Origin of the sequence: Streptomyces sp. BK79 (assembly GCF_044142145.1) — a bacterium.
Classification (GTDB): Bacteria; Actinomycetota; Actinomycetes; order Streptomycetales; family Streptomycetaceae; genus Streptomyces.
Window position 1 is genome coordinate 170,853 of sequence record NZ_JBHVOC010000009.1, and the last position, 99,374, is coordinate 270,226.

At 73.1% G+C, this 99,374-nt stretch carries 92 protein-coding genes and 1 tRNA gene; 56 read left to right on the plus strand and 37 right to left on the minus strand.

Annotated features, from left to right (window positions below):
• Positions 1-62: 62 nt before the first annotated feature.
• The 3 genes from ACFIF2_RS13725 to ACFIF2_RS13735 all read left to right on the plus strand — a co-directional run bounded on the left by ACFIF2_RS13725 (position 63) and on the right by ACFIF2_RS13735 (position 4,790).
• Positions 63-136 (plus strand) — tRNA-Thr (locus ACFIF2_RS13725).
• Between the two features lie 208 nt (positions 137-344).
• Positions 345-1,250, plus strand: coding sequence for a glycosyltransferase family 2 protein (locus tag ACFIF2_RS13730; RefSeq protein WP_395572884.1), 906 nt, complete (start codon positions 345-347; stop codon positions 1,248-1,250).
• A gap of 294 nt (positions 1,251-1,544) precedes the next feature.
• Positions 1,545-4,790, plus strand: coding sequence for a BTAD domain-containing putative transcriptional regulator (locus ACFIF2_RS13735; protein WP_395572885.1), 3,246 nt, complete (start codon positions 1,545-1,547; stop codon positions 4,788-4,790).
• 7 nt (positions 4,791-4,797) lie between these two features.
• Here ACFIF2_RS13735 and ACFIF2_RS13740 read toward each other — a convergent pair whose 3' ends face one another.
• Both ACFIF2_RS13740 and ACFIF2_RS13745 read right to left on the minus strand, forming a co-directional pair.
• On the minus strand, positions 4,798-6,504 hold the full coding sequence (locus tag ACFIF2_RS13740) for a bifunctional 3'-5' exonuclease/DNA polymerase (protein ID WP_395572886.1): 1,707 nt from the start codon (positions 6,502-6,504) through the stop codon (positions 4,798-4,800).
• A 154-nt stretch (positions 6,505-6,658) separates the two neighbouring features.
• Positions 6,659-7,453 carry a Clp protease N-terminal domain-containing protein gene (locus ACFIF2_RS13745; RefSeq protein ID WP_395572887.1) on the minus strand — a complete coding sequence of 265 codons (795 nt, stop codon included), beginning with the start codon at positions 7,451-7,453 and terminating at the stop codon, positions 6,659-6,661.
• Positions 7,454-7,600: 147 nt separating this feature from the next.
• Here ACFIF2_RS13745 and ACFIF2_RS13750 point away from each other — a divergent pair, with 147 nt between their 5' ends.
• Positions 7,601-8,770, plus strand: a complete 1,170-nt coding sequence (locus ACFIF2_RS13750; protein ID WP_395572888.1) for a DUF2786 domain-containing protein — start codon at positions 7,601-7,603, stop codon at positions 8,768-8,770.
• Positions 8,771-8,847: 77 nt separating this feature from the next.
• Here the strand turns inward: ACFIF2_RS13750 and ACFIF2_RS13755 are convergent, their stop codons facing one another.
• The 4 genes from ACFIF2_RS13755 to rpmB form a co-directional block, all read right to left on the minus strand.
• Positions 8,848-9,462, minus strand: coding sequence for a DUF4232 domain-containing protein (locus ACFIF2_RS13755; protein ID WP_395572889.1), 615 nt, complete (start codon positions 9,460-9,462; stop codon positions 8,848-8,850).
• Positions 9,463-9,485: 23 nt separating this feature from the next.
• The gene (locus ACFIF2_RS13760) at positions 9,486-9,977 is read right to left on the minus strand and encodes a hypothetical protein (RefSeq protein ID WP_395572890.1); all 492 of its coding nucleotides are present in this window, start codon (positions 9,975-9,977) and stop codon (positions 9,486-9,488) included.
• Between the two features lie 212 nt (positions 9,978-10,189).
• On the minus strand, positions 10,190-10,495 hold the full coding sequence (gene rpsN / locus ACFIF2_RS13765) for a 30S ribosomal protein S14 (protein ID WP_395572891.1): 306 nt from the start codon (positions 10,493-10,495) through the stop codon (positions 10,190-10,192).
• Positions 10,496-10,573: 78 nt separating this feature from the next.
• A complete protein-coding gene (gene rpmB, locus ACFIF2_RS13770) occupies positions 10,574-10,810 on the minus strand; it encodes a 50S ribosomal protein L28 (RefSeq protein WP_395572892.1) in 237 nt (78 codons plus the stop codon).
• Between the two features lie 71 nt (positions 10,811-10,881).
• On the opposite strand from rpmB, the gene rpmG reads away from it, so the two are divergent.
• From rpmG to ACFIF2_RS13795, 5 genes are all read left to right on the plus strand, one after another.
• On the plus strand, positions 10,882-11,046 hold the full coding sequence (gene rpmG / locus ACFIF2_RS13775) for a 50S ribosomal protein L33 (protein ID WP_395572893.1): 165 nt from the start codon (positions 10,882-10,884) through the stop codon (positions 11,044-11,046).
• Between the two features lie 6 nt (positions 11,047-11,052).
• Positions 11,053-11,307: a type B 50S ribosomal protein L31 gene (locus ACFIF2_RS13780; protein WP_395572894.1), complete on the plus strand. Its 255-nt coding sequence runs from the start codon at positions 11,053-11,055 to the stop codon at positions 11,305-11,307.
• A complete protein-coding gene (locus tag ACFIF2_RS13785) occupies positions 11,304-12,560 on the plus strand; it encodes a CobW family GTP-binding protein (RefSeq protein WP_395572895.1) in 1,257 nt (418 codons plus the stop codon). Before ACFIF2_RS13780 ends, ACFIF2_RS13785 begins: the two co-directional genes overlap by 4 nt.
• Before the next feature lie 6 nt (positions 12,561-12,566).
• Positions 12,567-12,800, plus strand: coding sequence for a 30S ribosomal protein S18 (gene rpsR / locus ACFIF2_RS13790; RefSeq protein WP_395572896.1), 234 nt, complete (start codon positions 12,567-12,569; stop codon positions 12,798-12,800).
• Positions 12,801-13,120: 320 nt separating this feature from the next.
• Positions 13,121-13,399, plus strand: a complete 279-nt coding sequence (locus ACFIF2_RS13795; RefSeq protein ID WP_395572897.1) for a DUF397 domain-containing protein — start codon at positions 13,121-13,123, stop codon at positions 13,397-13,399.
• An 81-nt stretch (positions 13,400-13,480) separates the two neighbouring features.
• Here ACFIF2_RS13795 and ACFIF2_RS13800 read toward each other — a convergent pair whose 3' ends face one another.
• Positions 13,481-14,005, minus strand: coding sequence for an ATP-binding protein (locus ACFIF2_RS13800; protein WP_395572898.1), 525 nt, complete (start codon positions 14,003-14,005; stop codon positions 13,481-13,483).
• A 377-nt stretch (positions 14,006-14,382) separates the two neighbouring features.
• On the opposite strand from ACFIF2_RS13800, the gene ACFIF2_RS13805 reads away from it, so the two are divergent.
• The 5 genes from ACFIF2_RS13805 to ACFIF2_RS13825 all read left to right on the plus strand — a co-directional run bounded on the left by ACFIF2_RS13805 (position 14,383) and on the right by ACFIF2_RS13825 (position 19,310).
• Positions 14,383-15,207, plus strand: coding sequence for a helix-turn-helix domain-containing protein (locus ACFIF2_RS13805; RefSeq protein ID WP_395572967.1), 825 nt, complete (start codon positions 14,383-14,385; stop codon positions 15,205-15,207).
• A gap of 125 nt (positions 15,208-15,332) precedes the next feature.
• Positions 15,333-16,793 (plus strand): aldehyde dehydrogenase family protein, encoded by a 1,461-nt coding sequence (locus ACFIF2_RS13810; protein WP_395572899.1) that lies wholly within the window; start codon positions 15,333-15,335, stop codon positions 16,791-16,793.
• 78 nt (positions 16,794-16,871) lie between these two features.
• Positions 16,872-17,513, plus strand: coding sequence for a PadR family transcriptional regulator (locus ACFIF2_RS13815; RefSeq protein ID WP_395572900.1), 642 nt, complete (start codon positions 16,872-16,874; stop codon positions 17,511-17,513).
• 76 nt (positions 17,514-17,589) lie between these two features.
• Positions 17,590-18,531 (plus strand): ATP-binding cassette domain-containing protein, encoded by a 942-nt coding sequence (locus ACFIF2_RS13820; protein ID WP_395572901.1) that lies wholly within the window; start codon positions 17,590-17,592, stop codon positions 18,529-18,531.
• Between the two features lie 50 nt (positions 18,532-18,581).
• Entirely contained in the window at positions 18,582-19,310 is a 729-nt protein-coding gene (locus ACFIF2_RS13825) for an ABC transporter permease (RefSeq protein ID WP_395572968.1), read from the plus strand.
• A 4-nt stretch (positions 19,311-19,314) separates the two neighbouring features.
• Here the strand turns inward: ACFIF2_RS13825 and ACFIF2_RS13830 are convergent, their stop codons facing one another.
• The gene (locus ACFIF2_RS13830; protein ID WP_395572902.1) at positions 19,315-20,772 is read right to left on the minus strand and encodes a glutamate decarboxylase; all 1,458 of its coding nucleotides are present in this window, start codon (positions 20,770-20,772) and stop codon (positions 19,315-19,317) included.
• Positions 20,773-20,871: 99 nt separating this feature from the next.
• Here ACFIF2_RS13830 and ACFIF2_RS13835 point away from each other — a divergent pair, with 99 nt between their 5' ends.
• Complete coding sequence (locus tag ACFIF2_RS13835) at positions 20,872-21,633, plus strand: MerR family transcriptional regulator (protein ID WP_395572903.1); 762 nt, start codon at positions 20,872-20,874, stop codon at positions 21,631-21,633.
• Between the two features lie 21 nt (positions 21,634-21,654).
• Here the strand turns inward: ACFIF2_RS13835 and ACFIF2_RS13840 are convergent, their stop codons facing one another.
• Positions 21,655-22,020, minus strand: coding sequence for a YbjQ family protein (locus tag ACFIF2_RS13840; RefSeq protein WP_395572904.1), 366 nt, complete (start codon positions 22,018-22,020; stop codon positions 21,655-21,657).
• 135 nt (positions 22,021-22,155) lie between these two features.
• Between ACFIF2_RS13840 and ACFIF2_RS13845 the strand changes: the two genes are divergently transcribed.
• Complete coding sequence (locus ACFIF2_RS13845) at positions 22,156-23,115, plus strand: VTT domain-containing protein (RefSeq protein WP_395572905.1); 960 nt, start codon at positions 22,156-22,158, stop codon at positions 23,113-23,115.
• A gap of 27 nt (positions 23,116-23,142) precedes the next feature.
• On the opposite strand, the gene ACFIF2_RS13850 is transcribed toward ACFIF2_RS13845, so the two are convergent.
• A complete protein-coding gene (locus ACFIF2_RS13850; protein WP_395572906.1) occupies positions 23,143-24,855 on the minus strand; it encodes a threonine/serine exporter family protein in 1,713 nt (570 codons plus the stop codon).
• Positions 24,856-24,983: 128 nt separating this feature from the next.
• Positions 24,984-25,475, minus strand: a complete 492-nt coding sequence (locus ACFIF2_RS13855; protein WP_395572969.1) for an inorganic diphosphatase — start codon at positions 25,473-25,475, stop codon at positions 24,984-24,986.
• A 124-nt stretch (positions 25,476-25,599) separates the two neighbouring features.
• Here ACFIF2_RS13855 and dacB point away from each other — a divergent pair, with 124 nt between their 5' ends.
• From dacB to folE, 6 genes are all read left to right on the plus strand, one after another.
• Positions 25,600-27,144, plus strand: a complete 1,545-nt coding sequence (dacB, locus tag ACFIF2_RS13860; RefSeq protein ID WP_395572907.1) for a D-alanyl-D-alanine carboxypeptidase/D-alanyl-D-alanine-endopeptidase — start codon at positions 25,600-25,602, stop codon at positions 27,142-27,144.
• 78 nt (positions 27,145-27,222) lie between these two features.
• On the plus strand, positions 27,223-28,350 hold the full coding sequence (locus ACFIF2_RS13865) for a zinc-dependent metalloprotease (RefSeq protein ID WP_395572908.1): 1,128 nt from the start codon (positions 27,223-27,225) through the stop codon (positions 28,348-28,350).
• A gap of 194 nt (positions 28,351-28,544) precedes the next feature.
• Positions 28,545-29,603 (plus strand): tRNA lysidine(34) synthetase TilS, encoded by a 1,059-nt coding sequence (gene tilS, locus ACFIF2_RS13870; RefSeq protein WP_395572909.1) that lies wholly within the window; start codon positions 28,545-28,547, stop codon positions 29,601-29,603.
• Positions 29,604-29,698: 95 nt separating this feature from the next.
• Complete coding sequence (gene hpt / locus ACFIF2_RS13875) at positions 29,699-30,238, plus strand: hypoxanthine phosphoribosyltransferase (RefSeq protein WP_229831030.1); 540 nt, start codon at positions 29,699-29,701, stop codon at positions 30,236-30,238.
• A 194-nt stretch (positions 30,239-30,432) separates the two neighbouring features.
• The gene (gene ftsH / locus ACFIF2_RS13880; protein WP_395572970.1) at positions 30,433-32,472 is read left to right on the plus strand and encodes an ATP-dependent zinc metalloprotease FtsH; all 2,040 of its coding nucleotides are present in this window, start codon (positions 30,433-30,435) and stop codon (positions 32,470-32,472) included.
• Between the two features lie 123 nt (positions 32,473-32,595).
• Complete coding sequence (folE, locus tag ACFIF2_RS13885) at positions 32,596-33,201, plus strand: GTP cyclohydrolase I FolE (RefSeq protein WP_395572910.1); 606 nt, start codon at positions 32,596-32,598, stop codon at positions 33,199-33,201.
• Between the two features lie 48 nt (positions 33,202-33,249).
• Here the strand turns inward: folE and ACFIF2_RS13890 are convergent, their stop codons facing one another.
• The 6 genes from ACFIF2_RS13890 to ACFIF2_RS13915 all read right to left on the minus strand — a co-directional run bounded on the left by ACFIF2_RS13890 (position 33,250) and on the right by ACFIF2_RS13915 (position 38,778).
• A complete protein-coding gene (locus tag ACFIF2_RS13890; RefSeq protein WP_395572911.1) occupies positions 33,250-33,738 on the minus strand; it encodes a DUF3180 domain-containing protein in 489 nt (162 codons plus the stop codon).
• Positions 33,739-33,798: 60 nt separating this feature from the next.
• Positions 33,799-34,410: a 2-amino-4-hydroxy-6-hydroxymethyldihydropteridine diphosphokinase gene (gene folK, locus ACFIF2_RS13895; protein ID WP_395572912.1), complete on the minus strand. Its 612-nt coding sequence runs from the start codon at positions 34,408-34,410 to the stop codon at positions 33,799-33,801.
• Positions 34,407-34,766 carry a dihydroneopterin aldolase gene (folB, locus tag ACFIF2_RS13900; RefSeq protein WP_011028954.1) on the minus strand — a complete coding sequence of 120 codons (360 nt, stop codon included), beginning with the start codon at positions 34,764-34,766 and terminating at the stop codon, positions 34,407-34,409. The genes folK and folB overlap by 4 nt, the downstream gene beginning before the upstream one ends.
• Before the next feature lie 329 nt (positions 34,767-35,095).
• Positions 35,096-35,599, minus strand: coding sequence for a nuclear transport factor 2 family protein (locus ACFIF2_RS13905; protein WP_395572913.1), 504 nt, complete (start codon positions 35,597-35,599; stop codon positions 35,096-35,098).
• Positions 35,596-36,516 carry a dihydropteroate synthase gene (gene folP, locus ACFIF2_RS13910; protein WP_395572914.1) on the minus strand — a complete coding sequence of 307 codons (921 nt, stop codon included), beginning with the start codon at positions 36,514-36,516 and terminating at the stop codon, positions 35,596-35,598. Before folP ends, ACFIF2_RS13905 begins: the two co-directional genes overlap by 4 nt.
• Before the next feature lie 450 nt (positions 36,517-36,966).
• Complete coding sequence (locus ACFIF2_RS13915; RefSeq protein ID WP_395572915.1) at positions 36,967-38,778, minus strand: phosphatidylglycerol lysyltransferase domain-containing protein; 1,812 nt, start codon at positions 38,776-38,778, stop codon at positions 36,967-36,969.
• 208 nt (positions 38,779-38,986) lie between these two features.
• Between ACFIF2_RS13915 and ACFIF2_RS13920 the strand changes: the two genes are divergently transcribed.
• Positions 38,987-40,108, plus strand: coding sequence for an alpha/beta hydrolase (locus ACFIF2_RS13920; RefSeq protein ID WP_395572916.1), 1,122 nt, complete (start codon positions 38,987-38,989; stop codon positions 40,106-40,108).
• A 133-nt stretch (positions 40,109-40,241) separates the two neighbouring features.
• Positions 40,242-41,471 (plus strand): hypothetical protein, encoded by a 1,230-nt coding sequence (locus ACFIF2_RS13925; RefSeq protein ID WP_395572917.1) that lies wholly within the window; start codon positions 40,242-40,244, stop codon positions 41,469-41,471.
• 29 nt (positions 41,472-41,500) lie between these two features.
• On the opposite strand, the gene ACFIF2_RS13930 is transcribed toward ACFIF2_RS13925, so the two are convergent.
• Complete coding sequence (locus ACFIF2_RS13930) at positions 41,501-42,889, minus strand: PH domain-containing protein (RefSeq protein WP_395572918.1); 1,389 nt, start codon at positions 42,887-42,889, stop codon at positions 41,501-41,503.
• Positions 42,886-43,416: a PH domain-containing protein gene (locus tag ACFIF2_RS13935; RefSeq protein ID WP_395572919.1), complete on the minus strand. Its 531-nt coding sequence runs from the start codon at positions 43,414-43,416 to the stop codon at positions 42,886-42,888. Before ACFIF2_RS13935 ends, ACFIF2_RS13930 begins: the two co-directional genes overlap by 4 nt.
• A 31-nt stretch (positions 43,417-43,447) precedes the next feature.
• Between ACFIF2_RS13935 and ACFIF2_RS13940 the strand changes: the two genes are divergently transcribed.
• Positions 43,448-44,599, plus strand: coding sequence for an NADH-quinone oxidoreductase subunit D (locus tag ACFIF2_RS13940; RefSeq protein ID WP_395572920.1), 1,152 nt, complete (start codon positions 43,448-43,450; stop codon positions 44,597-44,599).
• On the opposite strand, the gene ACFIF2_RS13945 is transcribed toward ACFIF2_RS13940, so the two are convergent.
• Complete coding sequence (locus ACFIF2_RS13945; protein WP_395572921.1) at positions 44,564-45,649, minus strand: SAM-dependent methyltransferase; 1,086 nt, start codon at positions 45,647-45,649, stop codon at positions 44,564-44,566. The two genes, ACFIF2_RS13940 and ACFIF2_RS13945, sit on opposite strands and share 36 nt — an antisense overlap.
• 118 nt (positions 45,650-45,767) lie before the next feature.
• Between ACFIF2_RS13945 and ACFIF2_RS13950 the strand changes: the two genes are divergently transcribed.
• Entirely contained in the window at positions 45,768-46,970 is a 1,203-nt protein-coding gene (locus ACFIF2_RS13950; RefSeq protein WP_395572922.1) for a sensor histidine kinase, read from the plus strand.
• 83 nt (positions 46,971-47,053) lie between these two features.
• Positions 47,054-47,728 carry a response regulator gene (locus tag ACFIF2_RS13955; protein WP_395572923.1) on the plus strand — a complete coding sequence of 225 codons (675 nt, stop codon included), beginning with the start codon at positions 47,054-47,056 and terminating at the stop codon, positions 47,726-47,728.
• A gap of 74 nt (positions 47,729-47,802) precedes the next feature.
• Here ACFIF2_RS13955 and ACFIF2_RS13960 read toward each other — a convergent pair whose 3' ends face one another.
• Both ACFIF2_RS13960 and ACFIF2_RS13965 read right to left on the minus strand, forming a co-directional pair.
• The gene (locus ACFIF2_RS13960; RefSeq protein ID WP_395572924.1) at positions 47,803-48,909 is read right to left on the minus strand and encodes a DUF5937 family protein; all 1,107 of its coding nucleotides are present in this window, start codon (positions 48,907-48,909) and stop codon (positions 47,803-47,805) included.
• Positions 48,910-48,984: 75 nt separating this feature from the next.
• Positions 48,985-50,229, minus strand: a complete 1,245-nt coding sequence (locus ACFIF2_RS13965) for a threonine aldolase family protein (protein WP_395572925.1) — start codon at positions 50,227-50,229, stop codon at positions 48,985-48,987.
• A 179-nt stretch (positions 50,230-50,408) separates the two neighbouring features.
• Between ACFIF2_RS13965 and ACFIF2_RS13970 the strand changes: the two genes are divergently transcribed.
• The 10 genes from ACFIF2_RS13970 (at position 50,409) to ACFIF2_RS14015 (ending at position 58,738) form a co-directional block, all read left to right on the plus strand.
• Entirely contained in the window at positions 50,409-51,497 is a 1,089-nt protein-coding gene (locus ACFIF2_RS13970) for a Rossmann-like and DUF2520 domain-containing protein (RefSeq protein ID WP_395572926.1), read from the plus strand.
• Positions 51,494-52,495 (plus strand): pantoate--beta-alanine ligase, encoded by a 1,002-nt coding sequence (gene panC / locus ACFIF2_RS13975; RefSeq protein WP_395572927.1) that lies wholly within the window; start codon positions 51,494-51,496, stop codon positions 52,493-52,495. Before ACFIF2_RS13970 ends, panC begins: the two co-directional genes overlap by 4 nt.
• On the plus strand, positions 52,492-54,225 hold the full coding sequence (locus ACFIF2_RS13980) for an L-aspartate oxidase (protein ID WP_395572928.1): 1,734 nt from the start codon (positions 52,492-52,494) through the stop codon (positions 54,223-54,225). Before panC ends, ACFIF2_RS13980 begins: the two co-directional genes overlap by 4 nt.
• 5 nt (positions 54,226-54,230) lie before the next feature.
• A complete protein-coding gene (nadC, locus tag ACFIF2_RS13985) occupies positions 54,231-55,211 on the plus strand; it encodes a carboxylating nicotinate-nucleotide diphosphorylase (protein WP_395572971.1) in 981 nt (326 codons plus the stop codon).
• Positions 55,212-55,215: 4 nt separating this feature from the next.
• Positions 55,216-56,013, plus strand: a complete 798-nt coding sequence (locus tag ACFIF2_RS13990) for a type III pantothenate kinase (protein WP_395572929.1) — start codon at positions 55,216-55,218, stop codon at positions 56,011-56,013.
• Between the two features lie 142 nt (positions 56,014-56,155).
• Entirely contained in the window at positions 56,156-56,818 is a 663-nt protein-coding gene (locus ACFIF2_RS13995) for a hypothetical protein (RefSeq protein WP_395572972.1), read from the plus strand.
• 23 nt (positions 56,819-56,841) lie between these two features.
• Entirely contained in the window at positions 56,842-57,024 is a 183-nt protein-coding gene (locus ACFIF2_RS14000; RefSeq protein WP_395572930.1) for a hypothetical protein, read from the plus strand.
• A 141-nt stretch (positions 57,025-57,165) separates the two neighbouring features.
• Positions 57,166-57,576, plus strand: a complete 411-nt coding sequence (locus ACFIF2_RS14005; protein WP_395572931.1) for a BlaI/MecI/CopY family transcriptional regulator — start codon at positions 57,166-57,168, stop codon at positions 57,574-57,576.
• Between the two features lie 9 nt (positions 57,577-57,585).
• Positions 57,586-58,095, plus strand: a complete 510-nt coding sequence (locus ACFIF2_RS14010; RefSeq protein WP_395572932.1) for an amino-acid N-acetyltransferase — start codon at positions 57,586-57,588, stop codon at positions 58,093-58,095.
• A 307-nt stretch (positions 58,096-58,402) separates the two neighbouring features.
• Complete coding sequence (locus tag ACFIF2_RS14015) at positions 58,403-58,738, plus strand: Lsr2 family protein (protein WP_043371913.1); 336 nt, start codon at positions 58,403-58,405, stop codon at positions 58,736-58,738.
• 38 nt (positions 58,739-58,776) lie between these two features.
• Here ACFIF2_RS14015 and ACFIF2_RS14020 read toward each other — a convergent pair whose 3' ends face one another.
• On the minus strand, positions 58,777-59,391 hold the full coding sequence (locus ACFIF2_RS14020) for an SCO3374 family protein (protein ID WP_395572933.1): 615 nt from the start codon (positions 59,389-59,391) through the stop codon (positions 58,777-58,779).
• A 430-nt stretch (positions 59,392-59,821) separates the two neighbouring features.
• On the opposite strand from ACFIF2_RS14020, the gene ACFIF2_RS14025 reads away from it, so the two are divergent.
• Complete coding sequence (locus ACFIF2_RS14025; RefSeq protein ID WP_053134935.1) at positions 59,822-62,347, plus strand: ATP-dependent Clp protease ATP-binding subunit; 2,526 nt, start codon at positions 59,822-59,824, stop codon at positions 62,345-62,347.
• A gap of 72 nt (positions 62,348-62,419) precedes the next feature.
• On the opposite strand, the gene ACFIF2_RS14030 is transcribed toward ACFIF2_RS14025, so the two are convergent.
• Both ACFIF2_RS14030 and ACFIF2_RS14035 read right to left on the minus strand, forming a co-directional pair.
• A complete protein-coding gene (locus ACFIF2_RS14030; protein ID WP_395572934.1) occupies positions 62,420-65,458 on the minus strand; it encodes an NACHT domain-containing protein in 3,039 nt (1,012 codons plus the stop codon).
• 46 nt (positions 65,459-65,504) lie between these two features.
• Positions 65,505-66,173 (minus strand): HAD family acid phosphatase, encoded by a 669-nt coding sequence (locus ACFIF2_RS14035; RefSeq protein ID WP_395572935.1) that lies wholly within the window; start codon positions 66,171-66,173, stop codon positions 65,505-65,507.
• 579 nt (positions 66,174-66,752) lie between these two features.
• On the opposite strand from ACFIF2_RS14035, the gene ACFIF2_RS14040 reads away from it, so the two are divergent.
• Positions 66,753-67,430: a M23 family metallopeptidase gene (locus ACFIF2_RS14040; protein WP_395572936.1), complete on the plus strand. Its 678-nt coding sequence runs from the start codon at positions 66,753-66,755 to the stop codon at positions 67,428-67,430.
• 11 nt (positions 67,431-67,441) lie between these two features.
• Here ACFIF2_RS14040 and ACFIF2_RS14045 read toward each other — a convergent pair whose 3' ends face one another.
• Positions 67,442-68,041 (minus strand): TetR/AcrR family transcriptional regulator, encoded by a 600-nt coding sequence (locus ACFIF2_RS14045; RefSeq protein WP_395572973.1) that lies wholly within the window; start codon positions 68,039-68,041, stop codon positions 67,442-67,444.
• A 147-nt stretch (positions 68,042-68,188) separates the two neighbouring features.
• Between ACFIF2_RS14045 and ACFIF2_RS14050 the strand changes: the two genes are divergently transcribed.
• The 3 genes from ACFIF2_RS14050 to ACFIF2_RS14060 all read left to right on the plus strand — a co-directional run bounded on the left by ACFIF2_RS14050 (position 68,189) and on the right by ACFIF2_RS14060 (position 70,872).
• Positions 68,189-69,775, plus strand: a complete 1,587-nt coding sequence (locus ACFIF2_RS14050) for an MDR family MFS transporter (protein ID WP_395572937.1) — start codon at positions 68,189-68,191, stop codon at positions 69,773-69,775.
• A gap of 167 nt (positions 69,776-69,942) precedes the next feature.
• Positions 69,943-70,353: a helix-turn-helix transcriptional regulator gene (locus ACFIF2_RS14055; protein ID WP_395572938.1), complete on the plus strand. Its 411-nt coding sequence runs from the start codon at positions 69,943-69,945 to the stop codon at positions 70,351-70,353.
• Positions 70,354-70,425: 72 nt separating this feature from the next.
• Complete coding sequence (locus ACFIF2_RS14060; RefSeq protein WP_395572939.1) at positions 70,426-70,872, plus strand: VOC family protein; 447 nt, start codon at positions 70,426-70,428, stop codon at positions 70,870-70,872.
• A gap of 25 nt (positions 70,873-70,897) precedes the next feature.
• Here ACFIF2_RS14060 and cseC read toward each other — a convergent pair whose 3' ends face one another.
• The 5 genes from cseC to ACFIF2_RS14085 form a co-directional block, all read right to left on the minus strand.
• Positions 70,898-72,400, minus strand: a complete 1,503-nt coding sequence (gene cseC / locus ACFIF2_RS14065; protein WP_395572974.1) for a two-component system sensor histidine kinase CseC — start codon at positions 72,398-72,400, stop codon at positions 70,898-70,900.
• A complete protein-coding gene (gene cseB, locus ACFIF2_RS14070) occupies positions 72,289-72,993 on the minus strand; it encodes a two-component system response regulator CseB (RefSeq protein ID WP_395572940.1) in 705 nt (234 codons plus the stop codon). The genes cseC and cseB overlap by 112 nt, the downstream gene beginning before the upstream one ends.
• A gap of 172 nt (positions 72,994-73,165) precedes the next feature.
• Positions 73,166-73,834: a hypothetical protein gene (locus ACFIF2_RS14075; RefSeq protein WP_395572941.1), complete on the minus strand. Its 669-nt coding sequence runs from the start codon at positions 73,832-73,834 to the stop codon at positions 73,166-73,168.
• Positions 73,822-74,355: a SigE family RNA polymerase sigma factor gene (locus tag ACFIF2_RS14080; protein WP_043371941.1), complete on the minus strand. Its 534-nt coding sequence runs from the start codon at positions 74,353-74,355 to the stop codon at positions 73,822-73,824. The genes ACFIF2_RS14075 and ACFIF2_RS14080 overlap by 13 nt, the downstream gene beginning before the upstream one ends.
• 295 nt (positions 74,356-74,650) lie before the next feature.
• Positions 74,651-75,793: an A/G-specific adenine glycosylase gene (locus ACFIF2_RS14085; protein ID WP_395572942.1), complete on the minus strand. Its 1,143-nt coding sequence runs from the start codon at positions 75,791-75,793 to the stop codon at positions 74,651-74,653.
• A 311-nt stretch (positions 75,794-76,104) separates the two neighbouring features.
• Here ACFIF2_RS14085 and ACFIF2_RS14090 point away from each other — a divergent pair, with 311 nt between their 5' ends.
• Complete coding sequence (locus tag ACFIF2_RS14090; protein ID WP_395572943.1) at positions 76,105-77,835, plus strand: histidine kinase; 1,731 nt, start codon at positions 76,105-76,107, stop codon at positions 77,833-77,835.
• On the plus strand, positions 77,832-78,503 hold the full coding sequence (locus tag ACFIF2_RS14095) for a response regulator (protein WP_395572944.1): 672 nt from the start codon (positions 77,832-77,834) through the stop codon (positions 78,501-78,503). The genes ACFIF2_RS14090 and ACFIF2_RS14095 overlap by 4 nt, the downstream gene beginning before the upstream one ends.
• Before the next feature lie 6 nt (positions 78,504-78,509).
• Here the strand turns inward: ACFIF2_RS14095 and ACFIF2_RS14100 are convergent, their stop codons facing one another.
• Positions 78,510-79,151, minus strand: a complete 642-nt coding sequence (locus ACFIF2_RS14100) for a phosphatase PAP2 family protein (protein ID WP_395572945.1) — start codon at positions 79,149-79,151, stop codon at positions 78,510-78,512.
• A gap of 175 nt (positions 79,152-79,326) precedes the next feature.
• On the opposite strand from ACFIF2_RS14100, the gene ACFIF2_RS14105 reads away from it, so the two are divergent.
• The gene (locus tag ACFIF2_RS14105) at positions 79,327-80,193 is read left to right on the plus strand and encodes a hypothetical protein (RefSeq protein WP_395572946.1); all 867 of its coding nucleotides are present in this window, start codon (positions 79,327-79,329) and stop codon (positions 80,191-80,193) included.
• A gap of 106 nt (positions 80,194-80,299) precedes the next feature.
• On the opposite strand, the gene disA is transcribed toward ACFIF2_RS14105, so the two are convergent.
• Entirely contained in the window at positions 80,300-81,424 is a 1,125-nt protein-coding gene (disA, locus tag ACFIF2_RS14110) for a DNA integrity scanning diadenylate cyclase DisA (protein ID WP_029394644.1), read from the minus strand.
• Positions 81,425-81,505: 81 nt separating this feature from the next.
• On the minus strand, positions 81,506-82,915 hold the full coding sequence (radA, locus tag ACFIF2_RS14115) for a DNA repair protein RadA (RefSeq protein WP_395572947.1): 1,410 nt from the start codon (positions 82,913-82,915) through the stop codon (positions 81,506-81,508).
• A 202-nt stretch (positions 82,916-83,117) separates the two neighbouring features.
• Between radA and ACFIF2_RS14120 the strand changes: the two genes are divergently transcribed.
• Positions 83,118-84,959, plus strand: coding sequence for a hypothetical protein (locus ACFIF2_RS14120; protein ID WP_395572948.1), 1,842 nt, complete (start codon positions 83,118-83,120; stop codon positions 84,957-84,959).
• Between the two features lie 309 nt (positions 84,960-85,268).
• Here the strand turns inward: ACFIF2_RS14120 and ACFIF2_RS14125 are convergent, their stop codons facing one another.
• Entirely contained in the window at positions 85,269-86,129 is an 861-nt protein-coding gene (locus tag ACFIF2_RS14125; protein WP_395572949.1) for a hypothetical protein, read from the minus strand.
• Between the two features lie 71 nt (positions 86,130-86,200).
• Between ACFIF2_RS14125 and ACFIF2_RS14130 the strand changes: the two genes are divergently transcribed.
• The 4 genes from ACFIF2_RS14130 (at position 86,201) to ilvD (ending at position 90,703) form a co-directional block, all read left to right on the plus strand.
• On the plus strand, positions 86,201-87,133 hold the full coding sequence (locus ACFIF2_RS14130) for a Ppx/GppA family phosphatase (protein ID WP_395572950.1): 933 nt from the start codon (positions 86,201-86,203) through the stop codon (positions 87,131-87,133).
• A gap of 93 nt (positions 87,134-87,226) precedes the next feature.
• On the plus strand, positions 87,227-88,069 hold the full coding sequence (locus ACFIF2_RS14135) for a sugar phosphate isomerase/epimerase family protein (protein ID WP_395572951.1): 843 nt from the start codon (positions 87,227-87,229) through the stop codon (positions 88,067-88,069).
• Positions 88,066-88,680 carry a TetR family transcriptional regulator gene (locus ACFIF2_RS14140; protein WP_395572952.1) on the plus strand — a complete coding sequence of 205 codons (615 nt, stop codon included), beginning with the start codon at positions 88,066-88,068 and terminating at the stop codon, positions 88,678-88,680. Before ACFIF2_RS14135 ends, ACFIF2_RS14140 begins: the two co-directional genes overlap by 4 nt.
• 169 nt (positions 88,681-88,849) lie before the next feature.
• Positions 88,850-90,703, plus strand: coding sequence for a dihydroxy-acid dehydratase (gene ilvD / locus ACFIF2_RS14145; RefSeq protein ID WP_395572953.1), 1,854 nt, complete (start codon positions 88,850-88,852; stop codon positions 90,701-90,703).
• A gap of 127 nt (positions 90,704-90,830) precedes the next feature.
• Here the strand turns inward: ilvD and ACFIF2_RS14150 are convergent, their stop codons facing one another.
• Positions 90,831-92,924 carry a PQQ-binding-like beta-propeller repeat protein gene (locus tag ACFIF2_RS14150; RefSeq protein ID WP_395572954.1) on the minus strand — a complete coding sequence of 698 codons (2,094 nt, stop codon included), beginning with the start codon at positions 92,922-92,924 and terminating at the stop codon, positions 90,831-90,833.
• 181 nt (positions 92,925-93,105) lie between these two features.
• Here ACFIF2_RS14150 and ACFIF2_RS14155 point away from each other — a divergent pair, with 181 nt between their 5' ends.
• The 6 genes from ACFIF2_RS14155 to proC all read left to right on the plus strand — a co-directional run bounded on the left by ACFIF2_RS14155 (position 93,106) and on the right by proC (position 97,536).
• Positions 93,106-93,438 carry an SH3 domain-containing protein gene (locus ACFIF2_RS14155; RefSeq protein WP_395572955.1) on the plus strand — a complete coding sequence of 111 codons (333 nt, stop codon included), beginning with the start codon at positions 93,106-93,108 and terminating at the stop codon, positions 93,436-93,438.
• A 43-nt stretch (positions 93,439-93,481) separates the two neighbouring features.
• Positions 93,482-94,003 (plus strand): EamA/RhaT family transporter, encoded by a 522-nt coding sequence (locus tag ACFIF2_RS14160; protein WP_395572956.1) that lies wholly within the window; start codon positions 93,482-93,484, stop codon positions 94,001-94,003.
• A gap of 92 nt (positions 94,004-94,095) precedes the next feature.
• Complete coding sequence (locus ACFIF2_RS14165; protein WP_395572957.1) at positions 94,096-94,950, plus strand: class I SAM-dependent methyltransferase; 855 nt, start codon at positions 94,096-94,098, stop codon at positions 94,948-94,950.
• A 32-nt stretch (positions 94,951-94,982) separates the two neighbouring features.
• Complete coding sequence (locus ACFIF2_RS14170; protein WP_395572958.1) at positions 94,983-95,795, plus strand: ABC transporter ATP-binding protein; 813 nt, start codon at positions 94,983-94,985, stop codon at positions 95,793-95,795.
• Positions 95,792-96,604, plus strand: a complete 813-nt coding sequence (locus ACFIF2_RS14175) for an ABC transporter permease (RefSeq protein WP_395572959.1) — start codon at positions 95,792-95,794, stop codon at positions 96,602-96,604. The genes ACFIF2_RS14170 and ACFIF2_RS14175 overlap by 4 nt, the downstream gene beginning before the upstream one ends.
• Positions 96,605-96,723: 119 nt before the next feature.
• Entirely contained in the window at positions 96,724-97,536 is an 813-nt protein-coding gene (proC, locus tag ACFIF2_RS14180) for a pyrroline-5-carboxylate reductase (protein WP_395572960.1), read from the plus strand.
• Positions 97,537-97,606: 70 nt separating this feature from the next.
• On the opposite strand, the gene trpS is transcribed toward proC, so the two are convergent.
• Positions 97,607-98,617 carry a tryptophan--tRNA ligase gene (gene trpS / locus ACFIF2_RS14185; protein WP_395572961.1) on the minus strand — a complete coding sequence of 337 codons (1,011 nt, stop codon included), beginning with the start codon at positions 98,615-98,617 and terminating at the stop codon, positions 97,607-97,609.
• Positions 98,618-99,374: the final 757 nt, after the last annotated feature.

Below are 99,374 nucleotides of genomic sequence, written 5' to 3' on the forward strand. Positions count from 1 at the left end.
GCACCCCCGGAAACTGTGTAGACTTACCGACGTCGCTGATCGCACCATGGTGCACAGCACACGCCGCCTTAGCTCAGATGGCCAGAGCAACGCACTCGTAATGCGTAGGTCTCGGGTTCGAATCCCGAAGGCGGCTCAGCTGAAACCCCAGGCCGGAGATGTTCCGGTCTGGGGTTTTGCCGTTTCTGAACCGTTTCCCGCGTTCTCCCGTACCAGGGGCCGTGGTGCGCGGTGGCGCGGCCGGTGTGGCGAATCGGCGGGTCACGGGCCGGCGTACGCCGTTGATCCGGGGTGTGAACGGCTAGCATCGCGGACACGTTGTCGGCCGGGGACGAGGTGAGGGCATGGGCGAGGACACGGGTGCGCCGAGGATCGCCGTCGCGGTGGTGACCATGGGGAACCGGCCCGCCGAGGTCGACGCCCTGCTGGAGTCCGTGGCCAAGCAGGACGTTCCGCCCGCCCGGATCGTGATCGTCGGCAACGGCTGTCCGCTGCCCGAGTTCGCCGCGCGGCTGTCGCTGCCCGGTGAGGTCACGTCCATCGAGGTCGACGAGAACCTGGGCTGCCCCGGCGGACGGAACGTGGCGCTCGCGCGGCTGCGGGAGTTCGGCGACACCGACGTGGTCGTGGAGCTGGACGACGACGGGCTCCTCGTCGACACCGACGTACTGCGACGGGTGGGGGAGCTGTTCGCCGCCGACGACCGGCTCGGCATCGTCGGCTTCCGCATCGCCGACGAGCACGGGGAGACGCAGCAGCGGCACGTCCCCCGGGTCGGTGCCTCCGATCCACTGCGGGGCGGTTACGTCACCGGGTTCCTCGGCGGCGGGCACGCGCTGCGGCAGGCGATGCTCGACGAGGTCGGCGACTGGCCCGCCGAGTTCTTCTTCGCGCACGAGGAGACCGACCTGGCCTGGCGCGCGGCCGACGCCGGGTGGCGCATCCTCTACGCGCCCGAGCTGCTGCTCCAGCACCCGAAGACCTCGCCCGCGCGGCACGCCATCTACTTCCGGGTCAACGCCCGTAACCGGGTGTGGCTCGCCCGGCGCCGGCTGCCGCTGCCGCTCATCCCCGTCCACCTCGGTGTGTGGATGCTGCTCACGCTCGCGCGCAACCGGTCGCTCGGCGGGCTGCGGGCGTGGTTCGGCGGGTTCGTGGAGGGACTGCGCAAGCCGGCGGGGGAGCGGCGGCCGATGCGCTGGCGCACGGTGGGGCGGCTGACGCGGCTGGGACGGCCGCCCGTCATCTGAGAGGGCCGTGGACACGGAGGCCCGGGCGGCGGGCCGGACGAGAGCCCCGGTCGCTCACCTCTGACGACCGGGGCCCTCATGCGTCCCCGGACCCGGCGCGGCGGCGACACTCCCCCGAGCAACGCGTCGTACGCGCGCACCCCCGGGCCGGATCCGATGATGTGATCACATCAGATCTTGCCAACGAATCGCTAACATGTGGCCAACGGTTCTCCGTTGGCGAGCGGATCGCCGTGACGCAGAGGGCCGAGGCGGACCGGCGGAGGACCGCCGTGCGGAAGGTGGTAGGGCGGCGTGGAACGTGACCGCCTGCGGTTCGGGCTGCTGGGACCTCCGGTCCTCTACGGCGCCGGTGCCGTGCCCGTCCGGGCTCCGGCGGCCGCCGCGGATTCCGGTCCCATGGCCGCCCGCGTGCCCGTCTCCGTCCCCGCCCCGATTCCCGTCGCCAGTCCCAAGGCCCGTGCCCTGCTCGCCGCGCTGCTGCTGGAGGCGGGGCGGGCCGTGTCCGTCGAGTCGCTCAAGGACGCGCTGTGGGGGGCCTCCCCGCCGGCGTCCGCGCAGGCCTCGCTGCACAATCACGTGACCCGGCTGCGACGGCTGATCGGCGAACCCGGCCGACTGCGCACCGTGCCGGCCGGATACCTCCTGCGGGTCGGGGAGGGAGAGCTGGACGTCCACGTCTTCGAGGCCCTTGCGAGCGAGGCGCGTGCCGCGCACGCCGTGGGGGACTGGACGCGGGTCGTGCGCGCGGGCTCGGCGGCGTCGGCGCTGTGGCGGGGGGTGCCGCTGGCCGGGCTGCCGGCCGAGGTGGGCGGGTACGCGTTCGTCCGGCGGCTGCGGGAGACGCGGCTGCTGCTCACCGAGTGGTGCTACGACGCCGAACTGGCCGTGGGCGGCGCGCGGCTGGAGAGCCTCGTACCGGAGCTGGCGGCACTCGCCGCCGAGCATCCGCTGCGGGAGGCGTACCACCGACAGCTGATGCTGGCCCTGCACCGCACCGGACGGCGGGCCGAGGCGCTGGCCGTCCACCGGGATCTGCGTGCCCGGCTCACCGAGGAGCTGGGCATCGAGCCCGGCCCCGCCGTGCGGGAGGCGCATGTGGAGGTGTTGCGGGAGGCGCATGTGGGGGTGCTGCCGGAGGCGCGTGTGGAGCGGGACGGCTGCGTCCCGCGGGCGGCCGGTGGCGGTGGGGTGCCCGTAGGCCCCGTTCCGGTGTCCGAGGTGCCCGAGGTGTCCGAGGTCAGTCCGCCGCCGCCGGCGCAACTGCCGCCCTCACCCCCGTACTTCATCGGGCGCGCGGACCTGAGGGGCGAGCTGGTCCGTGCCCTCGCGCCCGGCTCGCATCCCCGCGTCGCCGTCGTCAGCGGCATGGCCGGTGTCGGCAAGAGCGCGCTCGCGCTCCAGGTCGCCCATACGTTGAAGGAACGTTTCCCCGACGGGCAGCTCTACCTCAACCTGCACGGCGCCACCCCCGGCATGTCCCCGCTGACCTCGGAGCAGGCCCTCACCGCGCTGCTCCGCGACCTCGGTGCCGATCCCCGGCTCGTCCCCGAGCGGCCCGACGCGGCGGCCGCGTTGCTGCGCTCGCTGCTCGCGCCGACCCGCACGCTCATGCTGCTGGACGACGCCGGAAGCGCCGCGCAGATACGCCCCCTGCTGCCGGCGGGCCCCGGCTGCGCGGTGATCGTCACCAGTCGGTCGCCGCTCACCGCACTGGACGGCGCCCACCGCTTCCGGCTCGCGCCCCTGTCCGCCGCGGAGAGTGCCGCGCTGCTGCGCACGGCCTCCGGGCGGGCGGAACCCGGCGCTCCCGCCGACCCCGCCGACTCTCCCGGGCCCCTCGGCGGGCTGGACGCCGAGCACCCCCTCGTCGAGCTGACCGGGCGCCTCCCCCTGGCTCTGCGGGTCGTCGCCGCCCGCCTCGCCGCGCGCCGTGCCCTCACCCCCGACGTGCTCGCCGGTCAACTGGCCGCGACCGGAGGGCGGCTGAACCACCTGGAGTACGACGACCTGAGCGTGCGCCGTTCCCTCGCGGTCGCCCACGACGCGCTCGCCGCGTCCGACCGCGAGGCCGACCGGGACGCGGCCCTCGCGCTCCGCCGTATCGGCGCCCTCGACCTGCCCGCGTACGGGGCTCCGCTGCTGGCCCGTCTCCTCGCCACCGACGAGCGGCGCGCCGAGGCCGCGCTCGACCGTCTCGTGGACGTGGCCCTGCTGGACGAGACCGCGTACGGCCGTTACGCCCCGCACGACCTGGTGCGCGAGTTCGCCCGGGAGATCGCACGCGGCGACGCCGACGGTACGCGGGCCACGGTCGGTACCGCCCTGCGCTGGTACGCCGCCGTCGCCGAGCGCGTCCTCACCGCGATCGTCGAACCCGGCATCGACCAGGACGACCGTCGCCGCCCCACGGCCGCGCAGCCGTCCGGGCACGAGGCGGAGGTCGCCTCGGTCGCCCCCTTCGACCGGCCCGAGGACGCCTTCTCCTGGCTCGACCTGGAGCTGGGGAACGTGATCGCCCTCGCCGAGCGCTACGGCCGCGACGCCGGGGAGGTCCGCGACGCCGGGGAGGCCGGAGAGGCCGGAGAGGCCGGGGAGGCCGGGGAGGCCGGGGAGGCCGGAGAGGCCGGGGGCGCCGGGGATCTCGCCTCCCTCGCCCGCCTCCTCTTCCCCTGCGCCCAGCGCAGCGGCCGGGTGGCCGAGATGGAGGTGCTGGGCCGGGTGGCCCTCCGTCTCGCGCGGCGCCACGGGGACACGGCCGCCGAGGCGTACGCGCTGGGCGACCTCGCGGGCCTGCACTTCCTGACCGGACGGCACGGTGAGGCGCTCGCGCTCAACGAGCGCTCGCTCGCGCTGTGGCGGCGGCTCGGGACGGTCACCCGGATCCGTCGCTGCCTCAACAACAGCGGCCTGCTCCTCGAAAAGCTCGGCCGGCACGACGAGTCGGCCGAGGCGCTGCGCCAGAGCCTCGCGTACTCGAAGCGGTTGAACGACCCGTGGGGTGAGGCGGTCACCCATCAGCATCTCGGCAACCTCCACGAGCACACCGACCCGCGCGCCGCGATCGAGCAGCACCGGCGTTCGCTGGCCATCGGGGACGAGATCGGCAACGTGATCGTGCAGCACTCGGCGCACTGCAACATCGGCTACGCGCACCTCACGCTCGGCGAACCGGCGGCCGCCGCCGAGCACTTCGAGCAGAGCCTGCGCATCCTGGGCGGGCACGGCGACTGGCACGGCGAGTCCCAGACCCGGCTCGGCCTGGTCCGCGCCCTGCGCCTGCTGGGCCGTACCGAACGGGCCCTGGACGAGTGCGCCGAGCTGCTCGGCCGCGCCGACGCCCGCGCCGACCGCTACACCGGGGGCCTCGTCCGCCACCAGTACGGGCTCCTGCTGCGGGAGCGGGGCCGGGACGACGAGGCGTACGGGCAGTGGCGGACGGCGCTGGCCGCGCTCGACGCGACGGACGCGAGGGCGGTGGCGGGGGAGTTGCGGGAGCTGCTGGCCGACGACCCCGGGCACGGCGCCCCCGGTCGGTGAGGGCCGGTCATTTGGCGTCCGCGTAGCACTCCACCACCGCCGTCGTGAACGGGAACCGCACCGGCGTCCGCCCGAACGTCAGCTCTCCCGCCAGCTCGGCCGCCCGGCGGATCGCCGCGACGACGTCCTCGGCCTCCTCGGCCGGACAGTGCACGATCACCTCGTCGTGCTGGAAGAAGACCAGCTCGGCCGCCATGCCCGCGCAGGCCCGCCGCAGCGCGGCGAGCAGCAGCAGGGCCCAGTCGGCGGCGCTGCCCTGGACGACGAAGTTACGGGCGAAGCGGCCCCGCGCGCGGGTGTTGCCGGAGGCGTAGCCGGGCACCCACTCCTGCGCCTGGCCCTCCTGTGCCCGGTCCCGCGGGTCGGCGGGGTCCTCCTGCGGAAGGCCCGCCTCCTCGGCACCGTCGGCCGCGCCGGCCGCCGGCGGGCAGGTGCGGCCCAGCCAGGTCCGCACCAGCCGCCCCTCCTCGCCCGCGCGGGCCGCCTCGTCGACGTACGCGACCGCCCGGGGGAAGCGGCGTCTGAGCGCGGCGAGGTTCTTCAGGCCGTCGCCGGAGGTCTGGCCGTAGACCGCGCCGAGCACGGCGAGCTTGGCCTGGTCGCGGTCGCCGGAGAAGGCGCGGTCGGAGACGGACTGGTAGAGGTCGCTCTCGCGGCCGGCCACCTCCATCAGGCCGGGGTCGCGGGAGATCGCGGCCAGGACGCGCGGCTCCATCTGGTCGGCGTCGGCGACGACCAGCCGCCAGCCCGGGTCGGCGACGACGGCCCGCCGGATCACCTTGGGGATCTGCAACCCGCCCCCGCCGTTGGTCACCCAGCGGCCGGTGACGGTGCCGCCGGCCAGGAACTCCGGGCGGAACCGCCCGTCGCGCACCCAGTCCTGGAGCCAGGACCAGCCGTGGGCGACCCAGACGCGGTACAGCTTCTTGTACTCGATCAGCGGTTTCACGGCCGGGTGGTCGACGGACTCGAGCTCCCACCGGCGGGTGGAGCCGACCTTGATCCCGGCCTGCGCGAACGCCTTCACCACGTCGGCGGGCAGGTCCGGCCGGACCCGGCGCCCGAACGCCGCCGACACCTCCTCCGCCAGCTCGGCCAGGCGGCGCGGCTCGCCCCCGCCCGCGTACCGCTCGCCGAGGAGGCCGTGGAGCACCGCGCGGTGCACGTCGGCCCGCCAGGGCAGCCCGGCGCGGTTCATCTCGGCGGCGACCAGCATCCCCGCCGACTCGGCGGCCGTCAGCAGCCGCATCCGGTCGGGGTGCGCGGACCGGTCGTGCCGGCGCTGCTGCTCGGCGTAGACGGCGAGGAGGTCGTCCAGGGGCGGGTGGGCGCCCTGGGGTTCGAACAGCGGGGTCTGCGCGCCCGGCTCGGCGGAGCGCTGCGGCGGGTCGGGCGGGACGGGCCCGCCGCGCAGCCGGGCCAGGGCGGCCGCCGCCGAGCGCGGCTGTCCGTACCGCCCCTCGTGGCCGAGCAGGAGGGTCTCGGCGGCCTCCACGTCGTAGCACCGCTCCACGCGGACCCCCGCCGCGAGCAGCCGGGGCGCGATCTCGGCGGTGGAGCGCCACACCCAGCGCGCGACGTCCGGCCGGCTCCGCACGGCGCCGGCGAGGTCGGCCTCGCGCCGCACCGGTCCGGCGGGCAGGCCGTCGGGGCCGAGGGGGGCGACCTCCACGCCACCGTCCTCGGCCACGGCGAGTGCCCACCGGTCGGCCATGTCGCGAGTGTCGCAGGCGGGTCTGACAACGGCCTGCGGTCCGGCCCGGCGACAGCTCCGCGACGACCCGCGACAGCCCCGCGACGGCCCCGCGACAGCTCCGCGACCGCGACCGCGATCGAGCCCGCGCCTGCGAGCGGCCCCCGGCGCGGGCTCAGCCCTCGTTCTCACCCCCGTCCCCGTCCCCGTCCCCGTCCCCGTCCCCGCTCCCGTCCTCGCCGCCTTCCGGCCGCTGGACCTGGAGCTGCGAGAGCACCTTGGTGATCCACTCCTCGGTCCGCGCCTTGGTGATGCCGAGGCCGCTGAGGACACCCTCGCCGTTCTCGTGCTCCAGCAGGGCGAGCAGGAGGTGCTCGGTGCCGATGTAGTTGTGGCCGAGGCGGAGGGCCTCGCGGAAGGTGAGCTCCAGGACCTTCTTGGCCGCCGGACCGTACGGCACCAGGTCCGGGGCCTCCTCGACGGCCGGCGGGAGTGCCGCGGTGGCCGCCGCGCGGACCGCGTCGAGGGTGACACCCTGGTCGGCGACGGCCTTGGCGGCGAGGCCGTCCGGTTCGGCGAGCAGACCGAGCACGAGGTGCTCGGGCAGGCCCTCGGCGTGATGGGCGGCCTGCGCCTCGTTGTGCGCGGCCATCACCACGTTGCGGGCGCGCGGCGTGTACCGGTTGAAGCCCTCGTTCGGATCGAGCGCGGCGGACTCCTTCGGCACGAAGCGCTTCTGCGCCGCCTGCCGGGTGACGCCCATGCTCCTGCCGATGTCCGTCCAGGAGGCGCCCGAGCGCCGCGCCTGGTCCACGAAGTGACCGATGAGGTGATCGGCCACCTCACCGAGGTGCTCGCCGGCGAGGACGGCGTCCTGGAGCTGCTCGAGGGGCTCCGCGTGCACCTTCTTGATCGCGGTGATGAGTTCGTCGAGGCGTACGGATGACGTGATGCGCGGGTTCGTCGTCATGTGTCAACCGTAGGTTGCCTCTACCGCACTGTCAACCAGTAGTTGACAGTGGTTGACGCCCGGGCGCCTCACCTTGGGGTCGAGCCCGGAAGGCCCCCACCGCCAGGTACGGCAGGACGGCCCGGCCGGCCGTGGCACCATCGCCGGGTGAGTACGCCCAGCACCGTCGCCCGTGCCTTCGAGACCGCCCTGTACGACGCCGAGGACGACGCCCTCGACACCGCGGCCTCCCTGCTCGCGGCCGATCCGTCGGCGGACGCCGAGCTGGCCCGGCGCGGTGAGGAGTTCGTGGCCACGGCCTGGCGGCGCGGCTGGCAGCCCGCCGACCTCGTACGGATCGTCCGGCGCGAGCTGGACGACGTGCACGTCCGGCTGGTGGCGGCGCTGATCCGGGCCCAGGCACCGCACGACCGCCCGCGCGGCCCCCGCTGGGCGGCGCAGCTCGACGGCGTACCGGACCAGGCGCCGCCCCGCACCGACCGCTTCACGCACGCCACGGCCGTACTGGAGCTGTACCGCCTGCTGCTGCGCCTGCCCGTGCTGGAGCCCCTGGACGGGAGTGAGCCGGGCCGGCCGGGGGCGCCGGGGGAGGCGTCGCGCCGGGAGGCCCGGCCTCAGTCGCGCGCCCTCGCCCGCATCCGCGCGCTGCTCGCCAAGGCCGAGGCGACCGGGTACCCGCAGGAGGCGGAGGCGCTCAGCGCCAAGGCGCAGGAGCTGATGGCCCGGCACAGCGTCGACGCGGCGCTGCTGTCGGCCCACGCGGCCTCGCCCGACGTCCCGGGGGCCTGCCGGATCGGGGTGGAGCAGCCGTACGAGCAGGCCAAGGCGGTGCTGCTGGACGCGGTGGCGGACGCGAACCACTGCCGGGCCGTGTGGAACGAACCCCTCGGCTTCTCCACCGTCGTCGGCTTCGAGGCCGACCTGGAGGCGGTCGAACTCCTCTACACCTCGCTGCTGGTGCAGGCCGAGACCGCCATGACGAAGGCGGAGGCCGCGCAGCGCGCCGGCGGGCGCAAGCGGACCAAGTCCTTCCGTCAGTCGTTCCTCGCCGCCTACGCCCACCGCGCGGGCACCCGGCTCCGGGCGGCGGCCGAGGCGGCCACCGCCGGGACGACCGCCGGCACCGGCCCGGCGGCGGGCGTGGACCTCCTGCCGGTGCTGGCCTCCCGCGAGGTCGCGGTCACCGAACGCCTGGAGGACCTGTTCCCGCGTACGACGACGACCCGCCTGCGCGGCGCCGCCGACGCCGCGGGCTGGAACGAGGGCACCCGCGCGGCCGACCACGCCCGGGTGGACCGCCGACGGCTCCTGGGATAGGCCCCGGTCGCGGCCCTGCTCAGCCCCTGCCGCCCCTGCTCGGCCCTCGCCGTCCCGCTCGGCCCCCGCGTCCCCGCTCAGTCCCCGGTGCGCAGGAACGGGCCCACGGTGGCGTCCGGCGTGCCGTCCTGCGTCGTGGCCACGTCGCCGTACGACCAGGGGAAGCGGTGGGTGGCGGTGTCGCCGGGCAGGGCGAACTCCGCCGACCGCACGGCGAGGCCGGCGGCGCCGTCGGCCTCACCGCGGACGTACGTGAGGGTGAAGGACGCCGTTCCCCCTTCGGCGAGGGTCAGGCGCGGTGCCGTGGCCGCCTCGTCCGCGGGGACCTCCGCCGCGGTGCCGCCGGCGGTCAGGGTGACGGCGGGGTAACCGTCGAGCGCGCACGCCGGGCCGGGGTTGGCGAGGGTCACGGAGACGGTGCCCGTGTCCCCTGCGGCGGGGGCCGGGCTCGGCTCGACGCCCACCTCCATCTCCCCGACGCGGCAGGCGCCGCCACCACGGTCGTCGGTGCTGCCGCTGCCGCTGGCGTTGCTGTTGTTGCCGCCGCTGCCGCTCCCGCTGCTGCCGCCGCCGTCGTCGCAGGCGGTCAGGAGGAGCGCCGCGGCCAGGGCGACGGCAGCGGCGGCGGTGACGGTGGCGGGTCGGGCGGAGCGAGCGGGTCGGGCGGGGCGAGCGGGGCTGGTGGTGCGCACGGGAGAGTTCCTCCGGGAGTGGTTCAGGAGCCGAGGCCGGCCGTCGGGAGTCCGGGCGGCAGCGATCCGCCCTCGGACTTGGTGTACGTCTCCTCGCCGAGGCCGCCCTGCCACGTCACCTTGAGCGACGTCCCGGAGACCGACTCCACGGTGCCGGTCGCCCGGTCGTCGCTGCCGTCGGTGCACTTCAGGCGGAGCGTACGGGTGCCGGCGTCCTCTTCGGCAGTGCCGCTGCACACGGTCCCGCCCGTGGCGAACAGGGCGGCCTTGTCACCGGTGACCATCAGCGCGACGGCCTGGCCGTCGGTGGTGGCCAGCCAACTGCCCTCCAGCTCACCGGAGGACGGCGAACCGCCCGTGCCGCCGTCCGTGCCGGCGCTCGCCGACGCGCTGGGCGCGGCCGAGGACGTGCCGCCCCCGGTGCTCCCGCCGTTGCCGCCGCCCGAGCCGTCGTCGGAGTCGCCGCCGTCGGTGCACGCGGTCAGCGCCAGCGCGCCGGCCAGTCCGACGGTCACGGCGGCGGCCCGCACGGCCCGTCGCGCCGCCCACCGCCCGCGCGCACCCCGTCCCCGCGGCACGAGCCCGCGTCGTGCGCGTCGTTCGCTTCCTTCGCGCCCTTCGGCGGTCGCCGTGCGCGTCGTGCTCGCCGTACTCTCCGCAGTCACCAGTGTCACCGGAAGCTCCAAGCAGTAGCCGGACGGCCGGTTCGGCCCAAGACAGCCGCAAGCTACCAGGAGGACTTGCGAACCCCCGGCAGATGTCCGGCGTGTGCCTGCCCGCGCAGGTTCACCCGGGACAGGCCGAAGGCGCGGAAGTAGCCGCGCGGGCGCCCGTCGACCTGGTCGCGGTTGCGGACGCGCGTGGGGCTCGCGTCGCGGGGCTGCCGGCGCAGTTCCCGCTGGGCGGCGAGCCGTTCGGCCTCCGTCGAGGAGGGCCGGCGGACGATCTCCTTCAGCTCGGCCCGGCGCGCGGCGTACCGGGCGACGGTCTCCCGCCGCTGCTCGTTCTTCGCGATCTTGCTCTTCTTCGCCATCGTCTCCTCAGCCCTTCAGTTCTCCGACAGCTCTGTGGTTCTCCGACAGGCCTGTGGTTCTCCGGCCGTTCGGCCGTCTCAGACCTTCACCCCGCGCGCGCGGATGCGCGCCACGGCCGCCTCGACGCCGATCGTGTCGACCGTCCTGATCCCCTTCGTGCTCAGCCGCAGCCGTACGTGGCGGGCCTCGCTCGGGAGCCAGTAGCGCTTGGTCTGGATGTTGGGGTCGAAGCGGCGGGAGGTCCGCCGGTGGGAGTGGGAGATGCGGTTGCCGAAGCCGGGCCGGGCGCCGGTCAGCATGCAGTGGGCGGACACGGTGACGTACCTCTCTTCCGGACCGGGAGGTCCTAGCTGTTAATGGAATTCATTTTCAGTAAGATACCAGCATGGCACTCAACGAACTCCGCCCGGTCATCAAACTCCGGTCCACCGCCGGGACCGGCTTCACCTACGTCACCCGCAAGAACCGCCGCAACGACCCGGACCGGCTGACCCTGCGCAAGTACGACCCCGTCGCCGGCCGCCACGTCGACTTCCGAGAGGAGCGCTGAGCCGCCGTGCGCAAGGGAATCCACCCCGAGTACCGCCCGGTCGTCTTCCGCGACCGCGCCGCGGACTACGCCTTCCTCACCCGCTCGACCATGACCGGTGAGCGCACGATCGAATGGGAGGACGGCAACACCTACCCGGTCGTCGACGTCGAGATCTCGAACGTCAGCCACCCCTTCTACACCGGCACCGCCCGCGTCCTGGACACGGCGGGCCGCGTGGAGCGCTTCGAGCGGCGGTACGGGAAGCGGGACGGCGCATGAGCCGCCCCGACCTCCCCGCCCTCCCCGTGGTGATCGTCGGCGGGCTGCACGCCGACGCCCGCCGCGCGACCGTGGCGCGGCTGCTGGCCGACGTGCCCGGCAGCGTCGTCCTCCACCACGACTTGGCGACGGCCGCCGCGGGCACGGTCGTACGGACCGTCCGGGACGCCACCGGCGTCCTCTCCGCCGGTGAGGCCCCCTTGGTGAACGACTGCGCCTGCTGCGCCCTGCGCGAGGACCTCGTCCCCGAGCTGCGGCGGCTCGCGGACGCCGGGGGCACGCCCCTCGCGGTCGTCGAGCTGTGGGACTCCGTCGAGCCCAAGGCGATGGCCGAGGTGGTGACCGCCGGCGGCTTCACCGTCACCGGCGTGATCACCGCCGTGGACCCGGCCCTGGTGCTGCCGTACCTGGGCAACGGCGACGACCTCGCCGAGGGCGGCCTCGCCGCGGCGGCCACCGACCAGCGCACCGTCGCCGACACCTTCGCGCGGCAGCTGGAGTACGCCCCCGTCCTCGCCCTGGCCGAGTCGCTGCCCGGCTCCCCGGAGGCCGACGACGAGGACCGCGAGCTGCTGGCCCAGCTGCACCCGACGGCCCGCCGGGTCCCGCTCGGCCACGTGGACCCGGGCGCACCACCCACCCCCGGGCGCCCGACCGGACCTTCGTCCGCCCCCGAAGCCACCCCCGAAGCCGCCCCCGAGCCCGCCCCCGCGCGTTCGGAGCTGGCCCGGGCCGCCCTCGCCGGCTTCGACGTGGAGGCCGCGGCCGCCGCCCAGCACCCGGCGTGCGCCCTGCTCCCCGCCGAGGCCGACGCGCACGGTGTCGCCACCCTCGTGTGGCACCGCCGCCGCCCCTTCCACCCGGAGCGGCTGTACGCGGCGCTGGAGGACCTGACCTGCGCCGCCGCCCGCAGCCGGGGCCGGTTCTGGCTCGCCGACAAGGCGGACACGCTGCTGCACTGGGACGCCGCCGGCGGTGCCCTGTGCGTGGAGAGCGCGGGGCCCTGGCTCGCGTCGCTGCCCGACGCCGCGTGGGAGATGGTCCCGCCCGTGCGCCGCGCCGCCGCCGCGCTGGACTGGCACCCCGAGCACGGCGACCGCTGCCAGCACCTGGTCTTCACGTCCCCCGGCCTCGACCGCGACGGCCTGGAACGGCTCCTGGAGTCCTGCCTGCTGACCGACGACGAGTACGCCGCCGGGCGGGCCGCCTGGCAGCGGCTGCCGTCCGCCTTCGACGCCTTCCTGGAGGTCTGACACCCCATGCCCCGCAAGAGCGACCGCCGGCCCGCCCGGCAGCGCCCCAACCCGCTGGACCAGGCCGGAGTGACGTACATCGACTACAAGGACACCGACCTGTTGCGGAAGTTCATCTCCGACCGCGGCAAGATCCGCAGCCGCCGCGTCACCCGCGTGACGTCCCAGCAGCAGCGGCAGCTGGCCAGGGCGGTGAAGAACGCGCGCGAGATGGCTCTGCTGCCGTACGCGGCGCGCTGAAGGCGCCGGCCCGCGCCCCGCGCGGGCGGCACGCCGACGTCACACCGGGGGCCCGCTCGACCGGAGCGGGCCCCCGGTGTCGTCGCATGTCGTTGCATGTTTGACGAATCCGCGGGCATACGGGGGAACGTCTCCGGCGGACCCGGCGTCCAAGAGAGCAAGGGCTTTCGGGTAAAGCGGCCGTCAAGGCTGTAACCGCGGGGCCACTGCGCGTGCACGTGCATTTGCTCATGCATCCGCACGTGAACAGGGTTATGATCCGGATCAGTTGACCATGCATCAATGGCCACATCAGCCAGTGCACCACCGGGGAGCGACCTGTGGACCACGACGTGTACGACGTGTACGCCGCTGACGCCGCGTCCGGCGTGTACAACGGCATGACCGCCACGCAGTTGCACGACGTGGCCTGGCAGAAGAGCCGGCACAGCAATTCGCAGGGCTCCTGCGTGGAGTTCGCGAGGCTGCCCGACGGCGCGGTGGCGGTGCGCAACTCCCGCTTCCCCGACGGGCCCGCGCTCGTCTACACCCGCGCCGAGATCGAGGCCATGCTGCTGGGCGTCAAGGACGGCGAGTTCGACCACCTCGTCGCGAGCTGACCGCGCGCCGGCCGGGGGCGGCTGGGGGCGGCCGGACTGACACGCGTAGATCCGCGGCACGCAGGGGCGCCACGGCCCCCGTCACGGCCGAGGCCGGTGGTCCCCGTCATTCGCCGGCCCGCTCCGGGCGGCCCCGGGCTGCGGGAGCCGGAACAGCGCCCAGACGACCTTGCCGTCGAGCGTGCCGGCCAGCGGGTGCCAGCCCCAGCTGTCGCTGAAGGAGTCGACGAGGAACAGGCCGCGGCCCGACTCCGCCGAGAAGTCGTCCGCCTCGCGGGCCACCGGGCTGTCGTGACTGGGGTCGCGCACCGCGCACACCAGCCGCTCGGTCCAGCGCATCAGGTGCAGCCGCACGGGGCCGTTGTGCTCGGCCTGCCGGAGGGTGGCGGCCGGCAGCGCGTGCCGCAGGGCGTTGGTGACGAGTTCGGAGACCACCAGGCAGACGTCGTCGAAACGGTCGCCTATGTCCCAGCCGTCGAGCGTTCTCCGGGTGAACCCCCGGGCCTCGCGCACCGCTTCGAAGCGCGGCGGGAGGGCGCAGGAGGCGGCGTTGGAGACGGCCGCGGGGTCGAGTGGCGGAAGGCCCTGCCGTAACGGCTCGAGCATGGTCGATCCATTCGTCCCCATGCGAGGCACTCCCGGGAATTCGCGGTCGTAGCGATGCGGCGCGGTGGTGCGGGACCATGGTTTCGGATGCGTACCGCAGATGCAAGGGCAGATGCACGTGCACGTGACCGAAATGGACCTGCCCGTACCGCTTGTTGGTCAATTTTTCCGTCATCTTCGCCCCTCCTTCATCTCCGGCGACGACCGGTTTCCGTCCGTTGTGGGGGTGGTCCTGTGCGATTCCTTTGGCTCGATTCCGTTTCCGTAACCGGACGAGTACTGCTCGGAGTGTTTTAGTGGCAGACTTCGGCCCCTGAAGACGGTTGGGGAGGCTGGCGAACGTGAGCGCGGGAGAGCCCGGATCGGTGGTGCGGCGCATGCTGCTCGGATCACAACTCAGGCGACTGCGTGAGACGCGGGGGATCACGCGGGAGGCGGCGGGCTATTCGATCCGCGCCTCCGAGTCGAAGATCAGCCGGATGGAGCTGGGCCGGGTGAGCTTCAAGACGCGGGACGTCGAGGACCTGCTGACGCTGTACGGCATCACGGACGAGCAGGAGCGCGACTCCCTGCTCTCCCTGGCCAAGGAGGCCAACGTCGCGGGCTGGTGGCACAGTTACTCCGACGTGCTGCCCCACTGGTTCCCCACCTATGTGGGCCTGGAGGGAGCGGCCTCGCTGATCCGGGTCTACGAAGTGCAGTTCGTGCACGGCCTGCTGCAGACCGAGGAGTACGCCCGCGCGGTCGTCCGGCGCGGCATGAAGGGCGCCGGCGAGGCGGACGTGGAGCGGCGGGTGGCGCTGCGCCTGGAGCGCCAGAAGCACCTCGTCGCCGAGAACGCCCCCGAGTTCCACATCGTCCTCGACGAGGCCGCGCTGCGCCGCCCGTACGGGGACCGCGCGGTGATGCGCGGACAGCTCCAGCACCTGATCGAGATGTCCGAGCGGCCCAACGTGCGGCTCCAGGTGATGCCGTTCGGCTTCGGCGGGCACTCCGGCGAAAGTGGCGCGTTCACGATCCTCAGCTTCCCCGAGTCCGACCTGTCGGACGTCGTGTACCTGGAGCAGCTCACCAGCGCGCTGTACCTGGACAAGTCCGAGGACGTCACCCAGTACGAGACGGCGCTCAAGGAGCTCCAGCAGGACAGCCCGGGGCCGGACGAGAGCCGGGACCTCCTGCGGGGGCTCCTCCAGCTCTCCTGAGCCGCCTCCGGGGCCCTCGGGGGCCCTCGGGGATCTCTCCAACTTCCCTTAAACATCAGTACGATGACGCGCAGTCAGGCGGCTCGCTCGCGGCGGCTGCGGCAGCTAGGGGATTGAGGGATCACATGTCGTCGTACTTCACCGACCTCGCCCAGCAGTACATCGACGGCGAGTGGCGTCCGGGCACCGGCTCCTGGGACATCATCGACTTCAACCCGTACGACAACGAGAAGCTGGCGTCGATCACGATAGCCACCGTCGACGAGGTCGACGCCGCCTACCGGGCCGCCGAGCGCGCGCAGAAGCAGTGGGCGGCGACGAACCCGTACGCCCGCCGCGCGGTGTTCGAGGCGGTGCTGCGCCTCGTCGAGGAGCGTGAGGCGGAGATCAGCGAGGCGATCGTCGCCGAGCTGGGCGGCACCCGCCTGAAGGCCGCCTTCGAGCTGCACCTCGCCAAGGAGTTCCTGCGTGAGGCGGTGCACCTGTCGCTGGCGCCCGAGGGGCGGATCATCCCGTCCCCGGTCGACGGCAAGGAGAACCGCGTCTACCGGGTGCCGGTCGGTGTCGTGGGCGTCATCAGCCCCTTCAACTTCCCCTTCCTCCTCTCGCTGAAGTCGGTCGCCCCGGCCCTCGCCCTCGGCAACGGCGTCGTCCTCAAGCCGCACCAGAACACGCCGGTCGTCGGCGGCACCCTGGTCGCGAAGCTCTTCGAGGACGCCGGACTGCCGGGCGGCCTGCTGAACGTGGTCGTCACCGACATCGCGGAGATCGGCGACGCCTTCCTGGAGCACCCGGTCCCCAAGGTGATCTCCTTCACCGGCTCGGACAAGGTCGGCCGCCACGTCGCCACCGTGTGCGCCGCGCACTTCAAGCGCTCGGTCCTCGAACTGGGCGGCAACAGCGCCCTGGTGGTCCTCGACGACGCCGACGTGGACTACGCGGTCGACGCCGCCGTCTTCAGCCGCTTCGTCCACCAGGGCCAGGTCTGCATGGCCGCCAACCGCGTCCTGGTCGACCGCGCGGTGGCCGACGAGTTCACCGAGAAGTTCGTCGCCAAGGTGAAGACCCTCAAGACCGGCGACCCGAGCGACCCGTCCACCGTCATCGGCCCGGTGATCAACTCCTCGCAGGCGGACGCGCTGTCCGGCGTGGTCGAGCAGGCGCTCGCCGAGGGTGCGACGGCCCTGGTGCGCGGCACGACCACGGACAACGTCGTCGAGCCCTCGGTCCTGACCGGTCTGCCCGCCGACTCCGCCCTGCTGCGGCAGGAGGTCTTCGGCCCGGTCGCCTTCCTCGTCCCCTTCGACGGCGAGGAGGAGGCCGTGCGCCTGGTCAACGACACCCCGTACGGCCTGAGCGGCGCCGTGCACACCGGGGACGTCGAGCGCGGCGTGAACTTCGCCAAGCGGATCGACACCGGGATGTTCCACGTGAACGACGGGACCGTGCACGACGAGCCGATCGTGCCCTTCGGCGGTGAGAAGCACTCCGGCATCGGCCGCCTGAACGGCGACACCATGCTGGACGCCTTCACGACCCAGAAGTGGATCTCGGTGCAGCACGGCCGCAGCGGGTTCCCGTTCTGATCCCGGCACCGGGCGCCGGGCCGGCCACCCGCGGGTGCGGCGCCCGGGCCGCGGTGGCGGCCCCCTAATCTGGACCTCATGTCAGTGATCCGACTCCTGGTGCTCGGCGCGGTCCGCCAGCACGGGCGGGCCCACGGCTACCAGGTGCGCAACGATCTGGAGTACTGGGGCGCGCACGAGTGGTCCAACGCCAAGCCCGGCTCGATCTACCACGCGCTGAAGCAGATGGCCAAGCAGGGCCTGCTGCACGCGCACGAGATCGCCCCCTCGACCGCCGGCGGCCCGCCGCGCACCGAGTACGAGATCACCGAGCAGGGCGTCGACGTGTACTTCTCCTTGCTCAGGGAGTCGCTGACCGCCTACGACCAGAAGCCGGACGTGCTCTCCGCCGGGCTCGGTCTGATGGTCGACCTCGAACGCGACGAGGTGCTGGCGCTGCTGGAGGAGCGGGTCGGGGCCATCCAGAAGTGGCGCAGGTCCGTCACCGAGTACTACACGCCCGAGGAGGGCCCCGAGCAGCTCGGCCACATCGGCGAGATCATGAACCTCTGGGTGCACTCCGCCGACACCGGCGCCGAGTGGACCCGCGCGCTCATCGACCGCATCCGCGGTGGCGCGTACACCTTCGCCGGTGAGGGCGAGCCGTTCGTCGGCGTCCTCGGCGAGGGGGAGGAGAACCCGTTCTCGACGGGAGAGCGGCATCCGGGAGACCGCGACTAATCAAGTTTGACTAAGCCGATGGGCGGGCATACGCTCACGGGCTGGTAGTCAAGTTTGACTAATCGAGGGAGTGGCAGTGACCGAAGCGGCGATCACCGTCGACGGGGCACGCAAGAGGTACGGCGACAAGAACGCGCTGGACGGACTCGATCTCACGGTCGCCCGGGGCACGGTGCACGGCGTCCTGGGTCCGAACGGCGCGGGCAAGACGACCCTGGTCCGCATCCTGTCCACCCTGCTGCGCCCCGACGCGGGCCGGGTCGAGGTGGCCGGTCACGACGTCGTCACCGAGGCGTACGCCGTGCGCCTGCGCATCGGCCTGCTCGGCCAGCACGCGGCGCTCGACGAGGAACTCGGCGGCCGGCAGAACCTGGAGCTGTTCGGCCGCCTGCACCACCTGGGCGCCCGGCGGGCCCGCGCGCGTGCCGACGAACTCCTCGCGCGCTTCGACCTCGCCGACACCGGACGCAAGCCGGTCAGCGCCTACAGCGGCGGCATGCGGCGCCGCCTCGACCTCGCCGCGTCCCTGATCACCGAACCGGAGGTGCTCTTCCTGGACGAACCGACCACCGGCCTCGACCCGCGCGGCCGCGCGGAGGTGTGGAACTCGGTCCGCTCCCTGGTCGGCGGCGGCACGACGGTCCTGCTCACCACCCAGTACCTGGAGGAGGCCGACCAGCTCGCCGACCGCATCTCGGTCGTCGACGCCGGCCGGGTCGTGGCCGACGGCACGGCGGACGAGCTGAAGAGCGCCATCGGCGGCGACCGCGTCGACGTCGTCCTGCGCGACGCCGGCCAACTGGGCGCCGCGCTGGCCCTGCTGCCGCTCACCGGCGTCCGCGTCGACCCCGACCGACGGCTGCTCAGCGCCCCGGTCACCGACCGCATGGCGGCCCTCTCCGGCGTCGTACGGGCGCTGGAGGAGGCCGGGCTCCAGGCGGAGGACGTGGCGCTGCGCCGGCCGACCCTCGACGAGGTGTTCCTGCACCTCACCGACCGCACGAAGGAGGCCGTGTGAGCACGGGCACCGTGACACCCGCGACGTACGCCCTGACCGACTCCTGGACCATGACCCGGCGCGAACTGGCCCGCTGGGCGCGGCAGCCCGTCGCGGTGGTCGTCAACCTGGTCTTCCCGGTGATGATGCTGCTGATGTTCGGCTACCTGGTCGGCGGCGGCCGGGGCGTCAGCGGCGACTACGTCGACTACCTCATCCCCGGGATGCTGGCCCTCACCATGGCCTTCGGCCTGGAGGGCACCATGGTCGCCGTCACCCGGGACCTCGACAAGGGCGTCGTCGACCGCTTCCGCTCCCTGCCGATGACCAACGGCGCGGTGCTGGTGGGCCGGTCGGCCGCCGACATGCTCCAGTCGGTGCTCGGCCTCGCCGTGCTGATCGCCGTCGGGTACGCGCTCGGCTGGCGGACGCACGGCGGCCCCGGCGCCTTCCTGGGCGCCGTCGGCCTGCTGCTCCTCTTCCGCTTCGCGATGCTGTGGATCGGCATCCACCTGGCCCTGGTGGCCGGGAAGCCGGAGCTGGTGACGGCGGTGCAGATCCTGGTCTGGCCGGTCGGCTTCCTCTCCAACGCCTTCGCCACGCCCGGCTCCATGCCCCACTGGCTGGGCACGGTCGTCCAGTGGAACCCGATGTCCCAGACCGCCACGGCCGTACGCGACCTGTTCGGCGGCCCCGGCGGCGAGAGCGGCCACGTGTGGGCGGCGGTGGCCTGGCCGCTGGCCCTCCTCGCGGTGTTCTTCCCGCTGGCGGTACGGAGGTTCGCGCGGCTCAGCCGCTGACCCGCTAGTGGTGGAACCCGGTGGCCGCCCCCTTGTCCCGGGTCAGGGGGCGCGGCTGCCGGCGCAGCTCGGGCAGCAGCCGCTCCAGATCCTCCAGCAGCAGGTCCGCCATGTCCGCCGAGAAGCCGTTGCGGCACACCACGCGCAGCACCGACAGGTCCTCCCGGTGCGGCGGGAAGGTGTACGCGGGCACCAGCCAGCCGCCCTCCCGCAGCCGCCGGGACACGTCGAACACGTCGTACGCGCGCACGTCGTCGGCCGTCGTGAAGGCGAAGACGGGCAGCTGGTCGCCGCGCGTCAGCAGCCGGAAGTCGCCGAGCGCCGCCACCCGCTCGGCGAGCCCCCGGGCGATGTCCCGCGACGCCTGCTGCACCGCGCGGTAGCCGTCGCGGCCCAGCCGCAGGAAGGTGTAGTACTGCGCGACCACCTGCGCGCCCGGCCGGGAGAAGTTCAGCGCGAACGTGGGCATGTCGCCGCCCAGGTAGTTGACCCGGAAGACCAGCTCCTCGGGCAGCGCGGCCGCGTCCCGCCACAGCGCCCAGCCGACGCCGGGGTAGACGAGGCCGTACTTGTGCCCCGAGGTGTTGATCGAGGCGACCCTCGGCAGCCGGAAGTCCCACACCAGGTCCTCGTCGAGGAAGGGCGCGACCATGCCGCCCGAGGCGCCGTCGACGTGCACCGGGACGTCGAGGCCGGTGCGCTCCTGGAGGGCGTCCAGGGCGGCGCACAGGTCGGCGACCGGCTCGTAGGACCCGTCGAAGGTGGAGCCGAGGATGCCGACGACGCCGATGGTGTTCTCGTCGCACAGCCCGGCGGCGGCCTGCGGGTCCAGGTGGAAGCGGTCGCCCTCCATCGGCACCTGCCGGGCCTCCACCTCCCAGAAGTTGCAGAACTTCTCCCAGCAGACCTGGACGTTCACGCCCATCACCAGGTTGGGCCGCACGTCCTTCGCCGGGTACCGGTCCGCGTTGCGCAGCGCCCAGCGCCGCTTCAGCGCCATGCCGGCCAGCATGCACGCCTCGCTGGAACCGGTCGTCGAGCAGCCCACCACCGCCGACGGGTCGGGCGCGTGCCACAGGTCGGCGAGCATCGCCACGCAGCGCCGCTCCAGCTCGGCGGTGTGCGGGTACTCGTCCTTGTCGATCATGTTCTTGTCCCGGCACTCGCTCATCAGCACCCCGGCCTGCGGCTCCATCCAGGTGGTGACGAAGGTGGCCAGGTTGAGGCGCGCGTTGCCGTCCAGCATCAGCTCGTCGTGGACCAGCCGGTACGCCGTCTCCGGGGGCAGCGGGGAGTCGGGCAGCCGGTGGGCCGGGGGCGCCTCGGTCATGCCGCCGAGCGGGTTGGTCGCGCCGTGGAAGGGGTTCACGGCGAGCCGGCGCCGGTCACGGTCGTCGACGTGGGACGCGTGGGGGCCCTGAGACGGGGGGCCCTGAGACGGGGGGCCCTGATGCAATGGCATGGAGTCGACGGTAGGTCCGGGCACCGGGCCCCGCACCCGGGCTTGCACCTCACGTCACGTGAGGCGGCAGCGTGGAGGGCGTCACAGAAGGGAGCGGAAGTGAGCTACTCCGTGGGACAGGTCGCCGGCTTCGCCGGAGTGACGGTGCGCACCCTGCACCACTACGACGACATCGGCCTGCTCGTACCCGGCGAGCGCAGCCACGCGGGCCACCGGCGCTACAACGACGCCGACCTCGACCGGCTGCAGCAGATCCTGTTCTACCGGGAGCTGGGCTTCCCGCTCGACGAGGTCGCCGTCCTGCTCGACGACCCGGCCGCGGAACCGCGCGCGCACCTGCGCCGCCAGCACGAACTGCTGACCGCCCGGATCGAGAGGCTGGAGAAGATGGCGGCGGCCGTGGAGCACGCCATGGAGGCACGCAGCATGGGCATCAACCTCACGCCCGAGGAGAAGTTCGAGGTCTTCGGCGACTTCGACCCCGACCAGTACGAGGAGGAGGTGCGGGAACGCTGGGGCGACACCGACGCCTACCGCCAGTCGCGGCAGAAGACCGCCTCGTACACCAAGGAGGACTGGCAGCGCATCCAGGACGAGGCCGACGAGCTCACCCGGCGCTTCGTCGCCCTGATGGACGCCGGTGAGCCCGCCGGCTCCGAGGCGGCCATGGACGCCGCCGAGGACCACCGGCAGGGGATCGCCCGCAACCACTACGACTGCGGGTACGAGATGCACACCTGTCTGGGCGAGATGTACGTCTCCGACGAACGTTTCACGCGAAACATCGACGCCGCCAGGCCGGGCCTCGCCGCCTACATGCGCGACGCGATCCTCGCCAACGCCGTCCGCCACACCCCCTGAGCGGTGGCCGTGGCCCGGGTCTCACTCCCGGGCCACGATCACCGCCGTCCCGTACGCGCACACCTCGGTGCCCACGTCCGCCGCCGACGTCACGTCGAAGCGGAACGCCAGCACCGCGTTGGCCCCCCGCGCGCGTGCCTGCTCGACCAGCCGCTCCATCGCCTCGTTGCGGGTCTCCACCAGCGTCTTGGTGAGCCCGCGCAGCTCACCGCCGACCATCGACTTCAGCCCGGCGCCGATCTGGCTCCCCAGGTGCCGGGAGCGCACGGTCAGTCCGAAGACCTCCCCGAGCACCTCCTGCACGCGGTGACCCGGCAGGTCGTTCGTGGTCACGACGAGCACCTCGGGCCCGGGGCCCTGTCCGCCGCCGTATTCTTCGATTCCCATGGTTCTCAGGCTTCCCCGGGCGGACCCACGGTGCACCCCGAGGAGACCGGTGGAACCTGGAACCCGACGGCTGCGTTGATACGTTTGGGCAGCCAGTCCCAGCCCGCCTCCCCCAGCAGCAGGAGCCACAATCCCGTGACCACGCTTGCGCTCGGCCCCGAGTGGCTCAGCCCGGACTATCTGATCGAGACCTTCGCCCTGCCCGGCATCCTGCTCATCGTCTTCGCCGAGTCCGGTCTCTTCGCGTTCCTGCCCGGCGACTCGCTGCTGTTCACCGCGGGCCTCTTCGTCGCCGAGGGCGAGTACATCAGCGAGCCGCTGTGGCTGGTGTGCGGCCTGATCGTGCTGGCCGCCGTCATCGGCGACCAAGTCGGTTACATGATCGGCAAGTTCCTCGGTCCCAAGCTCTTCAACCGGCCGAACTCCAAGCTCTTCAAACAGGAGAACCTGGAGAAGGCCCACGAGTTCATGGAGAAGTACGGGCCCAAGGCGATCGTCCTGGCCCGCTTCGTGCCCATCGTGCGCACCTTCGCCCCCATCGTGGCCGGCGCCGGCCGCATGAAGTACCGCACGTTCCTCACGTACAACGTCATCGGCGGTGTGGCCTGGGGCTCGGGCGTCACCCTCGCGGGCTACTGGCTCGGACAGATCGAGTTCATCCGCACCAACGTCGAGCCCATCCTGGTCCTGATCGTCGTCGTCTCGGTCGTCCCGATCGCCGTCGAGTACCTGCGCGAGCGCAAGAAGAAGAAGGCCGCCGCCGCGGCCGGCCCGCAGCCGACGCCGATGCAGCAGCACCAGCAGTACCAGCAGCCTCAGCAGTACCAGCCGCAGCCCGCGTACCCGGTCATGGACGATGCGACGACCCAGCTCCGCCGCGTGGACCCGGAGCCGCAGCACCCCCAGCAGTACGGCCAGAGCTACGGCAACCAGGGCTACGGCGACCAGGGCTACGGTGGCGACCAGCCCTACGGCCAGGAGCAGCCCTACGGCGGGCAGCAGCCGTACGCGCAGCCGTACCCGCAGGGCCACGGCCGGCAGCCCTACGGCGACCAGCAGGGCGGGCAGCAGTACCCCTACAACCAGGGGCGCTGAGACCCGGCTCGGAGGGGGGCGGGGGTCCTAGAACCCCCGCGTCCGCTTCGCCGCCCGGCGTCCCGCCGCACTCGCCGCGCCCGGCACCTTCAGGAACAGCCGCGAGATCTCCCCGCCGAGGTTCACCCCGATGGCGATGGCCATCGCGAGCGCCACGGCCTTGGACAGCGACAGCAGCCCCGCGTCGACCTCGCTCTGCGCGATCGCCAGCAGTCCGAAGTACGTCGCCGAACCGGGCAGCAGCGGCCCGATCGCGGCGGTCGTGTAGGGCAGCGCCGACGCGAACCGGTACCGGGACATCAGCTGCCCGAACAGGCCCACCAGGCCCGCCGCCGCGGCCGTGGAGGCCACCGGTGAGATGTCGCCGACGTAGTGCATGGCGCCGTACACGCACCAGGCGACGCCGCCGTTCAGGGTCACCGCCAGCACGGTGGATCGTTCCTGCTGGAGCAGGACCGCGAAGGCCAGCGACAGGAGCATCGAGGCGAAGATCTGCACGACCGGATCGTCGCCCGAACCCAGCGCCGCGTCCGGGTTGAGCTTGGCGCCCAGCTGGACGCCGAAGTACAGCACGATCAGCACCCCGCCGACGATGCTGACGAAGAAGTACATGACCTCCAGCAGGCGCGCGGCGGCGGTGATGTAGAAGCCGGTCAGCCCGTCCTGCACCCCCGCGACCAGCGCCCGCCCCGGCAGCAGCGCGAACAGCCCACCGGTGATGACCGCGGACGCCTTCACGTCGACGTGCGTCAGCGTCAGCGCGATGCCGATCGCGGCCGGCGGCATCGCGGCCACCGCGAACTGGTAGAACTCCGGCAGCCCGCGCCCCGCGCACAGCCACGCCAGCCGGTCGCCGAGCATCGCGCCGAACAGGGCGGCGAAGAACACGATCACGTCACCGCCGACGAGCAGGGAGGCCGCGCCCGCCAGCAGACCGCTCGCCGTGGTCAGCACCCAGGTGGGGTACGGGTGCCGGTTGCGCCGGATCTCCGCGAGGCGCCGGTATGCCTCCTCCAGGGAGATGTGCGTCTCCGGGTCGCTGAGGTCGTCCACCAGCTGGAAGACGGCCGCGAGCCGGGTGTAGTCGGTGCCCCGGCGGCGTACCGTCCGCGACGCCGTCACCGGGTCCTCGACCAGGGACGGCTGGTGCGAGATCGACAGCAGGGTGAACGTGACGTTCGGTTCGCAACGGTCCAGGCCGTAGGAGCGGCAGACGGCGAACATGGCCGCCTCCACGTCCTCGGCGCCCTCACCGCCCGCCAGCAGCAGCTCTCCGATACGCAGCGTCAGGTCGAGCACGCGCGGCACGGCGGGGCCGGTCTCGTCGTCGTGCCGCTGCGGCGTCTCGGGCGCGGGCCGCTCGGCGACCGGCATGCGCAGCATCGCGCGCATCCGGTCCTGCCAGGGCACGTCCTTGGTCAGGCTCACCAGCGGGACGCCGCTCGCCGGCGTGAAGGCGGTCGGCGCGGTCCACGCGCTGTACGTGCTGGGTGTGCTGAACGCCGACCCCTCGGACTCCGCCGGTGCGGCCGGGGGCACGTCCAGCCCCTCGGGCAGCGCGAACTCCGAGGTCGTCTCGGACTCCGTGGGGGTGTGCCGCGGCACGGCCAGCCCCTGCGGGATCTCGAACTCCGACGTCGTCGAGGACTCGCCGTCGAGCGACCCGGCGACCCCACTGGGCGGCCGGAAGGCACTGCGCGCCTCGTCCGACTGCGGCTTGCGGTCTTCCGCCTCCGTCACCTGCGCAACGCTCCCTGGGACCTCGTACGACACACCCCCTTGTAGCCCTCAGTATGCGCGGGCAAACGTGAACGAACCGCACGCGCCCGCGTGCGGTTCGTTCACGAAAGGGGGCTCAGGATGCGGGCTCAGTGGCCGCCCTGCTCCTTGAAGCGCTTGTAGGAGCGCTCGATCTCGATCTCGGCGTCCTGGCGGCCCACCCAGTTGGCGCCCTCGACGGACTTGCCGGGCTCCAGGTCCTTGTAGACCTCGAAGAAGTGCTGGATCTCCAGGCGGTCGAACTCCGAGACGTGGTGGATGTCACGCAGGTGCTCCACACGCGGGTCGGTCGACGGCACGCACAGCAGCTTGTCGTCGCCGCCGGCCTCGTCCGTCATCCGGAACATGCCGATCGCGCGGCAGCGGATCAGGCAGCCCGGGAAGGTCGGCTCGTCCAGGATGACCAGCGCGTCCAGCGGGTCGCCGTCCTCGCCGAGGGTGTTCTCGACGAAGCCGTAGTCGGTCGGGTAGGCGGTCGAGGTGAACAGGCGGCGGTCCAGGCGGATACGACCGGTCTCGTGGTCCACCTCGTACTTGTTCCGCGAACCCTTCGGGATCTCGATCGTGACGTCGAACTCCACCGGACGCTCCTCCATGATCAGCACATAGTTCTGGTGGTTAAGTGTCCCTCACGCAGGTGTGTGATCGCGAAAGGGGCTGGTGGTAGTGCCAGAGCTGAGGCCTTGGCGGGCCGCGGGACCGCGTGTGGCGCGGGCCGCGGCCGCCGTCCGTCCGCGTCTCGCACGTGCCGGGCGGGCCGCCGCACCACGCCTCGCGCGGTTCGCACGGGCCACGGCGCCGCAGCTCACCCGGGTCACGAGGCCGAAGACCTGGCACTACACCGCCGGTGCCGCCACGGCCGGACTGGCACTGGCCGCCGGTGTGGTGACCGCCGCCGGTCCCTGGGACTCCACGGGTCAGCGTACGGCCGAGCGGGACCGGGCCGTCGCCCTGGAGCGCACGGGTGGCGCAGATCACGGCCGCGGACCCGGCGGCTCCGGTACGGCCCCCGGATCGCCCCGCCCCGCGCCGAGCGCCGCCTCCGTCCTGGCCGGCCTCGGCGGCGCCTCCGCGCCGGACGGCGCCGAGGCGGCGCCGGGCGGCGAGACCTTGGCGGACGTCCTGGGCCCGCTCCTGGATGACCCGGCGCTCGGCGCCCGCCGCGCGGCGGCCGTCGTCGACCTCACCACCGGCGAGCGCCTGTACGGCCTGGACGCCGACGCGCCCCTCACACCCGCCTCCACCACCAAGATCGCCACCGCCGTCGCCGCGCTCACCGCCCTCGGCCCCGACCACCGCCTCACCACCCGCACCGCCCTGGAGGCCGACACCGGCGAACTCGTCCTGGTCGGCGGCGGCGACCCCACGCTCACCGCGCGCGAGGACGCCCGGGGCCTCGCGAGCCTGCGCACCCTCGCCGCGAGGACCGCCGACGCCCTGGAGGAGCGGAAGGTGCGCCGGGTGACGCTCTCGTACGACACCTCGCTCTACGCCGGTACGGAAATGCACCCGATCGGGGTCAACGAGAACCTCGCGCCGGTCACCGCCCTGATGGCCGACGAGGCGCGTACCGACGACTCCACCAGCGGTCCCGTGACCCGCGTGCCCGACCCGGCCGCCGACGCCGCCCGCGCCTTCGCCGGGTTCCTCGAGGAGCACGGCGTCACCGCGTCGGCCCCCGGCCCCTCCAAGGCCACGGACCGGGCCGACACCCTCGCCACCGTCTCCTCGCCCCCGGTGTCGGCGCTGGTCGAGCGGATGCTGACCCACAGCGACAACGACCTCGCCGAGGCCCTGGCCCGCCACACCGCCCTGGCGTCCGGCGAACCCGCCTCCTTCGACGGGGTCTCCCGGGCCGTCGCCGCCCGCCTGAAGCAACTGGGCCTGCCCGTGCGCGGCGCCCGCTTCCACGACGGCAGCGGCCTGGACCGCACCGACCGGATCACCGCCGGCCTCCTCGCCGCCCTGCTCGCCAAGGCCGCCGACCCGGCCCGCCCCGAGCTGCGCCCGGCCCTCACCGGCCTGCCCGTGGCCGGCTTCACCGGCACGCTGGCCGGCCGGTACGCGGACGGCGCGGCCGGCCTCGTCCGCGCCAAGACGGGCACCCTGACGGGCGTCAACACCCTCGCCGGCACGACGGTCACCGCCGAGGGCCGCCTCCTGGGCTTCGCCTTCCTCACCTCGGACACGACGGACGCGTGGGCGGCCCAGACGGCCCTGGACCGGGCGGCGACGACCCTGGCGTCGTAGCTCCCCGCCACCCCCCGGCCCCACCCCGCCGCCCGCCACGGCCTGCCCCCGGTGGCGGCGCTCACGTACCGTTGAGGAATGACGAGCATCGGCGCATCTTCCGGCATGGTCGACTGGAATCTCGCGGTGGCGACCGCGACCCGGCTCGTACGGCCGGGCCCCGAGGTGAGCCGCGACGAGGCCAGGGCCGTCGTCGCGGAGCTCCGCCGCCACGCCAAGGTCTCCGAGGAGCACGTCCGGGGCTTCACCCGCATGGCCACCGAGGAGATCCACGACACCCCCGTCCTCGTCGTCGACCGCCCCGGCTGGGTCCGGGCGAACGTCGCCGGGTTCCGGGAGATCCTCAAGCCCCTCCTGGAGAAGATGCAGGAGCGGCGCGGCAACGGCGCGGGCAACGCGGTCCTCGGCGCCGTCGGCGGCAAGGTGACCGGCGTGGAGCTGGGCATGCTGCTGTCGTTCCTGTCCTCCCGCGTCCTCGGCCAGTACGAGACCTTCGCCCCGGCCACCCGCGAACTGCCCGCCGGCGCGAACGGCGGCGGGCGACTGCTGCTCGTCGCGCCGAACATCGTGCACGTGGAGCGCGAACTCGACGTCGACCCCCACGACTTCCGCCTGTGGGTGTGCCTGCACGAGGAGACGCACCGCACCCAGTTCACGGCGGTGCCCTGGCTCCGGGACCACCTGGAGGGCGAGATCCAGTCGTTCCTCGCCGAGACCGACGTCGACCCCATGACCGTGCTGGAGCGGGTCCGCGAGGCCGCCCAGACGCTCGCCGGGGGCCGCCCCGAGGGCGAGGAGGACGACGGCGGCCGGTCGCTGGTCGAGCTGGTGCAGACCCCGGCCCAGCGGGAGGTCCTCGGCCGGCTCACCGCCGTCATGTCCCTGCTGGAGGGCCACGCCGACTTCGTGATGGACGGCGTCGGCCCGTCGGTCGTGCCGAGCGTCGGGGAGATCCGCGAGAAGTTCCAGCAGCGCCGCGCCAAGGGCGCCTCCCGCCTGGACCTGGCGCTGCGCAAGCTGCTCGGCCTGGACGCCAAGCTCCGCCAGTACCGGGACGGCGAGCGCTTCGTACGGGCGGTGGTCGACGAGTGCGGCATGGACGGCTTCAACCGGGTCTGGACCTCGCCCAACACCCTCCCCACCAAGTCGGAGATCGCCAAACCGGCGGACTGGATCGCGCGGGTGCACCGCAAGCCGGAGGCGTGAGCCCCGCCGCGGGGGCGTGAAACGAATCCGGCCGACGGCAGTCGAACGCCCCTCCAATCACCCGTCCGAGGGACCGTGGGCCCTCGACAGGCGTGCGATGCTCGGGGAACGGCCCGTTTCTGTCACCATCTACACACTCTGCGTGACCGAACCTCGGGCCTCACCCCCCGAAAACTTCATGAAGGGCACCGGACATGGGTCCCCATCCTGCGGTCGCGGCGATACGCCTGGCGGTCCGCCGCGTCCTCCACGACATCCTCACCGAACTGAACACCACGGCCGGCGTCCACGCCGCGACGGCCGCCGAGCGCACGCCCGAGCGCCCGCCCGGACTCCCGACGGCGCCCCTCGTGCTCGTGGCGTGCTCCGGCGGCGCCGACTCGATGGCGCTCGCCTCCGCCCTCGCCTTCGAGGCCCCCCGGCTCGGCATCCGCGCCGGCGGCGTCACCGTCGACCACGGCCTGCAGAACGGCTCCGACCTGCGCGCCGAAGAGGTCGTGCTGCGCCTGCGCGAACTCGGCCTGGACCCCGTCGAGGCCACCGCCGTGACCGTCGGCCGCGCGGGAGGCCCCGAGGCCGCCGCCCGCGACGCACGCTACGCCGCCCTGGACGCCGCCGCCGCCCGGCACGGGGCCGCCGCCGTCCTGCTCGGCCACACCCGCGACGACCAGGCCGAGACCGTCCTGCTGGGCCTTGCCCGCGGCTCCGGCATCCGCTCCCTGTCGGGCATGGCCGCGGTCTCGGGGGCCGGCGGCCGTTACCGGCGGCCCTTCCTCCAGGTCGACCGGCAGACCGCGCGCAAGGCCTGCATGGTCCAGTCCCTGCCCGTCTGGGACGACCCGCACAACGCCGACCCGGCCTACACCCGCTCCCGGCTGCGGCACGAGGGCCTGCCCGCCCTGGAGAAGGCCCTCGGCAAGGGCGTCGTGGAGGCCCTCGCCCGTACGGCGCAGCTCTCCCGGGACGACGCCGACGCCCTCGACACCTGGGCCCGCCAGGCCGAGGCGGGCGTCCGCGACTCCACCGGCGTACTGGAGTGCGCGAAGCTCTACGCCCTGCCGCCCGCCGTACGCCGCCGGATCCTGCGCCGCGCCGCCATCGAGGCCGGTGCCCCGGCCGGCGCGCTGTTCGCCCGCCACATCGAGGAAGTCGACCGGCTGATCACCGGCTGGCGCGGGCAGGGAGCCATCAACCTGCCCGGCAAAGTCGTCGCCCAGCGCCAGGGTGGCAGACTGGTGATTCGGCAAGGCTGAATCCGGACCCTCCCACCGATCCGCGCACGGATCGCCGGGGCGGTGCGGAGTGGCCGGTGGGACGACCGAAAGTGATGCGGGTGGACGCGAACGACATGGGTGCCGACCTCGAGAAGGTACTCATCACCAAGGAAGAGATCGACGCGAAGCTGGCCGAGCTGGCCGCGAAGATCGACGCGGAGTACGCGGGCAAGGACCTGCTCATCGTCGGTGTGCTCAAGGGCGCCGTGATGGTCATGGCCGACCTCGCGCGCACGCTGTCCACCCCCGTCACCATGGACTGGATGGCGGTGTCCTCGTACGGCGCGGGCACCCAGTCCTCCGGCGTGGTGCGGATCCTCAAGGACCTCGACACCGACATCAAGGGCAAGCACGTCCTGATCGTCGAGGACATCATCGACTCCGGCCTGACCCTGTCCTGGCTGATCTCCAACCTGGGCTCGCGCGAGCCCGCCTCGCTGAAGGTGTGCACGCTGCTGCGCAAGCCCGACGCGGCGAAGGTCGCCATCGACGTGGAGTGGGTCGGGTTCGACATTCCCAACGAGTTCGTCGTCGGCTACGGCCTCGACTACGCCGAGAAGTACCGCAACCTGCCGTTCGTCGGTACGCTCGCGCCCCACGTCTACGGCGGCTGAGGCGGCCCTGTAGCGGGTTCCGCGGCGTTTCGGGGGGCCGCCGGGAACCCCGGAGGCCTCCGCGCCGTTGGAGCATGCAGACGGGACGCCAGCGGTCCGTGCGGCTGAGCGCGGCCCGGCTGGGGTACCGTCAGAAGAACTGTCTTATCAAACTCACTATGGCAGGAGGGACGGGGCGGCACCGCTCCGTGTGGATGGACGTGAAGCGATACTTCCGTGGGCCGGTCATGTGGATCGTGCTGGCCGTCCTTGCCGTGGTCGTGTTGATGCAGGTCGTCGGCTCGTCCGGCGGCTACAAGACGGTGGACACGGGCCAGGTCGTCCAGGCGATCAACGACAACAGGGTCGAGTCGGCCAAGCTGACCACCGGCGACGAGCAGAACATCAAGGTTCAGCTCAAGGACGGCGAAAAGGTCGAGGGCAGCTCGAAGATCCAGGCGAGCTACATCGGCGACCAGGGCGTCGACATCGCCAATACCCTGCAGAACAAGTACCAGGACAAGCAGATCACCGACGGCTACACCGTGTCGCCGTCCAAGCAGAACCCGTTCGTCGGGCTGCTGATCACCCTGCTCCCGTTCGTCCTCATCGTGGTCATCTTCCTCTTCCTGATGAACCAGATGCAGGGCGGCGGCTCCCGCGTCATGAACTTCGGCAAGTCCAAGGCGAAGCTCATCACCAAGGACACCCCGAAGACGACGTTCTCGGACGTCGCCGGTTCGGACGAGGCCGTCGAGGAACTCCACGAGATCAAGGAGTTCCTCCAGGAACCGGCCAAGTTCCAGGCCGTCGGCGCCAAGATTCCCAAGGGCGTGCTGCTGTACGGCCCGCCCGGCACCGGCAAGACCCTGCTCGCGCGTGCCGTCGCGGGCGAGGCGGGCGTGCCGTTCTACTCGATCTCCGGTTCCGACTTCGTCGAGATGTTCGTCGGTGTCGGTGCCTCCCGGGTGCGCGACCTGTTCGAGCAGGCCAAGGCGAACGCTCCGGCGATCGTCTTCGTCGACGAGATCGACGCGGTCGGCCGCCACCGCGGCGCCGGCCTGGGCGGCGGTCACGACGAGCGCGAGCAGACCCTCAACCAGCTGCTCGTCGAGATGGACGGCTTCGACGTGAAGGGCGGCGTGATCCTCATCGCCGCCACGAACCGGCCCGACATCCTCGACCCGGCGCTGCTGCGTCCCGGCCGTTTCGACCGGCAGATCGCCGTCGACCGTCCGGACATGCAGGGCCGTCTGGAGATCCTCAAGGTCCACCAGAAGGGCAAGCCGGTCGCTCCGGACGTCGACCTGTCGGCCGTCGCCCGCCGTACGCCCGGCATGACCGGTGCCGATCTGGCCAACGTGCTGAACGAGGCCGCCCTCCTGACGGCCCGCAGCGACCAGAAGCTGATCGACAACCACATGCTGGACGAGGCGATCGACCGGGTGGTCGCGGGCCCGCAGAAGCGGACCCGGATCATGTCGGACAAGGAGAAGAAGATCACCGCGTACCACGAGGGCGGTCACGCCCTGGTCGCGGCGGCCTCGCCGAACTCCGACCCGGTCCACAAGATCACCATCCTGTCGAGAGGCCGGGCCCTCGGTTACACGATGGTGCTCCCGGACGAGGACAAGTACTCGACCACGCGCAACGAGATGCTCGACCAGCTCGCCTACATGCTGGGCGGCCGCGCGGCCGAGGAACTGGTCTTCCACGACCCGACGACGGGTGCCGCCAACGACATCGAGAAGGCCACCGGCCTGGCTCGGGCGATGGTCACGCAGTACGGCATGACCGAGCGTCTGGGCGCGATCAAGTTCGGTGGCGACAACACCGAGCCGTTCCTCGGGCGTGAGATGGCGCACCAGCGCGACTACTCGGAAGAGGTCGCCGCGCTGGTCGACGAAGAGGTCAAGAAGCTCATCGAGACGGCGCACAACGAGGCCTGGGAGATCCTGGTCGAGAACCGCGACGTCCTCGACAACCTCGTCCTCGCGCTGCTGGAGAAGGAGACGCTGGGCAAGGAGGAGATCGCCGAGATCTTCTCCCAGATCGTCAAGCGTCCGGCCCGGCCCGCCTGGACCGGTTCCTCCCGCCGTACGCCCTCGACCCGTCCGCCGGTGCTCTCCCCCAAGGAGCTGGCACTGACGAACGGAGCGAACGGCGCCCCGGCGGCGATCTCCACCGCCAAGAGCACCACGGCGGAGCCCGCCCCGGCTCCGGAACGGACCCCGGAGGACCGCCCGGAGAGCTGACCCGGCCACTCCCGGCGGCCCCACCAGGCCCGGAATGCATGCCGCGCCCCCCAGGTTCTAGCCTTGGGGGGCGCGGCATTGCCGTATGCCGACCGCAGTACAGGATCAGGAACGAGGCATCAGATGACCGACCCCGTGACGCTGGACGGCGAGGGCCAGATCGGCGAGTTCGACGAGAAGCGGGCCGAGAACGCCGTACGGGAACTGCTGATCGCCGTCGGTGAGGACCCGGACCGCGAGGGCCTGAAGGAGACGCCGGCGCGGGTGGCGCGGGCGTACCGGGAGATATTCGCGGGGCTGTGGCAGGAGCCGGGGGACGTGCTGACGACCACGTTCGACCTCGGGCACGACGAGATGGTCCTGGTGAAGGACATCGAGGTCTTCTCGACCTGCGAGCACCACCTCGTGCCGTTCCGTGGCGTGGCGCACGTGGGCTACATTCCGGCCACCAACGGCAAGATCACGGGACTGTCCAAGCTGGCCCGTCTCGTGGACGTCTACGCCCGGCGCCCTCAGGTGCAGGAACGTCTCACCACGCAGGTCGCGGACTCCCTGATGGAGATCCTGGAGCCGCGCGGCGTGATCGTCGTCGTGGAGTGCGAGCACATGTGCATGTCGATGCGCGGTATCCGCAAGCCCGGCGCCAAGACCCTCACGTCCGCGGTGCGCGGGCAGCTGCGGGATGTCGCCACGCGCAACGAGGCGATGAGTCTGATCATGGCGCGCTGACGCCGAAGGGTTTCGGGTGGCGGTCGCCGAGGGGCGTGGGGCGTCAGGTCAGGCCGGTGTCGCCGTGCCCGGGTGGTCGTCGTCCTCGTCCTCCGGGAGCTTGCAGACGCGCTCCAGGAAGATCGCCGCCGCTATGACGGCGACGCCCGCCAGGACCGAGAAGCCGGCGTAGATGGCCTGGTCCCGGCGCGGCGGGACGTCGAGCAGCTCCAGCAGGAAGACGCACATGCCGCCGTACACACCGGCGACGAGGGCGGCCACCAGGGCGCTGGCCTGGCCGAAGACGACCGCGCGCGCCGCCATCATCGGGTCGACGCCCTTGGCGCCGGGGACGCGCTCGCGCTGGGCCTTCAGCCGGGCGCGCAGCGAGAGCGCCGTGGCCAGCAGGACCACGGCGATCAGCGCGAGGACGATGGGGGCGGCCAGGGGGACGCTCGGGAGGTTCCCCACCGAGTTCCACAGGCGGGCGCCCGCCCAGGACAGGATCCCCGCGACGACGAACACGCCGGCCAGCACCCTGATGCGCAACTCTTTCACGGTGTCCCGGTGTCCCTTCGGTCCCCTGCGTGGTCGTCCTGACCTTGTCGACCTTAACGACTACTCGGGCAGCCGGAGTTCCAGGTCGGCGCGGGTCGCGACGCCGTCCAGGGTGACGGAGTCGAGGAGGGCGGCGACCGGGCCGTGACCCGGCAGCTGGGCGTCGGGTTCCACGTCGTGCCAGGGGGCGAGGACGAAGGCGCGTTCGTGGGCGCGCGGGTGGGGGAGGGTGAGCTGCGGGTCGTCGGAGACGACGTCGGCGTAGGCGACGATGTCGACGTCGAGGGTGCGCGGCCCCCAGCGCTCGTCGCGGACCCGGTGGAAGGCTTCCTCGACGGCGTGCGCCCGCTCCAGGAGGGAGGACGGGGGCAGGGTGGTCTTGAGGATCACGACCGCGTTGAAGTACGAGGGCTGGCTGTCCGGGGCGACGCCCCAGGGCTCCGTCTCGTACACCGGCGAGACGCCCTTGACGCGCACGCCCGGGGTGTCCTCCAGGGCGTCGATGGCGCCCTGGAGGGTCTCCAGGCGGTTGCCGAGGTTGGCGCCGAGGGCGATCACGGCGCGCTTGGGGTTGGACAGGGTGGCGTCGGCCGCGTCGACCTGCTCGATGACGGAGGCGGGCACCGGCTGGACGGTCGGGTCGCTGGGACCCTCGGTGAACGAGGTGCTCATACACGGCTCCGGATGATGGTGACGGTCACGTCGTCGAAGGGGACGGTGATCGGCGCGTCCGGCTTGTGGACGCAGACCTCGACCTCCTCGACCCCCTCGTGCTTCAGACAGACCTGGGCGATGCGCTCGGCGAGCGTCTCGACGAGGTTGACGGGCTCGCCCTCCACGACGGCCACGACCTCCTCGGCCACGATGCCGTAGTGCACGGTCTTCGCCAGGTCGTCGTCGGCCGCGGCCGGCCGGGTGTCCAGGCCAAGGACGATGTCCACGAGGAAGGTCTGGCCGTCCTCGCGCTCCTTGGGGAACACACCGTGGTGCCCGCGGGCCTTCAGGCCGCGCAGCGCGACACGATCCACGCGAATCACTCCTGCAGTCGTCGGTCTCGGCCGGTCCGTACCGCGTGCGGGCGGTACGACGGCCACAGTCGAATCTACCCGTGAGCACCGACAGGGCCGGGCCACGGGGTGTGGGGGGCCGGGGGAGACCGGCAGGTTTCACCGGGCGTTCTCCCCGGCGGTGCCGGTGGATCACGGGTTGGTAGCCGCCCATACCCGGCGGTCCGTGATTCCAACCACTTATTGGTTCCTCCCGTTCGGGGAGGGGGGTCTGGACCGGTTCGGGGAGGGGGCCTCGCCCGGTTCGGGGAGGGGGGCCTCGCCCGGTCGGGGGAGGTGCCCTGGGCCGGTCAGGGAGGGGTGTCCTCGCCCTCCTCGTCCTCGGACTCGGCCATGACGGGGGAGGCGTGGTGGGACCAGAGCTTCCAGCCGGCGGGTGTGCGCCGGTACGTGTTGGTGGCGACCACGAGCTGGCCGACGAGCGGGCCCAGCTCGTCGCCGCCCTCGGGGGCGGGGCCGCCGCTGAGGATGTTCTCCGTACAGGTCACCAGGGCGGTGTCGCCGGTGACGGAGACGTGGACGTCGGTCAGGAAGAACTGGATGTAGTCCGTGTTCGCCATGATCAGGGCGTACGAGCGGAGTACCTCGCCGCGGCCGGTGAGTACCGGCCAGCCGGGGTGCACGCAGGAGACCACGCCGGCGTCGGCCGGGTCGTGGTACGACTCGTCGATGCCCAGGTCGGAGGGGGCGAGCCAGAACCGGGACACCTTCTCGAAGTCGCCCTGCTCCAGCGCTTCGTAGAAGGCGGTGTTGGCCGCCTCGACCTGTTCGACGTCGATGTGCGGTGCGTTCACCGGGCTCCTTCTGCCGCGCGGGCGCCGTCGGCGGTGCGGGCACCCTCGGCGGTGCGGGCGCCCTCGACGGCGCGGGCGACCCGTACCGCGTCGGCGGTGGCGCGGACCTCGTGGACGCGTACCGCCCACGCGCCGGCGTGCGCCGCGAGGGCGGAGACGGCGGCGGTGGCCGCGTCGCGCTCCCGCGCGGGGGGCGGGGGCGTGCCGGGGCCGGAGAGTACGCGGCCGAGGAAGCGCTTGCGGGAGGCGGCGACGAGGAGGGGGTGGCCGAGGCCGAGGAGGCGGTCGAGGTGGGCGAGGAGGACGAGGTCGTGTTCGGCGTCCTTGGAGAAGCCGAGGCCGGGGTCGACGACGATGCGGTCGGGGGCGATGCCGCCCTCCAGGACGGCCTCCACGCGCGCGTGCAGCTCGTCGACGACCTCGGTGACGACGTCGTCGTACACGCCCCTGACGTTGCCGGCCTCCAGGAGGCCGCGCCAGTGCATGACGACGAAGGGGGCGCCGGAGTCGGCGACGACCGGGATCATCCGGGGGTCGGCGAGGCCGCCGCTGACGTCGTTGACCAGGGCGGCGCCGGCGGCTAGGGCCTGCTCGGCGACGGAGGCGCGCATGGTGTCGACGGAGACCGTCACGCCCTCGGAGGCCAGGCCGCGGACGACGGGGACCACGCGCCTGAGCTCCTCGTCCTCGTCGACGCGGGTCGCGCCGGGGCGGGTGGACTCGCCGCCCACGTCCACGAGGTCGGCGCCCTCGGCGACGAGGTCGAGGCCGTGCTTGATGGCGGCCGTGGTGTCGAAGAAGCGGCCGCCGTCGGAGAAGGAGTCGGGGGTCACGTTGACGACTCCCATGACCGCGCAGCGGTCCCATGCGGGCAGCCCCGCCAGGTCGTGGCGGCGGCGGGCGGTCTGCTTGCTCATGTGTTCACCCTAGGCCCAGCGGGTGAGTGCCTGCGGCGGCCTGTGCGGGGTGGGTGGGGGTGCGGGTGGCGCGGTGCGTGGTCGGGTGGGTCGGGGCCGGGCCGGGGGGTGTCCGTCCTCGGAACGGCGCGGAATCGGTCGGCCACAGAAGTGGGAGGCGTTGACGCGCCAACCGCTGCGGGCGGACACCCCCCGGCCCGTCCCCTTCCCGCCGTACGCGGCTATCCGCCCGTTCCCCCGCAGCTGCGGGCCGCCGCCTGCCGCCCCTAGCTGCGGGCCGCCTCCCGCCTAGCTGCGGGCAGTCGTGCCGCTGGGGCGGCACGGGTGGGCGCAGCGGCACCCCGTAGCGCCGGGCCGCGACACCCCACCCGCGCAACCCACGGCACCCCGCTACGCCGGGCCGCGTCACCCACCCCGTGCCGGGTGCCCGGCAGGCGTCGGCCGTGTGGCTCACGCCGCTCGCGCGTCCCCCTCCGCCACCCGGTGCGCGCAAGGGCGGCGTGCCGGTGTGTGGCGGCGCAGGACGCGGGGGAGCGGTGGGGCGAGGGTGACGAAGCCCTCGGCCTGGAGGGCGGCGAAGCCGATGCGGGGGAGGTCGGCGGAGGCGCGGTAGACCACGAAGCGCGGCTCCCAGCGGGGGCGGAACTTCGCGTTGAACTTGTACAGGGACTCGATCTGGAACCAGCGGGAGAGGAAGACGAGCAGGCCGCGCCACGCACGGAGCACCGGGCCCGCGCCGATCTTCTCGCCCCGCGCGAGCGCCGCGCGGAACATGGCGAAGTTCAGGGAGACACGGGCGATGCCCAGCCTCGGCGCGGCCTGGAGCGCGGCCACGATCAGCAGCTCGTTCATGCCGGGGTCGGCCGCGCGGTCGCGGCGCATGAGGTCCAGGGAGACGCCGTCGGTGCCCCACGGGACGAAGTGGAGGACCGCCTTGAGGTCGCCGTACTCGCCGGGCTCGGCGTCCGGCTTGTGCGCGGTCGCTATCAGGCAGTCGCCGTCGGAGGCATCGCCGACGCGGCCCAGGGCCATCGAGAAGCCGCGCTCGGTGTCCGTGCCGCGCCAGGCGTCGGCGGCGCGGCGGACGCGGTCCAGTTCGGCGTCGGAGAGGTCAGCCACGCGCCGTACGCGGGTCTCGTAACCGGCGCGCTCGATGCGCTTGACCATCTGGCGCACGTTGCGCATCGCGCGGCCGGCGAGGGAGAAATCCGCCACGTCCACCACCGCCTCGTCTCCCAGTTCGAGGGCGTCGAGGCCGGTCTCCCGGGTCCACACCTCGCCGCCGGTCTCGGAGCAGCCCATGACGGCGGGGGTCCAGGAGTGGGCGCGGGCCTCGTCCATGAAGCGTTCGATGGCGCCCGGCCAGGCCTCCACGTCCCCGATCGGGTCGCCGCTGGCCAGCATCACGCCGGACACGACGCGGTAGGTGACGGCCGCCTTGCCGCTGGGGGAGAAGACGACCGCCTTGTCGCGGCGCAGCGCGAAGTGGCCGAGGGAGTCGCGGCCCCCGTGCCGGGCGAGGAGGGCGCGCAGCCGGGTCTCGTCGTCCTCGGTGAGGCGGGCCGCGGGGTGTTCGGGGCGGAAGGCCAGGTAGATGGTGGTGACGGCGGTCAGGAGGCCGAGGGCGCCGAGGGAGAAGGCGACCGTCCAGGAGGTGTCGCCCCGGTAGTCGACCGGGCCCTCGACGCCGAACAGGCCGTAGAGGACGTGGGTGAGGCGGTCGGCCAGGCTCGGGGCGCCGACCATGCGGTGCGGGTGGGCGTTGACGACCAGGAGGCCGAGGACGACGGAACCGGCGCTCATGAGGACGAGGTTGGCCAGGGCCCGCCAGCGGCTGCGGGGGTCGGGGAGGGCCGCGAACTGGTCGCGGTGGCGCAGCAGCGGCAGGAGCAGCGCGAGGGAGATCAGTACGCCGAGGAGGGAGTGGCGGTACGTGAACTGGGCGACCGCGCCGAGGGGGAGCAGGGCGACCGCCGCGCGCCACGCCCTTCGCTTGCGGCGCTTGAGCCCGTGGGCGAGGAGGAGGAGCAGGACGCCGGCGCTGAGGGAGAGGGCCGCGGCGAAGGGGCCGAAGGCGCCGGGGAGGACCTCGGCGAGGGCGTGCACACGGCTGTGCCGGAAGCGCGGGAAGACGCCGGCGGCGATGTCCAGCAGGCCGACGAGAGCGCACGCGCGGCCGACGAGGAGGGGGACGCGTTCCGGGCGAGGGCCGTGCAACACGCGTCGCGTGCCACGGGGTTTCGTCGGAACCCCACCCGACATTTCCTCATCTGTCCTGACAGACATCGCACCTGTGGTTCCGCGAGAGACGTTGGATCCGGGCCCCGTTTCGGGCATCCGGCGACATTGCGCCCTCTAGGACGGTGTCTTGGCGGGTGGGGTTCACTCCCCGTCGTCGGAAACACCGGAGGGTGGCCTGGGCCGGAGGTCCGGGCGCGGGCGCGAGGAAAGTGCAGGCGGGTGGGGACGTATGGGTCTCACGAGTGACGAGGTGCCGGCGCTGGCGGTCCTGTGCGGCGTGCTGCTGTTCGCCGGCACGGTGTGGCTGTGGCCGCGACTGGCCGGGCGGGGCGTGCGGGCCGTGCTCGGGCGGGTGGGGCTGCTGCTCGCCACCCAGGTGGCGGTCTTCGCCGCGGTCGGCCTGGTCGCCAACCGGTCCTTCGGGTTCTACGGGAGCTGGGCCGACCTGTTCGGCCGGGAGGACGGTCAGGGGGTGGTCGTCGACCACTCCGCCGGCGGGAGCGGGTCGTTGAGGGTCGTCGGCGAGCGGCGGGTGGTGCCGGCGGGCGGGGCGCGACCGGAGGACGCCGGCCGGATCCAGGAGATTCGGGTCGTCGGGCGTACGACGCGGATCGCGTCGTCCGCGTACGTCTACCTGCCGCCGGAGTACTTCCAGGCGCGCCACCGCACCCGTACGTTCCCCGCGGCCGTCGTCCTGACGGGCTATCCGGGGACCGCTTCGGCCCTCGTGGACAAGCTGCACTATCCGCGTACGGCGCTGGAACTGGCCCGGGCCGGCCGGATGAGGCCGATGATCCTGGTGATGCTGCGGCCCACGGTGGCGCCGCCGCGCGACACGGAGTGCGTGGACGTGCCGGGCGGGCCGCGGACGGAGTCGTTCTTCGCCGAGGACCTTCCCGAAGCCGTGGGCGCCCACTACCGCGTGGACGGCGGGCGGGGGAGCTGGGGTGTGGTCGGCAACTCGACCGGCGGGTACTGCGCCCTGAAGCTCGCCCTGCACCATCCCGGGGTGTTCGGAGCGGGGGCCGGGCTGTCCGCCTACTACGACGCGCCCAGCGATCCCACCACGGGCGACCTCTTCCAGGGCGACGAGGGGCTCAGGAACCGGGCGAATCTGTGGTGGTACCTCGAGAAGATGCCCGCACCGGACACTTCACTGCTCGTCACCAGCAGTAGGACCGGTGAGACGAACTACCGGGACACGCTGGAGTTCATCGAGCGGGTGAAGGACAAGGAGCCGACGCGGATCTCGTCGGTCATCCTGGAAAGCGGCGGGCACAACTTCCATACCTGGCGACGTGAGATTCCCGCGACCCTGCGGTGGCTCAGCGAGCGGCTCCCCGCGCGGTGAGTAGGAATGATCTTGATTAATTCGCCCGCCGGTGGATGTGTGGAATGCCGACGCCTTGTGAACGCGTCCGAGATGACGGTGTTTTTGTGGGGCGGGGCGCCAAGAAACGCCTACGCGCGGTAAGTTTCTGGCCATGCCACGTGGACGTCACCGCCATTCCCCGCCCTTGCACAGGCTGCTTCCTCCGTCGGCGATCGCAGGCGTCTCGGTCGTCTGCGCCCTCGGCCCCTGGGTGTTCAGCGAAGCGATGATCCTTCGCTCCCTGGCCGCGGCCGCCGCGGTGACGGCCGTCGTGGGCGCGGTCGTCATGCGGCACTGGGACGCGCAGGCGGGCAGGCGCGTCGCGGACCTCACGCGCGCGCGGGCGAGCGATGAGTGGCGTTACGAGGAGCGGGTCGCCGAACTGGAGTCCGACCTGGAGGAGTCGCGCGAGCTGCGCGTGAAGCTGGAGCACCGGCTGCGCGCCAAGCGCACGGAGCTGGCGGGGCTGCGCAACGAGCACGCCGCCCTGCTGCGTCGCTACGCCACGGCGGAGACCGAGCGCGCCAGCGCGCTGGAGGGGCGTCGCCTGCTGGAGATAGAGGCCGTGCCGCAGGCGCGTGCGCTGCCGGCGGCGCGACAGGCGCCGGTGCCGGAGACGGTGCGGGAGACGGCGGTCGACGAGACGGCGGTCGTCGATACTCCGGTTGGCGATGCGCGGGCCGACGGCGCGGTGGCGGGAAAGACGCGGGACGAGGAGGCGCCGGCGGTGTTCTCGCCCGAGGGCTCCCGGCTGTTCCTGCGGGCGAACGCGGCACTCGCGCGGTTCGACGGGGAGACGCCCGACGGCCCGGACGGCGGTGACGACGGGGACGGCGGTGGCGGCGGCGAGAGCGCGGCGGCCGAGACCGCGCAGGAGGGCGAGGGGCCCGGGCCGTCCGACGCGGCCGACGGGCACGGGCGCACCGACGCCTCCCCGGTGACCGGTTCCGGCCGGTCCGACGAGCCGCCCGCGCCCACCCAGACCACCCAGCCCACCCAGCCCACCCGGGAGGGCTCCGGTCACTTCGCGGTGCCGACCGCGGTGGCCGTCGTACCGACGGCTCCGGCTCGGCGGCCGGGGGTCGAGGGCGGATTCGACTTCTTCGGCACGAAGGACGCCGAGGACGGGGCGTCGTCGCCCGAGGCTCTGGAGGCCGTCCAGAACGAGGACCTCGCCGACGTCGTCGGCCAGGAGGCCCTCGCCCTCCACAAGGCCGAGACGGAGGCCGGGTTCAAACCGGCCGGCGAGGAGTCCCGGGGGGTCGGCCAGGTGATCGACCTGACGGCGCACGACGAGACGGAGCAGATCGACGTACAGGGGCTGCGCAGCGCGGTGTCCTGACGCCGGCCGGCCGGGCCGGTGAGGTCGGTTCAGGCCATCCAGCGGTCCGGCGGGGCGTCCCGGCGTCCGGTGCGGGACCGTTCCGCCTGGGCGTGCAGCAGCCGTGCCGCCTCGTCGGCGTCGCGCAGCCGCGCGGTCACCGTCTTGTTCGCGCCCGTGTCCACCCGTACGTCCGCCAGCCGCAGCGCCCGCCGCCAGGGGCCCTGCGTACGGCGGACGCTCTGCACCTTGGCGTGCGGCACCAGCGCCAGGCTGCGGCGCAGCAGCCCGTACCGGGCGGCGAAGACCGTGTCGGTCACCGCGAGCCCGTAACCGCGCCACCACAGCGGTGTGCACCGCGCGGCGCGGCGCGGCGGGCGGGACAGCTCCGTCCCCGCGGGGACGGTCACCCCGGGCAGCACCCGCGCGACGACCGCCTCCGCGATCCCGCGCGGGGCGACCGGCAGCAGGACGGAGTTCGACGACCCGGCCACGTCCAGCTCCACCCGTACCCAGCCCCGGCGCCGCCACAGCAGCGGTTCCACGATCCGCACGGTCTGCACCCGGCCCGGCGGCACCGTCTCGTGCGTGCGGTCCAGCAGCCCGCGGTCGATGCGGAGCCCGTCCGGGGACTCGGCCACGGTCCAGTCGTACTCCCCGACGAACCGGCCCGCGCTGCTCGCGCCCGCGGCGCCCAGCAGGGGCAGGGCGGTCGCCAGCACCGTCCACAGGTTGTGGGTGGCCAGCCACAGCAGCGTCGGTACGACGACGGCGGCGATCAGCGTGCCCCAGGTCGCGCCGGTCAGCAGCAGTGAGACGGCGAGGACCCGGGGCGGCACGTGCAGCAGTTGGCGGGAGGGCGCCTCGCCGACCTCGTGCGCGGTCTCGGGGGCGAGGCCGGCCGCGCGGGCGAGCAGCTCGGCCCGCAGCGCGCTCGCCTCGTCGGCGCCCAGGAAGGCCAGTTCGTCCTTCTTGCCGGTGCCTATGACGTCGAGTTTCAGTTTGGCGACCCCCGCGACGCGGGCTAGCAACGGCTGGGTGACGTCGACGGCCTGGATCCGCTCCAGGCGGATGTGCGCGGTGCGCCGGAACAGCAGTCCGGTACGGATGCGCAGCTCCGTGTCGGTCACCGCGAAGTGGGTGAACCACCAGGTCAGGAAGCCGTACAGGGCGGCGGCCGGGATCAGTACGGCGAGGCCGGCCAGCAGCGTGGTGGTGGTCAGCCGTTCCAGCTGGCGCTGCGCCTGGTCGGGGTCGTGCACGGCCCAGCCGACGATCACGGCGAGCGGCGCCCACGCCCGCCGCAGCGGCGTGACGGGGTGCAACCGCCGCTCCACGACGCCGGTACCGGGAGGGGCGGGGTCGGGGGCGGCCTCCGGGGAGGTGGCGGTGTCCTTCGCCGGGCCGGTCGTGCCGTCTCCCGCGTCCGGCGTCGTCACAGCCCCGCCGATCGGGCCTCGCCCAGCTCGGTGAGCCGGTCGCGGAGACGTTCCGCCTCGGCCGGATCGAGGCCAGGGATGGTCGCGTCGGTCGCGGCGGCGGCCGTGTGCAGTTGCACGCTGGCCAGGCCGAAGTGCCGTTCGACCGGCCCGGAGGTCACCTCGACCAGTTGCATGCGGCCGTACGGGACGACGGTCTCCTCCCGCCACAGCACGCCCCGGCAGATCAGCAGGTCGTCGGCGCGCTCGGCGTACCGCCAGGAGCGCCAGTTGCGTTCCAGCATCACCCAGCCCCAGACCGCCAGGGCCAGCGGCAGCAGGGCCAGGGCCGCCCAGGCGGGGCCGAGGAACAGTGCGGGCAGCACGCCCGCGGCGAGCGTGAGCAGGCCCAGCCACACCACCAGCAGCAGGCGCCGCATGCGGAGCAGTCCCGGTGGCAGGCCGGTCCACACCGGCTCGTCCGGCGCCGTCCCGGCCGCCCGCGCCGCACCCGTCGTGCCCGTGTCGTCAGGGCTCCCCGTCTCCATGGGGCCAGCGTACGTAGGGGAGACTGTGTCCATGACTCCTACGACGGAGACCATGGTCGGCATCGGCGGCGCCGCGGAGAGCACCGACATGGTGCTCAACATCGGGCCCCAGCACCCGTCCACGCACGGCGTGCTGCGGCTCAGGCTCGTCCTGGACGGCGAACGCATCACCAGCGCGGAACCCGTGATCGGCTACATGCACCGGGGCGCGGAGAAGCTGTTCGAGGCCCGGGACTACCGTCAGATCATCGTGCTCGCCAACCGCCACGACTGGCTGTCGGCGTTCTCCAACGAACTGGGCGTGGTCCTCGCCGTCGAGCGGATGCTCGGCATGGAGGTCCCCCCGCGCGCGGTGTGGACGCGGACCCTGCTCGCGGAGCTGAACCGGGTGCTGAACCACCTGATGTTCCTCGGGTCGTACCCCCTGGAGCTGGGCGGCATCACCCCGGTCTTCTACGCCTTCCGGGAGCGTGAGGTCCTCCAGAACGTCATGGAGGAGGTCTCCGGCGGGCGCATGCACTACATGTTCAACCGCGTCGGCGGCCTCAAGGAGGACCTGCCGGCCGGCTGGGCCGGCCGCGCGCGCGGTGCCGTCGCCGCCGTGCGCTCGCGCATGGACGTCTTCGACGACCTGGTGCTCGGCAACGAGATCTTCCGGGGGCGTACGCGCGGCGTGGGCGTCCTGAGCCCCGAGGCCGTGCACGCCTACGGGGTCAGCGGGCCGATCGCCCGCGCGTCCGGCGTCGACTTCGACCTGCGCCGCGACGAGCCGTACCTCGCCTACGGCGAACTCCAGGACACCCTGAAGGTCGTCACCCGCACCGAGGGCGACTGCCTCGCCCGCTTCGAGTGCCTCCTGGAGCAGACCCACAATGCCCTCGACCTCGCCGACGCCTGCCTGGACCGCCTGGCCGGCCTGGAACCGGGCCCGGTCAACCAGCGGCTCCCCAAGGTGCTCAAGGCGCCCGAGGGACACACGTACGCGTGGACCGAGAACCCGCTCGGCATCAACGGCTACTACCTGGTCAGCAAGGGCGAGAAGACCCCGTACCGGCTGAAGCTGCGCTCGGCGTCGTACAACAACATCCAGGCGCTCGCGGAGCTGCTTCCGGGGACGCTGGTCGCGGACATGGTGGCGATCCTGGGATCACTGTTCTTCGTGGTCGGGGACATCGACAAGTAGCGCGGCCGCGTCGAGCGGCCCGACCGGCTGGAGCAGCCACACGAAGTCGCCCAGCCCGCCCGGCGCGGTCAGCTCGGCGGCCTCCGAGGCCCCCGCGAGGGCGCGCACGTACGCCGCCGGATCGGTGGCGGCCAGCGCGAGCGGGGGGCGTACGCCGATGAGGCCCAGGGCCCGCAGGGCGTCGCGCTGGGGGCGCAGCAGAGCGTCCGGGGGCGTGTGCTCCGGAGCGCACCTCTCGGTGTGGGCCGACGCGCACGCGTCCAGCGCGACGTGCGAGGTGAGGTCGCACGACCCGTCCGGCACGGGCGGCGTCTCCCTGCCCTCCCGGAAGCCGGTGAGCGTCCCGAAGGGCGGCCGGGCGTCCGCGGTGTGCGCGTAGTCGGCGGCCACGGCGAGCCCGGCGTCCAGCGTCGCCACGGCGGACGCCCAGGCCGCGTCGCGGGGAAGGCCGATCTCCGCCCGCAGCCCCTCCTCGCCGGGCAGCGGCCACCACCGGGCCAGCCACTCGGCGTCCGCCCCGGTCACCGGCTCCCCGAGCCGCTCGGTCCCGTCGTCCCGGACCAGCACTCGCCGGGCCACGCCCGCGGCGTCCACCTCGGCCACGTCGACCGGCACGTTGTCCAGCCACTCGTTCGCGAACAGCAGCCCGGTCACCCCGCGCGGCGGCTCGGCGAGCCACTCGATCCGGGGGTCCAGCCCCTCGGGGCGGCCGGCGACCTCGACGGCGTACGCGCGGGTGCGGGCGGCCACGTCGGCGGGCAGCGCGGCCAGCACGCCGGTGACCAGCTCGCCCCGCCCGGCCGCCATGTCCACGAACGCCAGGGACGCGGGCCGCCCCAGCGCCGCGTCGAGGCGGCACAGCAGCCGCGCCACGGCCCCGGCGAACAGCGGCGACGCGTGCACGGACGTACGGAAGTGCCCTGCGGGACCCTCCGGTCCGCGGTAGAAACCGGCCGGTCCGTAGAGCGCCTCCAGCGTGGCTTCCCTCCAGCCCCGCCATTCCCTTTGAGCTTCCTGAGCCCCTCTGAACCCTGCTGTCCCTTGCGTCACAGGCTCAGGCTAGGGGCACAGACGGTCGGAGCCTCCACCTTGCGGAGTACGCGCGGGGAGCAGGGATCGGCCCTCCGGTTGACCCCTGCACCTATTCCGCTTCCCTACGCTGGTTCACGTGCAGCGCCTCTACGCTTTTCTCCGCCGACACCCGACCGGGGTCGACTGTTTCTGGGCTCTCGTCCTGCTCGGCATCTCCGTCATGTCCGTGGCCCCGCAGCAGGAGGCCCGGGGGACGGACGTCACGGCGCTGATCGTTCCCTTCGTGCTGCTGCTGTGCCTGGTGATCGCGCTGCGCCGCCGCATGCCGGAGAAGATGCTGCTGCTCGGCGTCGCGCTCGGCCTCGGGCAGGTGGTGCTGGACGTGCCGACCATGCCGGCCGACTTCGCCCTCCTGGTGATCGTCTACACCGTGGCCGCGACCGGCGCCCGCTGGGCCTCCCGGACCGCGCTGGCCACGGGGCTCTGCGCCGCTCCCGTCGCCCAGCTGCGCTGGCCCATGGAGGACGCGGGCATGGGCGGCAACATCGCCATAACGGTCTTCCAGGCGGTGCCCTTCGCCCTCGCCTGGGTGCTGGGCGACTCCATCCGCACCCGCCGCGCCTACTTCGCGCAGCTGGAGGAGCGTGCCGCCCGGCTGGAGAAGGAGCGCGAGGCGCAGTCCAAGGTCGCGGTCGCCGCCGAGCGCGCCCGGATCGCCCGCGAGCTGCACGACGTCGTCGCGCACAACGTCTCCGTGATGGTGGTCCAGGCGGACGGTGCCGCCTATGTGCTCGACACCGCCCCCGACCAGGCGAAGAAGGCCCTGGAGACCATCTCCTCCACCGGCCGCCAGGCCCTCGCCGAGATGCGCCGCCTGCTCGGCGTGCTGCGCACCGGCGAGCACGAGGAGGCCGGGGAGTACGTCCCGCAGCCCGACGTCCAGCAGATCGAGGACCTCGTCGAGCAGTGCCGCACCTCCGGGCTGCCGGTCGACTTCAAGATCGAGGGCACTCCGCGCACCCTGCCCAGCGGCGTCGAACTCACCGCGTACCGCATCGTCCAGGAGGCGCTGACCAACACCCGCAAGCACGGCGGTCCGGACGCGGGGGCGAGCGTGCGGCTGGTCTACTTCGACGACGGGCTCGGACTGCTCATCGAGGACGACGGGAAGGGCGCCCCGCACGAGCTGTACGAGGAGGGCGGCCTCGACGGCCAGGGCCACGGCCTGATCGGCATGCGGGAGCGCATCGGTATGGTCGGCGGCACCCTGGACGCGGGCCCGCGGCCGGGCGGAGGATTCCGCATCAGCGCACTGCTGCCGCTCCGGCCCGCACACTGACGACGGCCCTTTCACGCGCGTACCGCGTTGACACCTGTAAGAGGGTGCGGGAGGGCATCTCCGAGAAGAAGGAAGAGGACTCGATGGCGATCCGCGTCATGCTCGTCGACGACCAGGTGCTGCTGCGCACCGGGTTCCGGATGGTGCTGGCCGCCCAGCCGGACATGGAGGTCGTCGCGGAGGCGGGCGACGGCGTCGAGGCCCTCCAGGTGCTGCGCTCGACCGCCGTGGACGTCGTCCTGATGGACGTCCGCATGCCGAAGCTCGACGGCGTGGAGGCCACCAGCCGGATCTGTGCGGACCCGGACGCGCCGAAGGTGCTGATCCTGACCACCTTCGACCTCGACGAGTACGCCTTCTCGGCGCTGAAGGCGGGCGCCTCGGGCTTCATGCTCAAGGACGTGCCGCCCGGCGAGCTGCTCGCCGCGATCCGCTCCGTGCACAGCGGTGACGCGGTGGTCGCCCCCTCGACCACCCGCCGGCTCCTGGACCGGTTCGCGCCGATGCTGCCGGCCACCGGCCAGGAACCCCGGCACAAGGAACTCGCGCGGCTCACCGGGCGGGAGCGCGAGGTGATGGTGCTGGTCGCGCAGGGCCTGTCCAACGGGGAGATCGCGGCCCGGCTCGTGCTGTCCGAGGCGACCGTGAAGACGCACGTGGGCCGCATCCTGACCAAGCTCGGCCTGCGCGACCGGGTGCAGGTGGTGGTCCTCGCCTACGAGACCGGGCTGGTGCGGGCCGGGGGCGGAGCGGGCTGACGGGGGCGGGCGGGCTGCGGCGCCTGGTGCGCGACCGACCCGGCCGTGCGCGTCCGGGGACTGCCGGACGGGCCCTAGCGGAGTATCCCCTCCAGGAAGTCGCCGCCCAGCCGGGCGACCACCGTGACGTCCAGCTGGTGCAGGACGTACCGGCCGCGGCGGCGGGTGGTGATCAGGCCCGCCTTCTTCAGCACGCCCAGGTGGCGGGATATCTCCGGCGGCGTCATGCCGTGCGCCTGCGCCAGCTCGCTCGTGGTGTACGCGCTGCGGGCCAGGTGGCGGCAGATCCGCATCCGGACCGGGTGGGACAGCGCGGACATGCGCAGGGTGAGCTGCTCGACCGACGGCGGCGAGACCGGCTCGGGGGAGCCGACGGGGTAGTGCAGCACCGGCTGCCAGCCGTGCCGGTGCAGGACCATCAGGTGCGGCCAGCCCAGGCTCGTCGGGACGAGCAGCAGCCCGCCGTCCGCCGTCGCCGAACGGCCCTCGCCCAACTTGTCGACCGTGATCCGCGCGGCGTCCTCGTCCAGTGACACGGCCGGGGACACGGCGGCCAACGCCTCGGCGAGGCCCTTGCGGCGCAGCAGGTCCGTCTTGTGGCGGGCGTCCGCCGCGAGCTGGTGGCGCAGCCGGGACCAGGCTTCCGCGAAGAACGCCTCGTCGCAGTCCCGCGCGAACTGCCGCAGCCAGCCCCGGATCCGCGGCGGATCGGCCAGCAGCCGCTCGCTGAAGCGCAGCTGCTGCGGCCCCCGCGCTGCGGCCAGCTCCAGCGCGCGCCGGCGCACCCCGGCGTCCGCGAGCGCGGAGATCCCGCCCGTGCTGTACGGCAGGGCGCAGGTGAACTCCAGGGCCGCATCCACGAACTGCTCGTCGGTCAGCTTGTCGAGTAGGTCCAGGTCCTCGGCGAGGGTGGCGCCGGGCAGCGTGCCGCGGCCCGGGACGCCGGCGAACGGCATGAACAGGTCCGAGAACGTCGTCCGCCACAGGAAGTCGGCTTCGCACATCCGGTCGGCCAGGTGCGGGTCGAGCCGCGCGGTGACGCCCGTCGCCCAGCCCTGGAGGCCCGGGTGGTGCCCGGGCTCCGACAGGGCGTGCAGGGCCATGCCCAGCTCGGCCAGGGGCGAGGGCACCACGGCGATCCTCTCCGGCCGCAGCCCCGCGATGTCGATGCGCACGCTCATGCCCTCATGGTGCACCCCGCCACCGACAACGCCGCCGCGGAGCCCGTTCCTCCGCTTCCTCCCCCGGCCTTGCTCCTACGTCTGCCGATACGCCGGGCAGCCCTCCAGCCGTGCCGCGAAGTCCGCGACGGCCGCCCTCACGTCGCCGGCCGTCCACCGCAGCCCCGCCGTGTCGATCCCGACCTCGGTGACGGCGAGGCCCGGCACGGTGGTGCTCCAGCCCCGGGAGAAGAGCAGGGTCCCCGTCTCCTCCGCCTGCCGGACCGCGGCCTCGCCGACGACCTCGGCGTCGTACGGCAGCCATACCTGGAACTCGTGGGTGTGCGGTACCTCGGGAACCACCCGCGCCCACGGCAGCCCGGCCGCCGCGAAGCCCTCGCGCAGCGCGGCGGCCACCACGCGCGCGTGGGTCACGTACGAGGGCAGCCGGGGCAGTTCGCGTTCCAGGCCGGCCAGCGCCGACAGCACCGTCGGGAACTGCTGGAACACGGCGCCGCCGTACCGGTGCCGCCAGGCCTTCGACTCCTCCACCAGCGCCCGGGGGCCGGCCAGGGCGGCGCCGCCGTACCCCTTGAGGGACTTGTAGAACGAGACGTACACGCTGTCCGCCAGGCCCGCGATCTCGGCCAGGGGGCGGCCGAAGTGGACGGTGGACTCCCACAGGCGGGCCCCGTCGAAGTGGACCACCGCGTCGCGCTCCCGCGCGGCCTCGACGACCCCGGTGAGCTCCTCCCAGGTGGGCAGCAGGAAACCGGCCTCCCTGAGCGGCAGCTCCAGCATCAGCGCCCCGAACGGCTCCTCGAAGTCGCGTACCTCGTCGGCGGTCGGCAGCCGGGGCTCGCCGGTCAACCGCGCCGGCCGCAGCCCGCTGACGACGCTGAAGGCGTCGCGCTCGTGCATCTGGGGGTGGCTGAGTCCGTGCAGCGCGACGACCGGGTCGCCGGTGCGGCCCGCCCAGCAGCGCAGCGCCACCTGCTGTGCCATGGTGCCGGTCGGGAAGAAGGCGGCGGCCTCCGTGCCGAGCAGTGCGGCGGTCTTCTCCTCCAGGGCCTCGACGATGCCGTTGCCGTAGATGTCGGACGGTTCGTCGAGGTCGTACAGCTCGGCGGCCCCGTCCAGCAGCGCGAGCCGCTCGCGCAGGGTCGTGGCGAATCCCGGTTCGACGAGTACGCGCCGGGCGGCCCGGTGGGCGGCCACGCGTCGTTCCCTCAGACGCGCCCGCCGCTCCTCCGGCGCCGTCGCCCCGGGCGGCTCCCCGGCCCGCCGCTCGTCCCGTTCCGCCGTTCCGGACCGCTCCGCCTGTACCGCCGTATCGCTCATGTCCGGATCATGCCGTGCGGACGCCGCCGCGGGCACCCGGTTCACGTACGGGTGAGCGTCACCCCCGTACGGAAACCCACAGCCTGTGGACAACCGGACACCCCCCGGACCAATCGCGTTAACATGACGAGAAATCGTCCGGTACCCCGAGCGGACTGGAACGGGAAGGCCGCCGTCGCGTGAACACAACCCCACAGCCAGATCCCAGGGACCGCCCCGCGCGGCTCACCGTAGGCGTCGTCGGCGCCGGACGCGTGGGTCCCGCGCTCGCCGCGTCCCTCCAGCTCGCCGGGCACCGCCCGGTGGCCGTCTCGGGGGTCTCCGACACCTCCAGGCGCCGGGCCGCCGCGCTGCTCCCCGACGTGCCGCTGGTGACTCCCGCCGAGGTCCTCCGGCGCGCCGAGCTGGTCCTGCTGACCGTCCCCGACGACGCCCTGCCCGGCCTGGTCGCCGGGCTCGCCGAGACCGGGGCGGTGCGACCGGGCCAGCTGCTCGTCCACACCTCCGGGCGGTACGGCGCGAAGGTCCTGGACCCCGCCCTGCGCGCCGGCGCCCTGCCGCTGGCCCTGCACCCGGCGATGACCTTCACGGGCACCCCCGTGGACGTCCAGCGCCTGGCCGGCTGCTCCTTCGGCGTCACCGCGCCCGAGGAACTGCGGCTGGCCGCGGAGGCCCTGGTCATCGAGATGGGCGGCGAGCCGGAGTGGATCGCCGAGGACAGGCGCCCGCTCTACCACGCGGCGCTCGCCCTCGGCGCCAACCACCTGGTCACCCTCGTCGCCCAGTCCATGGAGCTGCTGCGCACGGCCGGTGTCGAGGCCCCCGACCGGATGCTCGGCCCGCTGCTCGGCGCCGCCCTCGACAACGCCCTGCGCTCCGGCGACGCCGCCCTCACCGGCCCCGTGGCGCGCGGCGACGCGGGCACGGTCGCCGCGCACATCGTGGAGCTGCGTACGCACGCCCCGCAGGCCGTCGCCGGTTACCTGGCGATGGCCCGCGCGACCGCCGACCGAGCCCTCGACCACGGCCTGCTGAAGGCCGAACTCGCCGAGGACCTCCTCGGGGTACTCGCCGACGGAACGGTCCCGGCGGTCGGCACCGCCCCGGAGGACCCGAGCACCCCGCCGGACAACAGCTCCCCCGAGAACACCGGCGACACCGACCGCCCCGGCGACACCGAGAGCACCGACGGCACCGGAAGCACCGGCGGCAGCGGCGACACCGACCGCCCCGGCGACACCGACGGCCCCGAGGGAGACGTCCGATGACCACCACCCCGCCCGTCCTGCTGCGCACGGCCGGAGACCTGCACGCGCGCGTGCGGCACGGCCGCAGGGCCGTGGTGATGACCATGGGCGCCCTGCACGAGGGCCACGCCACCCTGATCCGCACGGCCCGCGACCTGGCCGGCCCCGGCGGCGAGGTCGTCGTCACCGTCTTCGTCAACCCGCTCCAGTTCGGCGCCGGCGAGGACCTCGACCGCTACCCGCGCACCCTGGACGCCGACCTGGAGATCGCCGGGCAGGCGGGCGCGGACGCCGTGTTCGCCCCGTCCGTCGACGAGGTGTACCCCGGCGGCGAGCCCCAGGTGCGCGTCACCGCCGGCCCGATGGGTGAACGCCTGGAGGGCGCCAGTCGCCCCGGCCACTTCGACGGCATGCTCACCGTCGTCGCCAAGCTGCTCCACCTCACCCGCCCGGACCTCGCCCTCTACGGCCAGAAGGACGCCCAGCAGCTCGCGCTGATCCGCCGCATGGTCCGCGACCTGAACTTCGGCGTGGAGATCGTCGGCGTCCCCACCGTGCGCGAGGACGACGGCCTGGCCCTGTCCAGCCGCAACCGCTACCTCTCGCCCCAGGAGCGCCGCACCGCGCTCGCCCTCTCCCAGGCGCTGTTCGCCGGCCAGGACCGGCACGCGGCCCAGGAGGCGCTGCGCGCGCGGGCCCGCGAGGTGCCCGCCACGCACGCGCGTGCCGAGGCGCTCAGCGCCCTGGGCGAGTCCCGCGCGGCGGCCGACGCGCACGCAGTCGCCACGTCGGCCCCGGCGAGCGCCACGGCCGTCCGCGCCGCCGCCCGCCTGGTCCTGGACGACGCCGCCCGCCTCGACCCGCCGCTGGAGCTGGACTACCTCGCCCTGGTCGACCCGTCCGACTTCACCGAGATCGGCGACGACCACACCGGCGAGGCCGTCCTCGCCGTCGCCGCCCGGGTCGGCGCGACCCGGTTGATCGACAACGTCCCCCTCACCTTCGGAGCCGCCTCGTGACCAGCACAGGCATACGACTGCACGCCCCCGCGCCCGGCTGGGCCATCGCCGCGGACGTGGTGGTCGTCGGCTCCGGCGTCGCCGGCCTCACCGCCGCCCTGCGCTGCGAGGCCGAGGGCCTGCGGACGGTCGTCGTCACCAAGGCCCGCCTCGACGACGGCTCCACCCGCTGGGCCCAGGGCGGCATCGCCGCCGCACTCGGCGAGGGCGACACCCCCGAGCAGCACCTGGACGACACCCTGGTCGCCGGCGCGGGCCTGTGCGACGAGGAGGCGGTCCGCATCCTGGTCACCGAGGGCCCCGACGCCGTACGCCGCCTGATCGCGACCGGCGCGCACTTCGACGAGTCCACCGAGGGCGGCCTTGCCCTCACCCGCGAGGGCGGCCACCACCGGCGCCGCATCGCCCACGCCGGCGGTGACGCCACCGGTGCGGAGATCTCCCGCGCCCTGGTCGAGGCGGTCCGCGCGCGCGGGATGCGCACCATCGAGAACGCCCTCGTCCTGGACCTCCTCACCGACGCCGACGGCCGCACCGCCGGCGTCACCCTGCACGTCATGGGCGAGGGCCAGCACGACGGCGTCGGCGCGGTCCACGCCCCGGCCGTGGTCCTGGCCACCGGCGGCATGGGCCAGGTCTTCTCGGCGACGACGAACCCGTCCGTCTCCACGGGCGACGGCGTCGCGCTCGCCCTGCGCGCGGGCGCCGAGGTGAGCGACCTGGAGTTCGTCCAGTTCCACCCCACCGTCCTCTTCCTCGGCCCGGACGCCGAGGGCCAGCAGCCGCTGGTCTCGGAGGCGGTCCGCGGCGAGGGCGCCCACCTGGTGGACGCCGACGGCGTGCGCTTCATGGTGGGGCAGCACGAGCTGGCCGAACTGGCGCCCCGCGACATCGTCGCCAAGGGCATCACGCGCCGCATGCAGGAGCGGGGCGCCGAGCACATGTACCTGGACGCCCGCCACTTCGGCGCGGCGATGTGGGAGCACCGCTTCCCCACGATCCTCGCCGCCTGCCGCGCGCACGGCATCGACCCGGTCACCGAGCCGATCCCGGTAGCCCCGGCCGCCCACTACGCCTCCGGCGGCGTCCGCACCGACGCCCGCGGCCGTACGACGGTCCCCGGCCTGTACGCGTGCGGCGAGGTCGCCTGCACCGGTGTGCACGGCGCCAACCGCCTCGCCTCGAACTCGCTCCTCGAAGGCCTGGTCTACGCCGAGCGCATCGCCGCCGACATCGCGGCGGGCCACGCGGCCGGCACCCTCCCCGCCCCCGTACCGGCCCCGCTCCCGCGGGCGGAGCAGCCCTCGCACCCCCTCCTGCCGCCCGAGTCCCGCCTCACGATCCAGCGGATCATGACCGAGGGCGCCGGCGTCCTGCGCTCGGCCGCCTCCCTCACCCGGGCCGCGGACCAGCTGCACCACCTCCACGCCGAGGCCCGTGAGGCCCTGCACGAGAACGGCAAGACGTCCGAGCCGGGCGTCGACACCTGGGAGGCCACCAACCTCCTGTGCGTGGCGCGCGTCCTGGTGGCCGCCGCCGCCCGGCGCGAGGAGACCCGCGGCTGCCACTGGCGCGAGGACCACGCGGACCGCGACGACCCGACGTGGCGCCGCCACATCGTCGTACGCCTGAACCCGGACCGCGCCCTCGCCCTGCACACCACGGACACGTCACAATTCCCCCCGACCACCCACAGCGCCCAGCCGACGCACCGTCCCCAGGAGCAGTGACAGCAGTGAACCCCTCCGACCTTCCCCTCGCCTCCGCCGGAGGCTGCGGCGACGGCTGCGCCTGCGGCGCGGACACCGACGAAGAGAGCTACATGGAGTGCGGCCTCGACCCCGCGCTCGCCGCCCTCCTGCTGGACTCGGGACTCGACCCGGTGGAGGTCGAGGACATCGCGAACGTCGCCATCCAGGAGGACCTGGCCGGCGGCGTGGACGTGACGACGGTCGCGACCATCCCCGAGGACGCCGTGGCCACCGCCGACTTCACCGCGCGGGAGGCCGGCGTCGTGGCGGGCCTCAGGGTCGCCGAGGCGGTGATGTCGGTCGTCTGCACGGACGAGTTCGAGGTGGAACGCCACGTCGAGGACGGCGACCGCGTCGAGGCGGGCCAGAAGCTCCTCTCCGTCACCACCCGCACCCGCGACCTCCTCACCGCCGAACGCAGCGCGCTGAACCTCCTGTGCCGCATGTCGGGCATCGCGACCGCCACGCGCGCGTGGGCGGACGCCCTGGAGGGCACGAAGGCCAAGGTCCGCGACACCCGCAAGACCACCCCCGGCCTGCGCGGCCTCGAGAAGTTCGCCGTCCGCTGCGGCGGCGGCGTCAACCACCGGATGTCCCTCTCGGACGCGGCCCTGGTCAAGGACAACCACGTGGTGGCCGCCGGCGGCGTGGCGGCGGCGTTCCAGGCCGTCCGCGAACGCTTCCCCGACGTGCCCATCGAGGTCGAGGTCGACACCCTGCACCAGCTCCGCGAGGTCGTGGACGCGGGCGCCGACCTGATCCTCCTGGACAACTTCACGCCGGACGAGTGCGAGGAGGCCGTCGCCCTGGTCGCCGGCCGGGCCGCGCTGGAGGCCTCGGGCCGCCTGACCCTCACCAACGCCAAGGCGTACGCGGCCACGGGCGTCGACTTCCTGGCCGTCGGGGCGCTCACGCACAGCTCCCCGATCCTGGACATCGGCCTGGACCTGCGAGCGGCGGAGTAGAGCCATGCTGCTGACCATCGACGTGGGCAACACCCACACCGTCCTCGGTCTCTTCGACGGCGAGGACATCGTCGAGCACTGGCGCATCTCCACCGACTCGCGCCGCACGGCCGACGAGCTGGCGGTCCTCCTCCAGGGCCTGATGGGCATGCACCCCCTGCTCGGCGACGAGCTGGGCGACGGCATCGACGGCATCGCCATCTGCGCGACGGTCCCCTCCGTCCTGCACGAGCTGCGCGAGGTCACCCGCCGCTACTACGGCGACGTCCCCGCCGTCCTCGTCGAACCGGGCGTCAAGACGGGCGTCCCCATCCTCACCGACCACCCGAAGGAGGTCGGCGCCGACCGCATCATCAACGCCGTCGCGGCCGTCGAGCTGTACGGCGGTCCGGCGATCGTCGTGGACTTCGGCACGGCGACGACGTTCGACGCGGTCAGCGCGCGCGGGGAGTACATCGGCGGGGTCATCGCCCCCGGCATCGAGATCTCGGTGGAGGCGCTCGGCGTAAAGGGCGCCCAGCTCCGCAAGATCGAGGTGGCGCGTCCCCGCAGCGTGATCGGCAAGAACACGGTCGAGGCGATGCAGTCCGGGATCATCTACGGCTTCGCGGGCCAGGTCGACGGGGTCGTCAACCGCATGGCCCGCGAACTGGCCGACGACCCGGACGACGTCACGGTCATCGCGACGGGCGGGCTGGCGCCGATGGTGCTGGGGGAGTCCTCGGTCATCGACGAGCACGAGCCGTGGCTGACCCTGATGGGGCTCCGCCTGGTCTACGAACGCAACGTGTCCCGCATGTAGGTGCCGACGGGGGCGCCTCCCGGCGTCCCCGTGCCGTCCCGGAGGTGCCGGGGCGGCACGCCGCGCCCGCCCCCTATGCCGGGTTTGTCTGATTAGCGCGTATCGTCGCCCCATGCCCACGCCCTACGGATCCCGCGGCGGCATGGCGTTCGGTGCTCAGGAGCTGCGTGTGCTCCGGCGCGCCCTCGCCCTCGCCCTGAACCCCACCCCCGTCTCGGCTCAGGAGGCCCAGGACTGCCTCCGCCTCGCAGAGTCGCTGGACGAGGCGATCCGGGAGAGCGCCCGGCTGCGCGCCTTCCTGGTGGCCGACCTCTCCCGGTACCGCGCCGCACTCCCCGGCACGGCCACCGGTTACCTGGCGCTCCTGGACGAGGCGCTGGGCGCCGGACACCGCCCGGACGCGGACGACCTCGCCGCCCTCGGCGCCCTGCGCGGGAACCCTGCCGCGGCCGCCCTCCTGGCCCGCTGCGGCGTCCCGGCCACCGCGCCTCCCGCCATGGTCCCCGCCCCGGCGGCGGCCCCCGCCCCGGTCCCGGTCCCGGCGGCCACCGTCGCCCCCACCCCCAGCCCCGTCCCCACCCCCACCCTCACCCCCACCGTCCCCGCCGCCCGCACGCGCCTCCACGCCCTCCCGGGCGGCCAGCAGCCCGACAAGAAGCCCTCCCAGAAACCGGCGGAGAAGCCCGCGCCCCACCCCTCCCCGGCCGCCCCCAAGCGCCCCGTCCCCACCCCGGGCGAGGTCTTCCCCCGCCGCAAGCCGGCCCCGCCCGCCCCCGGCTCCCGGCACCACCTCGCCGCCGGCTGACGGCGGCTGGCTACCCTGGAGCCATGGACTACGTCTCCGCGCTCCTGCCCCCGGCCGTGATGGCCGTGTTCTTCATCGGCGTGATCAGGGTGATCGTGAAGACCCAGGGTGGCGCCAACAAGGCCAAGGAGGACGCGGCCGTCGACGCCGCCCTCGCCCGGGCGGAGGGCGCCCGCCAGGCGCCCGCGGCACGCAACGAGACCTGACCGGGGCGCCCCGCGCCCGCACCCACCCGCGTACGACTCCTCGCCCACCGCGAGGAGTCGTACGCCCTTTTTGTGACCATTTACCATCAGAAGCGCACGTCCGGCACGCCATCACCCGGATCTCCCACTATCGTGCAGAGCGTGCCTCGCCCATTGGGAGAACTCGAAGACTCGGTCATGACGAGGGTGTGGAAGTGGAACCGCCCCGTGACCGTTCGAGAAGTCCTGGAAGATCTGCAACAGGAACGGTCCATCGCCTACACCACGGTGATGACCGTTTTGGACAATCTCCACCAGAAGGGCTGGGTCCGCCGCGAGGCGGAAGGCCGGGCCTATCGATATGAGGCGGTCTCCACCCGCGCCGCCTACGCCGCCGCGCTGATGAACGACGCCTGGTCCCAGAGCGACAACCCGACCGCCGCCCTCATCGCCTTCTTCGGCATGATGAGCGAGGAACAGCGCGAGGCGCTCAGGGACGCCATCCGCATCGTGCAGGGACCGGAAACGCCCGCGCCCAACCCCGGCTCGGTACCGGACGCGGGCGAGCGATAGCGTCCCCACATGTCTAAAGCCATCACCGTCCGGCGGGCCCGCACCAGCGATGTCCCGGACGTACGCCGGCTCCTCGACACGTACGTCCGCGACCGCATCCTGCTCGACAAAGCGATGGTGACGCTTTACGAGAGCATCCAGGAGTTCTGGGTCGCGGAACGGGACGGCAACGCCGAGGTGGTCGGCTGCGGCGCCCTGCACGTCATGTGGGAAGACCTCGCGGAAGTACGGACTCTCGCGGTGAAGCCCGGACTGAAGGGCCTCGGCGTCGGACATCAGTTGCTGGAGAAGTTGCTGGAGACCGCGCGCTGGCTCGGTGTTCGCCGGGTTTTCTGCCTGACCTTCGAAGTGGACTTCTTCGGCAAGCACGGCTTCGTGGAGATCGGGGAGACGCCCGTCGACACCGATGTCTACGCGGAGCTGCTGCGTTCCTATGACGAGGGCGTAGCGGAGTTCCTGGGGCTCGAACGAGTGAAACCGAACACCTTGGGCAACAGCCGGATGCTTCTGCATCTGTGATCGCCCGCATCCGTGATCACCGCGCATCGGCGGGCATCGGCGGCTCTTCACATCGGCCGCTCTTCGCATCCCTTCGCCAGGTTTATTCCATCGAGGGGCCGTTCGCGGGTTCGCGCGGGTTCCCTATGTCCGAAACGCGTATCTTTCCGGCCCGGTGCCGGGCTACCGGTCTCCACCGGGGGTTTGTGTTTTTCCGGCAAAAGCGGTTTGCTTTCCGACGTACTGCAGTACTGCATATAACAAGGGCGGCGATACGGCGGACGCCGGCGGATCTCCCGCCCTCACGTTATCGATGAAAGGAAATCCGGTGGCACAGAAGGTTCAGGTCCTTCTTGTCGACGACCTCGACGGTGGCGAGGCAGACGAGACCGTGACGTTCGCGCTGGACGGCAAGACGTACGAGATCGACCTCACCACCGCCAACGCGGACAAGCTCCGCGGCCTGCTCGAGCCCTACGTCAAGGGTGGTCGTCGCACCGGGGGCCGTGCCTCGGGCGGACGCGGCAAGGCGCGCGCCTCCTCCGGCGGCAGCCAGGACACCGCGGCGATCCGCGCCTGGGCCAAGGAGAACGGATACGAGGTCAACGACCGCGGCCGGGTTCCCGCGATCATCCGCGAGGCGTACGAGAAGGCCAACGGCTGATCACCCGGCCCGCACGACAGGTTCCGCCCCGCACGTACTCAGCGCGCCGCCGGCGGGGAGAGCCGGACCCGGTGGCACTGAGTCGCCAGCGTGCGGACCAGCCGTGCGAGATCGGGGCCGGCCCCCGGGCCCCCCGTGGCCGACAGGGCCGGCAGCGAGTCCTCGTCCTCGCACCCCGGCTCCGGGGGCCGCACCCACACAGCGGCCCCCCGCAGGTCCGCACGGTCATCGCGGCCGCCGAGGGGCACGGGGCCGAGGGGGGCGTCCACGAGGGTGCCCGCGCCGGCCGCCGTCAGGTCGAGCGGCAGCGAGCCCCACTCCAGCCACTCCAGCAGGCCGGGCAGCTCGTCCGCGCCGCCCGCCGCCACGAACAGCCACATCCGGCCGCCCCGGACGGCCACCGGGAACCCGGGTCCGCACGCCGCCGGGCCCGCGCGCCCGAGCCGCTCCAGAGCCGCGTGCCCGGCCTCGGCCGGAACGTCCAGAACGTCGAAGCGGACGCCCGCGCGCAGCCGTACCGGAGCCCCCGGCGCCGTCGGCCAGCCGAGCACGTCCTCGTACCACGACCGCACCCGCTCCCACCCGCCGCCGCGCGCTTCGGGCGGCCGACGGGGGAGCGGCACCAGGGGGACCGAGGGCGGGGCGCCAACCATGCCAAGTGCAACAGCCCGAACGGGCTCCGGGTTACGCTGGGTGGTGCTACGAATGCGCAGAGTGCGGAAAAAGGGGGCGTGCGGGAGTGCGGGGAGGCGCGACGTTGTTCGCCCGTAGCGGAGGGAACCGGTGCGCGCGGCATGGAGTGTCCGTCCCAGCGGGTAAGACATCCCTAGTGGGAGGGGGCGACGCGCGGATTGGGCCGTCTCACGTTCGCCATCGGCGTACTGGCGAGTGGGGTAAGTGCCTGGCCTGCGGGAACATCGTCTCGCACCATCGGGTTGTGGCAGATGTCGGCGTCAGGGGTCAGGAGGCCATCGACGGTGTCGGCAGTTGGAATGAGCGGTCCCCGCTTGCGGGACTAAGCTGCGGAAGGACAGGGAGGGGAAGTTCCCCTTACTGCCTGACCGCTCTGAGGAGCGATTAACGATGTTCGAGAGGTTCACCGACCGCGCGCGGCGGGTTGTCGTCCTGGCTCAGGAAGAAGCCCGGATGCTCAACCACAACTACATCGGCACCGAGCACATCCTCCTGGGCCTGATCCACGAGGGTGAGGGTGTCGCCGCCAAGGCCCTTGAGAGCCTCGGGATTTCGCTCGAGGCGGTCCGCCAGCAGGTGGAGGAGATCATCGGGCAGGGCCAGCAGGCCCCGTCGGGTCACATCCCCTTCACCCCCCGTGCCAAGAAGGTCCTGGAGCTGTCGCTCCGCGAGGCCCTCCAGCTCGGTCACAACTACATCGGCACGGAGCACATCCTGCTCGGCCTGATCCGTGAGGGCGAGGGCGTCGCCGCCCAGGTCCTGGTCAAGCTGGGCGCCGACCTCAACCGGGTGCGGCAGCAGGTCATCCAGCTGCTCTCCGGTTACCAGGGCAAGGAGACCGCCACCGCCGGCGGTCCTGCGGAGGGCACGCCCTCCACGTCCCTGGTCCTCGACCAGTTCGGCCGGAACCTCACCCAGGCCGCTCGCGAGTCCAAGCTCGACCCGGTCATCGGGCGCGAGAAGGAGATCGAGCGGGTCATGCAGGTGCTGTCCCGCCGCACCAAGAACAACCCGGTGCTCATCGGTGAGCCCGGCGTCGGCAAGACCGCCGTCGTCGAGGGCCTCGCGCAGGCCATCGTCAAGGGCGAGGTGCCCGAGACCCTCAAGGACAAGCACCTCTACACCCTGGACCTCGGCGCCCTGGTCGCCGGCTCCCGCTACCGCGGTGACTTCGAGGAGCGCCTGAAGAAGGTCCTCAAGGAGATCCGCACCCGCGGCGACATCATCCTGTTCATCGACGAGCTGCACACGCTGGTCGGCGCGGGTGCCGCCGAGGGCGCCATCGACGCCGCGAGCATCCTCAAGCCGATGCTGGCCCGCGGTGAGCTGCAGACCATCGGTGCGACCACGCTGGACGAGTACCGCAAGCACCTGGAGAAGGACGCGGCCCTCGAGCGCCGCTTCCAGCCGATCCAGGTCGCGGAGCCGTCGCTGCCGCACACGATCGAGATCCTCAAGGGCCTGCGCGACCGGTACGAGGCGCACCACCGCGTCTCCATCACGGACGAGGCCCTGGTCCAGGCGGCCACCCTCGCCGACCGCTACATCTCGGACCGCTTCCTGCCGGACAAGGCGATCGACCTGATCGACGAGGCCGGCTCCCGGATGCGCATCCGCCGGATGACCGCGCCGCCGGACCTGCGCGAGTTCGACGAGAAGATCGCCGGCGTCCGCCGCGACAAGGAGTCCGCGATCGACTCGCAGGACTTCGAGAAGGCCGCCTCCCTCCGCGACAAGGAGAAGCAGCTCCTGGCCGCCAAGGCCAAGCGGGAGAAGGAGTGGAAGGCCGGTGACATGGACGTCGTCGCCGAGGTCGACGGCGAGCTGATCGCCGAGGTCCTCGCGACCGCCACCGGCATCCCGGTCTTCAAGCTCACGGAGGAGGAGTCGTCCCGCCTGCTGCGCATGGAGGACGAGCTCCACAAGCGGGTCATCGGCCAGGTCGACGCCGTCAAGGCGCTGTCCAAGGCGATCCGCCGTACCCGTGCCGGTCTGAAGGACCCGAAGCGCCCCGGTGGTTCGTTCATCTTCGCCGGTCCGTCCGGTGTCGGTAAGACCGAGCTGTCCAAGGCGCTCGCGGAGTTCCTCTTCGGCGACGAGGACGCGCTGATCTCCCTCGACATGTCGGAGTTCAGCGAGAAGCACACGGTGTCGCGTCTCTTCGGTTCGCCCCCCGGCTACGTGGGCTACGAAGAGGGCGGCCAGCTGACCGAGAAGGTCCGCCGCAAGCCGTTCTCCGTCGTCCTCTTCGACGAGGTCGAGAAGGCCCACCCGGACATCTTCAACTCGCTGCTGCAGATCCTGGAGGACGGTCGCCTGACCGACTCCCAGGGCCGGGTCGTGGACTTCAAGAACACGGTCATCATCATGACGACCAACCTCGGCACCCGGGACATCTCCAAGGGCTTCAACCTCGGCTTCGCCGCCGCGGGCGACACGAAGACCAACTACGAGCGCATGAAGAACAAGGTCCAGGACGAGCTGAAGCAGCACTTCCGGCCCGAGTTCCTCAACCGCGTCGACGACGTGGTCGTCTTCCCGCAGCTCAGCCAGGCCGACATCCTGCGGATCGTCGACCTGATGATCGACAAGGTCGACGAGCGCCTCAAGGACCGGGACATGGGCATCGAGCTCTCCCAGTCCGCCAAGGAGCTGCTGTCCAAGAAGGGCTACGACCCGGTGCTGGGCGCGCGTCCGCTGCGTCGCACCATCCAGCGCGAGGTCGAGGACACGCTGTCGGAGAAGATCCTCTTCGGCGAGCTGCGTCCCGGTCACATCGTGGTCGTGGACACCGAGGGCGAGGGCGAGACCCAGACCTTCACCTTCCGGGGTGAGGAGAAGTCGGCGCTCCCCGACGTCCCGCCGATCGAGCAGGCGGCCGGCGGCGCCGGACCGAACCTGAGCAAGGAGGCGTAGCCCTCCGGGGGTGAGCCTGGAAAGGGGCTGCCCGGGACTTCGGTCCCGGGCAGCCCCTTTCGCCGTGCCGCGTCAGCGTTCGTCCAGGGTGATGTCCGCGTCCGGGAAGAGGGCGGCGAAGGGGGCGGTGTCGAAGCGGGCGCCGGGGGCGGTCTGGAGGACGACGTTGCGTACGTCGGGCAGCAGGCCAGGGACGGCCGACACGTCCTCGTGCCCTTCGAGGGCCGCGAGACTCAGGTCGATCACGCCGGGGAGAACCGGCATCGGACCGAGACCGTCCGGGAAGAGCGACGCGTTCAGGTACAGGGCTGTGAGCAGCGGCAGCCGGGCGATCTCCGCCCAGTCCTCCGCGTCGAGTGAGAGGGCGGGGCCCAGACTGAGGTACTTCACCGTCCCCCAGTGGGACAGACCACGAAGCCCGGTGCTGTCGATGGCCGTGAGCCCGAGGAACAGGAACTCGAACGGTGCGGCCAGGGGAAGGGCGTCCGTCAGCCGGCTGCCCTCGAGCTCCTGTGTGAGGGACAGGAAGCGGAGCGAGTCCAGCTCGCAGAGGCCGGACAGATCGGCCATGTCGCTGATGGCCAGTTCCCTGAGTGGAAGCGCCGAGAGGTCCCCAAGTCCCCGGGCCGAACGGCAGCTGACGAGCTGCAGGCGCCGCAGCGAGCCGAAGGCCGCCAGCACCCCCAGGTCGGTCAGATCGGGATCGTCCACGACGTGCAGTGAGGCGACCGCGTCCGGCTCTCTCACGCGGCCGATGATCCCGGACGCACTGCCCGAGCCGCGGAGGTCCAGGTGGCTCCACGGCCGCATGTCGGCGAGGGTCGCGCGCTGCTCGTCCGTGGCGCAGCTCAGAAACAGGTCCGTGCGGTCCAGGTGGTCCAGTACCTCCATCGCGTACTCCCGCGCCTCGAACCGCTCCCACGTCCCGACCAGCTGCCGTCGTACATCCAACGCGCCGTGCCCCCGGAACCGACGCAGCACCGCCAGAGCCGCGCCCGGCTCCCGCGCCGCCAGCAGCGAGGCCGTCACCGTCACGCCGTGGGCCTGCGTGTCCGTCAGTCCGTCCGGTCCTGGCAGCAGCTCCAGCACCAGCGGTCCCGCCTCCGCCAACGCCTTCGCCTCCTCCTTCGACCCCGGCGGGATCAGCGCCCTCGCCCGCGCCTCCACCTCCGCCCGCACCGTTGGATCGAGGGCGGTCGCGTGCTCCAGGCACGCCAGTGCCAGCAACGTCAGCCGGGGGGATTCCTCGGCGAGCAGCCGCCGCAGCAGTACCGCCCGTTCGCCGGGCCGGGCGTGGGCGACCGCCATGCGGATGACGTCCTCCCACTGGGTGTCGCCCGCGTGGCCGGCGAGGACGTCGAGGTGGCCCTCCTCGACCGCGTACCGCGCGCCCAGGTAGTCCTGGAAGGTGCGGTGGACGAATTCCAGGGTGCCCTCGCCGGGCCGCCGGAGCAGTCCGCTGCGCAGGACCAGTGCCCCCAGCACCGCCGTCGCGTCCCCCTGCCCCGCCGCCGAGGCGATCGACGGCAGCGCGCGGTCCACGATCCCCTCGGCCGTGGCGAGGTCCATCTCCGTGCGCCCGCTCAGCACCAGCGCGTACGCCAGCCGCTGGAGCAGCTCCAGCTGCGCCTCCTCGCCCAGCTCGACGGCCTCCATGCCCCGCTCTCGGTCCCGGCGGGCCAACAGCATCGTCAGGGCGGCGTCGTACAGCTCCTTGCGGCCCGTGGGGAGGTAGCCCCGCCGTTCCCGGTGCAGGGCGCAGATCAGGCCGCACATCAGGGGGTTGGTGGCGAGGCGGGCGAGGTCGCGTTTGGTGCGCAGGGCGTCCAGCAGCCTCGCCTCGTACTCGGGGGCGTCGGCCGCCGTGTGCCAGCGTCGTACGAAGGTGCTGACGTCGTCTTGGCGCATCGGGGTGAGGGCCAGTTCCCGGAAGCCCTCGGCGGCCAGCCAGTCGGGGCGTACGGCGGTGGGGCGCGAGGTGAGCAGCCAGCGGTTGCCAGGGTAGGAGCGGATGAGGGTGAGGAGCCAGTCGCGGGTGTGGCGCCGTTCCGCGGCCGGGATCTCGTCCAGGCCGTCGACGAGGACCAGGCCCCGGCCGGCCGTGAGGACGCGCTCGGCCCAGCCTTCGGGCGGGGTGAGCGGGCAGCCCACCGCGGTGAGGAAGGCCGCGGGCGCCGGGGGTGTGCCCGCCCGGGCCAGGGTGCGCAGCGGCAGCACGTAGGGGATCCGGTCGCCGGCCCGTGCGGCGGTCACCGTCAGCCACTGCACCAGGGTCGTCTTGCCGGATCCGGCGTCACCGCGCAGCATGACCCGGTCGTGGGCGGTCAGCGCGGTCTCGGCGGGCAGACGGACGGTGCGTTCCGGGTCGGCGTGCTCCCCCGGGAGTGAGGCGCGGTCCTCCGTCGTCGTCGCCTCCAGGCTCAGGTACGCCACCTCCAGGGGCCACCGGTCCGGGGAGTCGCGCAGATCGATGCCGTAGATGGTGAGGTGGTTGTGCCGCTCGGCGACGTAGGACAGGTACCGGCGCTCGAACGCCATGTCCCGGGCGTCCGGGCGCGGGGTGCGGGCGATCAGTTCGTCGACCTTGGCGATCAGTTCCGCGTGCCACCGGGCCTGCTCCACCAGGGTCCGCGCGACGAAGGTCGAGCGCCGGGTGAAGAACTCAAGTATGTGCAGGCAGGCCCACTCCGTGACCGAGTCGAGGAAGTAGCAGGCGTCGGCGCTCAGACCCCCGGTGGCCGAGGGCGTCCGGTGCTGCAACTGCTTGGCCAGCTCCTGGTGGCCCAGGCGGACCGCCTGGACGTCGTCCATGTCCAGGTCGCCGAGGGCCAGCAGACGGGTCGTCAGGGCGACGGTGACGGCCTCCGCCTCGTCGCGCGGGAAGGGCGGCTCGCCGGGGGAGTCCAGGGACGCCCCGACCAGCCGCCCCGCGAGCTTGCGCACCTCCGCCTCACCGAGGTGGCGCTGCTCGCCCCGGAAGGAGACCAGGCGGGCCAGCCGGACCGGCCGGTCGACCAGTCCGGCGCCGGGGCCGCCCGTGACGAAGAGCTTCTTCACCAGGGGGGCGACCAGGCTGGACGCCAACTTCCCACCCAGTACCGCCGGTTCCATGTGCCACCCCCGTGGTCGGTCGACCAGGGGAGCTTATCGGGCGGCGTCAGGACAACTGGCCGTCGTAGTCCGGGAGCTTGAACGTCTTCTCGGCGTGGCCGCCGGACAGGTCGGTGGCGCTGTTGCCGATGTTGGCGATGATCGTGTAGCCCTTGGCCTCGATCCGGGCGCGCTGGGCCGTCTTGTACTCGGCGACGTTGCGGAACAGGTCCAGGAAGCCGCGGACGTGGAGGCCGGAGGACTCGTAGCCGGCGTGGGCGAGGTTCCACTCGGTGGGCGCCTCGATGATGCCGGGGCGGGCGGTCACGAAGAACAGGTCGACGCCGTGCGTCTGGGCGTACTGGGCGGCCTCCAGGACGGGCCGGTTGGCGGGCTGCGGGTAGCTGAAGCCGAAGTCGGTCTCCAGCGAGGTGTTGTCGATGTCGAGGACGATCGCCTGCTTCTCGCCGGGGGCCGCGTCGGCGATCCGCTCCTTCAGATAGGGCAGTGCCTGGTCCATCACCGCCCGGCAGTCCCGCTGCCAGGTGTCGTAGCCGACGTCCGCGGCGGCCGCCGTGGTCGTCGCGGTGGCCGCCGCGGCGCGCGGGGTCTCGGCCGGGGCGGCGGCGGACGGCGTGACGGTCGCGGTGAGCGCCGCCGCCGTGACGGCGACCGTGCCCGCGACGCGCCTCCAGGTGCGCCCGGCCGGTCCGGTCTGTCCGTTCTGCTCGGTCATGGGGGGTGGGGTCCTCTCATGCCTGTCATGCCTGCGCGGATGCCTGACGGCACCAAGTTGTCGCGTGCATGTTCACCCGGGCAAGTGGCGGTGCGGCAACGATTGGGTTACTGGGCAGTAGTCGGCCGAGGGCGCGCTCCCGTCCGGCCATTTCGGCCCCGAACGGCGTGACGCCCGTCATGTTCCGGGCCTGCTGAACGGCCTGGAGGCAGGGGCGGGCGGGCCGTGGCGCGCGTAGCCCGGGTCACATTCGAGGGGTCGGCGACCGCCCCCGCCGGTGATGTGCCGCACAGGCCGTTCGGGCGGTACTACGGGGAATAGTGGATGCCGCAAGAACTACGAAAACGGACGTATCGCCCCTAAGGGGAGCCCGTTTCGCGAGGCTCTGAGCTGGTTTTGTCCTGAATGGGGGCTCTGTCGCGAGCTGGGAAGTATCGCGCTCAAGTACTAGATGGGGTCGTAGGTCACACCTTTGTGCGCTTTGGGCTGGTCGGGTTACCAAGGTGGAGCCCGCCCGGTGAGCGCCTCGAGCGTCCCGCCGGAGGGGCTTTCCTCTGTTCCCGTCCCCATGAGGTTCGAATGTTCCCGCGTGTCACGTCCCGTTCTTCCCGTACGACCGTCCGCACTCGCGCCGCGGTGATGGCCGCCGGCCTCGGAGCCTCGGTCGCACTGGGAGCCGGGGTCGCGGCCGCCACCGGCACCACGGCGGCTTCCAGCACCTCCACCGCGGCGAGCGCCGTCGAGGCCCAGGCCGCGGCGCAGGCCAAGGCGGCGAAGGCCGAGAAGGCCGCCACCAAGACCGTCGCCGCCAAGCAGACGGCCACCAAGAAGAAGGCCGCCTCCTGGGTGGACCCGGTGAAGAACTACAAGCTCACCGCCAGCTTCGCCCAGAACGGCGGCATGTGGGCGAGCAAGCACAGCGGCCAGGACTTCGCCGTGCCGATCGGCACCAACGTCGTCGCCACCCACGGCGGCACCGTCGTCAAGGCCGGCGGCAACGGCGCCGGTGACGGTCCCGCCTACGGCAACGCGGTCGTGATCAAGCACGGCAACGGCACGTACTCCCAGTACGCGCACCTGTCCAAGGTCAACGTGAAGATCGGCCAGATCGTCAAGACCGGCCAGTCCATCGCCAAGTCGGGCAACACCGGTAACTCCAGCGGCCCGCACCTGCACTTCGAGATCCGTACGACCCCGAACTACGGCTCGGCCGTCGACCCGGTCTCCTTCCTGCGCGCCAAGGGCGTGACCGTCTAAGCAGCGGGGAGCTACGCGCCGCCGGAACCCCGGTGCGCCTGGGTCACCAGATCGATGGCGACCTCGAGAACGGCCTGGCGCTGTTCCTCGGGGTCGCCTTCGAGGTCCCTCAGGACGAACATCCCGGCGTGCAGCGTGAACAGCGCGCTCACACAGCGGACCTGGTCGACCAGGTCCGCTTCCGGGTCGATGAGGCTGTCGCGCAGCCCGAGCATGCGGGTCTTGAACATCTCGCCGATGCGCAGGTCCCGGATCGTGGCCTGGTTCTCCTGCATGAAGCGGAACAGCGGCGCCGCGCCCGCCAGCGCCTGGCTGTAGCGGCGGATGATCTCCCGCTTCGTCTCCAGGGTGTGCGGCTGCTCCCGCGCCCAGGCGATCAGGTCCTCCATCGGCCGGGAGAGATCCTCGAAGATGCCGACCAGGATCTCTTCCTTGGTCTTGAAGTGGTAGTAGAGCGCCGCCTTGGTGACGTCCAGGCGCTCGGCGATCTCCCGCAGTGAGGTCTTCTCGTACCCCTGCTCGGCGAAGAGGCCGAGCGCCACGTCCTGGATGCGCTGACGGGTGTCCCCACGCCGCCGCTGCTGCTTGGTGCTGTCCATCGTGCCGCCCATCCTCCTACGCACCCGCCGCTCCGCGCACGTTCCGAAAAACCTACTTGACGACCGGCTAGTTACGCGTCTACTTTCCCCAGTGTAGTCAACTTGCCGGTCGGCAAGTAAGTGAGCGGACGAGCAGCGGTGGCTGGGGGAGCGGGAGCGATGGCGGACATACCGGAGACGACGGGCAAGCAGCCCAGGAGCGTGCGGGTGGTCCTGCTCGCCCTCATGATCGCGATGATGCTCGCGATGCTGGACAACATGATCATCGGCACCGCGATGCCGACCATCGTGGGCGAGCTGGGCGGTCTGGAGCACCTCTCCTGGGTCGTCACCGCCTACACCCTCGCGACCGCGGCCTCCACCCCGCTGTGGGGCAAGCTCGGCGACCTGTACGGGCGCAAGGGCGTCTTCATGACGTCGATCGTGATCTTCCTGATCGGCTCGGCGCTCAGCGGCATGGCCCAGGACATGGGCCAGCTCATCGGCTTCCGCGCCGTCCAGGGCCTCGGCGCCGGCGGTCTGATGGTCGGCGTCATGGCCATCATCGGCGACCTGATCCCGCCCCGGGAGCGCGGCAAGTACCAGGGCATGATGGCCGGCGTCATGGCGCTCGCCATGATCGGCGGACCGCTGGTCGGCGGCACCATCACCGACCACTGGGGCTGGCGCTGGTCCTTCTACATCAACCTGCCGCTCGGCGCGGTCGCGCTGGTCGCCATCAGCGCCGTACTGCACCTGCCGAAGAAGCGCCGCGAGGCGCGGATCGACTATCCGGGTGCCGCGCTGCTCACCGTCGGCATCACCGCGATCGTGCTGGTCACCACCTGGGGCGGCACCGAGTACGCCTGGACCTCCGCGCGGATCATGGAGCTGATCGGCATCGGGGTCGCGTCCCTGGTCGGGTTCGTGTTCTGGCAGACCAGGGCGGCCGAGCCGGTCGTCCCGCTGCACATCTTCCGCAGCCGCAACTTCACGCTGATGTCCCTGATCGGCTTCATCACCGGCTTCGTGATGTTCGGCGCGACCCTCTTCCTGCCGCTGTACCAGCAGGCGGTGCAGGGCGCGTCCGCCACCAACTCCGGGCTGCTGCTCCTGCCGATGCTGGGCGCGATGCTCGTCACATCGATGGTCGCGGGGCGGGTGACGACCAACACCGGCCGGTACAAGGTCTTCCCGATCGCGGGCGGCGCGCTGATGACCGTCGGGCTGTTCCTGCTGTCGCTGATGGACACGGAGACCTCGCGGTTCACGTCCGGGGTGTACATGGCCGTCGTCGGTCTCGGCATGGGCTGCCTGATGCAGATCACCATGCTGGTGGCGCAGAACAGCGTCGAGATGAAGGACATGGGCGTCGCGTCCTCGTCCACCACCCTCTTCCGCACCCTCGGCTCCTCCTTCGGCGTCGCGATCATGGGCGCCCTGTTCAACCACCGGGTCCAGGACGTCATGGCCGAGCGGGCCGGGGCGCTGGGCTCCCGGGTGACCGAGCAGTCGGCGCAGCTGGACGCCGCGAGCCTGGCCAAGCTCCCGGAGGCGACGCGCGAGGCCTACCAGCACGCGGTGTCCTCCGGCAGCCACGGCGCGTTCCTGCTGGGCGCCGCGGTGGCGGTCCTCACGCTGGTCGCGGCGGTCTTCGTGAAGGAGGTGCCGCTGAAGGGCGCGGGCCCGAAGGCGGCACAGGACCCGGCCGACGGGGGCGGCGACGGCCCGGCGCCGGCGAAGGCGCCGGTGACCGGGGCGGTGTGACGGCGAAGGCGCCGGTGACCGGGGCGGTGTGACGGCGAAGGCGGCGGTCCCGTGACCGCCGCCGGTCGGCCCCCTGAGCCCCGCTCGTCCGAGCGCCCCGCCAACACTCGGCCCGGATGTGTTCACGTACGTCGTCGCTGTCAGTGCCCCGTGCCACCATCGGCAGCATGGGCAAATTGCGGCAGTTGCGGCTGGCCAAAGACGCCATGGACCGTGACTGGGCCGACCCGGCGCTCGACCTCGACGCCGTGGCCGCGCACGCCGGGTACTCGCGGTACCACTTCCTGCGCGCCTTCAAGGAGGCGTACGGCGAGACACCCGGCCAGTACCTCACCCGCCGCCGCATCGAGCGCGCCGAGGACATGCTGCGCACCGCCGGTCTGTCCGTGACCGAGAGCTGCCACCTGGTCGGCTTCAGCAGCCTGGGCACCTTCTCCACCCGGTTCAAGGCCCGCACCGGCCTCACCCCGAGCGAGTACCGGACGAAGCACGTGGGCCGGGGGACCGCCCTCATCCCCGGCTGCTACGTCATGCACTGGGCGGGCGGCGTGCGGCGCAATTCCGGAGAAGCGGACTGAGACCCCCGCTGCCTACCGTGGCAGGGCAAGCGGGAACGGCCGCGGACGCGGCGCGGACAACAGGAGCACGCCATGATCAAGGGTCTCGCCATCTCGACCGTCTGGGTCCTCGACCAGGACCGGGCCAAGGCGTTCTACACCGAGAAGCTGGGCCTGGAGGTCCGCACCGATCTGACCATGGGCGAGGGCGGGATGCGCTGGCTCACCGTCGGCTCCCCGAACCAGCCCGACGTCGAACTGACGCTGATGGTCCCGTCCGGCCCCGCGATGGACCCCGAGTCCGCCGAGATGATCGAGAAGCTGGTGGCCAAGGGCGCGCTCGGCGCCGGCGTGCTCACCACCGACGACATCCACGGTGACTACAAGAAGCTCAAGGACCGCGGGGTCGAGTTCCTCCAGGAGCCGCAGGAGCGCCCGTACGGCACGGAGGCCCTCTTCCGCGACGACTCCGGCAACTGGTTCTCCTTCACCCAGCCCCGCGAGGGCGGCCTCGACATGGACCAGGACTTCGCCTGCTGAGCGGGGTCCGTCCGAACGACGCGCTCTAGGACCGGCCGGGGGAGCCGGAGCCGCTGTGGGACCGGTCCGGCAGCATCGGGTAGCTGCCGGTGCTGGTCGGCGCGTGCTCCGGCAGCCACAGCACGGCGACCGCGCCCTCGGCCGGCACGTGCTCCGGCGCCCCGGCGGGCCGCACGTTGCGGAAGGTGAGCCGGGCGCCCAGGACCCGCGCCTGGCCGGCCGCGATGGTCAGGCCCAGCCCGTGTCCGCGGCCCGCCCGGTCCGTGCTGCCGGTGCGGAAGCGGCTCGGGCCCTCGGCGAGGAGGTTCTCGGGGAAACCGGGCCCGTGGTCGCGGACCCGGATCACCCGGCCCTCGACGCTGACCTCGACGGGCGGCCGGCCGTGCCGGGCGGCGTTGGCGAGGAGGTTGAACAGCACGCGCTCCAGGCGGCGGGGGTCGGTGGTGACCTCCGACTCGTGGACCACCCGCACCTCCACGTCCGGGTCCTTGGCCGCCACCCGCCGGGTCACGAAACCGCCCAGCATGATGTCCTGCAGCTCGGCCCGCTCCGAGGCCCCGTCCAGCCGGGCCACCTCCAGGACGTCCTCGACCAGCGTGCGCATCGCCTTCGCCCGGTCCAGCACCAGCTCGGTCGGCCGGCCCGGCGGCAGCAGCTCGGCGGCGGTGAGCAGACCGGTCACCGGGGTGCGCAGCTCGTGCGCGATGTCCGCGGTGACCCGGCGCTCGGCCTCCAGCCGCTTCTGCAGCGCGTCCGCCATCGCGTCCACGGCACTGGCGAGGTCGTCCGTCTCGTCCCGCACGACGCCGCCGATGGCGTCCCGGACCCGCACGTCCGGCTCCCCGCCCGCGACCCGGTGCGCGGCGGTGGCCGCCTTGCGCAGCCGGCGCGACAGCTGGCCGCCGATGAGCACCCCGAGCGCGCTGCCGCCGAGGACGACCGCGATGGACCCGATCACCAGCGCCTGGTCGAGATCCTCGAGGATGTCCGCGCTGCGGTCGGTGAACCCGGAGTGCAGCGACATCACGTGCCCGTCCTTGAGCGGCACGGCGGCCCAGATGTCCGTCACGCCGTCCGGCCGCTCCGAGACGTACGTGGCCCGCCGCCCGTCCTCGACCTTCCTCCGCAGCTCGGCCGGCAGCTCGGGGTCGTCGATCTGGGCGTTCGGGAAGTTCAGCCGCCCGGACAGCTCGTAGTTGCGCTGCGCGATCAGCACCCGGTCGTCCGCCAGGTCGCGCGCGTTGTCCAGCATCGACACCCGGGCCGCGTTGTGCACGACCAGGCTCAGCGCGACCGCCACCAGCGCGCCGACCAGCGCGATGGCCGCGCTGAGCTTCCAGCGCAGCCCGGTCCGGATGCTCAGCCGCGCACGGATGCCCGGTCTCGTGAACCCCCGCATCGTCCCTGTGTCCCCGCTCAGGCCTTCAACTTGTAGCCGAAGCCGCGGACCGTCTCGATCCGGTCCTGGCCGATCTTGGAGCGCAGCCGCTGCACATGGACGTCGACGACCCGCGTGTCGCCGCCCCAGCCGTAGTCCCACACCCGTTCCAGCAGCTTGTCGCGCGAGAGCACGGTCCCCGGCGCGGAGGAGAACTCCAGGAGCAGCCGCATCTCGGTCGGGGTGAGCGCCACCGGCTGCCCGGCCCGGCGCACCTCCATGCCGTCGGTGTCCACCTCCAGCTCGCCGAAGGTGAGCGGCCCGCCGGTGCCGGCGCCCCCCTGGTCGTCCGCCCGGGCACCCCCGCCGGCGTGCCCGAAGCGGCGCAGCACGGCGCGGATGCGGGCCACCAGCACGGCACCGTCGAACGGCTTGGTCACGTAGTCGTCGGCACCGGCCTCCAGGCCCAGCACCACGTCGATGGAGTCCGCCCGCGCCGACAGCATGATCACCGGCACGGTGGACTCGTCCCGGATCCGGCGGCACAGGCTGACGCCGTCGAGGCCGGGGACCATGACGTCCAGGAGCGCGATGTCGGGCCGGTCGGCGCGGAACGCCTCCAGCCCCGACAGCCCGTCGGGCATCGCGGTGACCGCGAAGCCGTCCCGCTCCAGGGCGAGCTGCGTGGCCTCGCGGATGACGTCGTCGTCCTCGACGAACAGGACGTGGGTCTGGTCTGCCATCCCGGTGCTCTCAGTCCTCGTTGTGATGGTCGGGTGCGGTCGCCGGCGCGGGTGCGGTCACTCGGGCAGACGCCGGTCGCGCGCACCGCGTTCACCCGGTCATCGGTCCGGACGGCCCGATCGGTTCATCCGCGGGCGCGTCGGCCGTCGGGCGCGTCGGCCGTAGGGTGCGTCAGCCGTCGGGTTCCGGGGCCGGGGTCGGCGCCTCGCCGACCGCGTTGCTGTAGTCGTTGTGGACGCGGTACTCCTCGGTGAACCGGCCCGACGCCCAGCGGTAGGTGATCACGGTCTGGCTGGACGGGCCCGACACCGGGTCGCCCTTCTCGTACACCTGCTTGCTCACCACCAGATCGCCGCGGTCGATCTCCGCGTAGACCGGGGGCTCCTCGGCCTGGAACACGTTCTGGTACGCGCCGCCCTCCTCGCGGTACACGTAGCTGCCCACGCCGACCCCGTCGCCGCAGGTCAGCACGTTGACGACGACGTCCTCCGACGAGCCCGAGGTCAGTTTCCCGTACGACACGTCGACGGGGTACTGGTCGGCGACGCACGGCTTCAGCTCGCGCTTGACCTCCGCCGAGACCCGGGGGTCGGCCTTCACCAGCCGGACCGCGTCCACCCGGTCGGGAACCTTCGAGGGGGCGGCGGCCGCGGGCGAGGAGGACGCGGCGGGACCCACCGCCTCCGCGTGGGCCGGCCCCTCGTCCCGGGCGCCGGTGCCGCCGGCCGCGCAGCCGGAGAGGGAAACGCCGAGGGCGACGAACACGGCCACCGCCGTACTCGTCGCCTGCGTGCCCCGCCGGGGTTCCCCGGGGGTCCGACCGTCGGTCAGGCCGCGCAACGCTCCCGCTCCTCACGCTCCAGCGCCCGCGCGTCCAGATCGCGGGCGACCAGCTCCTCACGGAGCCGGGCGAGCGCCCGGTGCAGCGTGCTCTTGACCGTCCCGGCCGACATGCCGAGGGCCGCGGCCGTCTCCTCCGTCGACATCTGCTCCCAGTGTCGCAGCACCACGACGCTGCGCTGCTTCGGGGCGAGCACCTTCATGACGTCCATCAGCAGGGCGCGGTCCGCGTGCTGCTCGGTGGAGTCGTCCACGCAGGACTCCGGGAGCTGCTCGGTCGGCACTTCCTCCAGCTTGCGGGCCCGCCACCACTCGGTGCGCGTGTTGATCATCACCCGGCGCAGGTAGGCGTCCGCGAGCCGCTTGTCCTCGATGGTGGACCAGCGGCGGTACGTCCGGGCCAGCGCGGTCTGGAGCAGGTCCTGGGCGTCGACGGGGTCCGGGACCAGGCGCCGGGCGCTGCGCAGCAGCGCGTCCTGCCGGGTGCGGACGTACTCCTCGAACTCGAGCACCTCGCCCATGTCAACCGCCTTCCGATCCCCGTCGCCCCGACGGCCTGGTCGCCGTCGGCCCACTGCGTGTGGTCCCTGGTCCCGCGGTGTCCGCGGGGCATGGAAACGAAGGTAGGGAAGCGTTGTCACGGCGCTGTGCGAAGCAGCCTGCGGCGAAGGCTCGGCTGTCCGTCGGTTGTGTAACGGAAGCAGGAAAGGGGCAAAACGGTCGGGCACTTGAGAGGGGTAACGGGTGATTCGCCCGGCGGTACCGCTGTCGCGACGCCGCCCGCCTAGTGACGTACCCCTGTCACGCGGCTGTACGTCAGCCCAGCGGCAGCCGGTACAGGCCGTCCGCCAGCGGCTCCACCAGACCGTCGGCGACGAGGCCGTCCAGGGCGCGGGCCCGCTGGACCGGTTCGTGCCACACCTGGTCGAGGGCCGCCTGCGGGACCGGTCCCGGTGCCTCCCGCAGCACCGCGAGCAGCCGGCCGCGCACCTGCCGGTCGGTACCCGCGTACGTCTGGCCGCGGCGCGGCGGCCCGTCGTGCGCGGGCTTGCCGGCCAGCCGCCAGGCGCACTGGCCGGCGATCGGGCAGCGGTGGCACGACTCGTTCTTCGCCGTGCACACCAGCGCGCCGAGTTCCATGGAGGCCGCGGCCCAGCGGGCGGCGACCGCCTCGTCCTCCGGCAGCAGCGCCCGCGCCAGCTTCCGCTCGGCGGCGGTGGTGGCGTTCGGCGGGTACTGCGTACCGCCGACCGCGCGGGCGAACACGCGTCGGACGTTGGTGTCCAGTACGGCGTGCCGCTGGCCATAGGCGAACGAGGCGACCGCGGCGGCCGTGTACTCGCCGATGCCGGGCAGCGCCAGCAACTGCGCGTGGTCCGCCGGTACGTCGCCGCCGTGCCGTTCCGTTATGGCCGCGGCGGCGCCGTGCAGCCGCAGGGCCCGGCGCGGGTAACCGAGCCGGCCCCAGGCGCGGACGGCCTCGCCGGGTGCCTCCGCGGCGAGGTCGGCGGGGCGCGGCCAGCGGGCGAGCCACTGCTCGTAGACGGGCAGGACGCGGCTCACCGGCGTCTGCTGGAGCATGAACTCACTGACCATCACGCCCCACGCCCCGGCCTCCGGGCGCCGCCACGGAAGGTCGCGGGCGTGCTCGTCGAACCAGTCGATGACGGGAGCGTGCAGCGCCGCCCCGCCCGCCTCCCGCTCGCCCCCCGGACGGGCGCCGGAGCGGTCAGCGGCGGCCGCGGCTACGCCGTCGGACAGGGGCCCACCGGCGAGGTCGGGCGCGAGGGCATCCGCCGTACCGGACGCGGGGGCATCCGCCGTACCGGGCGCGGTGGTGCCCTCCGGGCCGGAGGAAGGACCGTCCGCCGGGCGGGGGACGGTGCTGTCCGCCGGGCCGGAGGCCGGGGCGGCGGGATCGGAGGGGCCTTGATGCGAGGGCTTCGTGGGCGCAGTCATGACCCTCCGATCCTGCCACGGGAGGACCACCCCGGGGGCGCACCGCCACCCGGTGGCGGCCACCGCACCTGACGATCGGCAGGGGCGCCGCCCCGCCGCCCGCTTGTAGCGTCGGCCCCATGAACGCACCCCTCCCGGCCGACGACGCCGGGCCACCCGGCGACGGGCCCGTCCGTCGGGAAGGCGGCGGGCCTGTCCGTCGGGAAGGCGACGGGCTGGTCCGCGAGGAAGGCGGCGGCCCTGTCCGTCGGGGAGGCGGCGGGTTGGTCCGCGAGGAAGGCGGCGGCCCTGTCCGTCGGGGAGGCGGCGGGTTGGTCCGCGAGGAAGGCGGCGGCCCTGTCCGTCAGGAAGGCGACCGGCCCGTCCGCCACGAAGGCGACCGGCCCCGCCGCCTGGCCCCGCTCGGCAGGGGCGTCCTCCTGTGGGCCGGGCTCGCCCTCCCCGCCGTCACCGCGGACCGGCTCGGCATGAACGAGCCGCGTTCCGTCTGGCAGCAGCTGGCCGGGCTGGGCGTACTCGCCGTGGCCGTCGCGCTGTCCCGGCGGCAGCCGCTCACCGCGTTCGCGCTGACGGCGGCCCTCGGCCTGGCCGCCGCCCCGGCGCTGTTCAGCGTCTCCTACGGCCCCGCCCTCGGCGTACTCGCCCTGCTGCTGGGCCTGCGCGCCGGCCGGCCGCGCCCCGCGGTGGCCGCCTTCGCCGGCGTCGCCGTCGTCGGCACGGCGCGGATCGCGCTGGTCGGGGTGGACCCGCCCCCGGAGTGGCTGGTCCTGACGGGCACGCTGCTCTTCGGCTGCGTCTTCCCCTGGCTCTGCGGACGCTACTGGCGGCAGAGCCGCGCGCTCGCCGAGGCCGGCTGGCTCAGGGCGGCCCGGCTGGAGGACGAACAGCGGCACGCCGAGGAACGGGCCCGGCTGCGCGAGCGCGCCAGGATCGCCCAGGACATGCACGACTCCCTCGGCCACGAACTGAGCCTGCTCGCCCTGCGCGCCGGCGCCCTCCAGGTCGCCCCCGGCCTCGCGGCCGGGCACCGCGCCGCCGCGGCGGACCTGCGGGCCGCGGCCGCCGACGCCACCGACCACCTGCACCGCATCATCGGCGTCCTGCGCGAGGTGTCCGTCCACGACGAGCCCGCCCCGCTGACCCCGGCGGGGGAGAGCATGCAGGAACTCGTCGCCCGCGCCGCCGAGTCCGGGCTCCCCGTCCGCTGGGAGCCGCAGGGCGCGGCCACCCCGGACCCCGACCCCGGCGGTGTCACCGGACGCCTGCTGCACCGGATCGTGCGCGAGGCGCTGACCAACGCGGCCCGGCACGCGCCGGGCGCCCCCGTCGTCGTGGCCGTCGCCGGGCACGCCCGCGGGACCACGGTCACCGTCACCAACGGACCGGCCGCCGAGGAGCCCTCCGCGTCCTCGGGCGGTTCGGGCCTGCTCGGGCTGCGCGCCGCCGTCACCTCGGTCGGCGGCGACTTCCGGGCCGGGCCGCACGCGGACGGGTTCCGCGTCCGGGCGCACGTCCCGGCGCAGCAGGCCCCGGCCGTCCCCGCCCCCTCACCCACCCCCGCCTCCTCACCCACCCCCGCGGCGCCCTTCGCCCACGCCCGCCGACGCGTCGCCCTCGGCCTCGGGGCCGCCGCCGGCGCGGGCGTCGCCCTGGTCGGCGCGGCCTTCGGGTGGTACGCGTACACCGAGGGGCGCTCGGTGCTCACGCCGAGCGCGTACGCGAAGCTGCGCCCCGGAGCGCCGTACGACGAGGTCGCGCGCGTCCTGCCGGACCGCGAGACCCGCGACCCGCCCACCGAGCGCGCGCCCGCGCCCGAACCGGCGGGCGCCGACTGCCGCTACTACCGGGCGAGCGGCGAACTCCTCGTCTCCGTCGACCACTTCCGCCTCTGCTTCGACGAGCGGGGCCGGCTGCTCGCCAAGGACGTCGTCCCCGGCATCGGCACCCCCGCCGAGCGACGCACGGAACGCGACACACAGGACGCGCCCGACGCCCACCACACGTACGACGTACACGACGAACACGAGGAGCCCGCACGGTGATCCGGGTACTGCTGGCCGACGACGAGGCGATGGTGCGGGCCGGCGTGCGCGCCATCCTGGCGAGCGGCGGCGAGAGCGAGGTCGTCGCCGAGGCGGGCGACGGACGCGAGGCGGTCGAACTGGTCCGGGCCCACCGCCCCGACGTGGCCCTGCTGGACATCCGCATGCCCCGCCTGGACGGCCTCACCGCCGCCGAGGAGATCGTGCGGAACGTTCCCGGCACGGCCGTCGCGATGCTGACCACCTTCTCCGAACAGGCTTACGTCGCCCGCGCCCTGACCGCCGGCGCCACCGGCTTCCTGCTCAAGTCCGGCGACCCCTACGAACTGATGGCGGGCGTACGGGCCGTGGCCGAGGGCGCCGCCTTCCTGTCCCCGAAGGTCGCCCGGTACGTCGTCGAGGACCTCGGCAGGGGCCAGGGCGGCGGCCGGCTCGCCCGCGAGGAACGGGCACGCGCGCGCGTGGCCCGCCTCAGCCCCCGTGAGCGCGAGGTCCTCGGCCTCGTCGGCGCCGGCCTGTCCAACCCCGAGATCGCCGCCCGGCTGCACCTGGTCGAGGGCACGGTCAAGGCGTACGTGAGCGCGGTCCTGGACCGGCTGGAGGTGCGCAACCGGGTCCAGGCCGCGATCGTCGCGTACGAGGCGGGGCTGGTCGGGACGGACGGCTGAGGCGTCTCAACGGGCCCGGTGCGAGGCGGCGTACGCGGCGGCGGCCGGTCCCGGCCCCGTCAGCCACCGCACCGCCGGCGCCGACGACGCGCGCAGCGCCGTGGCCAGCCGGACCACCGGGCGCCTGCCCAGGCGTACGGCCGCGGCGGCGACGACCGCGCCGAGCAGCAGCCCGGCGACGACGTCGTGCGGGTAGTGGACGCCGACGAAGACGCGGGAGAAGGCCATCAGCAGCGCCAGCGGAGCGGTCAGCCAGACCAGCGCCCGCCGGACCAGGACCAGCGTGAGGGCCGAGGCGCCCGCTATCGTCGCGTGGTTGCTCGGGAAGGACCAGTCACCGGTCGGTGGACACTCGGCCAGGGAGGGCACGGCCCCGGCGACCGCCCGGCACGGACGTTCCTCGGTGACACCGGACTTGAGCAGTTCACTGCACACGTACGCCACAGCCGTGGCCACGGGTGCGAGGACCGCGATCGCGAACGCGTGGGTGCTGCCCCGGCGCGACCGCCACCAGGCGGCGACGAACAGGGCGCCGAACACCAGGATGCCCGCCTCCGTCCCCACCTCCGCCGTGTGTTGTACCCATGCAGGGGTGTCGTGGGCGAAGCCCGTGATGTCGCGGTAGAGCGCGTCGTCCTCGAAGGTCATGCTCACGGACGGTAGGCGGCGGCCCGATCCGGTCACACCCTGCGATCGACACGTCCCGGACCCGACGATCGGCAGGGGTCCCGAAGCGATCTCCGGAATGATGATCCGTAAAAGTTGCCGCCTCGAACGGCGGGTGGGACAGGTGAACGCGCCGATCTCTCGTACAGTTTGCGCCGTGGGATCTCTGCGCAATCCGGTCGGGCCGCTTCCCTCCTCCATCTACTGGCGACGGAGGGCCGTACTGCTGTCCCTGCTCGCCCTGTTGGCGCTGCTGATCACGTGGATCGTGGTCTCCGGCGGCGGTGGCGGCGGCAAGGACCGGGAGGACGGCGCCGACGGCAAGAACCCGGCGCCTTCCATCACTCCCGGGCCTTCCGGTTCCGGGCCTGCGATCAGCCAGGCGCCGGGCGGGCGCGACGAGTCGGGGAGCGGGAACTCCGGTGGCTCAGGCTCCGGTTCGGGCTCCGGTTCGGGTTCCGGGAGCGGGGACGGCTCCGGCGACGGTTCCGGTTCGGGGTCCGGCGGCGGTGGGACCGGCGGTGACGGCTCCGGGGAGGCGGGCGCGTCCGGCGGCGGCTCCGCGGGCGGTGCGGCGACCGGCGTCGGCGCGGGCGACGCGCTGCCGGGCGGGTCGGCGCTGCCCAACTGCACGCCGGGAGCGGTGAAGTTGAGCCTGCGCAGCGTCCGCAACACCTACACGCCCGGTCAGACTCCCACCTTCGAACTGACCGCGCGCAACACCTCCGGCGCCGACTGCAAGATCGACCTCGGGCCGAAGCACGCGGTGCTGACCATCACGCCGGCCGAGGGCGACGACGCGTACTGGTCCTCCGACGACTGCGTCAAGGGCTCGGGGAGCCTGCGGTACCGGGTGGCCGCGGGCAGCGGCATCGCCTACACCGTGAAGTGGGACCGGGAGCCGAGCGCCCCCGAGTGCGGGACGCCCCCGGCCGGGTCGGCCAGGGCGGGGACGTACCTGGTGGAGGCGAAGGCCGACGGCTTCACGAAGGTACGCACGTCCTTCGTCCTGAAGAACGACTGACCCGGGGCGCCCGGCCCGGGGCGCCCGGCCCGGGGCGCCCGGCCCGGGGCGCCTCCGGCTGAGGGCGACTGGCCTGGAGGCACCCGGCGTCCGGCGCCCGCGTCGCTCAGACGTAGCGCTCCAGGATCGACGACTCCGCGAGCCGCGACAGCCCCTCCCGGACACTGCGCGCCCGTGCCTCGCCGACGCCGTCCACCGTCTGGAGGTCGTCCACGCTCGCGGCGAGCAGCTTCTGCAGTCCGCCGAAGTGCTCCACCAGCCGGTCGATGATCGCGCCGGGCAGCCGCGGCACCTTCGCCAGCAGCCGGAACCCGCGCGGCGACACCGCCGAGTCCAGCGTCTCCGGAGAGCCGGTGTAGCCCAGCGCCCGCGCCACCGTGGACAGTTCGAGCAGCTCGGCGTGGCTGAGCTTGTCCAGCTCGGCGAGCGCCTCGTCGACCGTGCGGGAGCGCTTCGCGGTCGGCTCGGGCACGTAGTCCCGCACCACCAGCTCCCGCTCCGGCTCCACACCGGCGATCAACTCGTCCAGCTGGAGCGCCAGCAGCCGCCCGTCCGTCCCCAGCTCGACCACGTACTCGGCGATCTCGGTCGCGATCCGGCGCACCATCTCCAGCCGCTGCGCGACCGCGGAGACGTCCCGCACCGTCACCAGGTCCTCGATCTCCAGCGCCGACAGCGTGCCCGCGACCTCGTCCAGCCGCAGCTTGTACCGCTCCAGCGTGGCCAGCGCCTGGTTGGCCCGCGACAGGATCGCCGCGGAGTCCTCCAGGACCCGGCGCTGCCCGTCGACGTACAACGCGATGAGCCGCATCGACTGCGACACGGAGACGACGGGGAACCCGACCTGCTTGCTGACCCGGTCCGCCGTGCGGTGCCGGGTGCCGGTCTCCTCCGTGGGGATCGTCGGGTCCGGGAGGAGCTGCACCCCCGCCCGCAGGATCTTGGACAGGTCCGAGGAGAGCACGATGCCGCCGTCGAGCTTGCACAGCTCGCGCAGCCGGGTCGCGGTGAACTCCACGTCCAGTACGAAGCCGCCCGTGCACATCGACTCGACGGTCTTGTCCGAGCCCAGCACGATCAGGCCACCGGTGTTGCCCCGAAGGACCCGCTCCAGGCCGTCCCGCAGCAGCGTGCCGGGCGCCACGGCGCTCAGCGAGGCGCGCATGAGGCCATCGGCACCGGCACTCCCACCGGACTTTCCGGGAGCTGCTGCCCGGTCGTTGGCTGCCACTGCACTCCTCCGGTCGCAGGTTCTTCAGGCGCTCCCACGTCGCACACTCGGTCGTACGGACGGGCGAGACCAGGGCAAAGTCTACCGGCGGTCCTCGTCCTCCCGTGGGGCCTCTCGCCGACGCGAGCGCGGAAGCACCCGCAGGGCGTCCCCTATGTCCGCGACCTCCACGACCTTCATGCCGTCCGGGACCCTGCCGGGATCGGTCGGTACCAGGGCGTGCGTGAAGCCCAGCCGGTGCGCTTCGGAGAGCCGGCGCTGCACGCCCGTGACCCGTCTCACCTCGCCGGCGAGACCGACCTCCCCGATCGCGACGAGGTTCTTGGGCAGCGGGGTGTCGCTGGCGGCACTGGCCAGCGCGAGCGCGACGGCGAGGTCGGCGGCCGGCTCGGACAGCTTCACGCCCCCGACCGTCGCGGAGTAGATGTCCCTTTTGCCCAGGGCGCTGATCCGTCCCCGCTGTTCCAGCACGGCCAGCATCATGGACACCCGCGACGTCTCCAGCCCGGACGTCGTACGCCGCGGGGACGGGATCTGCGAGTCGACGGTCAGCGCCTGCACCTCGGCCACCAGCGGCCGGCGTCCCTCCAGGGTGACGGTCAGGCAGGTGCCGGGCACGGGTTCGGCGCGCCGGGTGAGGAACAGCCCACTGGGGTCGGTCAGCCCGGTGATGCCCTCGTCGTGCAGCTCGAAGCAGCCGACCTCGTCGGTCGTGCCGTACCGGTTCTTGACGCCCCGCACGAGCCTCAGCCGGGCGTGCCGGTCGCCCTCGAAGTGCAGCACCACGTCCACGAGGTGCTCCAGCAGCCGTGGCCCGGCGATCGCCCCGTCCTTGGTGACGTGGCCCACGAGGAGCGTGGACATGCCGCGGTCCTTGGAGGCGCGGATCAGGGCGCCCGCCACCTCCCGCACCTGCGCCATGCCGCCGGGGGCGCCGTCGATCTCGGGGGAGGCCACCGTCTGCACGGAGTCGAGGATCAGCAGCGACGGCTTCACGGCGTCCAGATGCCCCAGCACCGCCGCGAGGTCCGTCTCGGCGGCGAGGTAGAGGTGGTCGTCGATCGCCTTGATCCGGTCGGCCCGCAACCGCACCTGGCTCGCCGACTCCTCACCCGTCACGTAGAGCGTCTTGTGCTCCTCACTGGCGGACTTGGCCGCGACGTCCAGCAGCAGCGTGGACTTCCCGACGCCGGGCTCCCCCGCGACGAGCACCACGGCTCCGGGCACGAGTCCGCCGCCGAGCACCCGGTCCAGCTCGGGCACGCCGGTGGAGCGGGCGGTGGCCTGCCGTCCGTCGACCTGCCCGATGGGCAGCGCGGAGCTGGTCACCCGCCCCGGCGCCGTCGTCCGCACCGCGGGCGCGCCGTACTCCTCGACCGTGCCCCAGGCCTGGCATTCGGGGCAGCGGCCGAGCCATTTGGCCGTCTGCCAGCCGCACTCGGTGCAGCGGTAGGACGGCCGTTCCTTGGCGGACTTCGTACGGGCAGCCATGCACGAACCGTAACCGCCCCCACTGACAACGCCGCCGCGGGGCACAGCGGCGCACCCCACCCCGAACGGGTCACCCGCACCCCGCCCCGGCCACGGAACGCCGGCTTCCTGTCCCCTTATGAGGGATCGTTTCACCCGTACGGATTAAAAGGGCCCAATGCGCCAGTTCGCGCCACCCATGGGCCCCTACGGTCGCCGAGTGATGAGGAGCAGTCCGGAAACCACGACCCGCACGACCGGCGCACACCGGGCGCACCGGGAAGCGCGTGATCGCGCAGCGGCGCGCACCCTGGCGCAGCGGCCGCCCGCGCGCTACGACGCGTATCTGGACGGCCTGTTCACGTACTGCCTGTCCGTGCTCTGCGACCACGACGCCGCGACCGCCGCCCTCGGCGACGTCCTCGCGCTCGCCGAGCGCCGCGGCCACCGTGCCCCCGGCCCCGCATCCGAGCGCAGGGCGTGGCTGTACGCGCTGGCCCGCTGGGCCTGCCTGCGCAAGCTGGCCGAGGCCAAGCAGAAACGTCCGAGCAGCCACGCCGCGGGCCGCCCCGCCCCCGGCCGGCAGCGCACCGCGCAGAACGACCCCGCCCATGCCTCCGCCCGGAACCCCGCGCGGCAGCCCACCCACCCGTCACCGCCCGCCCCACGCGACGGAAACACCCCACGCGACGGGAACACCACCCCCGACGGCGCCACCCCGACCGACGAGGACCACCAGCGCCACCGCGGCGAACTCGCCCTCCTCGCCTGGCCGGAGGCCGCCGGCACCACCCCCGAGCAGCGCGAGGCCCTGGAACTCGCCGTGCGCCACCGCCTGGCCGCCCACGAGGTCGCCGCCGTCCTCGGCATGGACCTGGCCGCCACCCGGGAACTGCTCGCCGCCGCCGCCTGCGAGGTCGAACGCACCCGCGCGGCGCTCGCCGTCGCCGAGACCGGAACCTGCCCGGGCGTGGCCCGCCTCACCGGCGACAACCAGTACGTGCTGAGCGCGGCCCTGCGCCGCGAGCTGGTCCGCCACGTCGACGACTGCCCCCGCTGCCGCCGCACCGCCGAGCGGGCCGTCCCCGGCCGCTGGCCCGGCACCAGCGTGACCCCGGCCGAACTGCCGGTCCTGGAAGCCCCCCGCGCGGCGCTGCACATGGCCATGGCGCACGTCCCGCGCGCGCGTGGCGCGGCCCCCCGTTTCGACCGGCGCGGCTTCCCGATGGACCCCAAGGACCACGCGGCCCGGCGGGACCGCCTGCGCGCGCGGGCCGTCACCACGACCGTCGTCGCCACCGTCGTCGCCGCCCCCGTGCTCGCCCTGTGGGCGGCCTACCGCGGCACCCCGGTCGTCGAGGGCGAGGACGGTCGCTCGGCCAGCGCCAGCGAGGCGCACGGTCCCGACGGCCCGGACGGCGAGTCCGCGGGCGGTCACGGCTACGAGCACGCCGGGAACGCGAGCACCGCCCCCGGCCCCCGCTTCGGCAAGAACGGCAAGGCCGACGTCTCGGTCGAGGTCGTCAGCGTCGCCGGAGCCGGCGGGAAGGGCGCGGGCCACCTGGAGGTCACGGCCGGCCACGACGGCGACACCACGCTGGTCACCCTGACCGCGACCGGCGACGCACCGGTGCGCTGGTCCGCGTCCACCAGCGCCTCCTGGCTCTACCTGAGCAGGTCGTCGGGCACCCTGCGCCCCGGCGACACCGTGACGATCAAGGTGTACGTCGACCACCTGCGCGAGCCGTCCGGCCACTGGAGCGCACGGGTGGCCGTCTCGCCCGCGGGCGCCGTCGTCTCGATCGAGGGGTACGGCACCGCGCCCAGCCCGTCCCACCCGGGCCCGCGTCCGAGCCCGCCCGACCACTCCCCGCCCCCGTCCGACCCGGGACCGGACCCGTCCCCGTCGGCCACCCGGCCGCCCGACCCGACCCCCACCGTCGACCCGTCGCCCACGTCCCCCGGCCCGGACCCGACCCCCACGGAGCCGTCCCCGACCGGCGGCACGGGGAGCACGCCACCCCCGCCCGACGACAACGACGACCCGAGCCCCACGACCTCATAGCCCACACAGCCCACGCCCGCCCCGACGAACCGCGTCCACGATCCCGCGCGTCCTCCGAGCCACCCCTGCGAGCCCACGCCGCGCGAGCCGCGTCCGGCACTCCCGCACGTGGCGGCGAACCGGACCCAAGGCGCCCGCACCCGTCGGACCTCGCCCTGCAAGCCCTCGTCCCGCAAGCCCTCGTCCCACAAGCCCGCGCCCTGCAAGCCCGCCCCCGGCGACCCTCGCCCCGCAGGCCCGCCCCGGCGCCCCTCCGCGCCCCGCCCGCAGGACCCGCCCGCAGGACCCGCCCGCAGGACCCGCCCGCCCTCAGCGCGCCGGGTCCGCCGGATGCGGGGCCACCAGGGGCAGCGCCGAGGCCAGCCGCTCCTCGCACAGTTCGACCAGCCGGTCGTACCCCGCCTTGCCCATCAGTTCGATCAGCTCCGGCCGGTAGGACACGTACACCGGGTCGCCCGCGCCGTGCGCCGAGGTCGCCGAGGTGCACCACCAGTGCAGGTCGTGCCCGCCCGGGCCCCAGCCCCGCCGGTCGTACTCACCGATCGACACCTGGAGCACGCGGGTCTCGTCGGGCCGGTCGATCCACTCGTACGTCCGCCGCACCGGGAGCTGCCAGCACACGTCCGGCTTGGTCTCCAGCGGCTCCCGGCCCTCCTTCAGGGCCAGGATGTGCAGCGAGCAACCCGCGCCGCCGGCGAACCCGGGCCGGTTCTGGAAGATGCACGAGCCCTGGAACGGCCGGGTCTGCCGGGAGCCCTCGTCGTCCTGTGAGACCCATCCGTCCCGGGTGCCCTCGGCGTGGTGCTGCCAGATGTCCGGCGTGAGCCTCGCCACGTGCCCGGCGACCCGCTGCTCGTCGTCCTCGTCGGAGAAGTGCGCGCCCAGCGAGCAGCAGCCGTCGTCCGCGCGGCCCGCCTGGATGCCCTGGCAGCCGCTGCCGAAGATGCAGTTCCAGCGAGAGGTCAGCCAGGTCAGATCGCACCGGAAGACCTGCTCGTCGTCCGCCGGATCCGGGAACTCCACCCACGCCCGAGCGAAGTCGAGGCCCTTCTCGTCGCCCGCCGGAGAACCCGCGGCAGCCACCCCGCTCAGCCCGCCTGCGGCGTTCTTCCTGTCCTTCTTGTCCTTCTTGGCCGACTTTTCGTCCTTCGCCTTTTTCGTCTTTGGCACGGCTCCAGGGTAAGTCGCCCGAGCGGGAGGAGGGCACCGCCGCACTCCCCGCTGGCAGTAGCGTTCCGTCCATGAGACTCGGTGTCCTCGACGTGGGTTCGAACACGGTGCATCTGCTGGTGGTGGACGCGCACCCCGGCGCCCGCCCCCTGCCCGCCCACTCGCACAAGGCGGACCTGCGCCTGGCCCAGCTCCTCGACGAGGACGGCGCGATCGGCCCCGACGGCGTCGACCGGCTGGTCGCCGTCGTCCGCGACGCCCTCCAGGCCGCCGAGGACAAGGGCGTCGAGGACCTCCTGCCGTTCGCCACCTCCGCCGTGCGCGAGGCGACCAACGCCGACGACGTCCTCGCGCGCGTGCGCGAGGAGACCGGGGTCGAGCTGGCGGTCCTCAGCGGCGAGGAGGAGGCCCGGCTCACCTTCCTCGCCGTCCGCCGCTGGTTCGGCTGGTCCGCGGGCAAGCTGCTGGTCCTCGACATCGGCGGCGGCTCCCTGGAGATCGCCTACGGCATCGACGAGGAACCCGACACCGCCGCGTCGCTGCCGCTCGGCGCGGGCCGGCTGACCGCCGCCCGGCTGCCCGGCGACCCGCCCGACCCGGACGACGTCAGGGCGCTGCGCCGCCACGTCCGTACGGAGATCGGCCGCACGGTCGGCGAGTTCAGCCGCTTCGGCGCCCCCGACCACGTCGTCGCCACCTCCAAGACCTTCCGGCAGCTGGCCCGCATCGCCGGCGCCGCCCGCTCCGCCGAGGGCCTCTACGTCCAGCGCGAGCTGAAGCGGGCCTCGCTGGAGGCGTGGGTGCCCCGCCTGGCCGCGATGACCACCGCCGAGCGCGCCGAGCTGCCCGGCGTCTCCGAGGGCCGCGCCAATCAGCTCCTGGCCGGCGCCCTGGTCGCCGAGGCCGCGATGGACCTGTTCCGCGTGGAGGCCCTGGAGATCTGCCCCTGGGCCCTGAGGGAGGGCGTGATCCTGCGCCGCCTGGACCACATGGGCCAGGGCTGAGCGGGAACCGCCGCGCACCCGCCGTATGGCGATCACCACAACGGCGAACGGGCACCCGGCGGACACGCGACCGCACCCCGTAACCTGACCCTCGTGGCAAAACCAAGGGACGTAGTCCGCATCCCGGACGCGAAGGTCGCCCTGTCGACGGCTTCCGTCTACCCGGAGTCGACTGCGACGGCCTTCGAGATCGCCGCACGCCTCGGGTACGACGGTGTCGAGGTCATGGTCTGGACCGACCCGGTCAGCCAGGACCTCGACGCGCTGCGCCGGCTCAGCGACTACCACCACATGCCGATCCTGGCCGTGCACGCCCCCTGTCTGCTCATCACCCAGCGCGTCTGGTCCACCGACCCCTGGGTCAAGCTCCAGCGCGCCCGCGCCGCCGCCGAGAAGCTCGGCGCGAGCGCCGTGGTCGTCCACCCGCCCTTCCGGTGGCAGCGGCAGTACGCCCGGGACTTCGTCGACGGCATCTGGCGGATGGCGAACGAGACGGACGTGCGGTTCGCCGTCGAGAACATGTACCCCTGGCGCTACCGCGACCGCGAGATGCAGGCGTACGCCCCCGACTGGGACGTGACGAAGGACGACTACCGGCACTTCACGATCGACCTCAGCCACGCCGCCACGTCCCGCACCGACGGCCTCGACATGCTCGACCGCATGGGCGACCGCCTCGGCCACGTCCACCTCGCCGACGGCAAGGGCTCCGCCAAGGACGAACACCTCGTCCCCGGCCGCGGCGACCAGCCCTGCGCCGAGGTGCTGGAGCACCTCGCGCGCACCGGCTTCGACGGCCACGTCGTCATCGAGGTCAACACCCGTCGCGCGATGTCCGGCGCCGAACGTGAGGCCGACCTCGCCGAGGCGCTCGCCTTCGCCCGCCTCCACCTGGCGTCGCCGGCGGCCTCGGCGACGCGCGCGGACCGGCGGTGAGCGAGCCCGCCGCCCCGGGGGCCCGCCGCCGCGGCCGCCCCCCGCGCACGGAGTCCGCGGACACCCGCGACCGCATCCTCGGCGCGGCCCGCGAGGAGTTCTCCGCGCGCGGTTACGAGAAGGCGTCCGTGCGCGGCATCGCCAAGGCGGCGGGCGTCGACCCGGCCCTCGTGCACCACTACTTCGGCACCAAGGAGCAGGTCTTCGAGGCGGCGATCGAGGTCGCCTTCGCCCCCGCCCTCCGAGCCCCCGAGGCGATCGGCGACGGCCCCCTCGACACCGTCGGCGAGCGGCTCACCCGCTTCTTCTTCGGCCTCTGGGAGAACCCGGCCACCCGCACCCCGCTGCTGGCCATCGTCCGCTCCGCCCTCACCAACGACACCGCCGCCGCCGTCTTCCGCCGCCTGATCGCCGCCCAGCTGCTGCGCCGCATCGCCGCACAGCTGGACCTGCCCGACGCCGAGCTGCGCGCCGAACTGGCGGCGGCCCAGCTGGTGGGGTGCGCGGTGCTCCGGTACGTGATCAAGGCGGAGCCGCTGGCCTCGGCGGACCCGGAGCGCGTCATCGCCCGCCTGGCACCGGTCGTGCAGGGCCACCTCACGGGGCCCTGAGCAAGCCCCCGAGTACTCCGCCGAGCGCGCCCCTGCCGTACGCCTCCGAGCGCCCTCCCGGCGCCGTACGGCGAGATGCGCGTCCCGCATTCCGGACGCCCTGTCCCGCCCCGTGGATGACCGGCGTACGCTCGACGGCAGTCATACCCCTCCGAAGGAGCGAGCGACGATGCCCGAACTGAGGTCCCGCACAGTCACCCACGGCCGCAACATGGCGGGCGCCCGCGCCCTTATGCGCGCCTCCGGTGTACCCGGCGCGGACATCGGGCGGAAGCCGATCATCGCCGTCGCCAACAGCTTCACGGAGTTCGTGCCGGGCCACACGCACCTGGCCCCGGTCGGCCGGATCGTCAGCGAGGCGGTCACCGCCGCCGGCGGCATCCCGCGCGAGTTCAACACGATCGCCGTCGACGACGGCATCGCCATGGGCCACGGCGGCATGCTCTACTCCCTGCCGTCCCGCGACCTGATCGCGGACAGCGTGGAGTACATGGTCGAGGCCCACTGCGCCGACGCCCTGATCTGCATCTCCAACTGCGACAAGATCACCCCGGGCATGCTCAACGCGGCGCTCCGCCTGAACATCCCCACGGTCTTCGTCTCCGGCGGCCCGATGGAGTCCGGCCGCGCCACCCTGGTCGACGGCACGGTCCGCACGCTCGACCTGGTCGACGCGATGTCGGAGGCGGTCAACGACAAGATCTCCGACGAGGACATCCTCCGCATCGAGGAGAACGCCTGTCCGACCTGCGGCTCCTGCTCGGGCATGTTCACCGCCAACTCGATGAACTGCCTGACCGAGGCCATCGGCCTCTCGCTGCCCGGCAACGGATCGGTCCTGGCCACCCACACCGCCCGCAAGGCGCTCTACGAGAACGCCGCCCGCACGGTGCTGGACCTGACCCGCCGCTACTACGAGCAGGACGACGACTCGGTCCTGCCCCGCAACATCGCCACCCCCGCGGCCTTCGCGAACGCCATGGCGCTCGACATTGCGATGGGCGGCTCCACCAACACGATCCTGCACCTGCTGGCCGCCGCCCAGGAGGCGGAGGTCTCCTTCGGCCTCACGGAGATGGACGAGCTCTCGCGACGCGTCCCCTGCCTGGCGAAGGTCGCGCCCAACGTCGCCAAGGACCGCACGTACTACATGGAGGACGTGCACCGCGCCGGCGGCATCCCCGCCCTCCTCGGCGAACTGCACCGCGCGGGCCTGCTCAACGAGGACGTGCACTCCGTCCACAGCCCGTCCCTGGCCGACTGGCTGAAGACCTGGGACGTGCGCGGCGGCTCGCCGTCCCCGGAGGCGGTCGAGCTGTGGCACGCCGCTCCCGGCTGCGTCCGCTCCGCCGAGGCGTTCTCCCAGTCCGAGCGCTGGGACTCCCTCGACGAGGACGCCGAGGGCGGCTGCATCCGCTCCGCCGAGCACGCCTACTCCGAGGACGGCGGCCTCGCGGTCCTGCGGGGCAACCTGGCGGTCGACGGCTGCGTCGTGAAGACGGCCGGCGTCGACGAGTCCATCTGGACCTTCGAGGGCCCGGCGGTCGTCTGCGAGTCGCAGGAGGAGGCCGTCCAGAAGATCCTCACCCAGCAGGTCGAGGAGGGCGACGTCGTCGTCATCCGCTACGAGGGCCCCAAGGGCGGCCCCGGCATGCAGGAGATGCTCTACCCGACCTCGTACCTGAAGGGCCGCGGCCTCGGAAAGGCCTGCGCCCTGGTCACCGACGGCCGCTTCTCCGGCGGCACGTCCGGCCTCTCCATCGGCCACGCCAGCCCCGAGGCCGCCGCCGGCGGCACCATCGCCCTCGTCGAGGACGGCGACCGCATCCGCATCGACATCCCGAACCGCTCCATCGAGCTGCTGGTCGACGACGCCGAACTGGCCCGCCGCGCGCAGGCCCTCGACGGCCGGTACGCCCCGAAGAACCGCGACCGCAAGGTCTCCGCGGCCCTCAAGGCGTACGCCGCGATGGCCACCAGCGCCGACAAGGGCGCCGTGCGCGACGTGAGCAAGCTGGGCTGACGCCGCACCGGAACCGCCGGGCTCTCCGGGGCCCGGCGGCCCATGGGTGCCGCTCCTCCCGTACACGGGCAGCGGCTCCCCCCACCCCGGGCCCCACCGGGCCCGAGACGCGCCCCGCCCGCCCCGGTCACCAGGCGGAGGGGTCCCGGCCGTCCACGGCGAAGACGGTCCCGTCGGGCGCGGAGGCGAAGACCCGGCCGTTCGCGATCACGGGCTCGGGCAGGCTCGCGGGGACGCGGTCGGAGCCGGTCCCGAGCCGGGGCGGTGTCTGGCCGACGAGGCGGCCGTCGCGGGCGTCCACCCCGAGGAGCCGCCCGTCCGGCGCGCTGACGTACACGTACCGGCCGTCGGTGACGGGCGCGGAACCCCGGCTCATGCCCGTCTCCAGGCTCCACCGCTGCTCGCGCCCCGCCATGTCGACCGCCCGCAGCGACCCGCCGGCCCCCATGACGTACACGGAGTCCCCGCGCACACTGCCCTGCGCCTGGGCCACCGGGACGGGCAGCGGCACCCGGCGGGTGGCCCCCGTGCCCGGGGTGTGGCGGAGGACCGCCTTCGCCTCCCCGTAGACCAGGTCGACGGAGAGGAAGTGGACCGCCCCGCCCGCCGTCCCGATGATCTTCAAGGAACCGTCGAGGTCCGCGTCCCACCGGACGGCGCCGGTCCGCGGATCCACCGCGGTGACCCGGGTGCGCGACCCGTCGCCCGAAGGGCTCGTCGCGTACGCCAGCGGGTCCCCCGCGAACGAGGTGAAGGACGGCATCGCCTGCCCCGGGACGCGACGGGACCACTCGGTCGCGCCCGTCGCGCCGTCCACGCCCCTCACCGTCCCGTCGACGCCGGTGAGCAGGAGCATGCCGCCGACGGCCCGCAGGCCCTGGTACTCCGGGTGGTCGTGCGCCCACTTCGGCTCGCCGGAGCCGGGGGCGAGCGCCTCCAGCCCACGGCCGTGGTCCAGGGCGGGCTGGACGAGGCCGCCCGACACGACCGGCGGTCCGTTCCGGGCCGTCCGCGCGACGGTGTGCCGCCACAGCGGGCGGCCGTCGGCCGGATCGAGGGCGAAGACCAGCCCGGACCGCGCGCACAGCAGCACCTCCGCGCCGTACGAGCAGTGCGGCGCGCCCCCCTGCGGGGCCGGCGCCGTGCGCCACGCGGTGAAACGCTCGGCGGCGGCCTGCGGAACGGCCTTCCCCGTCTCCGTCTCCGGCCCGCCGAGCAGCTCCACCGACACGAGCGTGCCGAGCACGGCGAGACACAGCGCCCCGGCGCCCAGAACCGCCCGCCTGCGCGGTCTGCGCGGTCCGCGCGCGGGCGCCGCCGGCACCGCGGGCGACGGCTCCGGCGCACTCTCCCGCGCCCGCTGCTCCGGTATGAACACCTGCGTGTCGTACGCGGCCGCCACCGACCGCAGTTCCCGCATCAGCTCGTCGGGCGTGGGCCGGTCGTCGGGTTCCTTGGCCAGGCACCGCAGCACCAGCGGCGCGAGCGACTCCGGTACGCCGGTCAGGTCGGGCTCGTCGTGCACGACCTGGTAGGCGACGACGTACGGACTGTCGGAGTCGAACGGCCCGCGTCCGGTCGCCGCGTGCACCATGAGCGACCCGAGCGCGAAGACGTCCGCGGCGGGGCCCACCTCCCGGGGCCGCCGGAACTGCTCGGGCGCCATGAACGGCGGCGTCCCGATCAACTTCCCCGTCTCGGTCCGCAGTTCGCTGTCCTTCGGCCGGGAAATGCCGAAGTCGATGACTTTCGGCCCGTCGTCGGCGAGCAGCACGTTGCTCGGTTTCAGGTCCCGGTGCACGACCCCGACGCGATGGATGTCGCGCAGCGCCTCCGCCAGTCCCGCCATCAGTCGGCGCAACTGGTCCACGTCCATGGGCCCGTTCCGCTTCACCTCTTCGGAGAGCGTCGGGCCGGGGATGTACAGCGTGGCCATCCAGGGCCGCCCGGCATCCGGATCGGCGTCGACGACCGGTGCCGTGAAGGCCCCGCTCACCCGCCGCGCCGCGGCCACCTCCTGCCGGAAACGCCCCCTGAACTCCGGGTCCTTGGCGTACGAGGCGTGCACCACCTTCACGGCGACCCGCATCCCGGAGGTGCTGCGGGCCAGATGCACGACCCCCATGCCGCCCGAACCCAGACAGGACTCCAGACGGTAGTGACCGGCGTACTCGGGAAGTTCCGCTTCCGCGTTCGCCCCGGCGTTCCGCTGCGGCGCCATGGAACCACCCCCGTGCTGTTCGTCCGCGCGCGCGACGCTCGGAGCCTAGTCGATGGTTCGTACGGGACCGAGGCGGCTTGCTAGCCTCCGCGTGCGAGTTGCGAACTGGTGTTTCGTAGCTTGTTCCAGGGGAATCAACGTGGCCCCACGACACTCGTGGGGCCGACGGGGGAGGTCTTTCATGTCTGTCGACCAGCTCACGGATGCCGCGGGCGAGGACGAGAGGGCGACGGCGGAGTCCGTCGCCACGGCGTCCGCCACGGCCCTGAACTACTACCCGGTCGCCCCGGGCTACCGGGTGAACGTCCGCAGCGGACCCGGCACCCAGTACTCCGTCGTCCGCGTGCTGCCCGAGGGCGCGAAGGTCCTGATCAACTGCCAGACGCCGGGCACCCGCGTCTCGGGCCCGTACGGCACGACGAACATCTGGGACAGCATCGACAGCGGTGAGTACGTCTCGGACGCCTACATCCGCACCGGCAGCGACGGCTACGTCCGCCCGCGCTGTTCCTGATCCCACCCGGAGCCCGCGGCACCCCCGGCGCCATAATCGACCCGTGAGCGCAGAGAACGGTACGAACGGCAACCCGGACACCCCCGCGGGCTCCACACTCCCCGCCGGCCCCCGCCCCGAACCCATCCGGTTCTACGGCACGACGTGGGTGCACCACGACCACGGCTACGCCGCCCGCCGGGCCGGCCTGGCCGCCGGCTCCCTCGCCGCGGCGGCCGCCGCCTGCTTCGTGCTCCGCATCGCCTACGAGGGCCTCCAGATCGCCGACGTCGGCAGCTTCGTGTCGCTGCTGATGACCGTGATGTTCGCGGTCTGCAGCGCCCTGGCCTTCCGCCACACCTGGTCCGGATTCACCAGCCGCCCCGACCCCGACCGCCAGGCCAGCCTCCGCGGCCTGCTGGCCATCGGCTTCGTCGGCTCCCTCCTCGCCTACTTCTTCCGCACCTTCACCGAGGCCCCGGGCGAGAAACTCCACCGCGCCGAGTACGAGAAGGCCCGCGAGGAGTACGAGAAGCGCGTCACCCGCCGCACGGGCAACCCGTCGAAGAAGCGCCGCCGCCGGTAGCTCCGGGCCACCCCGCACCCCCGCGGCGCCGGTGAGCCGCCCCCTCCCGGAAAACCTTCTGCACACCACACCCACCCGGCCACCATGGCCGTATGACGACACCCGGGACCACACCGCCACCCGCGCGGAACGCCACCGCCACCGCCGTGCCCGGCGCCACCCCCGCGTCCGCCGCCCTCCACACCACCCGCGCCCACTCCTTCAACGCCGCCGCGGCCCAGTACGCGGCCAACCGCCCCTCCTACCCGCCCGCCCTCCTCGACGCGCTGGAGGAGTACGCCGGCCACCCGCTGGCCGGCGCCCGCGTCGTCGACGTCGGCGCCGGTACGGGCATCGCCACCGCCCGCCTGCACGCGCGCGGCGCCGCCGTGATCGCCGTCGAACCCGGCGCCGGCATGGCCGCCGAGTTCCGCCGCACCCTCCCCGACGTGCCGTTGGTCCGCGGCAACGGCAACGCCCTCCCCCTCGCCGACCACAGCGCCGACCTCCTCACCTACGCCCAGGCATGGCACTGGACCGACCCCGCCCTGGCGATACCGGAGGCGCTGCGCGTGCTGCGTCCGGGCGGCACCCTCGCCCTGTGGTGGAACACCGAGGCCCTCGACGTGCCCTGGATCGCGGCGGCGGCGCAGCGCGTCGACCGCCACTTCGATCTCGGCCTCTCCGCCGAGAAACGCGACCTCGGCCCGGGCACCGCCGACCCCGCCGGCCGCCTCGGCCTCACCCGCCGCACCATCCGCTGGAGCCGCCGCGTCCCCCTGGACACCCACCTGGCCAACCTCGCCAGCCACTCCGTCTTCCTGACCGACACCGAGGAACGCCGCGCCGCGTTCCTGGCCGACGAGCGCCGCCACCTCCTGGCCGTCTTCCCGGACGGGACGGTCGAGGAGGCCTACGACGTCGTCCTCCTCCTCGCGACGACCCCGACGACGCCCCCGGCCGCTTGACGCCACCCTCACCCGGGAGGAGTATTCATCACATGATGAATTACTCCTCCCGCCCACCCGACGAACAGGACGGAACCCCCGCCCCACCCGCCGTCCGCGCCGAGGACCTCACCGTCGTCCGAGGCCCCCGCACCGTCCTGCGGCAGCTCGACTTCACCGTCCCGCCCGGCCGGATCACCGGCCTCCTCGGCCCCTCCGGCTGCGGCAAGTCCACCCTCATGCGCGCGATCGCCGGCACCCAGGCCAAGGTCACCGGCACCCTGGACGTCCTCGGTCACCCCGCCGGCCACCCCGTCCTGCGCACCCGCATCGGTTACGTCACCCAGGCCCCGTCCGTCTTCGACGACCTCACCGTCCGCCAGAACCTCGACTACTTCGCCGCGATCCTCACCCCCGGCCGCGCGGCCGGCGACCACCGCCGCGAAACCGTCACCCGCGCCATCGCCGACGTCGACCTCACCACCCACGCCGACGCCCTGGCCGGCACCCTCTCCGGCGGCCAGCGCAGCCGCGTCTCCCTCGCCGTCGCCCTCCTCGGCGCCCCCGAACTCCTGGTCCTCGACGAACCGACGGTCGGCCTCGACCCCGTCCTGCGCCGCGACCTCTGGAACCTCTTCCACACGCTCGCCGCCGACCGGGGCGCCACCCTCCTCGTCTCCTCCCACGTCATGGACGAGGCCGAGCGCTGCCACCGCCTCCTCCTCATGCGCGAGGGCCGCGTCCTCGCCGACGACACCCCCGACGCCCTGCGCACCCGCACCGGCGCCGAGACGGTCGAGGAAGCGTTCCTGCACCTGGTCGACGAGGCGACGGCGGCAGCCCGTACGAAGGAGAGCACCCGATGACCGGCCCGGCTCCCGCCCCCGACCGCACCGCAGCCCCCGCGCCGGCCCTCCCCCCGGCCCCCACCCGCCCCCTGAACCTCTCCCGCACCACCGCCACCGCGTCCCGCGTCCTGCGCCAGCTCAGCCACGACCCCCGCACCCTCGCGCTCCTGCTGCTGATCCCCTGCGTGATGCTGTTCCTGCTCCGCTACGTCTTCGACGGCAGCCCGCGCACCTTCGACACCATCGGCGCCTCGCTCCTCGGGATCTTCCCGCTGATCACGATGTTCCTGGTCACGTCCATCGCGACCCTGCGCGAACGCACCTCCGGCACCCTCGAACGCCTCCTCGCCATGCCGCTCGGTAAGGGCGACCTCATCGCCGGCTACGCCCTCGCCTTCGGAGCCCTCGCCGTCGTCCAGTCGGCCCTCGCGACCGGCCTGGCGCTCTGGTTCCTCGGCCTCGACGTCACGGGCAGCCCCTGGCTCCTCCTCCTGGTCGCCCTGCTGGACGCCCTGCTCGGCACGGCACTGGGCCTCTTCGTCTCGGCCTTCGCGGCCTCCGAGTTCCAGGCGGTGCAGTTCATGCCGGCCGTGATCTTCCCCCAGCTCCTGCTCTGCGGCCTGTTCACCCCGCGCGACGCCATGCACCCGGCCCTGGAGGCCGTCTCCGACGTCCTGCCCATGTCCTACGCGGTCGACGGCATGAACGAGGTCCTCCGCCACACCGACCTGACCGCCGCCTTCGTACGCGACGCCCTGGTCGTCGCCGGCTGCGCCCTCCTGGTCCTGGCCCTGGGCGCCGCCACCCTCAAACGCCGGACGGCATGACCCTCCACGGGCACCCGGCATCCCGCCCACCGGACGCCCCGGCCCCACCCACCCCCCGGATGCGAGGATGAGGACGACGGACCACGCACCCCAGAGGGCACCGGAGGGCACCGAACACCATGACCCAGAAAGTCGCCGTCCTCGGCACCGGCAAGATCGGCGAAGCCCTGCTCAGCGGCATGATCGGAGCCGGCTGGGCACCCGCCGACCTCCTGGTCACCGCCCGCCGCCAGGAGCGGGCCGACGAACTCCGCGCCCGCCACGGCGTCACCCCCGTCACCAACGCCGAGGCCGCCAAGACCGCCGACACCCTGATCCTCACGGTCAAGCCGCAGGACATGGGCGCCCTCCTCGACGAACTGGCCCCGCACATCCCGGCCGACCGCCTGGTCATCAGCGGCGCCGCGGGCATCCCGACCGCCTTCTTCGAGGAACGCCTTGCCCCCGGCACCCCGGTGGTCCGCGTCATGACGAACACCCCCGCCCTCGTCGACGAGGCGATGTCCGTCATCTCCGCCGGCACCCACGCCACCGCCGACCACCTCGCCCACACCGAGGAGATCTTCGGCGCCGTCGGCAAGACCCTCCGCGTCCCCGAGTCCCAGCAGGACGCCTGCACCGCCCTCTCCGGCTCGGGCCCGGCCTACTTCTTCTACCTGGTCGAAGCCATGACCGACGCCGGCATCCTCCTCGGCCTGCCCCGCGACAAGGCCCACGACCTGATCGTCCAGTCCGCGATCGGCGCCGCCAAGATGCTCCGCGACAGCGGCGAACACCCGGTCAGGCTCCGCGAGAACGTCACGTCCCCCGCCGGCACGACGATCAACGCCATCCGCGAGCTGGAGAACCACGGCGTCCGCGCCGCCCTCATCGCCGCCCTCGAAGCGGCCCGCGACCGCAGCCGCGAACTCGCCTCCGGCACCAAGGACTGACACCCGAGCCCGGCAGCGAGGCGCGACGCACCACCGAACGTCACGTCACGCCTCGCAGCCGGCTCCGCGCCTATCGCGCCCCGCCCACGGGCGGCAGCAGCCCGATCGCCCGGTAGGCCGCGTCCACGGTCGGCCGCGCCAGACCCCGCGCCTTCTCCGCCCCGGCCCGCAGCACGCCCTCCACGTACCCCGGGTCCGCGCACAGCTCCTTGTGCCGCTCCCGCACGGGCCGCAGCACCTCCACCACCGCCTCGGCGGTGTCCTTCTTCAACGCGCCGTACGAGTCGTACCCGCCCGCCAGCTCCGCCGGCTCCCCACCGGTGCAGGCGGCCAGCACCTCCAGCAGATTGGCGAGCCCCGGCCGCTCCTCCCTGTCGTACACGACCTCGCGCCCGCTGTCGGTCACCGCCCGCATGACCTTCTTCCTGACCACGTCCGGCTCGTCCAGCAGGTACACGATGCCCGGACCGACGTCCTCGCTCTTGCCCATCTTCGACGCCGGGTCCTGAAGGTTCATCACCCGCGCGGCCACCCCCGGAACCGTCGCCCGGGGCACCACGAACGTGTGCCCGTACCGCTGGTTGAACCGCACCGCGAGATCCCGGGCCAGCTCCACGTGCTGCGCCTGGTCGTCCCCCACCGGCACCTCGTCCGTCCCGTACGCCAGGATGTCGGCCGCCATCAGCACGGGATACGTCAGCAGCGACAGCCGCACACTCCCGCCCCGCTCCCGCTCGCGCGCGGCCTTCTCCTTGTACTGGATCATCCGCCGCATCTCCCCGTCCGTGGCGACGCACTCCAGTACGTACGACAGCCGGGCGTGCTCGTCCACGTGACTCTGTACGAACACGGTGCACAACTCCGGATCCAACCCCGCCGCGAGCAGCAACGACGCCGCCTGCCGGCTCAGCCTGCGCACCCGAGCCGGATCGTGGTCCACGGTCAGCGCGTGCAGGTCGACCACGCAGAACAGCGCGTCCGACCTGTGCTGGTCCTCCGTCGCCCACTGCCGCATGGCTCCGAGGTAGTTCCCCAACGTCAGATGCCCGGTCGGCTTGATCCCACTGAAGACCCGCTTCATCTCTTACCTCCTGGTCAGAGCCGCCGTCACCAGCCGGCCGCCCCTCCTGGAGGGAGATACGAGAACGGCCGCCGAAGCGGCGGCCGTCGAGTGCACACGTGTATGCGGCCGCCGTCAGGCGGCCCACCAGAGCTGGGTACACGTACGCGTCATCACGCCCCCCACGGTACGCCTCAGCCCCCCGCCTCGCCCGGCATTTGACACGCCGGACCGGCACTCGTAGTGTTCTCCGAGTTGTCCGACGTGAGCGCCGACCCCGGTCGGTCCCCGGACAGCGATTCCACGAGTACCACCCACTCTTCGACGAACAGTCGCGTTGTCGGCGTCGTCGTATTGCCGGTGTGCGTATTCGCGGAATGAGGAATCCACGTTCGAAAGAACGCGGCCCCCGATTAGCTCGGGAGCCGGGAATCCGCTAGAGTCTCACCTCGTCGGAACGGCCCAACAGCCGGGAAGACCACCCCCTCTGACGGGGAATCAGAGCCCGAAAGGATCTGATAGAGTCGGAACCGCCGGAAAGGGAAACGCGAAAGCGAGAACCTGGAAAGCACCGAGGAAATCGGGTCGGAAAGATCTGATAGAGTCGGAAACGCAAGACCGAAGGGAAGCGCCCGGAGGAAAGCCTGAGAGAGTCTCTCGGGTGAGTACTAAGGAAGCGTCCGTTCCTTGAGAACTCAACAGCGTGCCAAAAGTCAACGCCAGATATGTTGATACCCCGACCTGATCGGATCTCCGTTCGGGTTGAGGTTCCTTTGAA

Bases quoted from the DNA above. Each gene is read 5' to 3' on its own strand.
- rpsN (WP_395572891.1), bottom strand. From the start codon at position 10,495: ATGGCGAAGAAGAGCAAGATCGCGAAGAACGAGCAGCGGCGGGAGACC.
- ilvD (WP_395572953.1), top strand. From the start codon at position 88,850: ATGCCCGAACTGAGGTCCCGCACAGTCACCCACGGCCGCAACATGGCG.
- trpS (WP_395572961.1), bottom strand. From the start codon at position 98,617: ATGAAGCGGGTCTTCAGTGGGATCAAGCCGACCGGGCATCTGACGTTG.
- ACFIF2_RS14020 (WP_395572933.1), bottom strand. From the start codon at position 59,391: ATGGTTGGCGCCCCGCCCTCGGTCCCCCTGGTGCCGCTCCCCCGTCGG.
- ACFIF2_RS14170 (WP_395572958.1), top strand. From the start codon at position 94,983: ATGATGAATTACTCCTCCCGCCCACCCGACGAACAGGACGGAACCCCC.
- ACFIF2_RS13915 (WP_395572915.1), bottom strand. From the start codon at position 38,778: ATGTCGGGTGGGGTTCCGACGAAACCCCGTGGCACGCGACGCGTGTTG.
- ACFIF2_RS13740 (WP_395572886.1), bottom strand. From the start codon at position 6,504: ATGGCCGACCGGTGGGCACTCGCCGTGGCCGAGGACGGTGGCGTGGAG.
- ACFIF2_RS14060 (WP_395572939.1), top strand. From the start codon at position 70,426: ATGATCAAGGGTCTCGCCATCTCGACCGTCTGGGTCCTCGACCAGGAC.
- proC (WP_395572960.1), top strand. From the start codon at position 96,724: ATGACCCAGAAAGTCGCCGTCCTCGGCACCGGCAAGATCGGCGAAGCC.
- ACFIF2_RS13995 (WP_395572972.1), top strand. From the start codon at position 56,156: ATGGCGTTCGGTGCTCAGGAGCTGCGTGTGCTCCGGCGCGCCCTCGCC.
- ACFIF2_RS14045 (WP_395572973.1), bottom strand. From the start codon at position 68,041: ATGGGCGGCACGATGGACAGCACCAAGCAGCAGCGGCGGCGTGGGGAC.
- ACFIF2_RS14120 (WP_395572948.1), top strand. From the start codon at position 83,118: ATGAGGAGCAGTCCGGAAACCACGACCCGCACGACCGGCGCACACCGG.
- ftsH (WP_395572970.1), top strand. From the start codon at position 30,433: ATGGACGTGAAGCGATACTTCCGTGGGCCGGTCATGTGGATCGTGCTG.
- ACFIF2_RS14175 (WP_395572959.1), top strand. From the start codon at position 95,792: ATGACCGGCCCGGCTCCCGCCCCCGACCGCACCGCAGCCCCCGCGCCG.
- ACFIF2_RS13960 (WP_395572924.1), bottom strand. From the start codon at position 48,909: ATGAGCGTGCGCATCGACATCGCGGGGCTGCGGCCGGAGAGGATCGCC.
- radA (WP_395572947.1), bottom strand. From the start codon at position 82,915: ATGGCTGCCCGTACGAAGTCCGCCAAGGAACGGCCGTCCTACCGCTGC.
- ACFIF2_RS14025 (WP_053134935.1), top strand. From the start codon at position 59,822: ATGTTCGAGAGGTTCACCGACCGCGCGCGGCGGGTTGTCGTCCTGGCT.
- ACFIF2_RS14055 (WP_395572938.1), top strand. From the start codon at position 69,943: ATGGGCAAATTGCGGCAGTTGCGGCTGGCCAAAGACGCCATGGACCGT.
- rpmG (WP_395572893.1), top strand. From the start codon at position 10,882: ATGGCACTCAACGAACTCCGCCCGGTCATCAAACTCCGGTCCACCGCC.
- ACFIF2_RS14010 (WP_395572932.1), top strand. From the start codon at position 57,586: ATGTCTAAAGCCATCACCGTCCGGCGGGCCCGCACCAGCGATGTCCCG.
- ACFIF2_RS13745 (WP_395572887.1), bottom strand. From the start codon at position 7,453: ATGACGACGAACCCGCGCATCACGTCATCCGTACGCCTCGACGAACTC.
- ACFIF2_RS14100 (WP_395572945.1), bottom strand. From the start codon at position 79,151: ATGACCTTCGAGGACGACGCGCTCTACCGCGACATCACGGGCTTCGCC.
- ACFIF2_RS13805 (WP_395572967.1), top strand. From the start codon at position 14,383: ATGCTGCTCGGATCACAACTCAGGCGACTGCGTGAGACGCGGGGGATC.
- ACFIF2_RS14085 (WP_395572942.1), bottom strand. From the start codon at position 75,793: ATGACTGCGCCCACGAAGCCCTCGCATCAAGGCCCCTCCGATCCCGCC.
- ACFIF2_RS13935 (WP_395572919.1), bottom strand. From the start codon at position 43,416: ATGGAGACGGGGAGCCCTGACGACACGGGCACGACGGGTGCGGCGCGG.
- ACFIF2_RS14030 (WP_395572934.1), bottom strand. From the start codon at position 65,458: ATGGAACCGGCGGTACTGGGTGGGAAGTTGGCGTCCAGCCTGGTCGCC.
- ACFIF2_RS13800 (WP_395572898.1), bottom strand. From the start codon at position 14,005: ATGCTCGAGCCGTTACGGCAGGGCCTTCCGCCACTCGACCCCGCGGCC.
- ACFIF2_RS14050 (WP_395572937.1), top strand. From the start codon at position 68,189: ATGGCGGACATACCGGAGACGACGGGCAAGCAGCCCAGGAGCGTGCGG.
- ACFIF2_RS13730 (WP_395572884.1), top strand. From the start codon at position 345: ATGGGCGAGGACACGGGTGCGCCGAGGATCGCCGTCGCGGTGGTGACC.
- cseB (WP_395572940.1), bottom strand. From the start codon at position 72,993: ATGGCAGACCAGACCCACGTCCTGTTCGTCGAGGACGACGACGTCATC.
- ACFIF2_RS13815 (WP_395572900.1), top strand. From the start codon at position 16,872: ATGTCAGTGATCCGACTCCTGGTGCTCGGCGCGGTCCGCCAGCACGGG.
- ACFIF2_RS13940 (WP_395572920.1), top strand. From the start codon at position 43,448: ATGACTCCTACGACGGAGACCATGGTCGGCATCGGCGGCGCCGCGGAG.
- ACFIF2_RS13825 (WP_395572968.1), top strand. From the start codon at position 18,582: ATGACCCGGCGCGAACTGGCCCGCTGGGCGCGGCAGCCCGTCGCGGTG.
- folP (WP_395572914.1), bottom strand. From the start codon at position 36,516: ATGAGCAAGCAGACCGCCCGCCGCCGCCACGACCTGGCGGGGCTGCCC.
- ACFIF2_RS14165 (WP_395572957.1), top strand. From the start codon at position 94,096: ATGACGACACCCGGGACCACACCGCCACCCGCGCGGAACGCCACCGCC.
- rpsR (WP_395572896.1), top strand. From the start codon at position 12,567: ATGCCCCGCAAGAGCGACCGCCGGCCCGCCCGGCAGCGCCCCAACCCG.
- ACFIF2_RS13990 (WP_395572929.1), top strand. From the start codon at position 55,216: ATGCTGCTGACCATCGACGTGGGCAACACCCACACCGTCCTCGGTCTC.
- ACFIF2_RS13840 (WP_395572904.1), bottom strand. From the start codon at position 22,020: ATGGGAATCGAAGAATACGGCGGCGGACAGGGCCCCGGGCCCGAGGTG.
- ACFIF2_RS13810 (WP_395572899.1), top strand. From the start codon at position 15,333: ATGTCGTCGTACTTCACCGACCTCGCCCAGCAGTACATCGACGGCGAG.
- ACFIF2_RS14000 (WP_395572930.1), top strand. From the start codon at position 56,842: ATGGACTACGTCTCCGCGCTCCTGCCCCCGGCCGTGATGGCCGTGTTC.
- ACFIF2_RS13965 (WP_395572925.1), bottom strand. From the start codon at position 50,229: ATGAGCGATACGGCGGTACAGGCGGAGCGGTCCGGAACGGCGGAACGG.
- ACFIF2_RS13785 (WP_395572895.1), top strand. From the start codon at position 11,304: ATGAGCCGCCCCGACCTCCCCGCCCTCCCCGTGGTGATCGTCGGCGGG.
- ACFIF2_RS14035 (WP_395572935.1), bottom strand. From the start codon at position 66,173: ATGACCGAGCAGAACGGACAGACCGGACCGGCCGGGCGCACCTGGAGG.
- ACFIF2_RS13955 (WP_395572923.1), top strand. From the start codon at position 47,054: ATGGCGATCCGCGTCATGCTCGTCGACGACCAGGTGCTGCTGCGCACC.
- ACFIF2_RS13925 (WP_395572917.1), top strand. From the start codon at position 40,242: ATGCCACGTGGACGTCACCGCCATTCCCCGCCCTTGCACAGGCTGCTT.
- ACFIF2_RS13830 (WP_395572902.1), bottom strand. From the start codon at position 20,772: ATGCCATTGCATCAGGGCCCCCCGTCTCAGGGCCCCCCGTCTCAGGGC.
- ACFIF2_RS14040 (WP_395572936.1), top strand. From the start codon at position 66,753: ATGTTCCCGCGTGTCACGTCCCGTTCTTCCCGTACGACCGTCCGCACT.
- hpt (WP_229831030.1), top strand. From the start codon at position 29,699: ATGGGTGCCGACCTCGAGAAGGTACTCATCACCAAGGAAGAGATCGAC.
- ACFIF2_RS14130 (WP_395572950.1), top strand. From the start codon at position 86,201: ATGAGACTCGGTGTCCTCGACGTGGGTTCGAACACGGTGCATCTGCTG.
- folK (WP_395572912.1), bottom strand. From the start codon at position 34,410: ATGAGCACCTCGTTCACCGAGGGTCCCAGCGACCCGACCGTCCAGCCG.
- ACFIF2_RS13920 (WP_395572916.1), top strand. From the start codon at position 38,987: ATGGGTCTCACGAGTGACGAGGTGCCGGCGCTGGCGGTCCTGTGCGGC.
- ACFIF2_RS14155 (WP_395572955.1), top strand. From the start codon at position 93,106: ATGTCTGTCGACCAGCTCACGGATGCCGCGGGCGAGGACGAGAGGGCG.
- ACFIF2_RS14080 (WP_043371941.1), bottom strand. From the start codon at position 74,355: ATGGGCGAGGTGCTCGAGTTCGAGGAGTACGTCCGCACCCGGCAGGAC.
- ACFIF2_RS13865 (WP_395572908.1), top strand. From the start codon at position 27,223: ATGACGAGCATCGGCGCATCTTCCGGCATGGTCGACTGGAATCTCGCG.
- panC (WP_395572927.1), top strand. From the start codon at position 51,494: ATGACCACCACCCCGCCCGTCCTGCTGCGCACGGCCGGAGACCTGCAC.
- tilS (WP_395572909.1), top strand. From the start codon at position 28,545: ATGGGTCCCCATCCTGCGGTCGCGGCGATACGCCTGGCGGTCCGCCGC.
- folE (WP_395572910.1), top strand. From the start codon at position 32,596: ATGACCGACCCCGTGACGCTGGACGGCGAGGGCCAGATCGGCGAGTTC.
- ACFIF2_RS14150 (WP_395572954.1), bottom strand. From the start codon at position 92,924: ATGGCGCCGCAGCGGAACGCCGGGGCGAACGCGGAAGCGGAACTTCCC.